The sequence below is a fragment of the Pseudomonas sp. 18175 genome, from assembly GCF_050432925.1.
Classification (GTDB): Bacteria; Pseudomonadota; Gammaproteobacteria; order Pseudomonadales; family Pseudomonadaceae; genus Aquipseudomonas.
Genome location: NZ_JBKFTO010000002.1, coordinates 288,182 through 402,124, shown reverse-complemented (window position 1 = coordinate 402,124; position 113,943 = coordinate 288,182). Strand labels below are relative to the sequence as shown.

The window sequence follows — 113,943 nt, the reverse complement described above, 5'->3', positions numbered from 1 at the left end:
CCGTCCACTGCTGGGCGCCCTGTAACGTCTTTAACTCATCCCGGCTGATAGGCACCGACACTGGCAAGCCCGGACGCGCACGCAACGAGTAAGGCGCAACGGTACTTGCGCCCCGTGCGTTGCGTAGGTAATCGACAAAGATCTTGCCCACGCGGTTCTTTGGCCCCGAGGTGGCAGTAAAGCGCTCGGGCAGTTGGCCGGTCATGAAGTGGGCAATCGCCTTGGCAAAGGCCTTGACCGTGTCCCAGCCATCTCTGCGCGCCAGTGGCACCACAAGGTGCACGCCCTTGCCGCCGCTGGTCTTGACGAACGCCCGCAGCCCCAGTTCATCCAGCACTGCAAGGGTCAGTTGCGCGGCTTCGACCATGGTTTTCCATGGCAGCGCCGGGTCGGGGTCCAGGTCGAGGACGAACTGATCCGGAGTTTCGAGCTTGTCCCAGGTAGCGCCCCAGGTATGCAGCTCAATGCTGCCCATTTGTACAGCGCCGACCAGCGCGGCAGCACTGTCGATTTCCATCAGGCGGGCATGGCCTGGGTCCAGGGCTGGGTTCAGTTGCTTGATAAAGGGAATCGCCAAGCGCTCTGCGTGTTTTTGGAAAAACTGCTCGCCTTCTATGCCCTCCGGGGCTCTGAGCAGCGCCAGCGGGCGACGCTGTAGAAACGGCAGGATCCAGGCGCTGATATCGCTGTAGAACTGCGCCAGTTGCTGCTTTTGCGTGCCACTGTGTGGGTCAATGATCCGCTCGCCGTGGGTGATATGAACATCGCCAGGCATGTCTTTGCCGGGCTTGAGGGATTTGGCTGGACGGGGTTGCTCGTGGGTGATTTGCGCGATGGGCTTGTCGGTGCGCAGAGCGATAAATGCCGCCTGGCGTACCAAACCTTCTTGTGTCCACTCGGCAAATCGCACCTCGGCCACCAGCGCCGGTTTCACCCAATGCACCCCGCGGGCCTGGGCGCTGGTGAGCGGCTTGGCCAGGGGCGAGGTTTTACGCTCCAGCGCAGTCAGTTGCCGATAAAGGCTATCGAGCGTTGCTTGGTCGAACCCCGTGCCGACGCGCCCGCTATACACCAGCCCGGTGTCATCATTGACCGCCAGCAACAGCGCGCCAAAACCGCTGCGCGAACCTTGCGGGCGGGTGTAGCCGACAATCACAAACTCTTGGTGCAAATGGCATTTGAGCTTGATCCAGTTGGCACTTCGGCTCGACACATAAGGGCTGCCCTGACGCTTGCCAATGACCCCCTCCAGGTTCAGGGCGCAGGCGCTTTCAAAAATGTCGCGAGGGTCGGCGGTCAAGGCTTGGGTAAAGCGCAGCAGCTTGCTCTTGCTGGCGGCCAGCGCGGTTTCGAGAGCGCTGCGCCGCACCTCTATCGGTTCTTCACGCAGGTCGCGACCGTCCAGGAACGGCGCATCGAACAGGTAATAGACCAGGTCCAGGCTACGGCCGATATCGAAAGCGTTCTGCAGCGCCTGAAAGTCCGGTAGGCCGTCACTGTTGAGGCTGACCACTTCGCCGTCCAGCCAACTGTCCTTGAGTTTGAGCGCCTGCAGCGCTTTGGCCTGGCGTGAGAGGCGGTCGGTCCAGTCGTGGCCATTGCGTGTGAACAGGCGCACCTCGCCATCGGCGATTCGCGCCAGCATGCGGTAGCCGTCCAGCTTGATTTCGTAGTGCCAGTCGCCCTGGGGTGGTCGATCCACCAATGTGGCCAGTTGCGGGCTCAAACGCGCGGGAAGGGCAGCGCTCACGGTGTTCCGCAGTGGCGGGGCGGCCATCGAAGCGTTGCTGAGCACGCTATCGGGCAGTGCCTGGACGATATCGTAATCGGCGCCAGGGCGTGCCTGCTCGTCCTGCTCTTTGATCAATAGCCACTGCTCCTTGTCGCCACTGCCCTTTAAGCGGGTACGGACCAGCGCCCAGTCGCCGGCGAGTTTTTCGCCGATCAGGCTGAACTTGAGTTTGCCAGCGGCGTAGGCCTTATGTGGGTCGCCCTGAGGTTGCCAGACGCCGCGATCCCATACGATCACATCGCCTGCACCGTATTGCCCGGCCGGGATGCTGCCTTCGAAACTGCCGTAGCTAAGCGGATGATCTTCTACGTGCACCGCCAGGCGCTTCTGGCTGGGGTCCAGGCTCGGGCCTTTGGGAACTGCCCAGCTTTTGAGGACGCCATCGAGTTCCAGGCGAAAGTCATAGTGCAGGTGGCGCGCAGCGTGTTTCTGGATCACGAAGGTCAATGCCGAGGCCTTGCGTTTGCCGTCGCTCGCGGTGCCCGACGGCTCGGCGGTGATATCGAAATCGCGCTTGCGGTTGTATTCACTCAGTGGCTTGGGCATGACTTAAGAGGCCTTGTTGGAACGCTTCGCGGCGGGCTTCTTGGCGGGCTTGCCGGCCAGGCTGCGCTTGAGCAGTTCCGTCAGGTCGATCACGTCGGCCGACTTGCGCTCTTCACTGCCTTTGCTCGTCTCCACATCCTCGATCTTGCCGGCCTTGGCCTTTTTGGCCACCAGCGCCATGATCTTGTCCTGGAAGCTGTCGCGGTAATCATCGGGTTGCCAGTCGGCGCTCATGTCATCCACCAGGCGCTTGGCCATGTCCAATTCGCCCTTGGCCAGGGAGGGCTTGGTCACGTCCGTGCCCAGCTCCAATTCATCCAGGCTGCGCACTTCGGCAGGCCAGCGCAGCATCACCAGTACCAGTGCCGACTCCAGCGGCATTAGCGCCGCCAAATGCTGTTTGGTGTGCAGCACCACATTGGCCAGGGCCACCTTGCGGGTTTTCTTGAGGGTCTCCCGGAGTAAGGCGTACACCTTGCCACCGCGTTTATCCGGGGCCAGAAAGTAGGGCGTGTCGATGTTCTGCAATGGGATCTGGTCGCTGGCGACGAAGGCGATAATCTCGATGGTCTGGGTCGACTTGGGGTGAGCGGAGCGAATTTCCTCTTCGCTGAGGAGCACGTAGCGCCCCTTCTTAAAGGCTACACCCTTGACGATATTGTCTTTGCTCACTTCCTTGCCGGTGGCCTTGTTGATGCGCTTGTAGCCCACCCGGTCCATGCTGCGTTTGTCCAGCCAGTCAAAATCCACGCCTTGGGCGGACGTGGCCGAGACCAGTGACACCGGGATATGCACCAAGCCAAAGCTGATCGCGCCTTTCCAGATTGCCCGTGGCATAGCTGTTTTCCTTGAGCGGACTGAGTATTAAGCTGACCGGCAGGCCGCCTTAAAAGTTTCGGCGGACAGATGCGCGGACAGATCGTGTTACACCTGATGAGAAACTATTTAGTTACGAAAGCCGAACCCAGGGCGTAGCGTGTTATCGAAAGCACGTACTACTCGCTCAAGAGAGGCTTTGTCATGAATAGTTGTGTGCGTCACGTTGCGGCGCTTGTGATGGGTTTGGCCCTGGTACCACTGGCTCAGGCCCAAAGCCTGCCGGGCCGCACGGATTCCAACAACAGCCCGATCCACCGGGCCAACCCCAACAGCATGCAGGGCACCCAGCCCACTGCGCCGGCGGTTCGCGGTATCCAGACCGGCCCGACCCCGCGTACGCCGACCGTGGAAAACGGCGGCATCGGCAATCGCTATCCCAAGCGCGATGCCGCCCCCAGTCGCCCAGCCACCGAAACCAAAGCCCCTAGTTATGATGCCAACGGCAATCGCCGGTAAGGACTCGTCTTATGTTGCTACGCAAAACCCTGCTGGCCGCCGTTTGTGCGGCTGTGATCGTGCCTTTGGCAAGCGTCTACGCGGCTGATGGCCAACAGTTTCCCAGTGAGCAAGGCAGCATCACTGCCACGCCGGTTGCCAAGGGCCTGGATCATCCGTGGGCTGTGGCGTTCCTTCCGGACCGGCAAGGTTTCCTGGTGACCGAACGCCCCGGGCACCTGCGCTTTGTCAGCCCGGACGGCAAGCTCTCCGCGCCGTTGACCGGCGTGCCCGAGGTGTGGGCCAAGGGGCAGGGCGGTTTGCTGGACGTGGTGCTGTCGCCCGACTTCAAGCAAGACCGCATGGTCTACCTCTCTTACGCCGAAGGTGGTGGCGAGGGAGGGACTGCCGGCACGGCAGTGGGTCGTGGGCGTTTATCGGCAGACTTGAAAAGCCTGACCGATTTCAAAGTGATCCTGCGCCAGGAGCCCAAGCTGTCTACCGGTAACCACTTCGGCTCGCGCCTGGCCTTTGATCGTGATGGTTACCTCTTCGTCACCCTCGGCGAGAACAACGACCGGCCCACCGCACAGGATCTGGACAAACTGCAAGGCAAGGTCGTACGTATTTTCCCCGATGGCCGTGTGCCGGATGACAACCCCTTCGTAGGTCAGGCGGGGGTTCGCCCCGAGATCTGGTCCTATGGCCAGCGCAATCCCCAAGGCCTAGCGCTGAACCCTTGGAGCGGCACGATCTGGGAGAACGAGCATGGGCCCAAAGGCGGTGATGAGATCAATATCATCGAGCGTGGCAAGAACTATGGCTGGCCAATGGCGACCCACGGTATAAACTATTCCGGAGCGGCCATTCCCGAGGCCCAGGGCAAGACGGTAGAAGGCACGGTTGCACCCCATCATGTCTGGGAAAAATCACCGGGTATCAGCGGTATGGCGTTCTACGATGCGGACCGTTTCAAGCTTTGGCAACACAACGTCTTTATCGGGGCGTTGGCCAGCCAGGAGTTGATACGCCTGCAGTTTGAGGGTGACAAGGTGATCCATGAGGAACGCTTGTTGGGCGGCTTGAAGGCCCGGATTCGCGATGTGCGGCAGGGGCCGGATGGCTATCTGTATGTGCTGACGGATGAGGACAATGGCGTGCTGTACCGCGTAGGGCTGAACCAGGACTAATAGTTGGCGCGGGACCTTGTGGGAGCGGGCCTACCCACTCCCACATTTTGCCCGTGTAAATGCTATAGCCCCAGGTCAGACAGGCCCGGATGCTCATCTGGACGCCGCCCCAACGGCCAATGAAACTTGCGCTCGCTTTCCTTGATCGGCAAATCATTGATACAAGCAAAGCGATTAGCCATCAGGCCGTTCTCATCGAACTCCCAGTTTTCGTTGCCATAGGAACGGAACCAGTTGCCCGAATCGTCGTGCCATTCATAGGCATAACGCACGGCAATGCGGTTATCGGTAAACGCCCACAGTTCTTTGATCAGCCGGTAGTCGAGTTCCTTGGCCCATTTACGCGTGAGGAAGCCCTTGGCCTCTTCACGGTTGTGGGCGAACTCGGCTCGGTTACGCCACTGCGTATCCAGGGTATAGGCCAGAGACACCCGTTGCGGGTCGCGGGAGTTCCAGCCGTCTTCGGCCAGACGCACTTTTTGGATCGCCGACTCACGGGTGAACGGCGGCAGCGGCGGGCGGGACTCTTGTGTCGATGACATATCACGGCTCCTGAAGGCGACGCAGTGCAAAGGCCCAACAGTCTATCCTTGGCGACGAGACCTGAGCACCCCCATGGTGTAAGCTCGTGGCCTCTTCGGATTCGACCCATTGCGAGCCTTATGCCGTCGTTCTTCAAACGCTCCTTGTTGCCCAAACTGCGCGGTTTCCCCCTCACTCCCGACGCGATCGACGTGCTGTCCGGCGCCGACGCGTATCGCCGTTGCCTGCTGGAGAAAATCCCCCAGGCCACTCGGCGTATCTACATCGTTGCGCTGTACTTGCAGCAGGACGAAGCAGGGCAGGAGATCTACGATGCCTTGCACGCCGCCAAGGCAGCACGGCCGGCGCTGGAGATCGTGGTGGTGGTCGACTGGCTGCGTGCCCAGCGTGGGTTGATCGGCGCCGGTAAACAGCCCGGCAATAGCGCCTGGTATCAAGCAATGACCCAGTCCCACGCCAGTGAAGTGCCGGTGTATGGCGTGCCGGTGCAAACCCGCGAGCTGTTTGGCGTGCTGCACCTCAAGGGCTTTGTGATCGACGATACGGTGTTGTACAGCGGTGCGAGCCTTAACAATGTGTATTTGCACAAGTTCGACAAGTACCGTTTCGACCGCTACCACCTGATCCATAACAAAGCGCTTGCCGACTCCATGCAGCATCTGGTGGAACACGGCTTGGTGGCGTCCAAGGCCGTGCACCGCCTGGACCTGCCCAACCCGCCCACCACCCGCAGCCTGCGCAACGACATAGGTGACCTGCGCAGCCGTCTCAAGCATGCGGCGTACGACACCACAGCAGGGCAGTTACCCAATGGTCACCTTTCGGTCAGCCCGCTGCTTGGCGTGGGCAAGAACAACCCGCTGAGCCGAGTGATCCTTGACCTGATCGCCAGTGCCCAACACCAACTGACCATCTGCACGCCGTACTTCAACCTGCCGCTGCCGGTCACGCGCGAAATCAACCGTGCGCTGGCGCGTGGCGTGAAGATCGACATCATCGTCGGCGACAAGACCGCGAACGATTTCTACATCCCGCCCAGCGAGCCGTTCAAGGTCATCGCGGCGCTGCCTTATTTGTATGAAATCAGCTTGCGTCGCTTCGCCAAGCGCCATCAGCCGATGATCAACAGTGGCCAGTTGAATCTGCACCTATGGCACGATGGTGACAATTCCTACCACCTCAAGGGCATGTGGGTGGATCAGCGTTATACCTTGCTGACGGGCAACAACCTCAACCCGAGGGCTTTCCGGCTGGACCTGGAAAATGCCCTGTTGATCGACGATCCCCAAGGTCAATGGCTTGAGCCGAGGCGTACGGAGTTGGCGCAGATCTACCAGCACACCACGCGCATTGACGGTTACTCGCAACTGCAAACCCTGGTGGATTACCCAGCGGCGGTGGGTAAGTTCCTGCGCCGGGTCAGCCGCGTACGGATCGAGCGGTTGTTGTACCGAATTCTCTAACCCTCTTGACTGTCGACAAATAGGCGGCGTTTATCAGACAACGCCTATAGCCCATCGGCTTGTCCTCTTTCTACATTGCCTCCCTGCCGCATACCGCATAGGGAGGCGCGGTCTTCTCCATATGGAATAAGCCTGTAAGAGGACTTCCACTATGTTGTCGATTTCTCCTCGCCCCCACGTGCCCATTTCTTCTGCTTTTTCGTCATCGCCGGCCTTGGCGTCGCCAACGGGCCTGTTGGCCCGTACCACGCGTTCCACCTCTGTCGAGCCGCCTCAAATTCCTGGCCCGGCATGGACCGTGCTGCATACGCCAAGTGATGCAACCCTTTCTGCGCAAGGCGATGCAGAGCTGGTTGGGCGACAGGCCGCGGCATTGAGCAGTGCTCAGGTGTATGTGTCCGTCCCCAGAGTCAGCGCCTTGGGTGATGTGATGGATATGTATCATCAATTGGTCGATCAGCCGCAAACTCGCCAATGGCTGGCCAGCAAGGGGCTGGAGACTGATTCCTTGACACTGCACAAGGACCGTGTGGAAGGTTATGTCACCCGTGACGGTGTACGCACTGCCGTCACGTTCAGCACCACGGATGGCAGTGGCTGGTGGGAAGCATCAATCAAGCTACGGGCCATGCGTAACCTGCTGGACCCCGATGACAAGGGTTTGCCTTACCCCACCGGAGGCGAGCAACGCATGCCCTTGCACGTGGTGTCCAACGCCTACGGCCTCAATTTGCCAGGCACCACACGCACAGCCAAGGATGGCTTGTCAGCGCAGTTCGTTGCAGCCCTGGGCGATGTGAAACGGGTGGTCAGCGACCTCGATGAGCGCGCGCACCTGGCTACCCTGTTGGAGCAACGCGTGCAGGGCCTGGCGGATGAACTTCCCACAAACTGGTCAACGCAGCAGACCCGGGTGTCCCAGGCATCAGCCCAGGGCATCGGCGTGCAGGCCTCCTATAATGTCCAGCAGTTGTTGGAGCACAAAGGGCTGGGCTCGCCGAGCACCATTGGCGCCACGCGCAATGTCATTCAGTGGTTGCGCACTTCATTGCCACCGGCACCTGCATCAGCTGACTACAGCGCGCTGGCGACGACCGACGGCGTTGCAGATTATCGCCCGCTGGCCTCACTCGCCGGGCAATCCCCCGACAGCCTGCGCCAGGATGCTGACGCTCACCTTGCCCGCCTGCTAAAGGGGCCTGATGCACCGGCATTTACTCGACTGTTGGCCGACATTGCGACGCAACCTCCCGGTACTGTCGCAGGCTTTGAGCTTTATCAGCCCGCCCATCTGGGACGTACCCTTAATGAAGTGCGCAGCGACCTGGAACAGCATCTTCGCGACCAAAAAGGCCTGGACCCCAGTGTTGCCGTATTGGTCGCGCACATCGGCCTGGCCCAAGTAGCGCCTGAGTTCCTGGTGCGTGACATACCCGATATCGTAACGATGGGCTCGCCCGCCTGGGTGGAGTTGCGCTTAGGCTGCGCGATAGCTGAGGCGGTAGGGCCGGGTACGTCCAGGGCGATGAATGAGGAGCAGCTCAACGCGCTGACCACTTTGGCCCCCATTTCAGTGGAACAAAGCACATTACTGCAAGTGCGTGGGCTAAGAGTGCTGCTGGATTGGGGAGTGCTCAATGGCGTCGTGGCTGCCAAGCCCCACGGCCAGCATACCGAGACGGACGCCAAGCTCGCATCGAAAGTGTTTACGCGACAACGGACAATGGCGACGCGAGCCTTCAAGACCACTAACACGCCATTGCCTACGCGCAGGTCGATGGCCATTCAAGAGCTACTCAAGGTATTTCCCCAGGTCAGCGCCAACCAACTGGAGGCGATGAAGGTGCAATTGGTCGACGCCGACCAGCGTCGTAACCTGGTGAGGTCAGAACCGCGTATACGCTCGCTGGTGGAGACCTATATGACGGGCGACCTGGTCCCCGACAAATGGGTATTGAGTAGTGAATTACCCAGCCGACCGAGCGGACAGTCGTCCTCCACGCCCTTCCAGTTCCAAAACACCGCGCAGGTCCCAAAAGAGACACGTGCAACACTGGACGAGAAAATCCGCCGTTTGCCTGCACTTGATCCCCTGTTTGAGAAACCTGTAAGTGCTCACCACCGCAAACTGCAAATGGCCTTTGTCACCAAACTCAAACTGATGTTTGCGGCCCTGCCACTGGCCGATCGTCAGCGTATCGAGTTGGGTGCGGTGGACCTGTTCACCTTGCGCAAGAAAACCGGCAAGCAACAGGTGTGGGAAAAGGACGACGACCGGGCGGCAATGACCGGACGTCAAGGCACCCTGATGCGGGTGTTGCATGCGCAGTCTGTGACGTATTACGAGGTCTTTACCAACGGAAAAATCGTCAAGCACACTGATCCAGAAGTCACCAGTGCCCTCGACAAAGTAGTTCGCGACAAAAGCTACCTGGGCCAGTTCAAATTGCTGGGAGAGAAATACATAAGGGGCGGCCATGACGTGCCGTTGGACTTTGAGGCTTATGCCAGTGGGGCGGCGCCCCGTCCGGGAGCTAAGTCCAGCGACGTGATAATCGACCGGGTGGGGCGTTACTTGGAGGCTGGCTCACTGCCTGAAAACCAGACACTGCAAACCTTCGTGCCTGACAGTTACCAGTCAGACCGTGTGGAGTTTCTGGCCTGTGAAATAGCTGAAAACAACTTCTACGAAAGCCTGAAGGACATGCTCAAGCGCGCCAGAGGGCAGTTGTCTATCGAGAAGAGCCGGGAGGCTGAAGCGCGGGACATGAATCTGCTGCTTTCACTGGTGCCTTTTATCGGGGCCTATCAGGATTTCGCCCAGGGCAATATCGGCAAGGGCTTGCAAAGCCTGGCGCTTGATATCGGCGGAGTGGTGGTTGGCGCACGCGTTCAGGCGCGGTCGCTGATGCGATCAGGTAAAACGTTCGCACTGGGCGGTGTGCGAACCGCTCTCAACCAGATGAGCGCGAAGGTTGCACCCGTGGGTGCGAGGCTGAGCCTGGCGGGGCCGCAGGTACGTATCAGTGATGCGGCCTTTGATTTGGCCAAGCAGAGCGCTGTGTTTTTCAACGCCGTATTCAATCCGGTAGATGGCTATCCACGCTTGATCGGCGCGGCTGCCCGGGGCGTGGGGAAGTTGCCAATGTTGCTGGCGACGAGTAACTCGGCACTAGGCAAGGCAATGCCGCATCTGATGACCGCCGAACAAAAAATGCGCGGTTATTTTCTGGTGGCTACTGGGGTGATAGACCCCAGCACACCGCCAGAAGGGCGACCGGCCTGAAAGCAGGCACCGTTTACCCATTGCAGATAAGCGGTGCCTGAATCATCAGTTCAAGCCCAACTTGCCACGCAAGGTCGACAGGTCTTCTGCCAGGGTGTTGACCGGGCCAACCAAGGCTTTACGGTCGTTTTCCTTGACCTTGTCGTAGGTCTCAAAGCCGCCATCCTTGGTCTTGTACTTGGCCAGGATCTTGTCCACGGTGGCGAAATTCTTGTCGACCTTGGCCAGGAAGGCTTTGTCTAGCTTCTCGATCTGGCCACGGAACAGGTCGACGATTTTCTTCGCGCCGTCGATGTTGCCTTGGAAGTCATACAGGTCGGTGTGGCTGTAGCGGTCTTCTTCACCGGAGATCTTGGTGGCGGCGACTTCTTCGAGCAGGGCTGCGGCGCCGCCGACGACTTTCTCCGGCGGGAAGGTCAGGCCGTCGACACGGGTCTTGAGGTCGTTGACGTCAGCGTTGAGCTTGGCGGTCAGCGCTTCCAGGCCTTTGGTGGTGTTCTGCGAGAACAGCGCGTATTCGATGCGGTGGAAACCGGTGAAGTCTTCGGCGGTCACGCCTTTTTCATGGTCGTCGACACGGGAGTCGATGGACGCGTCGAGGTCGCTGAACAGCTCGGCGATCGGCTCAATGGACTCATAGTGCACGCGGGTTGGCGCGTAGAGTTTTTTGGCGGTGGCCAGGTCGCCCTTGTTGATGGCGTCGGTGAAGGCTTGGGTTTGGGTGACCAGCTCACCGATTTCTTCGGTGACGTAGATCTTGTAGTCCGACACCGGGCCTACCAGGTCCAGCGGGGCGGTAGCGGCGAACGCTGCCAGCGGCGAAAGGGTCAACAACAACGACAACGCAATAGACGACTTTTTCATGGGAGATAGCGCTCTGGGTTTGTTTTAGGTGTTGGCAGTGGTTTGAGGGTGCGTTGCAGCGAGTAGCGTGCGCCCGATGAAATCCGCAGGCCCCGTGACGCCGGGCAAGGTGAAGAAGTACCCGCCGCCGACTGGCTTGAGGTATTCCTCCAGGGGCTCGCCGTTAAGCCGGGTTTGCACGCTGATAAAGCCTTTCTCCAGGTCAGCCTGGTAGCAGATGAACAACAGCCCCATGTCCAGCTGACCGTTTTTATTGACGCCGTTGGAGTAGTTGAACGGCCGGCGCAGGATCAAATTGGCCTGAGTCTGCGGGGTGCGTGGGTTGGCCAGGCGGATGTGGGCATCAAGCTTGGTCACCTTGCCTTCGGGGTCCTTGCCATAGTCGGGAACCTGGTTTTCTTGCTGGCCATCCATCGGCGCGCCGGTGGTTTTGACGCGGCCGATGATGCTTTCCTGCTCTTGCAGTGGCGTACGGTCCCAGCGCTCGACGAAATTACGGATGATGCGCACGGCTTGATAGCTGCCGTTGGCGGCCCAGGCCGGTTCGTCGCTGCCCGGTTGTACCCACACGATCTGGTTCATCGCGGTGTTGTCGTTGGAGTTCGGGTTGGCCGAACCATCACGGAAACCCAGGAAGTTACGCGCACTCTGTGCCGGCTCCCCAGCTTTACTCGGCGCCTGGGGCGGTACGCTGCCTTCCTGCTTCCAACGCACCAGCAACAGGTCTGGCAGGTTTTTTACGATGTCGCGCAGGGCGTGGATATTGGTGTCTGGGGTGTTGGAGCTGAACTGCAGGCTCAGGTCGCCGTGGCACTGTGCGGGCTCCAGTGCATCGTTGGGAAACCCCACCATGCGGCTCAGGCGCTTGGGCTTGGCTTTGGCCAGGCCGAAGCGCTCATCGAACAGCGACTCACCGACCGACACCGTGATGGTCAGGTTGTCAGGCGTGACCACCGGGCCGAGGATGCCGGAGTCGGTGGGCGGCAGCTTCGGATCAACTTGCGCCACCGTGCCGCCGGTCATCAGGAATGCAATACGCTCGTTCAAGGTGCGCAATAGGCGCTCCAGGTCTTCGCGGTCGCTGGCCAGTACATCGAAGGCCACCAGCATGCCGCAAGCCGGGCGCGGGGTGACGATGCCGGTTTGGTGCTTGCCGAAGAACTCGTGGTGGTCATGGGTCTTGTCACTGCGTGGCGCGGTGGTGACTTGTTCGGCGGTGGCCGCCATGGCCGGGCAGGTCAGGGCGCTGCCGGCAATGGCGGCGCCGGTGGCCGCCATGCCCAGCAGGACACGGCGACGCTGGAGGTTGGTGTGTGCTGAATCACTCATGTGTGCGGTCGTCTTCACTGCAGGCCGGAGAGGCCAAGGGCGGGGTCGATTCCATCGAGTGCGGCGGCCAGAGCCTTGGCCTTGTCGGCGATCTGCTTGCGCTGATCGGCCGTAACGCTGTCGTAGCTCGCGTAGCCTTTTTCGACTTTGAAACCTTGCAGCTCGGCATCGAAGGCGGCGAGGGCGCTGTCAACTTTCGGTAACAGGTCGGCGGCGGATTTGCTCAGCAGTGGGCGCATCAACTCGACAACCTTATGGGCGGCCTCCAGGTTGGCGGCAAAACCATTCAGGTCGATGTGGCTGTAGCGCTCCTCCTCACCGCTGATGGCGCGTACATCGGCCAGGCTGTTGAGGTTGCGCACCACAATGCTCACCAACTGCTCCGGCGGCAGAGACTGGGCCAGCAGTTGGGTTTTGAGCGTGGTGACGTCGGCCACCAGGCGCTGGGCAACTGGTGCCAGGCCGTCGAGGCTACGTTGCTGGAACAGGCTGTATTCGAGGCGATGGAAGCCGTTGAAGGCCGGGTCTTGCTCACGCTTTTCAAAGTAATCGGCGCGGGCATTGATGGCGTTGTCCAGTTCTGCCAGGCGCTGGGATGCTGGTGCGAGCCGTTGATAAGCCTCGCGGGCCGGCACGTAGAGCGCTTGGGCCTGGGCCAGGTCACCGGCATCGATGGCCTGTTGCAGGGCGGTCGCGGCCTTGATCAATACGCTGCCCTGGCCGCTCAGGTAAACACGGAACTCAGACAGCGGGCCGATAAACGCCACCATCGACGGCTTGGCTTTGGCCTGGGCGTCGGACTCGGCGGTGGGCGTGACGTGCAGGGTACCGCGCGGGTTGCTCAGCAGGCCGCAGGTAATCGCATAGTCGCCGGGCAACAGGTTGGCGTTGATCACTTGGCTCAGGCCGGGAGCGATGTTTTCCCGTTCTTCGACCACCAGCACGCCGTCGAGGATTTCCCACTCCACTGCGCGGTCGGAGCGGTTGATGATACGAAAGCTGGCGCGTCCGGCGGGTACGCTCAATTCATTTGGTTCGCAGGCGTGGCCATGGATGGTCACGGCGATTTCGTTATGGTTGGTTTGGCGCTTGCTGGCGGCCAACTGCGAGGCGTAATAGAACAGGCCACCGGCAGCGATCATCACGACCACCGAGCCCGCCACCGCCCAGCGCAACGCGCGAGGTGGCAGAGCCGGTTGAGGGGTTGGGTTGGACAAGTGACGGTCCTTACTGACTGGAAACGGAAGAAGGTGTGGCGACAGGCTTGGCCGGTGTTGCCGGCAGGAAGAACATCACCAGGGCCACCACCAGGTAAATCAGGTAGGCGCCCAGGGTGCTGACGGTCGGTGCTTCCTGGTAGCCGAACATACCGGCGAGTACTGAGCCCAGTGGGCTGTCCATCGGCAGCGCGGTGCTGAAATCGAACAGCACGGTTTGCAGGTGGTTCCATACACCGGCCTCGTGCAATGCCTGCACCGAGTTGGCCAAGATGCCGGCGGCCACTACCAGGATAAACAGGCCGGTCCAGCGGAAAAACGCACCGAGGTTCAGGCGCATGCTGCCGCTGTAGATCAGGAAACCGACGATGATCGCCAGGATCAGACCAAGCAGGGCACCTATCGGCGCCCCCGGACCTTCACTTTGCTGGAACACCGCCAACAGGAAAAACACGGTTTCCAGGCCTTCGCGAGCCACGGCGAAAAACACCATGAGGATCAGCGCAGTGACCTGGTGCTTGGAACCGGCCAAGGCGTGATCGAGGGATTGATGCAGGGAATGTTTGATGGAGCGCGCTACCTTGCGCATCCAGAACACCATGGAACTGAGGATGCCCACGGCGACCAGGCCGACGATGCCTTCAAAGAGTTCCTGCTGTTTCTGCGGGAATTCGGCGCTGACCAACTCCAGCCCACCGCCCACCAGCAGGGCCAGGGCGGCGGCGAGAAACACGCCAACCCAGACGGCGGGCATCCATTGGCCACGGCCGGTCTGTTGCAGGTAACTGGCGATAATGCCAACGATCAAGGCGGCTTCAATGCCTTCGCGCAGCATGATCAAGAAGGGAACAAGCATTCGGCACCGCACCATAACTAGATAGGAAGCTAAGTTGTAACATAATGATACTCATTACTAAACAAGCAATCTTGACCTTTTCTGAACTGTGGCTGAACGGTGGTCGCAAAGCCCATGTGACCTTATGATGTACGTCATTATTTACGGCGGTGAATGCGCGATCCCATGTCGGAAAAAGACACCATCTCCATCCAACTGGTACGCGAAGCCTTGCTGCAAAGCTGCGCGCCCGGAGCGGCCACGGTCGAGGTACTGGGTAAAGCCGGCATTGATCCGGCACTGCTGGAGCAGCCCCGCTCACGGGTGTCGGCCACGGCCTATGCACGGTTATGGCGTTTACTGGCGCGGCGCATGGATGATGAGTTCTTTGGTATGGACCCGCGCAAGCTCAAGTCCGGCAGCCTGGCGTTTCTTTGCCGCGCGTCCATGGCGCAACCCACGCTCGGTGCCGGTCTGGAAACCGGCCTGGGGTTTCTGTCGCTGATGCTGGAGCGGATGCCGGCGCAATTGGTGCGCCAACAAAGCCTGGCCGAAATCGTCTTGCTGGAGCCTGAGGATGAACCCAAGCGGGCATTTACCTGTTTCACCTATTGGATGATCGTGCACGGCGTTGCCTGTTGGCTGGCAGGGCGGCGCATTCCGATCCTCGCCGTTGAATTGCGTTGTGCACGGCCGCACTTTTGCGACGACTACCAGGTGATGTTTTCCGACAACCTGCGCTTCGACCGGCCGCGTACTCGCATGATCTTTTCCGCCGACTATCTCGACCTGCCGGTAAGACGCAGCGCCGAGGAACTCAAGCGTTTCCTCGCCCATGCGCCGGCCAACATCCTGGTCAAATACCGCGACCCCGACAGCCTGGCCAACCGTATCAAACACGACCTGCGCCAAATGCCTCCCGATACCTGGCCCGAAACCGAAGGCCTCGCCGCCAGCCTGTGCATTTCCGCCTCGACCCTGCGTCGCCGCTTGGCGGAAGAAGGGCAAACCTACCAGGGGCTTAAGGACAGCGTGCGCAAAGAACTGGCTGTGGTTTGGCTAGCGGAGCCGCAGATCAGTTTTGCGGAGATTGCGGCGCGTTTGGGGTTTGCGGATACCAGTTCGTTTTACAAGGCATTTCGTAAATGGGCGGGATCCAACCCTGGACACTACAGAAGCTTGATCCTGGGGGAGGCTGACTGATCTGCCTGCCGAAACGTCTGGCTCAGCCGTCAGCGTTATCTTATTCCTGCAGATTGATGCCCCCCACACTCTGAGCACTCACGAGCTACAAATGAGTGCCCGGCATGTTATCGACTGTCCCCCAGATCATCCCTTCATCCGGTTCAGGCCGGTTTGATCCTCCTCCCTTTGCTCCGTCAACGGCCACCGAGCACACGGTCCCGGTGCAACAAGTTAAACGCCCCGAGGTTTCAACGAGTACGCTCGCGTTCGCCGTGTTGGACGCCCGTGAAAAAGAGCGTTGGCTGGCGGCGATCGAGGCACGTGTCGAGGGCAAGGCTGACGATACAATCCTTGATTTGGACGACATCCGATTCGACCTGGCGCGGGGCGGTGATCAGGACATAAAACAGACGACCGCCTTGCAGTTCTTGCACCAGTTATGGCCGCACATAAACGCACAGATCGCCCCCAGTACGGTCGGGCAGGCGCGTAACCTGATCAATTGGCTGCGCAATCCACTGCCGGCGAGTCCGACAATGGGCGATTATTCGGGCGCTTGGCTGGGGGCTCAGACGCCCGTTCTTCCAGGACTGCACCCTCAAGAACGGCAACAGTTGATCACCGCATTTGACCGCGATGTGGGGGGCGGCATACTCAACAGCATGCCGTCGAGCACGCACAGTATGGATGAGCGGATCGCTCGCCATCTGAACAACCATGCGCCGCTCAATCGTTTTCGCCAGCAAATGCTGCTGGCGTCCATCGGTCGTAATGAGGCCGGGTTAACCAAAGCGCAACTCAATCAATTGTTGCTCACTGCCCAGATGCTGCGCATCGACCCCGAGCTGGGCCTGCGTAGAAACCATGTCGCGGGTTTTGATCTTTATGCCCCCGCCAACGCAGGGCGAACCCTGGCACAGGTTCGGCAAGCACTGGAGGACCATTTGGTGCATAACAAAGGCGTACGGCCAGAGGCTGTGAACGCCACAGCGCACATCATGCTGGCCAGTGTCGCCCCGGAGTTTTTGGTGCGTGACATGCCGGATACGCTGCACATCGGTTCGCCTGCCTGGCTGGCACTCAGGAAATCGGTGGCGTGGCTGGAAGAGTCCGCAGCGGGATCCAGTCGCACCTTGACGTACGACCAGGTGCTGGTGCGTTCTACGCTAGAACCCCTGACACCTGAGCAAGCCGTGCTATTTCATGCGGCCGAAACAGAGCCGTTGCTCGACTGGGCAACCCTACACGGCGTTATCGCTCTGCGCGAGGATGATCAATACACCGTTGATGACCTGAAACAAGCCGCGCAAAAGTACAGCCTCTACATCGATGCGACTCACCAGGCAAACACGGTACTGAGCTCCCCTGTGGTTGGCCGGAGAGCCTTGGCCGAGGCCGATTTGAAGCAGGTATTTCCCGGCCACGACGTCAACAAACCGATGCACTTCGTGGATAACGTGCTGTTTTTTGCGCCGACTCACGATGTCGGCTACCGGCAAAGCCTGGTGGACCTGCATATGCTGGGGGTACTCAAAGACGGCGCATTTGGCTCGCTGCTGCATGACTCTTCTTGGGTCAGCACGCCGTACACGAGTGAGTTCGCGCCTGAGTTTGCGGGGCTGAAAACCCAGTTCAAGAAACTCAAGTATTCCAGGCAGATGCTCGATCAAACGGCCAAGGACAACGCGAACCGCTTCCATAACGCTGTATCCACGGGCCTGAAGGATATTCTCAGCAAAATGCCCTACGCAGACAGGCATGCGCTGGAGACCCAAACGCTGACCTTTTATCAGGTACAGGCCGAATCGATTGACGGTAAAGGCGCGTCCGGAAGAAGTTCGCAGCAGCAATTGGATGCGGTGCAGGGTCGTTATGGCTTCCTGATCAGCGCCGGGGAAGGAAACAACGCCAAATGCTTTGAGTTCTTTCCCATGAGCGGCACCTATGTCGAGCGGCCTGAATTTCTTGCCGCGCTTGACAGCGGCGAGCCCGTGGTCCCCAACCTGTGGAACATTCGGATGAAATCCCATGTCGACGGGAGAGAGGCGGGCGCGTCCGAAATCCAGGTCAGGGCTTTGCGTCCCACATTGCCGGCAAGCCCGGGGTCTGGCACGAGACTGTCTCCCCTTGGCTTTTTTTCGCCCCGTGCCGAAGCGATTACCCACTACGTGGCCAAACAGAATTTGGTGTTGAAGCTCGATAACCTACAGGCCCTGGCCACTGGGAGCACGCCCCGGGAAGACTTTGAAAAACGCGCCAAGGCGGTAGTGAAGGCGGTGGTGGATACGCTTATTCCCTTTAAAGCGTGCTACGACGATATCGTGTCGGGTCGCGTCAAACAGGACCTTGGCGCGTTAGCGGGTTGCGCCACTGACGCGGTGACGGCCATTTCCGTTGTCGCGGGAGGGGTGGCCGAAGGGGTGGGGGCCATTGCCCGTGCCGAATCTGGAATCTCCCGGCTAGAGGCGGCCACTCGGGCCGTGGGCACTCTCACCAACGGCCTGTTCAACCCGGTTGCCGGGCTTGCCGAACCGCTGGCCAATGCGAGCAGGTGGGTCAAGGATAAGGCGTTACTGCGACTCAGCCGCCGCGAGGGCCCACTGCGTGATGCCTGGAGAGCGCAACTTGACGAGCAACGGGCCGGCCAGCCGATGCAAATGCGCAGCGGGTCCCTCAAGGAGGCTGGCAACGTGGGCAAGGATGCGGCCGGTACCAGCCAAGCCACGCGCGCTGAGGTCAAACAAATCGTGGAGCGAGCGCAGCCCCTAATGGTGTCGAAACTGGACGATGCTTTGCAGGTAATGGCAGACCCGGCCCTGACGGATGACGTTGATTTTGTGCTCAAGAACTTCCAGGGCATGTCGCCGACTCAGGCGCGCAAATTGATGAGTTCCCGACTGTCAGGTCTCAAGGCCAAGGCAGAGGTACTGACCGCGAAAAACGTGAAATTCATGCGCTCGAAAAATCACGATTGGGTTGCACAGGTCAACCCCGAGGATTTCAAACTTGATCCGTCTGGGAAGTTCATCGAGGTCAATATCGACGGATCCAAACGTTACTACCAGCATTTCGGCTCGAATGAAGGCGCCATGAGCAATGCGCTGATCCACGAACTGGACCATCTGCCGGGCAAGCTGACGCAGGGGTCACTCGACTTTGCATACCTCACGCGGCTGAGAAAAAACGAGGAAAATGCCGCCGGCCTGCTCAACTTGGCCAAAGGTCATACCTTACCCAGTGAGTTAGTGAGCGCCGGTGAGGATGCGTCGTCGCTGGTGGGCAAGACCGGCGTCAACATGTTTGGCTCGCGCGCGGGCAGCTTGAATGCAGAGTCCACCATGACCAGCGTGGCGTTACTGGCGCAATTGAAGAACGACCCCGCGTTGTTCAAACAGAACCGCACCATGATCGAAAATGCGTTGAATGCATTTGGGGGGGCGCCCATCATCGATCAAGTTCCAATCAAAATCGTCAGCAAACGCGCCATCAACACACCAGCGCCGGGGTTGATGTACATGGTCGATCGCAGTACGCATCAATTGCTCGGGGTATACAGGTTGATGCAACATCCCCCGGGCACCGTCAATGTGAAACAGCCACCCACTGAACAAACCGGGCGCAATCAAGCGCTCAAGCAATATATACAAGAGCACCTGGTTTTATGAATGTTCAGACATGCTGGGTTTTTTAATATGCCTTTGGGCCTGAATTAGTCCCGTATCGCAGCGGTGGTGCGGGATTAGGAAGTAACTTACAAAGTGCTTCTCTCGTACTACAGAACGGTCTTTCAAGATTTTAGGAAGCGACCGGCTTACCTCCAGTAATAATTCGTGCATAGTCATCGCCACGGGTCCTACTACGGAACTCGAACGACTCTTTCCATGATCGGCGCGTATCTGCAACGACGGGTACGCGCTGTCAAGTCGAGGGCGGCCTATGCATAAATGAAAAGTCGATGGTTTAAACGCAAAAAACTTAATTGTTTAACACGCGAGGTGAAAATCATGAAAGGTTTATTTGCAGTACCGTTTTTGGCTTTGGCGCTGACGTCGTTTCAGGCGAATGCGTTGTGTTTGTATATTACGGAGAGTTTTACCGGGATTGTGGAACCCGGTGGTACTAACACGGCTCATGGCCCATTTTCGATCACGCCTGCCGGAGGTTGTACAGGATCGAATATTACCGCAACTGTTACAGCATCTGGAGCAGGGAGCGCACCGCGGATATTCATTGAGCGTGCGGTGGGCGGTACATGGAAAAGAGAGACGTTCGGGACCGGACCTAACCTGTCCTATACCGGCGGTTTTGGCACTTACAGAGTAATGATTCAAAATCAGGATGCGTTGTCAAAATCTTATTCAGGAACCGTAAGGTACGGTCGCTAGCAGCGTAAAAATAGGCGTAAAGAAAGCTCCTTTACGCCTATTTTATTTTTGCTATAACTCAAACTTTTTCATCTATCGATAAGTCATATTTCGAAGAGTAGGCAAAGTAGGCTAGTGCATTGATCGCTTGATTTGCGATGACCATTCCTTGTTTCCATGGCAAAAAACCTGGCTCTTTCTTGGTTTTCTCGGTGTATGTGTCCAAAAACGCGGTGTGATCTTGAAGCCTTTCATCGAATAGCGCAATTGCGTTGAATTTAACGTGCGTATCAGTTTGACGCCCGTTTCTATCAAATGCCATGGATCCATAGAGAAATACGGAAAAGGCTTCTTCAGTAATTAAATCGTTTTCAAAAAGTTTTCTACCCACCTTTTTAAGGTCGTTGGTGCTGATAGAGGTCATGTCATAATTTTTCAAAAATTTCTTCAGGTCGGTAACCTGTTCTTTTTGCTGTATGTTTAACGCCTTCGCCGCTTTGGAGTCCTCGGTCACGGTAAAGTCAGTAATGACTTTTTTAGGGTTTTTGATTATGTAGGCAGGGCTTGCCTTACTCTGTGCGGCGGTAGAGTTAATGGACATCTTCCAATTCTCCAACAATCGAAAGCTACCCCCTCTATATCGACCTCGCGCAATCACACTTTAAAAAAAAGCCCCACGTCCGAATGGGCCGCAGGGCTAAAAATTGGCTGGATGCGACCAACCAAAGGAGCTCTTTACATCACTTGCTGCTGGCCACCACGGTGTCCGGTTGCCAGCCACCACCCAAGGCTTTGTAGATCGCGACGATGCCGCGATACAGGTCCACTTCGGCCTGGGCCTGGGAGTCTTCGGCGGCCAGGCGCTCACGTTGTGCGTCCAACAGCACGAGGAAGTCCACGGTGCCTTCGCGGTAGCGGATCGCGGCAAGGTCGGCGGCGGCGCGGCTGGATTCGCTTTGGCGGATCAGCGAGACCAGGCGTTGCTGACGTTTGCCGTAGTCGCTGAACGCGTTCTCGGACTCTTCCAGTGCCAGCAACACTTGCTGTTCGTAGGTCGCCAGGGCGCCATCGGCTTCGGCATTCGCACCGCGAAGACGGGCGCGCACGCTGCCCAGGTCGAACGCGGCCCAGGTGATGCTCGGGCCAAGGGACCAGGCATTCGCTGCGGCCGAACCGATTTGCGAACCGCGCCCGGCGGTAAAGCCGAGGAAGCCGCTGAGGCTAACCCGTGGGAAGAGGTCGGCCTTGGCCACGCCGATACGCGCGGTGGCGGCAGCCAGTTTGCGTTCGGCGCTGAGGATGTCCGGGCGACGTTGCAGCAGTTGCCCCGGGTCGCCAATCGGCAAGGCCTTGGCAATGGCCGGCAGGTCTTTGGGGCTCAGGTCTACCGTCAGCTTGTCGGGGCGCTGGCCGAGGAGGGTGGCGATGCGGTTACGCTCGCGCACTTGTTCAGCCTGCAATTGCGGCACGCTGGCCTCGACCGCTGCCAGACGCGCATCGGCGCGTTCCACATCCAACTGATCACCGACACCGGCATCGCGCAGACTCACGGTGATGGTGCGCGATTCCTGCTGGTTTTTCAGGTTGTCCAGGGCAATGCGTTCGCGCAGTTGGGCGCCACGCAGTTGGCCGTAGGCGTCCACCAGTTCGGCAATCATGGTGACTTGCAGTTGGTACAGGTCGGCTTCGGCGACTTGTTGGTCGGCGTCGCTGGCCTCCAGATTACGGCGGATACGCCCGAACAAGTCCACTTCCCAGGCCATGTCCAGGCCCAGGTCATAACGCTCGCTGTTGACGCGCTTGGTGGTCTGGCCGGGGATCTGGCCCTTGCCCACATCACTGCTCACGCGGGAAGTGACCACCGGCATGATGTCGTTGGCCGCATCGTCGCGGATCGCACGGGCGGCGCGTAGGCGGGCAAACGCCACGCGCAGGTCACGGTTACCGCTCAGCGACTGGGTCACCAGTTGGTCGAGGGTCGGGTCGTCGAACTGCTGCCACCAGATGCCTTCGTACTTGGCGTGGTCGTAGCTTTTGGTGTCGGCGGCGGCCGTGATGTTGGCCGCCTCCAGGTTTTGGGTCTTGTAGTCCGGGCCCACGGCGCAGGCGCTCAGCGCCAGTACCAGCAAGCTCGGCAGAAATACTTTCACGCTCATTGCTGTGTCTCCAGCTTCAAGGCCTTGGCCGCTTTGCGCGCCTCTTGGCGCTCCACATAGCGACGGATCAGTACGTAGAACACTGGCGTCAGCAACAGACCGAAGAAGGTCACACCGATCATCCCGGAGAACACCGCCACACCCATGGCATGACGCATCTCGGCACCGGCACCGCTGGACAACACCAGGGGCACCACACCCATGATGAACGCGAACGAGGTCATCAGGATCGGCCGCAGACGCAGGCGGCAAGCCTCCAGCACCGCCGCCAGTGGGTCGAGGCCCTCGGCTTGTTTATCCTTGGCAAACTCGACGATCAGAATCGCGTTCTTGCACGCCAGGCCCACCAGTACGATCAGGCCGATCTGGGTGAAGATGTTGTTGTCGCCGCCCGAGATAATCACCCCGGTAATGGCCGACAGCAGCGTCATCGGTACGATCAGGATCACCGCCAGTGGCAGGCTCCAGCTCTCGTATTGAGCCGCCAGCACCAGGAACGCCAGCAGTACACACAGCGGGAACACAAACAGCGCGGTGTTGCCCGAGAGGATTTGCTGATAGGTCAGGTCGGTCCACTCGTAGGTCATGCCGTTGGGCAGTTCTTCTTTGAGCAGTTTTTCAATCGCCGCCTCAGCTTGGCCCGAGCTGTAGCCCGGTGCAGCGTTGCCGTTGATCTCAGCGGTGATAAAGCCGTTGTAGTGCATCACGCGGTCCGGGCCCGAGGTGTCGCTGACCTTGATAAAGGTCGCCAGCGGGATCATCTCGCCTTTGTTGTTGCGTACTTTCAGCTGGCCGATCTGGTCTTCATCCTGGCGGAACTGTTGCTCAGCCTGCACGTTGACCTGGTAGGTGCGACCAAACCGGTTGAAGTCGTTGGCATACAACGAGCCCAGGTAGATCTGCAACGTGTCGAAGATATCGCTGATCGCCACGCCGTGGGTCTTGGCCTTTTCACGGTCGATGGCCGCATCGACTTGGGGCACATTGACTGTGTAGCTGGTGAACAGACCGAACAGCTCCGGTACGCCACGGCTTTTGGTGATGACGTTCTGCACTTCTTTGTACAGCTCGTCGTAACCCAGGTTGCCCCGGTCTTCAATCTGCAGGCGGAAGCCACCAATGGTGCCCAGGCCCTGTACTGGCGGCGGTGGGAAGATCGCCATGTAGGCTTCCTGGATGCTGCTGTACTTGCCATTCAACGCGCCGGCAATCGCACCCGCCGACATGCTCGGGTCTTTGCGCTCATCGAACGGCTTCAAGGTCACGAACACGATGCCGTTGTTCGGGCTGTTGGTAAAACCGTTAATCGACAAGCCTGGGAAGGCAATAGCGCTTTCCACGCCCGGCTGTTTCAGGGCGATGTCGGACATGCGTTTGATCACGTCTTCGGTACGGTCAAGGCTCGCGGCGTCCGGCAATTGGGCGAAGGCCACCAGGTATTGCTTGTCCTGGGCGGGCACAAAACCAGTCGGCGTGTGAGCAAAGCCCAGCCAGGTCAGCACCATCAAACCGGCATACAGGAACAGCGCGATGCCACTGCCACGGATGACCCGGCGCACCGTGCCCACATAGCCATGGCTGGCTTTTTCGAAGAAGCGGTTGAACGGACGGAACAACCAGCCACCGAGCATTTTGTCGAGGAACTTGGAGAAGCGATCCTTCGGCGCGTTGTGGCCTTTGAGCAACACCGCAGCCAACGCAGGCGACAAAGTCAGCGAGTTGAACGCCGAGATCACCGTCGAGATCGCAATGGTCAAGGCGAACTGCTTATAGAACTGCCCGGTCAAGCCGCTGATAAAGGCCGCCGGAACAAACACCGCACACAGCACTAGCGCGGTGGCGATGATTGGGCCGGTCACTTCGCTCATGGCTTTTTCAGTGGCGGGGAAGGGCTCCAGGCCCAGCTCGATATTACGCTCGACGTTCTCCACCACCACGATGGCGTCGTCCACCACGATACCAATGGCCAACACCAAGCCGAACAGCGACAGCGCGTTAAGCGAGAAGCCAAACAGGTGCATCACCGCAAACGTACCGATCAACGATACCGGCACCGCCACCAACGGAATGATCGAGGCGCGCCAGGTTTGCAGGAACAGGATCACCACCAGAACCACGAGGATCAGCGCTTCGAACAGGGTATGCACCACAGCTTCGATGGAGCCACGCACGAACACGGTCGGGTCATAGGCGATGCGGTAATCCATGCCCTCGGGGAAGCTCTTTTTCAGCTCCGCCATCTTGGCGCGCACTTCATTGGAAATGTCGATGGCGTTGGAGCCAGGGCGCTGGAAGATCGGAATCGCTACGGCCGGCTGGTTGTCGATCAACGAGCGCAGGGCGTACTGGCTGGAGCCCAGCTCAACCCGTGCGATGTCTTTGAGGCGTGTGATTTCACCGTTGTCACCGGCACGAATGACGATGTTTTCGAACTCTTCCTCAGAGACCAGGCGGCCCTGGGTGTTGACCGACAGCTGGAAGCTGGTGTCGTTGGGCGCAGGTTGCGCACCCAGTGCACCGGCCGCCACCTGGCGGTTCTGTTCACGAATGGCGGTCACCACGTCGGTAGCAGTCAGGTTGCGCGAAGCGGTCTTGTTCGGGTCCAGCCACACACGCAGGGAGTAGTCGCCCATACCGAACAACTGCACATCACCCACACCGCCCAAACGTGCCAACTCGTCCTTGATATTGAGGATCGCGTAGTTGGACAGGTACAGCATGTTGTAGCGCTGGTCCGGAGACGTGACGTGCACCACCATGGTCAGGTCGGGGGAGGCCTTGTCCACGGTGATACCGATACGCGTGACTTCCTCAGGCAGTTTTGGCTGAGTCCGCGTTACACGGTTTTGCACCTGCACCTGCGCGTTGTCCAGGTCGGTGCCCAGGGCGAAAGTGATGGTCAGCGTCAGCTTGCCGTCGGCAGTGGATTGCGAGGACATGTACAGCATGTTCTCGACGCCAGTAATAGCTTGCTCCAGAGGAGCGGCCACGGTTTCACCGATGACTTTGGGGTTGGCGCCCGGGAAGTTGGCGCGCACCACTACAGTCGGCGGCACTACTTCCGGGTATTCGCTGATCGGCAGTTGGAACAGCGAGATGGCGCCCGCGATCAGGATCAGCAGCGACAGCACCGCTGCGAAGATCGGCCGCGAAATGAAGAACTTGGAAAAATTCATCTTGAGTCGTATCCCTTAACCGCGTGGAGTCGCAACGGCTGCGAGCTTGGGCGCGGTTTTATCCGGCGCCACTTGCTCCAGGTTGCTGGCTTCAAGCGCTTGTCGTTGTTGGGCCAAGGCGGCGAGGGTTTCCTTGCTGGCCATCGGGATGGTCTCCGGCGCGACCGGCGAGCCTGGGCGCACACGTTGCAGGCCCTTGACGATAATGGTGTCGTCTTTATTCAGACCGTTGCGCACGATGCGCAAACCTTCGATCTTCGGCCCCAGTTCCACCGAGCGATAAACCGGCTTGTCGCCTTCCATCACCAGTACGAACTTCTTACCAAGGTCGGTCCCCACCGCTTCGTCATTGATCAATACGGCGGAGTAGGTGCCGCTGCCCACCAGTTTCAGGCGGGCATACAGGCCAGGGGTGTATTCGCCCTTGCTGTTATCGAACACGGCGCGACCACGGATGGTGCCGGTGGCCGGGTTGACCTGGTTGTCGACGAAGTTCATCTGGCCCAGGTGCGGGTTGCCGGTTTCGTTGGACAGGCCCAAGTACACCGGGGTAGTAGCACCGCGACGGCCTTGGCGGGCCAGTTCGGTGTACTTGAGGAACACGCGCTCATCGGCGTCGAAGTAGGCGTAGACCTTGTCGGTGGAGACCACGCTGGTCAGCGGGGTAACGTCGGCGGTCACCAGGTTGCCGGCGGTGATGTCGGCACGGCTGACGCGGCCGCTGATGGGCGAGGTCACGCGGGTAAAGCTCAGGTTCAACTTGGCCAGGTCCAACTGCGCCTGGATACCGGCAACAGCGGCACGGGCTTCCTGGGCGGCGGTGGTACGCGAGTCGGCCAGCTCGGCGGAGATCGCGTTGCTCTGGCGCAGGCGCTCGCCGCGCTGGGCTTCGTTATCGCTGCGGGTCGCGGCGGCGCGGGTTTGTTGCAGTTGGGCTTCAAGGCGACGCACTTCGGCCTGGAACGGACGCGGGTCAATCTGGAACAGCAGGTCGCCTTTCTTGACCAAAGCGCCTTCGGTGAAAGCGACTTGGTCAATCTGGCCAGAGACCCGTGGGCGAATTTGCACGGTTTCCGGTGCTTCCAGGCGACCGGTGAATTCATCCCACTCGTTGACCGGTTGTTCCAGCACCTTGGCCACACTGACGGCAGCAGCAGGCATGGCGGCCGCTTGTTCCGGGGTCTTGCCGCATGCGCTCATCACCACCACGGCCAGAATCGCCAGAGGGAAGCGCAAATGTTTGAGTGACTGTTCCATGAGGTGCATCCGCCAATGTATTTGAGATGGGCGGATCATGCGCGGCGAGGTGCTATGTCACGAATCGAATGAAGCAAAGGTAACTATCATTCGGAATGATATAAGCGCGAGATTAGCCCTCTAGCATGGGGGTTTCGTTAGGGTGCTATCAATGTCGTTGATGACAAAGGACTGTTACAGGGCGTGCAATACACTTTAAATGTGGGAGCGGGCTTGCCCTGATGCCAGTCAGTTAAGAAGTAGCAAGTGGCGAGGGAGCTTGCTCCCGTTGGACTGCGTAGCAGTCCCAGTCTTTCAAAACAAAGAGCTGGGGCCGCTTCGCGGCCCAACGGGAGCAAGCTCCCTCGCCACAGGTACAGCGCTTGCCTTAACTGACTGGCATTAGGGCTTGCCCGCTCCCGCATTTGGATGTGCGTGTATCAGGTAGATGATGGATTGCTCAGGCTACAACGCTCCAAACCCCACCTGCACCGTCAGCGCTCCCTGGTTATCCCCCAACCCAATCCCATACCTACCCTCCAGATCATCGTTGATACACAGCTGCAATTCCCCGGTCTGCCCCGACGGAATCTCGGCCAAGTCCCCCACCAAAAACGGTGTACCGCCACTGCCCACACGCCCGATCAGCGCGCCTTCATTGGCTCCCGGCAAGGTGTAGCCAGCCTTGGCGACCAGGCCTGAGCTGCCATTGCCGTCGACCATGCCGCCCACCGGACTGGCCAACCATTTGCCGCTCACATACCTCACCAACCGTGGGCTCGGCCCGCTGACCTGCACGCCGGTGCCTTGCCAGGGCTGGTTGGCTTGCACCTGCACAGTCACGGCCTTGAGGTCGTTGCACAGGGTGTCGCCAGCCTGGATCGACAGCGCCGCAATGGTCAGGCTCGGGTTGGAGGTGCCGGTGGTGGGGAATACGCCGTCGCCCACCAGGAACAGGTTGGCGTGGTCCCAACTGCGCTGGTATTTGTCCACTACCGAGGTTTTGGGATCGGCGCCCATGCGGTAGGTGCCCATCAGGTGCCCGGCGCCTTGGAAGGAATAGGATTCGCCCTGGTAAGTGAACACGCCGGGTGCGATATCGGCGGTCAGTTCGGTAGCGCCCAACAGCTCGGTGATCACATGGCTGGCGAGGATGCGTGCCTGTTTGAAGCCTTCCTTGGTGTAGTCTGACAGGTCGTAGTGGATCTCCGGGCGGGGGATGCCGAGGCGGTCCTTGTATTGGCTGGAGGGCACGATGTAGCAGTTGGCGTTATTGGGGTCTTCCTCCACTTGCTCCACCAGGAAACCCACGCGAAATTGCCGCGTAAGCAGGTTGTTCAACTGCTGCACCAACGCTGTGCCAAACAGCACCTGTGGCGCGCCGCCTGCATTGGGCTGAGGGTTGGGCAGCGGGTTGGTGCGGCTGACGTTGGTGCCGTCAATCAGGTCGGCGACGGTGGTGTAAGGGTCGCCAATCGGCCAGTTGAAGCCCTCGTTGCCGATCTCGATACGCCACGCCGCACGCTGGCTGCGAAACGCGCCGTCGCGCAGGCTTTCAATCCCCGAAGTGGACACCGGCCCACGGTACGGGAACACCGTCTTGCCTTCGGGCATCAAACCCCACGCCAGGTAGATCGGGTGGTCCGCCAGGCTGCGACCGACTTGGCCGCTGCTATTGGCCAAGCCGTTGGGCCAGGCGCTGCTGGTGGAGTTGAGCAACAACTTGGGTGTCTCGATGGCATGGGCGGCGATCACATAACGTTGCCCTGTGGCGACACCGGTGCCTGTCGCCGGTCCATCGCCCAGCTGGTACTGGATGAACTCGATGCCGCTGATGGTGTTGTCCGCCGCCACTGTGACCCTGCTCGCCACGGTCTTGTACAGCACCCGCACATTGCCGGTGTTGAGCGCGTTGTTCATGGTTACGGTGGCGTCGTACTTGGCCTGGATCGGGCAGATTGGCGTGCAGTTGGTGTTGCCCGCACAGACCCGTCGCCCGGCATACGGCTGGGAGTTGCGCCCGGCCGGAGTCGGGCTGACCACCAAGGGCAGGCCTTGGAACGACTGGCCCTGTACCGCGCTGACAAAGCTGCCATCCACCAGCGACAGCGGGATGCTGGTCATGGGGAATTCATAGTTGGCAGGGAAAGTGATACCCAGGTAAGCCTGGTCCGCCACATTGGCCGCCACGCCAATTTCAGCTTCGGCTCGGCAATAGGCGCTTTGCAGGTCGTTGTAGCCGATGGGCCAATCCACCCCCACGCCATACAGCGACTGCATGCGAAAGTCATTGGGCAGCATGCGCAGGCACGTGGCAACCCAATGCCAAGTGGTGCCGCCGCCTACGCGCTCGTAGGTGCTGGTGAAGGGCAGCGGGCCTTTTTGCACCAGGTAGCTGACGTCGGGGTTGTTCCAGCCATTGATCAGGTCGGCAATGGTGGCGCGGGGCGCGTTCTGCTCGGCGGGGTTGCGCGCCGGGCTCAAGGTGCTCACGGGCGGGTAGGGTGACTCGGGGGTTTTTAGCGTCGCGGTATAGAACCGCTCCAGGTACTGGTTACGGTTGGGTGGGATTTCCGGGCCGGACTCCAGCACCAGCACCTTCACGCCTGCCAAGCCCAGTTGATAGGCAATGATACTGCCCGCAAGGCCAGCACCGACAATCACCACATCCGCTTGTTCGGTACTCATGACGATGCTCCTGGCTGCGTGCTGGCGGGTACCCCGGTGAAGTCCTCAAGGCTCGGCGGCGGGCTGTTCCAGTAGCCAAAAAAGAACTCGCTGTAGCCCATGGGGTGGGCCTGGGCGATATTCCACGCCCAACTCTGGGTGTAGGCCTCGTCGCTGACCACGGTTTGCTCGCCCGACGGGAATGCGCCTTGCGTATACGGCTGGTACCACACCCCCAGCAGCCACAGTTTCATGATTGCGCGTGCGGCCTGGGCGGTTTGCGTCGGGGCTGGCTGGCCGTTCTGCATCAGCACCGCCGTGCCTATCTGCTGCGGTGTCGCCTGCTCGGCCACCAGCGATGCGTATTGGGTCAGCAGGGCGCTGAGTACGTCTTGTCCCAGACGCGGGCCGATGAAGTTGAGGAAGGTGGTGGGCAGGCCAATGGGGTCCACGGAGGGCGCCAAGAGGTCCTGATTGATACCGGTGAGCACCACGCTCAGGCCGGTGAAGTTGTCCAGGTCGGTACTCATGGCTGACTCCTTGTCACACCGGTGGATTGGGCACGTTCGAGCAGGTAGGTGAAGTCCGCAAAGCTGGTGCGCGGCGACTGGGTCACGTGGGTGGCGGCGTTGCCGTGACAGGCGATGCAACTGGATGAGGCCTGGGGCACGGTGCCCTGGATATAGGTCTCCAGCGTGGCATTGGCGAGGAACGACGGTGCCGGTTTGCCCAGCGGCACCGTGGCCGATATCTGGCACGGCGGCTGGCCGCTGAGGGTGGGCCACTGCGTGCTGATCAACTGGTAGTTGGCCCATACGCTGCTGGGATTCACCGTGCGCAACAGGCTCTGATAGGTGCTGTTCAGCGCTTTCGTGGCATCGGTCAGCGGGATCTCCCGCACGATTTGCGACGGCGTAGCCTTGACTGCCGGGTTCCAGGGGCGGGGCGGCGGCTGGTTGACCTCGGCATGGCTGCTGGCGTTATAGAACAGGTAAGGCCCTTTACGCTCGGCGGGCGGCGTGGTTTTTTCCGGCACATTGTCGACATGCTCGAAGGTCGACCACACCCACTGCGGCGCGCTGGTGGTCTTGTGCACGATATGCAAACCCACTAGGCCCACCGGCTCGGCCGTGCAGGATTCGGCCACCACCGGCCCCTTGCTCGGGTCGCTGTTGCCCGGCGTATACACCAGTGCATCCACGGTATGGAAACTGCCCGGCTGGTCGTTGCCGTCCAGCACCTTCCACGACGCCTTGACCATCAGCGAACCCACTTCGCTGGTCGCCGGGTTGCCGCAACTGAACGCCACCGCATTGGTGGGGCTGGCGGCAAAGAACGCCTGTTGGCCCTGGATGCTGTACAGGCCGTTGTTGACGATGCCATCGAACATCGACTGGTTGACCACGATTTCATTGCGCGTGTACACGCCGCTCTGGTCCACCAACGGGCCGCTTTCAAAGGGCTGGATAAACTCGTCCAGCACATCCGGAACCTTGCCCATCTGTTGCAGCAAACGCCCGGAGCCCTTGCCATCGCAGGCTTCTGGCACAGCCGCCGGCGCACGGAAAGGCAACGGCTTTTGCCCTTGTGGCAAGAACACCTGGTAACTCTCCTTGTAGCTTTCCCATACCGTGGCCGCGTCCTGCTGGCCGATCTGCACGCCGGTATTGGGGTTGCCATCGGCCAGGGCCGGCCAGTTCAGCGCGATAAATGTCTGCCACGACATTTCATCGAAGTTCTGTTGCAGGCTGGTGAGGGAAAACGGCGGAGTGGCCGTGACATCGAAGGGGATTTGCGTAGACAGCGTGGGGGCCGCGACGACCAGCGGGCTCAGCAATGCACCAAACAGCGCGCAGCCGAACCCAGGCCGGGGGCGATGGGTTTCCTTTCTCATCGGTATCTCCTTGGCATCAGGCACCAGGAGACAGTGGGTCCGTCATGGACTCTTCAATGCGCCTCCTGGCGCGGGCTTGAGAGTAGATAAGGTTGGAAATACGCGTGTATGGGCGACTAGATTTTTTCGTAATAAAAACAATCTCACAGGCCAGCTCCGACAGGTGATCGCATGGCAAGTGGGCGTACGCGGTGCAAATGTGGGAGCTGTCGAGCTTTAGCGAGGCTGCGAAGGCGGCGGCACTGGTTGGAACACCGCTTTCGCAGGCAAGCCAGCACCTGCCTCGCGAGCAGGCGCCGCCGCTGTAACTCAGGTCACGCTTAGGCAAATGTTGAGGTTTCGCTGCCCTTGCGCCGAAAGATCTTGCCAGGATTCATCAGGCCCAGTGGGTCCAGCGCGTGCTTAATGGCGCGCATGGTGTCAATGGCCACCTCACCGTGTTCTTCCAGCAAAAAATCGATCTTGTGCAGGCCCACGCCATGCTCGCCGGTGCAGGTGCCACCCGCCGCCAATGCGCGGTGCACGATGGCGTGGTTGAGGCGCTCGGCTTCGGCCAACTCCTCTGGGCTGTCCGGGTCGAGCAGCAGGCAGACGTGGAAGTTGCCGTCGCCCACATGGCCAAAAATCGGCGCGGGCAGGTAGGACTTGCGCAAGTCTTGCTCGGCGCCGACCACGCATTCAGCCAGGCGTGACAGCGGCACGCACACATCGGTGGACAGCGCGCGGCATCCCGGCTTCAGTTGCAAGAACGCATACAGCGCGTTATGGCGCGCGCTCCACAAACGGTTGCGTTCTTCCTGCTGGGTCGCCCACTCGAAGCCCTGGCCTTCATTGGCGCTGGCCAGTTCTTCAACAATGCCTACCTGTTCGGCGACGCTGGCAGCGCTGCCATGAAACTCCAGGAACAAGGTGGGCGCTTCGCGCAGCGTGAGTTTGGCGTAGCGGTTCAGGGCCTGGATTGCCAGGGTGTCCACCAGTTCGGCGCGGGCCACGGCCACGCCCATTTGGATCGTCTCGATCACGGTCTGTACGGCGCTGGCAACGGAGGGAAAACTGCACACCGCCGCGCTGATGGCTTCGGGTTGGGGATGCAGTTTCAGGGTGACTTCGCTGATCACCCCCAAGGTGCCTTCGCTGCCGATAAACAGCCGCGCGAGGTCATAGCCGGCCGAGGATTTTTTCGCCTTGGAGCCACTGCGCAGCACACGACCATCGGCCAGTACGGCATTGAGGCCCAGTACGTTTTCGCGCATGGTGCCATAGCGCACCGCGTTGGTGCCCGAGGCGCGGGTGGCGCACATGCCGCCAATGCTGGCGTCTGCACCGGGGTCGATGGGGAAAAACAAACCACTGGCGCGCAAGTATTCGTTCAGCGCCTTACGTGTGATGCCGGGCTGTACGGTGATGCTCAGGTCTTCTGGTTGGAACGACAGCACCTGGTCCATCAGTGACACATCCAGGCTGATGCCGCCATGCACCGCCAGCAGGTGGCCTTCCAAGGATGAGCCGCTGCCGTAGGGAATCACCGGCACGCGGTGCGCGTGGCACAGTTGCAGGATAGCGCTGACGTCTTCGACGCTGCGCGCATAGGCCACGGCGTCGGGCAACACCGGGTCGTAGAGCGATTCGTCGCGACCGTGGTGTTCGCGCACCGCCTGGGCGGTACTGAAGTGTTCGCCCAACCGTTCGGCGAGGGCGTTGAGCAGATTTTGGGGCAGGGTCAAGGCCATTTTGGACTCCGGCGGGGGGCAAATGCTGGCCCCATGCGCCCTGCACTCAGGGCTACAACGGAGTCAGTACGTTCATGACGGTATCGAGTGCGGAACGGGTGTCGTCCAGCTGCACCAATGAGGCGTGACGTGCGCTCAAGGCATCGCGGTTTTTGATCGCGGTAAGAATCGCCTTGTGGCGTGGCAGGCTCAGTGCCTGGGTATTGGGCCGCTGGTTGGTCACGTTGATGGATTCGCGCAGCGGCAGGGAGAGCATGTTGCACATATAGGCCAGCAAATCGTTGTGGGTGGCGCTGGCAATGGCGCGGTGGAAGTCCAGGTCGGGTTGCAGCAGTTCGCTGGGGCTTTTTGCCGCCTCCATGCGCTGGTAGGCATCCTCGATGTTGGCGATATCCGCATCCGTCGCGGTGGTGGCCGCCAGGGCGGCGATTTCCGGTTCGAGAATCCTGCGTACGCCGGCCAGGGTGCGGAAGAACTCGCTGTGGGGCGTTGACTGCATCAGCCAGTACAGCACGTCCGGGTCCAGCAAGTGCCACTCCACCCGTGGGCGCACCACGGTGCCCACGCGGGTCTTGGAGTACACCAGGCCCTTGGCGCTGAGTACGCGAGTGGCTTCGCGCAATACGGGGCGGCTGACCTTGTACTCCTCGCACAGCAAGGCTTCGGCCGGCAGCTTTGTTTCGGGTTTGAAGCGCCCGGAAACGATGTGCATGCCCAGCTCCTGGACGATCTGCGCATGCATGCTTTTGCCGGGTTGAAGGGTTTGGTAATTCATGACGACGACGTGGCTCTGACGAAATACGCTGCATCATAGCATCGCTCTCAGATCGGTTTGGCTTGATGGAAATGCGCGCCAGCGCCTGGCGCGCAGCATCGGGTCAGTGTGAGTGGCGCGGCACCTCGGAGCCACGGCAGCCCACCAGAAAGTCGAAATCGCAACCCTCGTCGGCTTGCAGCACGTGGTCGACATACAGGCGCGCATAACCGCTGGAGAAGATCTTGGCGCTGGTGTCCGGTTTGAGGTCACTGAGGCGCGCTTGCAGCTCTTCGTCGCTGATGTCCAGGTGCAGGCGGCCACCGGCACAGTCCAGCTCAATGAAGTCACCATTGCGCACCGCGGCCAATGGCCCGCCAGCGGCGGCTTCCGGTGCCACGTGCAGCACCACGGTGCCGTAGGCAGTGCCGCTCATGCGCGCGTCAGAGATACGCACCATGTCAGTTACGCCCTTGGCCAGCACCTTTGGCGGCAAGCCCATGTTGCCGACTTCGGCCATACCGGGGTAACCCTTGGGGCCGGCGTTCTTGAGCACCAGCACGCAGGTTTCGTCCACGTCCAGGTCTGGGTCGGCAATGCGCGCCTTGTAGTCGTCGAAGTTCTCGAACACCACCGCACGGCCACGGTGTTGCATCAGTTCCGGGGTGGCGGCGGAGGGCTTGACCACCGCGCCGCGTGGCGACAGGTTGCCGCGCAGGATGCACAGGCCACCGTCGGCCACCAGCGGGTTATCGATCTGGCGGATCACTTCGTCATTGTATTGGGGCGATGCCTGGCAATTGGTCCAGATGCTCTTGCCATTGGCGGTCAGTGCATCGGGGTTGGGCAGCAGGCCAGCTTCGCCCAGGCGGCGGATCACCGCCGGCAGGCCACCGGCGTAGTAGAACTCTTCCATCAAGAAGCGCCCGGACGGCTGCATATCGACAATGGTCGGGGTGCCGCGACCGACGCGGGTCCAGTCTTCCAGGTCGAGCTCGACACCGATGCGCCCGGCGATGGCTTTCAAGTGGATGACAGCGTTAGTGGAACCGCCGATGGCGGCGTTGACCTTGATGGCGTTCTCGAACGCGGCCTTGGTCAGGATCTTCGACAGGCGCAGGTCTTCGTGCACCATGTCGACAATGCGCATGCCCGACAAATGCGCCAGTACATAGCGACGCGAATCCACCGCCGGGATCGCGGCGTTATGGGGTAGGGAAGTGCCCAGGGCTTCGGCCATGCAGGCCATGGTGGAGGCGGTGCCCATGGTGTTGCAGGTACCGGCCGAGCGCGACATGCCGGCTTCGGCGGAGAGGAATTCATCCAGGCTGATCTGCCCGGCCTTATAGGCTTCGTGCATCTGCCACACCACGGTGCCGGAGCCGATGTCCTTGCCTTTGTGCTTGCCGTTGAGCATCGGCCCGCCGGTGACGACGATGGCCGGCACGTCGCAACTGGCGGCGCCCATCAGCAGGGCGGGGGTGGTTTTATCACAGCCGGTCAGCAGTACCACCGCATCCACCGGGTTGCCGCGAATGGCTTCTTCCACGTCCATGCTCGCCAGGTTGCGGGTGAGCATGGCGGTCGGGCGCAGGTTCGATTCGCCGCTGGAAAACACCGGGAACTCCACCGGGAAGCCACCGGCCTCCAGCACACCTTTCTTGACGTGTTCGGCGATCTTGCGGAAGTGGGCGTTGCAGGGGGTCAGCTCGGACCAGGTGTTACAGATGCCAATGATGGGCTTGCCCTGGAACTCATGGTCCGGGATGCCCTGGTTCTTCATCCAACTGCGGTACATGAAACCGTTCTTGTCGGAGGTGCCAAACCACTGGGCGGAGCGAAGTACAGTCTTTTTACCTGTCATGGCACGGTCACTCTTATTGTATGACTAATCAAAATTTACACGACGAATCTACCCTATAAAAAGCCACTTTGAAATGATTGCGTGCTTATTTGTATTACTATATCGTTTTCTTCACTTGCCCACGCCAGCGGCTGTCGTATCGCTGGCAGATCGGCCAGAGCCACGCATTCCATAACAAAAACAAAGATGGAGAAGACTATGAATCCGGACGCTCGGATTATTCGCACGCTCACGCTCAGGTTGATCCCCTTCCTGATCCTGCTGTACCTCGTCGCGTTCATCGACCGCTCGGCGGTGGGCTTCGCCAAACTGCATATGAACGCCGATATCGGCCTGAGCGACATGGCCTACGGCTTTGGCGCCGGGTTGTTCTTTATCGGCTATTTCATTTTCGAGGTGCCCAGCAACCTGCTGCTTGAGCGTTTCGGTGCACGGCGCTGGTTTGCGCGCATCCTGATCACCTGGGGCGCGATCACCGTTGGCATGGCGTTTGTGCAGGGTAGCTACAGCTTCTATGTGATGCGCTTTTTGCTCGGCGCGGCCGAGGCGGGCTTCTTCCCAGGCGTGCTGTACTACATCACCCGCTGGTTCCCGGTGCGTCATCGCGGCAAGGTGCTGGGCTTCTTCATTCTTTCCCAGCCGGTTGCGCTGATGGTCACGGGACCCTTGGCCGGCTGGCTGCTGGGCATGAATGGCATCTGGGGCCTGGCCGGTTGGCAGTGGCTGTTCATTACCATCGGCCTGCCGGCCATCCTGTTGGCCTGGCCGACGTTGAAGCTGTTGCCGGATACGCCACAGGATGCACGCTGGCTGGCCGAAGCCGACCGCCGCTGGTTGCTCAGCGAGCTGCATAAAGACCGTGACACCTACGGCCAGACCGAACACACCAACCCCTTGCGCGCCCTGGCTGACCGCCGCGTGCTACTGCTGGCATTGCTGTACTTGCCGAGCACCTTGAGCACCTACGGCCTAAGCCTGTGGTTGCCCACGCTGGTCAAGCAGTTCGGTGGCAGTGACCTGACCACCGGCTTTATCTCGGCGATCCCCTATGTGTTCGGTGTGATCGGCCTGCTGTTGGTGCCGCGCAGTTCCGACCGACTGAACGACCGCTACGGGCACCTCACGGTGTTGTACATCCTCGGGGCAGTGGGGCTGTTCCTCAGCGCCTGGCTGAGCCTGCCCACCCTGCAATTGGCCGCGCTGTGCCTGACCGCCTTCAGCCTGTTCTCGGTGACTGCGATCTTCTGGGTACTGCCGGGCCGTTTCCTATCGGGGGCCTCGGCAGCGGCGGGCATTGCGCTGATCAACTCGTTCGGCAACCTGGGCGGCTACATCGGCCCGTTCGGTATCGGCGCGTTGAAGGAGTACACCGGCACGTTGTCGTCCGGGTTGTATTTCCTCGCGGCAGTCATGCTCTCGGGCGTGGTGCTGACCTACATCGTCTACACAAAACTGGAAAAGAAAGCCGCGCCCGCGCCTAACCCCGCGCTGGGCCAGGCGTCCTGATTGCCCAGGCGGGCACGGACGCCCGCCGACCTGGAGTGTTTACATGACTGCAAAATTGAAAGTGGCCATCGTCGGTTCCGGCAACATCGGCACCGACCTGATGATCAAGGTGTTGCGCAACGCCAAGCATCTGGAAATGGCGGTGATGGTCGGCATCGACCCGGCCTCCGATGGGCTCGCCCGCGCGCAGCGCATGGGCGTGGCCACCACCCACGAAGGTGTCGAAGGGCTGGCGCGCATGCCGGTGTTCAAGGACATCGACTTTGTGTTCGATGCCACCTCGGCCAGCGCCCACGTCAGCAACGACGCGTTGCTGCGCGCGATCAAGCCCGGCATCCGCCTGATCGACCTGACCCCCGCAGCTATCGGCCCGTACTGCGTACCCGTGGTCAACCTGGAGCAGAACCTGGCGCAACTCAATGTGAACATGGTCACCTGCGGCGGCCAGGCCACCATTCCCATGGTGGCTGCGGTGTCGCGGGTGGCGAAGGTGCATTACGCCGAAATCGTCGCGTCCATTGCCAGCAAATCGGCGGGCCCGGGCACCCGCGCCAATATCGACGAATTCACCGAAACCACTTCCAAGGCCATCGAAGTGATCGGCGGCGCGGCCAAGGGCAAGGCGATCATTGTGATGAACCCGGCCGAGCCACCGCTGATGATGCGCGACACCGTGTTTGTATTGTCCGAAGCCGCCGACCAGGCGCTGGTGGAAGCCTCGATCGTGGAGATGGCCGCTGCCGTGCAGGCCTACGTGCCGGGCTATCGGCTCAAGCAGAAAGTCCAGTTCGATGTGATTCCCGAAGACGCGCCGCTGCACCTGCCAGGCCTGGGCACGTTCTCGGGGCTCAAGACTTCTGTGTTCCTTGAGGTCGAAGGCGCCGCCCACTACCTGCCAGCCTACGCCGGCAATCTCGACATCATGACGTCTGCAGCCTTGGCAACCGCCGAGCGTATGGCGCAGTCGCTGCTGAAGGCCTAAGGAAACCGACATGACTAAAAAGCTGTATATCTCCGACGTAACCCTGCGCGATGGCAGCCATGCGGTCCGCCACCAGTATTCGATCCAGAACGTACAGGACATCGCCCGCGCACTCGACAAGGCACGGGTCGATGCCATCGAAATCGCCCACGGTGACGGTCTGCAAGGTTCAAGTTTCAACTACGGCTTTGCCGCCCACACCGACTTGGAATGGATCGAAGCGGCCGCCGATGTGATCAGCCACGCCAAGATCACCACCTTGCTGCTGCCGGGTATCGGCACGGTGCACGACCTCAAGGCCGCCTACAACGCCGGGGCCCGCGTGGTGCGCATCGCCACTCACTGCACCGAGGCCGATGTGTCCAAGCAGCACATCGAATACGCCCGTGAGCTGGGCATGGACACCGTGGGCTTCTTGATGATGAGCCACATGATCCCGGCCGAGCAGTTGGCCGCCCAAGCCAAGCTGATGGAAAGCTACGGCGCCACCTGCGTGTACATGGCCGACTCCGGTGGCGCGATGAACATGCAAGATGTACGCGACCGGTTCCGGGCGTTCAAGGCCACGCTCAAGCCGGAAACCGAAACCGGTATGCACGCCCACCACAACCTGTCGCTGGGCGTGGCCAACTCCATCACTGCGGTGGAAGAGGGCTGTGACCGTATCGACGCCAGTCTCGCCGGCATGGGCGCCGGTGCCGGTAATGCGCCGCTGGAAGTCTTCATCGCCGCCGCCGACCGCCTCGGCTGGAACCACGGCACCGACCTGTACACCTTGCTCGACGCTGCCGATGACATCGTGCGCCCCCTGCAAGACCGCCCGGTACGGGTCGACCGTGAAACCCTGGCGCTGGGCTATGCCGGTGTGTATTCAAGCTTCCTGCGCCATGCCGAAATCGCCGCCGCCAAGTACGGCCTCAAGACCCTCGACATCCTGGTAGAACTGGGCAAACGCCGTATGGTGGGCGGCCAGGAAGACATGATCGTGGATGTGGCGCTGGACTTGCTCAACGCTCGGGCGTGAGCCCGTCAGCAAGTGTTGGTGGCGCAACAGCGGTTCAATAAACTGCCCGATTGGCGCCGCCAGTGGTGTTTGGGATCTAATTCAAGTCATTGAATTTAAAGGCTTATAGCGTTGGCATGAATTGTGTGTTGGGTGGGGTGACCCAACCGACCCCTTTTCATAAGAACCCACAGCCATGCACAACGCTTTGCAACGCACACTCATCGCCAGCCTGGTGGCGCTCAGTTCCTTGGGCGCACTGCTGCCGGCCGCCGTCCAAGCGGCCAATGATCAACAGTTCATCCCCCTGGCCACTTACCGCGTGGGTGCTTATGCCTCCAGCGGTATTCCGTGGTGGGCGGGGGAAATTGACTACTTTCGCTATATCAACGAGGTCGAGGGCGGCGTGAACGGGGTCAAGCTGGTCTGGCAGGAATGCGAGACCGAGTGGAAGACCGACCGCATCATCGAATGCTACGAGCGCTACAAGGACGGCCTGGACGGCGCGCCCACCGGGTTCTTCTTCACCCACAGCACGCCCGCGTCCTATGCGTTGATGGAGCGTGCCGCCAAGGACCATATCCCCCTGATCGACGGGGCCGGTGGGCGTACCGAATCCACCGATGGCCGCGTATTTCCCTATGCGTTCCCGCTGCTACTCAACTACTACGGCCAGGCCTCGGTGGGCATCAACTACATCGCCGAGCGTGAAGGCGGGCTGGACAAGCTCAAGGGCAAGAAGATCGTCACGGTCTACCACGACTCGGCTTATGGCCGGGAAACCCAGGCGGCCATGCAATTGTTGGCCGAGAAGTACGGATTCGAAAATATCCAGATCCCGGTCGCCGACCCCGGCAATGAGCAATCTACCCAATGGCGCCAGGTGCGCCAGATCAATCCGTCCTGGGTGTTCCTACGCACCTGGGGCGTGTCCACGCCGGTGGCGATCAAGACCGCCGTGCGCTTTGGCGTGCCGGTGGATCGCCTGATTGGCGATGTATGGGCCGGCTCCGAGGCCGATGTGATTCCCGCTGGCACGGCTGCCAAAGGCTACCAGGCACTGGCGCCATTCCCCGGCGGCGAAACCTTTGAGATCCACCGCAGGCTTAAGCAGTTCATCCTCGATCCGGGCAAGAGCAACCTCAAGGACCCCAGCTACTTCGGCAAGGTTTACTACAACATTGGCCTGATCAACGCCGCGATTGCCGTCGAAGCCCTGCGCACCGGCCAGGCCAAGTTTGGTAACCGGGCGTTGAATGGTGAGGAAACCCGCTGGGCTTTCGAACACTTGGACATCGACGCTGCGCGCCTAAAGGCATTGGGTTTGGAAGGGTTGCTGGCGCCATTGAAACTGTCCTGCGCCGACCATGAAGGCGGCGGCTCGGCACGGGTGCAGCAGTGGGATGGGCAGAAGTGGGTGCTGGTGACCGATTGGCTTCAGGCCGACCGCGCAACCCTGCGTCCGTTGATCGAAGCCAAGTCTGCTGCGTACGCCCAGGAGAAGGGCATTGCGGCTCGGGATTGCTCGGCGCAGTAACTGTAGGTCTCTGTGGTGAGCGGGCTTGCCCCGCGCTGGGTGGCGAAGCCGCCCTAAACTCAGACAACTCGTTCTTCCTGAAACTCCGTGGCGGTCTTACTGGGGCCGCTTCGCAGCCCAGCGCGGGGCAAGCCCGCTCACTACAATAGCTTCTCAGGCGGCGCTAGCGGTGGCTTGTTGCCCCGGAATCGCTGCAATCAGTTCCCGAGTGTAATCGCTGGCCGGGCGGTTGAAGATACGGTCCACCGTCCCTTGCTCCACCACCTTGCCATTGCGCAGCACCAATACCTCATGGGCAAAGTTGGCCACCACTGACAGGTCGTGGGACACCAGCACATACGCAATGCCCAACTCCCGTTGCAGCTCTTCCAGCAGGTCGAGGATGTGGGCCTGCACCGACACATCCAGCGCACTCACCGGCTCATCCAGCAGCAACAAATCCGGCTTCAACGCCAGGGCGCGGGCGATGGCCACCCGTTGGCATTGGCCGCCGGACAACTCCCGTGGCAGGCGATCGAGGAAACTCACTGGCAGATGCACGCGGCTGATCAGCTCCCGTGCCGCCTGTTCCAGGGCCGGGCCTTTGAGCAAGCCGAACGACACCAAGGGTTCGACAATGCTGTCGAACACCGTGAAGCGCGGGTCGAGGGCGGCAAATGGGTTTTGCTGCACCAGTTGCAGGCGCTGGCGCAGTGGGCGGAACTCACGCCAGCTCAGGTTTGTCACGTCTTGCTGTTCGAACCACACCTGGCCCTGGGTCGGTTTTTCCAAGCCGAGGGCGATGCGCAGGGCGGTGCTTTTGCCGGAGCCGGACTCGCCGACAATCGCCAGGGTCTGGCCGGCATACACCTCCAGGTTGAGGTTTTCCAGGGCCACGAAGGTGCTGTCCTCACCCTTGACCTTGGGCAGGGCGAAGGTCTTGCCGACGTTCTTCAGGCTCAGGATCGGCTCTTCCATGGGATCGATACGAATCAGCGGTTCACGCCGCTTGGCGAACGCCGGCGCCGCCGCAATCAGTGCCCGGGTGTAGTCATGCTGCGGCGCGGTGAGGATCTGGCCGGGTGGCCCCTGTTCCACCAATTCACCCTGTTGCATCACCAGGATGCGGTCGGCGCGGTCGGTGGCCACGCCCAGGTCATGGGTGATGATCAGCAGCGCGATGCCGCGCTCGCTGACCAGGCGTTGTAGGTGGTCGAGGATCTTGCGCTGTACGGTCACGTCGAGGGCGCTGGTGGGTTCGTCGGCGATGATCAGGCGCGGGTTGCCGGCCAGCGCGATGGCGATCAACACGCGCTGGCGCATACCGCCGGACAGCTCGTGGGGGTACTGGCGGGCGCGCAGCACTGGGTTGTTGATGCCCACCTGTTGCAGCAGTTCGACAATGTCGGCATCCACGCCGGGGTAACGTTTGCCCTGGCCCTTGCCCAGGACCAGCGCCTCGGCAATTTGCTGGCCGATACGCAGCGTGGGGTTGAGGCTGACCATCGGGTCCTGGGGCACCAGGCCGACGGTGCGCCCGCGCACGCCACGCTTCTGGCGTTCGCTGGCGTGGGTCAGGTCGTTGCCGTCCACCCACAACTGCCCGGTGCTGATGTGCGCATTGGCTGGCAACAGGCCAAGGATCGCGTTGGCCAGGGTGGACTTGCCCGAGCCCGACTCGCCGACAATCGCCACCGTCTCGCCCTGTGCAATAGCAAACGACAGCGAGCGCACCGCTTGGTTGACCTGCCCATGGGTGCGATAGCTGACACTGAGTTGACGAACATCCACTAAAGCGCTCATCGCGGGTTCTCCTCGAAGGTGCGGGCGATATGGTTAAGGCTGAACACCACCGCCACGAGGAACAGGCCCGGCAGCAGGGACACCCAAGGAGCGGTGATCAGGAAGTGACGGCCGTTGGCGATCAAGGTGCCCCATTCGGCGGCGGGCGGCACAGCGCCAAAACCCAGGAAACTCAGCCCAGCGGTGGCGAGGATGGCGGCGCCGAAATCCAACGTAGCCAACACCGCCACCGGGCCCCAGGCGTTGGGCAAAATGTGCAGCAGCAACGTGCGCCCCCAGCTGGCCCCGCCCAGGCGCGCGGCTTCCACATAGGGCAAGGTCTTGACCCGCAGCACCTCGGCGCGGGTGGTGCGGGCGAACCCCGGAATAATGCCGACGCCCACCGCGATGGCCACCGGCACCGTGCCAAAGCCGATGGCCGTGACAATCGCCAGGGCCAGCAATACGCCGGGCAGGGCTAGCAATACATCGACAAAACGCATGATCACCGAGTCGACACGCCCGCCGGCAAAGCCCGACACAATGCCCAGCCCCAAACCGCCCAACAGGGCGATGCCCACCGCCAGCGAGGCCGCCAGCATCGACAGGCTGGAGCCGTACACCACCCGGGTAAACAGGTCGCGGCCCAGCTCATCGGTGCCGAACCAGTGGGTGAGGTTGGGGGCGCGCAGTTTGTCGACGGGGGAGGTGGCGTAGGGGTCAAAACTGGTCAGCAGGTGTGGCGCTACGGCCGACACCAAGGCAAATAACACCAACAGCACCGCCAGGCTGAAACCGGGCCGGCGCAACAATGGCAACACCACCGCGGCGCTGCGTTGCAAGCGGCTGCGGCGGCGCCACAGCGGGTGGCTGGCCGGGAGGGCGTTGCCGCGCAGGTTTTGCTCGAGGACAGTCATGGTTCAGGACACCTTTGGCGTGTGGGAGATGCGTGGGTCGAACCACGGGTAAAGCAAGTCGACCAACAGGTTCACCAGGACAAACGCCGCCGCCGACACCGCGACAATCGCCAGCACCACTGGGATGTCCTGGCGCAACACGGCTTCCTGGGCCAGCCGGCCAATGCCGTTGCGGGCAAAGATGGTTTCCACCAGCACCGCACCGGACACCGTATTGCCCACCTGCAAGCCGATCAGGGTGAGGATCGGCAGCGCGGCGTTCTTGAACCCGTGGCGCGCCTGCACCTGGCCGCGGCTAAGGCCCTTGGCGTAGGCGGTGATGATGTAGGACTCCTGCCACACCCCCTGGAAACTGCGTTGCAGCACCTGGGCGTACACCGCCGCACTTGGGATGGCCAGGGTGACCGCTGGCAAAATCAGGCTTTCCACGCCCTTGCTGCCGGTGGCCGGAAACCAACCCAGGCCAAACGCGAAGACTTGGATCAGCAACAGCCCCATCCAGAACACCGGCACCGAAAAGCCCAGGGAGGGCAGACGCGCCAACGCTTTCTTCAACGGTTGCCAGCGGATATAGGCGGTCAGGTAGGCCAGGCCAATGCCACCGAGCAACGACAGCACAATCGCCAAGCCCGCCAGGGACAAGGTTTGCGGCAGCCGTTCCAGCAGCAATTCGGCCACCGGACGGTTCATCGAAAGCGACTGGCCGAAGTCGCCGCGCACCGCGCCCCAGAGCAAGCTGAAATATTGCTCGAACACGCCCTTGTCCAAGCCGTAATAGGCCCGAGCCTTGGCCAAGTCCTCCACCGACAGCGAGTCGGCTTCCATCCCCGAGGCGCTGAGCATCAAGGACAGCGTGTCCCCCGGCAGCAGGTACAGGATGAAGTAGGTGATGCTATAGGCGCCCCATAACACCAGCAGCGCCTGCCCGACACGGCCCATCAGGTAGCGGCTCATGGCGTGCCGATCTCGATATCACCCAGCAGCGCGAAGCCCTCGGCGGTCCAGCGGAAGTTCTTCACCTTGGGCGAGGTTGCGGCTTGCCACACGCGTTCGTAGATCGGGAACGCCGAGCTTTGATCAATCAGCAAGTCTTGCAGGTCGCCATAGGCGGCCGCGCGCTGGGCGGATTGGGTAGCGGTGATGCCCGCGTCAAACAACGCCTTGGCATGGTCCAGCACCGCAGGTTCAAAGGTGTTGGTGGCCACGGTGGAACTGTTGGCACTGCGCGGGTCGAGGATAGTTTGCAGGATGATCGGGTCGGCGCGGGTCATGTAGTTGATGGTCAGGTCGTAGTTGCCGGCGGAGTTGTTGGCCACCCATTCGGCGCGGGTCACCACGCTGAGTTTCAACTCGATACCGACCTTGCGCAGTTGGTCCTGGACCAGCACGTCACCCGCGGTTTCGGCCGGGCTGATGTTGTAGCTCAGGCTCAGGCGCTTGCCGTTTTTCTGCCGGTAGCCGTCTGCGCCCTTGGCCCAACCCGCTTCATCCAGCAGGCGCTCGGCGCCGGCCGGGTCGTAACCGAGCTTGGTAGCCTGGCTTTTGGCGTAGGGCGTGGTCACGTCAAACACCCCTTGCACCACCGGGAACTCGGCGTTGTACACGGTGCTGGCGTAGCTCTTGCGGTCGATGGCTTTCTGCAGGGCCAGGCGCACTTGCTGGTCGGCCAAGATGCGTTCGCCTCGGGTGTTGGGGAACAGGTTCAGCGCGGGCCCCGGTAGCGAGCGGCTCTGAATGGTGGCGCCCTTGGACTGGAACAGCTTGAGGTCCACTTCCGAAAACGGGTTGCGCGGCCACAGGATGTCGGCCTTGCCTTGCAGGAACAGGCCGTTGCGCACGCTTTCTTCGGGGATGTAGGTAACGTCCACCGCGTCCAGGTGCGCTTCACCCTGGTTTTTCATATTGGCCGAGGCCCAGGCATAGCCCTTGCGCTTGACTAGGTGTGCACCGACTTCCGGGGTATAGCTTTCGAGTACAAAAGGCCCGGTGCCGATGATCTTGCCCAGCGAACGTTCTTTGACGGTGAGGGCGTACGACGCTGGCGCCAAAATCGACAAATTGGTGGTGGAAGTGGCTTGCAGGAAGCCCGCGTTTGGCTTGCTGAGTACCAGTTTGACGGTGAAATCGTCGACCACTTCGGCGTGGTCATAGCCCGCCAGGTACGTGGCGCCAAAGGTCGCCGGCAATTCGGTGGCCAGGGCCTTGTCGCTGTCGAACGCAGTCTTCACCGCCTTGGCATCGAAGCGCTCGCCATTGCTGAACGTCACGTCCTGGCGCAGGTGGAAGGTGTAGGTCAGCGCGTCGTCGCTCACGTCCCAGCTTTTGGCCAGCCAGGGAATGATCTTGCCGGTCTCTGGGTCCTGGTCGGTCAGGGACTCGGCGACATTGCGCAACAACACGCGGTGTTCCAGCCAATACACCTGGAATGGATCGATGCTGACCAGGGTGGTGTTGTCGCCAAAAAACGCGATGTTCAGGGTTTTGTTCGCCTGGGTATCGCTACCCGGCGAGCACGCGGCGAGGCTCAAGGCCAGGACGCAGGGTGCCAGCAGACGGCTCATCAAGTTGGAGGTATTCAATGGGGTGCCCTCGTATGGCGATTCGGGTACGTTGAAGGTGGGGATCAGAAGTCGTAGGCCAGCTTGGTGTACCAGTAGCCGCCACCGGGGTAGAACGGCGGGTTGCCGTAGGCCGCTAGGCCCAGGTTGCTGTAGACCGCGTGTTTGTCGGGGCGCACGTCGAAGATGTTGGTGCCGCCGATGCTCACGGTCAGGCTGTCGACGAAGGTGTAGCTCACGTCGAGATCGGTGATCCATTTGGCGCCGAAGCTTCGGTCGCCGCTGGGGTTGACCGCCAGGGTCTTGACCGCGTCATAGCGGGCGGTTTGCAGGTTCACCGCCAGGTCCGAGATTTTCCAGTTGGCGCCCAGAATCCACTTGGTCTTCGGTGACGCGTCAGTGAGGTCACCGGCACGGTCACGGCCGACCAGGGTCACGCCGGTATTGGCCAGCGCGGCGGGGGTGTCGCGGCTGTCCTGGATCGTGGTTTTGTTCCAGTTGAAACCCAGGCTCCAGCGCACATCGCCCCAGGCGTCCAGTGGCGTGGTGTGGTCGGCCACGATATCCAGGCCCTTGGTGCGGGTGTCGAACGCATTGGTGTAGTAGTTGACCCAGGTGCCGCTGGGCACGCCTTGCGCGGTCAGGATCGCGTTGATCGCGCCGTTGCCACGGTCGTAGATATTGCTGGTCAGGGCGATCCGGTCATCAATGTCGATCAGGTAGGCGTCGGCGGTGATGCTGGTACGCGGCGCCGGTTGCCAGGTCAGGCCCAGCCCGAGGTTGCGCGACTTCTCCGGCTTGAGATCATCGCCACCGAGAGCCTTGGCCAGATTGCTGCCTGAAGGGGTCAGGCGCGTGACCGCCGGGACCACGTTGCCGTTGGCATCCACCGCCACGCGGTTGTCGGCCACGGTGTAGCCGATCTGGGTCAGGGACGGCGCACGGAAACCGGTGCCGACCGTGCCACGCACGGCCACGGTGTCGGTCAGTTCATACCGCGAGTTCACTTTCAGGCCAAAGGTATTGCCCGAGTCATCGTCGTAATGTTCGATGCGCCCGGCGAAATCGAGGAACCAGCGGTCGGTGAGGTCAAAGCCCAGGTCGAGGTAGCCGGCGTAGTTGTTGCGGATCAGGCTGACTTCATCCTCCGGGCGGATGGTGACTGCCGCCTGGGCGCCCGAAGCGGCCGGGTATGTGCCAGTGATATAGGCTTCGCGGTCACCGGCGAAGGTGCTGAAATGCTCCCAGCGATGCTCCAGGCCCGCCGACACCTGCACTGGGGAGGTCAGGTTGAACAGGCTGTCGTAGCGGCGGGTGAAGTCGAGGTTGTTCACCCACTGCTCAAAGCGAAAGGTCGCCAGGTTGTCGAACTTGGTCGGCGAGGCGGTGCCCAGGGACGGGTTGATGTTCAAGTCGCTGGAGTGGTGCACATTGTTGCGCCCGTAAGTAGTGCTCAGGTCCCAGTTCCACTCGGCGACCTGGCCTTTGCCGCCAAACAGCAATTGATAGTCGCGGTCCTTGATGTTGTTCAGTGGGAAGTAGCCATCGGGGAATACTTCGGGCACCGCTGCGGTGCCGGTGGGCAGGCGGAAGTAGTTGGCGGCTTCGGCATCGCGTTCTCCGTAAGTGGAGAACGAATACAGCGTCAGGTCTTCCAGGGGCAGTTCGGCGTTGTAGGCCAGGTTGAAGGCCTTGAGGTCGGGGTCGCCGTTTTTGATTGCAACACGGTCCCAGGCCGCTTCCTTGGCCGGGTCACTGAAGGCCCGTACGCTGCTGTCGGCCTTGTCGTTCCACGACGCATTGCCGCGTTTGCGCGCATCGGCGGAGAGGTGAAAGAAACCGCCTTGGCCAAGCTCGAAGCCTTGGTCGCCGGCCACCTTGATGGTCTCGCCTTGGCCTGAAAACAGCTGGCCGTAGCTGCTTTCCAGGTGGCCGCCGCTCTTGGTGTTCTTGAGGATGATATTGATCACACCCGCCACCGCATCCGAGCCGTACTGGGCGGCAGCGCTGTCTTTGAGCACCTCGATATGGTCCACGGCGCTGACCGGGATCAGGTCGATGTCCACCGCGTTCGCGCCGCTGTTGTCGATGGAGCCGCGCTGGCCGGTGGCGCCGTTGTGGCGGCGCTTGCCGTTAACCAGCACCAGGGTGTAGGCCGGGCCCAGGCTGCGGTTGCTCAAGGGGCGGGTCACCGAGTTGTAGCCGGCGATATTGGTGCCGAAGTTGAACGACGGCAGCAACTTGGCAATCGCCTCCGACAGCTCGGCGCGGCCGGTCTTGAGCAACTGGTCGCTGTTGATCACATCAATCGGCGCCGGGCTGTCGGCCACGGTGCGCTGCTGGCCACGCAGGCCGGTGGAGATCACGGTCACCGTGTCGAGCTTGGCGTCCTCCTTGGCGGTTTCGGCAAAGGAGGGCGCTGCGGCCAGCAACAGGGAGCTGGTCAGCAGCGACAGGTGAAATTTTTTCAGGGGCAGCGGGGAGGCGAGGTCAGGCATATCAGAGAGAGTCCATGTGAGCCGGTTGAGGGCTCCAAGTGGTCGGGGGTACGTCCTCCGCCAGGCATGGGGTCGGTCTGTGAAATGAAGATATATCTATAAAAAACTGCTTGGAAATTCTTTTTTGGAATAAGCTAATTATCAGAAATTGTTATCTTGATAATTAATATAATTATCTATTTTTATTATGTTGTGGTGTTACTTCTCGATGAAGTCGCGAACGCCCTTGATCGTCTGCGCAGGGGCTTCTTCCATCCGCCAATGGCCTGCGCCGGGAATCACCCGCTCGTGTTCGTGCTGAACACCCTGTTCTATCCCGCAACCTCCATAATCCTGCAGGAAAGTGCAGTAGACTGCGGCCCACACAAGCACCAGGAGCTCACATGGACGCGGTCATCCAGGCCATTCAAGCCTTCGAGGAAGGTTGGAAAGTGCGGCACATCTGTACGGCAATCCACCACGCACGGGGCTGCCGTTTTGAACTGCATGTAGGCAAGTTCCTGATCGATGAAGGCCAAGTGCGGGTATGGATCGCCAAGGATGACGAGGGCATTCAGGGCGCGATTATCGATGATAAATACTTCAACTGTTTACCGGGCAGCGCTGAAGAAGCACTGGCGACGCAAGCGTTGTTAGTAGCGGCGATCGCGGATATCGACGCCAATTTTCTGGACATGTACTGAGGGGCCCGCAAAGCCTCCGGTATTTCATCTGGCGATCATCACTGACGCGTGGATAGGTAAAGCCGCATCTGAAAAGGGAGTCGTGGTGCGCGACATAAGGGTACTACCTTTTATCGAACTGCCTTGTACCCCAAATCGTACCCCTAAACACGTTGGAATCAGCTGGAAACCGACGGACTGCCCCAAACGAAAAAACCCGCCAAGTGGCGGGTTTTAAAGGGTTTCATGGACTTTATTGGCTGTCCATGGAACAAGAGATGGTGCCCGAACCCGGAATCGAACCGGGACGCCCTTACGAGCGGGGGATTTTAAGTCCCATGCGTCTACCAGTTTCGCCATTCGGGCGGTAGCGCGGTGTTGCAGGGTTGGGAATATATAGGCCCAGGCGCGTCTACGCAAGGTCGAATAACAGCTTTGTTGCGTTGGCGCAGGTAGGAAAAAGCTCGATAGATCAGTGATCTACAGTGCCCTTTAGAGAATTCCCCAAACCTTTAGTAAGCCCCCACTGCCGCCGACGCACCACTGACAATCGCAATTCCTGAGCTGCTGCCCAAGCGCGTGGCGCCGGCTTCGATCATCGCCTGGGCGGTCGCCACGTCACGCACGCCGCCAGAGGCTTTTACGCCGATCACCGGGCCGACCACTTCGCGCATCAGGCGCACATCGGCCAATGTCGCGCCGCCATGGCCGAAACCGGTGGAGGTTTTGACGAAGGCCACGTTCAATTCCCGGCAAATCACGCAGGCCTGGGTCTTCTGTTCATCGTTGAGCAGGCCGGTTTCCAGGATCACTTTTAGCGGCACTTCGCCGCAGGCCTTGAGCACTTGGGCGATGTCATCGCGCACCAGGTCCAGCAGGCCGTCCTTCAACAAACCGATGTTGAGCACCATGTCGATTTCCCGCGCACCAGCCTGGATGGCCAAGTGGGCTTCATGGGCCTTGGCAGCACTGAGGCCCGCGCCCAGAGGGAAGCCCACCACGGCGCACACCAGCGACGGCGCACCCGCCAGGCACTCGGCCGCCAGCGGCACATTGGCACTATTGACGCACACGGACTTGAAGCCATATTGACGGGCCTCATCGCACAGCAGGCGAATGCTCGCCTGGGAAGCGTCGGCGACGAGTAGCGTGTGGTCGATGTAGGCGGCGAGGGAGGAGGCGTCTTTAGGCATGGCAGAAGTCCTGTGGGAGAGGGTGCTGGGAAAAGCCTGTTTGTGTTAAGTTGAATGCATTAAATGTGAAATTAATAACATTGTAAATGGATTTTGTGAGCCGTTTTGTCACTCGGCCGCATTCGATCAGGGTGAAAGCGCAGTGGATTCAAAGAAAACCGAACGATTCAAAGCCATGCACAGGGCCTTGCAAGGTGAGGCAGCGGTGCATCTGCGGGAGATGGCGGCGTTGCTTGGGGTGTCGGAAATGACCTTGCGCCGCGATTTGGCCGACAACGCCCAAGGCCTGCGCCTGCTGGGCGGCCACGTCACCCGCAGTGGCGCGCCGGAGCCTGACTACCAAGTGACGGAGCAAGACCTGCGCAACATCGCCGAGAAGCGCCAGATCGGCCAGCATGCCGCCAGCCTGGTGCGCCCAGGCGATACGATCTTCATCGATTGCGGCACCACCACGCCGTTTATCGTCGATGCTTTGCCCGACGACCTGGAGTTCACGGCGCTGTGCAACTCCGTCAATGTGCTGCTCAAACTCCAGCAAAAGCCCCTGTGTACGGTGATTTTGTGTGGCGGCATGCTGGATCGGCGCAACCTGGTGTTCGAAAGCCGTGCCGAAGCCGGGATCATTGATGGCATCCGCTTCGCCTGGGCGTTTATCTCTGCCGCCGGGGTCAGCGCGGCCCAGGGTGTGACCTGCTACAACCTCAATGAAGTGGATGTGAAGCGCCGGGTTATGGCTCGAGCGCAAAGCTGCGTGCTGGTGGCCGACCACAGTAAATTCGATCAGGTGCGCGCGGCGCATTTTGCCGATTTGGCTGATTTCCAACGGGTCATCAGCGACCCAGGCTTGTCCCCGGGCCAGCAGCAGGTTATCCGGGAGGGTGGGGCAATACTGGTTGTGTGATTTTTATATCGTATGTTTGGATTCTAACAAAATAGCCTTGACACTCTCGAGCACAAGGCATAGTTTTTCAAATGTGATCGCTGTTCACATTTGTGAGTACGACCTCCCTGAAGGTCGTACCCGAATCCAGACAACAATAAAAATAGGAATCACCATGCTCCAGATAGCCCGTAAACCTGTTCGTGTGCTGTCCCTTGCTCTGGCTGTCGCGGCCTCGGTACTGGCCCTCAATGCCCAGGCCAAGGATCTGAAGATCGGTTTCAGCCAGGTCACCCTCCAATCCCCGTTCTATGTGCAGCTGCGTGACGGCGCCAAGGCCGCTGCGGCCAAGGACGGTGACGAGTTGATCTTCCTCGATGCCAACGGCGACATCAGCAAGCAGAACAACGATATCCAGGACCTGCTGACCCGCAAGGTCGACGTGCTGATCATCAACGCCGTCAACCCGGATGCCGTGGGCGCCTCCCTGGAAGCAGCCAAGCGCGCCAAAGTCCCGGTCATTGCCGTGGACCGCGCTATCAACGCGCCGGTCGCCGCCACCATTGGGCGTAACAACGCCGAGATGGGCGAGCTGTCCGGCAAGGCGCTGGTGGCCGCGCTCAAACAAAAAGGCGTGGTCAACGGCAAGATCATCGAGATCCAGGGCGATGCCGGCGGCACTGTGATGAAAGAGCGCCGCAAAGGCTTCCACACCGCCCTGGCCGGCACCGACTTCAAAATCATCGACGGCCCTTACAGCGAATACATGCGTGCCAACGCCGTTACCGCGATGCAAGACCTGCTGCAAGCCCACCCCGACCTCAAGGCTGTGATCGCCCACAACGACGACATGGCCATGGGCGCCCTGCAAGTGCTCAACGAAAGCGGCAAGAAAAACGTACTGGTCGCCGGTGTGGATGGCTTGTCGGAAGCCATCAACGCCATCCAGAACGGCGACCAATACGTCGCCACCGCCCTCAACGACCCTCGCTACCTCGGCGAAGTTGCGATTGAAGCGGCCCGCGGTCTGATCAGCGGCAAGACCATCCCGGCGTTTGTCGATGCCGGTACCAAAGTCGTGACCAAGGCAGATGCGGCCGAGATCAAGCACGACGCCACCTTCGGCGAATACCGTCCCGGCGCACTCTGAGTCGCGCTGAACACCTACATTGCCTATCCAACAGGGGAATTCACTGTGAAAGCTGCCGTCATGTACAAACCGGGTGATATCCGGGTCGAAGACGTTCCAAAACCTGCCGTAAAAGCCGGCCATGCCCTGGTGCGCGTCGCTGCCTGCGGCGTGTGCGGCTCGGATATTCCACGCATGCTGAGCAAAGGCGCCCACGTGATGCCGCTGATCTGCGGGCATGAGTTCGCAGGCTTTATCGAAGAGATCGGCAGCGGCGTCGAGGGTTACACCATTGGTGAACTGGTTACCGTGCCACCGATGATTCCCGACGTGACCAGCGATCAGTACGCCCGTGGTTTCCCATCACGCTGCGAGCGCTACGACTACTTTGGCAGCCGCCGCGATGGCGCCTACGCCGAATACGTCAACGTGCCGCTGAGCAACCTGATCAAGGTGCCAGTGGGCATGGACCCGATTGCCGCGTCTCTGGTGGACCCGGCGGCGATTGCCCTGCATGCCATCTGGAAGTCGGACTTTAAGGCCGGGCAGAGCGGCGCAGTGGTCGGTTGCGGGCCGATTGGCCTGTTTGTGATCCAGTGGCTGCGCATCATGGGCGCCAAAGATATCGTCGCCATCGACATTGCCGAAGAGAAGCTCGCCATGGCCCGCGAAGCCGGTGCTACCCACACCTTGCTCAGTGGCGCCTCGGATGCCGACTTGCCACGTTGCCAACTGGTGATTGAAGCGGCGGGCCATCCCAGCTCCATCAACCAGGCGGTGCAATTGACCAAGGCCGGTGGGCATGTGGTGTTTATCGGGATTCCAGCTGGTGAAGTGCCGCTGAGCACTGCGACTTTTTCGCACTTTCTGCGCCAGGAAATCTCCCTGCACGGCGCCTGGAACTCGTTCTCCGCACCGTTCCCGGGGGATGAGTGGACCGCCTCCATCGACAAGCTGGCCTCGGGTGACTTGCAGTGGAAATTCATGATCACCCACGACCTGCCGCTGACCGAGTTGCCGTCGATGTTCCAGCGTTACGCCGACCGCAGTGAAGTGGCGGCCAAGGTGATTTTCCGCCCTTGATGTGCGTGTGATTGGCCCCGCCCTGCAACGCCCGCCGTTGCAGGGTTTAAAACAAAAAGCGTCGGCAGCATAAGACGCAGGAGGACGACCGATGACCTTGTTGTTGGGACTGGATTTCGGAACAGGTGGGGTGCGGGCCGGTTTGTATGACCTGCACAGCCACAAACTGGTGCAGGTGGCCGAGGCGCCTTACCCCACGCAATACCCGCAATTGGGTTGGGCCGAACAGGCGCCAGCCGACTGGTGGTCGGCACTGGGCAAGGCCTGTCGGCAATTGATGAGCCAGGCCGGGCACCCGCAAGTGGCGGCGGTGTGTGTGGCAACCACCGCCTCGACAGTGGTCGCAGCCCAAGCCGACGGCCAACCTTTGGCCCCGGCGTTGCTCTGGATGGATTGCCGCGCCGCCGTCGAGTCAGCACGCACCGCTCACATCACCCACCCGATGATGAACCAGGGTGGCGATGCGGTGGAATGGCTGGTGCCCAAGGCCATGTGGCTGGCCGAGCACCAGCCCGAGGTGTATCGCCAAGCCGCACGTATTTGTGAAGCCGTGGACTGGATTAACTTCCAGCTCACCGGACGCTGGGTCGCCTCCCAGCTCAATGCCAGCTGCAAATGGAACTACGACACCTTGCAGCAACGTTTCCCGGTGGAGCTTTACGCCGAACTGGGCATCCCGGAGCTGGCAGAAAAACTCCCCACCGAGGTGATCAAGGTTGGCGGACGCATCGGCCCACTGACGGGTGAAGCCGCCAATCATTTGGGGTTGAGTCGTGACACCCTGGTGGCCCAAGGCGGCATCGACGCCCATATGGCCATGCTCAGCGCCGGTACTACGGGCGCTGGTGAGCTGCTGTTTATCGGCGGCACATCGGTGGTGCAATTGATGCACACCCCCAAACGCATCGACGTGCCCGGCATCTGGGGGCCTTACCCCGACGCCTTGCTCGACGGCCAATGGCTGATGGAAGGCGGGCAAGTCTCGGCCGGTTCGATCCTCAATTGGCTGGCGCAAAAAATGTTCGGTCTGGACGACGCCGGCCATCAACAGCTGATCCGCCAGGCAGCCCAGTTACAACCGGGCTCTACGGGGCTTTTGGTACTGGATTACTGGATGGGCAACCGCACGCCGTACCGCTCGCCGGACATGCGCGGGGCGATCATGGGCCTGTCCCTCAACCACGACCGCCACGACCTGTATCGCGCCTCGGTGGAAGCCATCGCGCTGGGCTCGGCGAACATCTTCCACACCTGGCGCAGCGAAGGCATCGAGATCACCCGCGTGGTCGCCGCCGGGGGCTTCCAGAAAAACCCGCTGTGGTTGCAGGCTACCGTCGACGCCACCGGTGTACCCTTTGAAATGGTGCCCCACGACAACCTCACGCTGATCGGCACTGCCGCCGCTGCCGCCTGCGCCCTCGGCGAGTTCAGTGACTTGCAACAGGCCGCCAGCGCGTTCACCACCACCGGCCGCCTGATCGAACCCGACCCCTACGCCCACGAGCAATACATCGAACTGCTCGGCCGTTACCGCGCTGCCACCGACAGCGTGGCGCCCATCAGCTGCAAGCCGCCGGCGAACCGCGTGCTCGGCGTAAGGCCGGCAGCATGAGCGCCGAATCGCTGTCACCCAAACCCAGCGCCGACTCCCAGCGCGACGACTTGATGGTGCAGGTCGCCAAGCTGTACTTCGACCTGGAAAAGACCCAGAGCGAAATCTCCAAAGAGACCGGCCTGACCCGCTGGCAAGTCAGCCGCTTGCTGCGCGAAGCGCGCGATTGCGGGGTGGTGCGCATTGATATCGTCGCCCATTCGGCCCGTGTGCCAAGCCTGGAAGTGGCCTTGCAGCGCCGCTTCGGTTTGCGTGAAGCGTTGGTGCTGGACGTGGAGGATGACGACGCCCTCAACGTGGTGACCCAGGCCGCTGCGCGCTACCTGTGCAACCTGCAACCGATGCCAGCGCTGATCGGCGTGTCGTGGGGTCGCACCCTGACCAAGATGGCCCAGTGGCTGGTGCCGCGCTGGAACGAAGGGGTCAATGTGGTACTGCTCAATGGCGCGATCAACACGCGCTCCACCGGGGAGCCCAACCACAACGTCGCCGAGCGTTTTGCCCAGGCGGCGCGCGGCCAGGCTACTTTGCTGCCGGTGCCAGCGATCCTCGGCCATGCCGATACCCGCCAAGCGCTGGAGCAGGACCCGGTGATTGCCCAGGTCATGCGCTTGGGGGAACAGGCACCGGTGGCCTGTTTCAGCTTGGGGGAGCTGTCCGACCACTCGGTGTTGCTGGAGTCCGGCTATATCGACCGGCCCATGCTCGCCGAGCTCGAACGCCTCGGCGCCGTCGGCGACATCATGGGCCGTTTTATCGGCATGGACGGCGAACCGGTGCTGCCCGAACTGGATGCACGCACCCTGGGCCTGCGCCTGTCGGCCCTGCGTGACAAGGAATGGTCGATTGCCGTGTGCGTCGGCAGCCACAAGCACCGCATCGTGCACGCCAGCGTCAACGCCGGTTACGTCAACGTGCTGGCCACCGACGCCGCCACCGCCCGCTATTTGCTGGAGCAGGATCATGAATGAGTTGGCCCTGGAAATACGCCATGTCAGCAAACGCTTCCCACCGAATGTGATTGCGTTGACCGATGCATCTCTCGACGTACGCCCCGGTGAAGTGCACTGCCTGCTGGGCGCCAATGGCGCGGGCAAAAGTACGCTGTTGAAGATCGTCGCTGGTGCCCACCGCCCGGACGGCGGCGAGATGTCCATCGCAGGCACCCCGGTGGAGTTGAAGAACCCGCAACAGGCTCGCCAGGCCGGGATCGCGATGATCTACCAGGAACTGGATCTGATCCCGCAAATGACCGTCGAAGAAAACCTGATGCTCGGCTATGCGCCACGGCGCTTCGGCATGATCGACCGGCGCAAGCGCAGCGCGTTGGCCAAGGCCGCCTTGCAGCGGGTGGGGGCAAATTTTGCCAGCACCGACCGCGTGGGCAGCCTGTCGATTGCCAACCAGCAACTGGCGGCCATCGCCCGCGCGCTGACCTGCGAGGCCAAGGTGGTGGTGATGGATGAACCGTCTGCCGCGCTGAACGAAACCGAGCTTAAGCAGGTGTTCCAGGTGATTCGTGAGATCACTGCCGCTGGCGTGGCCGTGCTGTATGTGAGCCATCGTCTGAATGAGATCCGCGAAATCGGCGACCGCGTCACGGTGCTGCGCGCCGGGCGTACGTTGCAAACCCATGAATTGGCACAGATCGATGACCAAGCGCTGATTGCGGCGGTGGTCGGTGAACACCGCGACTTGCTCGAACGCAGCCCGCGTCAACCGCCGCGCGAAGACTTGGCCCTGAACATCCGCCGCCTGCAAGGCGCGCAAGGCTTGGACGTACGAGAACTACAAGTGCGCCAGGGTGAAATCGTCGGCCTTGCAGGCTTGAACGGCGCCGGCCGCAGCACCTTGCTCAAGGCGCTGTTTGGGGTAGGGCGCAACGACAGCGATGTGGAACTGTTCGGCGAGCCCTATCAGCCGCTGACTTCACGCCAGGCCATCCGCAAAGGCGTCGGCCTAGTGCCGGAAAACCGCAAGACCGAAGGCCTGTTGCTGGACGCGCCGATCTACCGCAATGCCTGCCTGGTGCACGCTCGCCATCTGCGCTGGTTTTCCCACCGCCAGGCCAAGGACCGCGCCGGCCCGGTGCTGCAACGCCTGCAAACCAAGCTCGACAACCTGGAACAACCGGTGCGCCAGTTGTCCGGTGGCAACCAGCAGAAAGTGGTCATGGCCAAGTGGGTGATCGACGGCGCACGCCTGCTGTTGCTGGACGAGCCCAGCCGCGGCCTGGATGTGGGCGCCAAGGCCGACCTGTATGCCTTGGCCCGCAGCCTCGCGCAGGAAGGCGCGGGCGTGTTGGTGGCCAGCAGTGAGCTGGATGAGTTGTACGTCAATTGTGACCGGATCTGGGTCATGCACGAGGGGCGCAACGCGGTGTGTTTTGACCCATTGAGTGCCAGTCGCGACCAGATCGACCAGGCCATCCTTATTGGTAAAAGAGTGTAGAACCATGACTATCGCCAGTAACCCAACACCCGTGTTCGACAAGCCCGTCGCCCTTGCCCCCAGCCGCCGCAGCGCGGTGCTGGAATGGGTGATGCGCTACAACTTCGTGTTCATATTCCTGTTCGCCGTGGCAGTGGCGACGTTCCTGTCGGATGACTTTCTGACCTTCGGCAACATCGCCAACCTGTTCCAGCAAGGCGCGATTGTGGGGATTGTCGCCATTGGCATGACCTTTGTGATCCTCACCGCCAATATCGACCTGTCGGTGGGCAGTTTGTGCGCGTTCGGCGGCATCCTGGTGGCGGTGCTGTTGCAGAATCAGGTCAGCGGTTGGCTTGCAGTACCGGCCACATTGCTGGTGGGGCTGGCGATTGGCACGTTGATGGGCAGCCTGACCGTCTTTGGCAAAGTCCCCAGTTTTATCATCACCCTGGCCGGGCTGGTGTCGTTGCGCGGGGCGACGTTTTTGGCGTCCGATGGCGCGCCGATCGGTGGCTTGCCAGCGAGCTTCACCGGCTTTGGTTCGTCGATGATCGACATCCTGCCGAGCGCGGGCATTGCGTTCCCGGTGCTGGGGCTGATTTTTATCCTGATCACCGTGATCGCCTGGCTGGTGCTGCGCTACACCGTGTTTGGCGAATACGTGCTGGCTACTGGCGGCAACCTCGAAGCAGCGCGCTTGTCCGGCGTGCCGGTACGGGCAGTCACCATTGGCGTGTTTGCCATCTGCGGTGCATTGGCGGCGTTTGCCGGGCTGCTGATGACCTCGCGCCTGCACGTTGGCCAACCCACGGCCGCCCAAGGCCTTGAGCTGGACGCCATCGCCGCCGTGGTGCTGGGCGGCACCAGCCTGTTCGGCGGGCGCGGCAGCGTGGTGGGTACGGCAGTGGCGGTGATGTTGCTGCAAGTGCTGCGCAATATCTTCAATTTGCTGGGGCTGGGTTCGTTTTATCAAATGGCGATTACCGGCGTGATCATCGTGTTGGCCATCCTGCTCAACCGCTTGATCGACCATTACGCCGGGCGCACTTGAGGATAACGACGGATGAATACACCGCAGATCAAGGCCGTGATTTTCGATATGGACGGCTTGTTGCTCGACACCGAGGGCGTCTATACCGAAGTCACCCAGATCATTTCCGACCGCTACCGTGGCCGGGCGTTTGACTGGCAGCTCAAGCAAAACACCATTGGCCTGGGCGCATATGACCTGGCGAGTTATATCGTGCGCGCGCTGGAGCTGCCGATTAGCCCAGAGGTGTTCCTGGAACTGCGTACACCGCTGATGAACGAGCGCTTTCCCCAGGCCGCCGCCATGGCGGGTGCCGAAGCGCTGGTGCGGCACCTGTCGGCCCAGGGCGTGCCCATTGCGGTGGGCACCAGCTCATCGCGGCATTACTTTGAGTTGAAGATCAGTCGGCATCGGGAATGGTTCGGGTTGTTTGACGCGATTGTCACGGCGGACGACCCACAGGTGGGCGCGGCCAAGCCGGCACCGGATATTTTCCTGGTGGCGGCCCAGCGTTTGGGGGTGGTGCCGAGCGATTGCCTGGTGTTCGAGGACTCGCCGTTTGGCATTACAGCGGCGAAGGCGGCGGGGATGTATGCGGTGGCTATCCCGGACCCTGCGATGCCGGAGGAGAAGTTCCGGCATGCTGACAAACGCTTGCAGAGCCTTGAAGCCTTCACGCCAGCGTCATGGGGCCTGCCTGCCTACTAATCCCACCACACCCCCCCTGTGGGAGCGGGCTTGCTCGCGAATGCGCAGTGTCAGCGAATGCAAAGGCGACTGACACACCGCCTTCGCGAGCAAGCCCGCTCCCACACAAGCTCAGTCTTTGAATAACTGATCAGGACTTCACACAAACCCCTGCCCACTGAACCCGCGCGGCAACCGCTGTAACCCCGGCAAGTCGGTCAGGCGCTGCGTCCACGCACTGCGCCAGTCCACTGCAGTATGCGTCTTGGCCTTGCGGTTGGCGCGGCGGGCCGCATTACGCTGCACCCGGCGTGCTTCTTTGTAGGCATCGGTATTGCGGCAAGTGCGGCATTTGACCCGGTTCAGCTCGGTGCTGGAAGGGAGGTTGGTGCCGTGATGGCCGCAGGCCAAGTGGCCGGCGACCTTGAAGTGAATGACCATGTGAGGATCTCCTTCTTAAGGGGGAGGGCGGGAGTAGTTTTCCCGACACCTCAAAATAGTGACCCCGCCCACACAGCCGCGTTCGCTTTTGTTTGTTACCCTGCGTGCACCCAGTCATAAAAAGGAAGTAATGATGAGCGTCGAAACCCTGCCGCAAGAGGGCAGTTGCCGCTGCAACCGTGTGCGTTTCAGCGTCAGCCAGGCCCCGGTGATTACCATGGCTTGTCACTGCACTGGCTGTCAGAAGATGACGTCCAGCGCGTTTTCCCTGAGTGCGCTGATCCCCGCCGCCAGCTTCACCGTGACCCAAGGCTGCCCGGTTGTCGGCGGCTTGCACGGGATGGACCGCCACTACTGTTGCCCGCACTGCATGAGCTGGCTGTTTACTCGCCCCCATGGCATTGACGAGTTCGTCAATGTACGCGCTACATTGCTGGATAACGCCCGTGGATACGTGCCGTTCATGGAGACCTGGACAAGCGAGAAGCTGCCCTGGGCTTCGACCCCAGCGGTGGAAAGCTTTGCGCAACTGCCCAAACCCCAAGACTTCCCACGGTTGTTGCAGGCCTACGCCGAGTTCAATCAATAAGCGCCAACAGGTCGGTGTCCCCCACATCCACGCCCGCCTGGGTCAGCAAGGTTGTCGCCTGGCCCCGGTGGTGGGTCTGGTGGTTGAAGAAATGCACCAGCAGGCTGAAGAAGTTCTTGTGCGCCGGCATTCCGCGCATGTTTTGGTAGTGCAGGCGGTGATCCAGGTCCGGCGCCTGCACCGTCTGCACCCAATCGATGATCAGTTGGTCCAGCCAGGCGCGATGGGCAGCAAGCTGGCGGATATCGGCAAATACCAGTTGCCTGAGGTCGGTGGGCGTGGCGATGGCTTCCAGCGGCGCCAGCGCTGAATAGCCCGCCGGGTGCAAGGCGAAGCGCTTGAGCCACACCGTATCGCCCAATGCCAGGTGGTTGAGCGTGCCCAAGATCGAACCGAAAAATGCCTGCCGGTCCATGGCCAACTGTTCATCGCTCAGGGTGGCGGCCGCGTGGTAGAGCTTGCGGTTCATCCATTGGTTGTAGTGCGCCAGTAGCGCGATGTGTTCGGTCCGGTTCACCTGGGTTTCTCTCGTCGGCGCAGTGGCGCCATCATAAGCCGTGCCCGCCCGGCGGTCATGGTGTTCCGGCGGGCGCGGGCTATGGTTGTTAGACGCCATTACTGGGCCTTCGGAGGGTGACACCATGAACACCAGCGATCTACTCGAACAACTCCTGCGCGCCGGGCAACCAGGCGGTGGCTCCTCGGGCGGTGGCCTGGGTGGCTTGCTCGGCGGTCTCTTGAAAGGCACCAGCACCGGCAATGCCTCGGCCGGTGGCGGCCTGGGTGATTTGCTGGGTGGCCTGGGCGGCATGCTGGGCGGTGGTGCGGCGCCACGTACGGCCTCAGGACGTTCCGGCGGCATGAACTACGCGGCGCTGGCATCCCTTGGCATGGCGGCCTTCCAGGCCTATCAAGCCTGGCAACGCCAGCAGGCCAGTGCACCCCAGCAAGCGTTCCAGACGGTCGACCAACTCGATGGCGCCGCTGCCGAAGCCCACAGCCACGCCGTGTTGCGCGCCCTGATCGCGGCGGCCAAGGCGGACGGGCGTATCGATGAGCAAGAGCAGCAGATGATCGCCAGTGAGCTGGGCAAGCACACCAACGACCCGCAGTTGCAGCAGTGGCTCGACGCTGAAGTCGCCAAGCCCCTGGATGCCACGGACTTTGCCGAATTCGCTGGCGACCCGGCGTTGGCGGCCGAGGTGTACCTGGCCAGTGTGATGCTGGTGGACGACCAGCAGGACGCCGAACGTAATTACCTCGACGACCTGGCGGGCCAATTGCAAATCAACCCGCAACTGCAAGTGCACCTGGAGCAGCAGGCTCACCCAGCGGTGTAAAACCTGATCAGTACCACTGCTTGAAGCGGCGGATGTAGATCGTTTTCATCAGTTGGGCCACGCAGCAGTAGCTGAGCAAGGTGCCCACCAGCCATGGGAAGTACGCCAGCGGCAGCGGCTCAAGGCCCACCAGGGTGCCCAGCGGCGAGAAGGGCACGTAGATACCCAACGCAATCACCACGCCGGTCATCATCAATACCGGCCAGGCCGCCGTGCTCTGGAAGAACGGGATCTTGCGGGTGCGCAACATGTGCACCACCAGGGTTTGCGAGAGCAGCCCCTCAATGAACCAGCCGGACTGGAACAGGGTCTGCATTTGCACGCTGTTGGCCGAAAACACGTACCACATCAGCGCAAACGTGGTGATGTCGAAGATCGACGAGGTAGGCCCGATCCAGACCATGAACCGGCCGATGTTTTTTGCATCCCACTTGCGCGGCTTGGCCAGGTATTCCTTGTCCATCTTGTCCCACGGCAAGGCCAGTTGGGAGATGTCGTACATCAGGTTTTGCAGCAGCAAATGGATCGACAGCATCGGCAGGAACGGGATGAACGCGCTGGCCACCAGCACCGAGAACACGTTGCCGAAGTTGGAGCTGGCGGTCATGTTCAGGTACTTCATGATATTGCCGAAGGTCTCGCGGCCTTTGAGCACGCCTTCTTCCAGCACCATCAGGCTTTTTTCCAGCAGGATGATATCGGCTGATTCCTTGGCGATATCCGTGCCGCTGTCTACCGAAATCCCCACGTCGGCATCGCGCAGCGCAGGCGCATCGTTGATGCCGTCGCCGAGGAAACCCACGGTATGGCCGTTGGCTTGCAGCGCCTTGAGCACGCGGGACTTCTGCAGCGGTGTGAGCTTGGCGAATACCGTACGTTCTTCCACGCGGCGCAGCAGGGTGGCGTCGTCCATACCTTCGATTTCTGCGCCGAGCAGCGGCTGCCCTGGGTCGAGGCCGACCTGGCGGCAGATCTTGCTGGTGACCACGGCGTTATCGCCGGTGAGTACCTTCACCGCCACGCCGATCTGTTGCAGCGCGGCAATCGCCGGCCCTGCGGTTTCCTTTGGCGGGTCGAGGAAAGTCAGGAAGCCCTGCATCACCAGGTTGCGCTCATCGGCGGTGGTGTACTGCCGGCGGGCCAACGCTTGGGGAATAGCGCGGGTCGCCACCACCAGCACGCGGAAGCCGTCTTCGTTGTAGTCGTTGGTCAGCGCCAGCAACTCGTTGCGGCGGCGTTCATCCAGCGGCACGGCATCGCCACTTTCCATCACATGGGTGCAAATGCTCAGCATCTCTTCCACGGCGCCTTTGCACACCAGCAGTTGGTCTCCCGCGGGGTCCTTGACCACGATGGACAGGCGACGGCGTACAAAGTCGAAGGGCAATTCATCGACCTTGCTGTAGGCAAACGGCACCTGGAACTTGGGGTTATGTTGCGAAAACTGCACCACGGCCTGGTCCATCAGGTTTTTCATGCCGCTTTGGTGATGGCTGTTGAGCCAGGCCAGGGTCAGTACCCCATCATCGCGCTGGCCGAAAGCGTTGACGTGGTGTTCGAGGATGATCTTGTCCTGGGTCAGGGTGCCGGTCTTGTCGGTACACAGCACATCCATCGAGCCGAAGTTCTGGATCGCGTTGAGGCGCTTGACCACCACTTTGCGCTTGGCCATGGCGGTGGCGCCCTTGGCCAGGTTGGCGCTGACGATCATCGGCAGCATTTCCGGGGTGAGCCCCACCGCCACCGCCAGGGCGAACAGGAACGCGTCGCCCCAATCGCCTTTGGAGAAGCCGTTGAGGAAGAACACAATCGGCACCATCACCAGCATGAAGCGGATCAGCAGCCAACTGACGCTGTTCACCCCGCGATCGAACGCGGTTTGCACCCGCGAGCCGACAATTGCCTTAGCCAGTGAACCGAAATACGTGCGCGGTCCAGTGGCGACCACGACGGCTTTGGCGCGGCCGCTGACCACGTTGGTGCCCATAAAGCAGATGTTCGGCAAATCCAGCAGGTTGTTTTGGTCGGCGGCCAAGTACGCCGCGGATTTTTGCGTCACGTCGCCGAGGGTGTCGTACTTCTCCACGGGCAGGGCTTCGCCGGTGAGCACCGCCTGGCTGATAAACAGGTCGCGGGATTCGATCAGGCGGATATCCGCTGGGATCATGTCGCCGGCCGAGAGCTGCACGATATCGCCGGCTACCAGGTCGCGCATCGGCACTTCCCGCAGGCTCGGCTCGCCGCCCACTTGCCCACGGCGCAGCACCGTCGCGGTGGTACGCACCATGGCCTTCAAGGCCTCGGCGGATTTTGCCGAACGGTGCTCCTGCCAGAACCGCAGCAGGCTGCTGAGCAATACCATGGTCATGATGATGATGACTTTGGTCGGATCAGCGTCTTCACCGGCCTGCATCGGTAGCCAGCAATCGGTGACGAAGCTGATGCCACCCAGGGTCATCAGCACGTAGATAAAGGGGTTGTTCAGGGCCTGTAGGAACTGGATAAGGGCGTGGGGCGGCTTGTCATGGGCGACCTCGTTGTAGCCTTCGCGTTGTAGGCGGGCGGCGGCGTCCAATTCGGTCAGGCCTTCCTGGGTGGCACGTAGGTTGGCCAAGGTAGCTGACAGGCCATTGTGGGCTTCGCGGGCGGCACGCATCGACAGTTTGGTGTCGGCGTCGCTGGCAGTTTTTTTAAGCAGTGGCGTGTTTTTCAGGGTGCTCATTGTGTGTACTCCTGTCGCCAATTTTTCGACAAAACATACCCGATGCTGACCCGGTGACAGGCGAGCGAAAGCATGCCGAGCCGCAAACTTCGCGATCGGTTTAAATAGGGGCTTACATAGAGTTTGTCTGGGCGTTAGTTAACTAACGCGCAGCGCAATACAACTGGAGTTGTTCTTGAAGAACACCAGGGTATTGATCAGTAGTTGCTGTTTTCAGCAGGTCAGGCAGCGCAAAGACCCAGGCTGAAAACCTTCGGTCTCTGTGGGTCTTGAGGGGAGGGGGTGACAAAGGCCGAACGCACCGGAAAAAATCCGGCAGGGGCACGGCACAGCTTGGCACGCAGGGCCAGGGCTTGCGTGCGCACATCAAGTAAAACTTGGGTTTGGAAGGTCATAACACACCTCTGGACCGGACGGGCGACCGGTGAGGCAGTTACGGTGGAGCATCAAGCTCTAGCGCAGCTTACCGGACCGGGGAGGCGAGTCCTGTCATATTCTGGGTTTTGCGCCCGATGCCCGCCAACGCGGTGCTCGGACAGCGACTAGATACTGTGTCCATTGGCTTCTTTTGTGAGTTTTAAAAAAGGCCCAAGTTGTGGGCACGGGCAATCTACTCAGCCAGTTACAAAATGTCAACGGATGGATAATTAAAATGCCCGACGTTCAGAGTGTGTTCAGATAAGAGGTACGCGATATATAACTTCATATACCCTGAGCGGCCAAAACTGCCAGGTAGATTAATACCAAACCGCACGCGCCATGACTCACCCGCTGCCAGGTGGGTGATGCATTTTTGCGCAACAGATTCACCAGCGCCGCAATCAGGAAGCAGGACAGTACCGAGGCCAGCATGAACCCGGCGAAGAACATCAGGGTTTGGCCCTGACTTGGCGTTGCGCCCACGATGCCCGACAGCGCGCTACCCAGCGCTCCCCAATAGACAATGTTCTTCGGGTTGGCCAGGGAAATCGCCGCACCCACCGCCAGCGCGTTTTTGCTGGAATTGACCGGGGCGCTATCGGCCTGAGGCAAGCGCCGGGCGTCCATCAGGCTTTGCACGCCGAGCCAGGCCAGGTAAACGGCGCAGGCGATGGTCAGCGGTACGCGCACGGCGTCATGCTGGATCAACAGGGCGATGCCGGTAAGGCCGATCACCGCCCAGACGGCATCCCCCACCAGCGAGCCGACCTGCACCAGCAAAGCCGGGGTAAAACCGTGCAGCAGGCCCCGGCGCAGGGTTTCTGCGAGCACGGCGCCAGGGGACAGGCAGAACACAAAACCGAACACCAACGCGTAGAAAAAGATCGTCAACATGCCCACTTTCCTTACAAGAGATGGCGGGCATTTTGCAGATGCAACGGCGTGTTGTCTTGAACCAGATTGCGCTGTTCAGCGTTTCAATACGCTTTGGTAACGACCGGGGGTGACGCCGTAGGCCGCGCGAAAGTGGCGGTTGAGATGACTTTGATCGGCAAAACCCAGGTCATGGGCCACGTCGCAGGCGGCCCTACCGTTGAGCAACAGGCCTCTGGCACGGCGGGTGCGCAGTTGCATGGCCCACTGCCGGGGACTCAGGCCGGTTTCTTTCTGGAAGGTGCGCAGTAAGTGGAATTTGGACAACCCCAGCTCATCCCCCAATTGATCCAGGGGCAGCGACAAATGCAGGGATTCGGCAAGCAATTCTTGAGCACGGTTGATCAGGTTTTTACCGGTGGCCGCGCTGCCCGGTAGGCGGACGCCGCTGGCCTGAACCACGTCACCCAGTAACACGACCAAGGCGTCCTCGCTCACTTCACGCGCCAGCGCGTCGCTGCCCAGCGCGCCCTTTACCGCAGCGGCGAGGCGTAGGGCAAGATCGGGCTCAAAGCACAGCGAACGATCAAACTCCAACTGCGCCAGCCCCAGGTCGGCAGCCAATTGCTCTGCACTGATGTACAGGCTCACAAACTGCCACGGCGCGCCGTCGGCCGCGCCACCGCCTTGAATCTGACCTGGATTGTACAAGGTGATTGAACCCGGCCCAGCCGCGAACTCCCGGCGATCGAGCCACACCTTTTCCTCGCCCACCAGGTTGACGCCGATCACGCATTCGTCATGGCTGTGGCGGGCAAAGTTAAGGCCGGTGCAGGTGGTGCTGCTCAGTTCGTAGTTGCCAAGCCAGGCGTGTTGCATGGGGTTCATCGGGTCGGCTCATGGCATGCAGAGGCGTGGAGCATAGCTAAATACTCAGGCGCAAGGCGAGGGCGGCAAGGGTCACCAGCAGCACCGGCACCGTCAGCACGATCCCGACCTTGAAGTAGTAACCCCAGGTGATGGTAATGCCCTTGCGCGCCAGGATATGCAGCCACAACAAGGTCGCCAGGCTGCCGATGGGGGTGATTTTGGGGCCCAGGTCGCTGCCGATCACGTTGGCGTAGATCATCGCATCCTTGATCACGCCCACGGCGTGGCTCGACTCGATGGACAGTGCTCCGATCAATACAGTGGGCAGGTTGTTCATCACCGATGACAGCAGCGCCGTCAGCACCCCAGTGCCCATCGCCGCACCCCAGATGCCGTAGGTGGCGAAGGTAGCGAGCCACGTCGCCAGGTAATTGGTGAGTCCGGCATTGCGCAAGCCGTAGACCACCAGGTACATGCCCAGGGAGAAAATCACGATCTGCCACGGCGCTTCCTTCAATACCTTGCGCGTGGAGATCTTGTGGCCCTTGGCGGCGATGACCAGCAAGAGCACCGCGCATGCTGCGGAAATCGCACTGATGGGAATACCCAGTGGTTCCAGTGCGAAGCAGCCGACCAGCAGGATGCCCAGTACCCACCAACCCGCGCGGAAAGTGGCGCGGTCGTGTATGGCGCTGGCGGGGTCATCCAGGTCGGCGGGGTTGTAGGTGTGGGGAATATCGCGGCGGAAAAACCACAGCAGCACCGTCAGGGTGGCCGCCACGCTGATGAAGTTGACCGGCACCATCACCGCTGCGTATTCGTTGAAGCCGATCTTGAAATAGTCCGCCGAGACAATATTCACCAGGTTCGACACCACCAGCGGCAGGCTCGCCGTGTCGGCAATAAACCCGGCGCCCATCACAAAGGCGAGGGTCGCCGCCGGGGAAAAGCGCAGTGCCAGCAGCATCGACATCACGATAGGCGTGAGGATCAACGCTGCCCCATCATTGGCAAACAGCGCCGACACCAGCGCCCCCAGCAGCACCATATAGGCAAACAACCGCCGGCCACGGCCTCGGCCCCAGCGCGTCACGTGCAAGGCCGCCCAGGCAAAGAAGCCAGCTTCGTCCAACAGCAGGCTGATGATGATCAGCGCGACAAAGGTGCCGGTGGCGTTCCAGATGATGTGCCACACCGCTGGAATGTCGGCCAGGCTGATCACGCCACAGGCCAGCGCCAGGATCGCCCCCAGCGATGCGCTCCACCCTACACCCAGCCCTTTGGGTTGCCAGATGACCAATACGATGGTGAGCAGAAAGATGCCAACGGCAATAAGCATGAATGTCCCCGGGAAGGCTAAAAAGAGCCTAAAGATTGACCTGCGCCAACGTCTATTAATTCAGCCACAAGTGACTGAAATTAAAATGAAACACGAGTGTCCTAAAGTGCCCGACCATTGGTGATAAAGGAAGTAACCGCGTGACCCGTGCCACTCGCAATCTGCGCAAGACCCTCGATTCCGTCGCGGAAAATAACGAAACCGCCGCGTTTGACCTGATGCGCGCCGTCGAAAAACTCGGCGACGAAGTGCTGCGCCAGCGCTTGCTCAATACCATCCACCGGTTGAACCAGGATGCCCACGAACTGCGTGAAGCGCGGGATTCGGTGGAGCAAGTGTCCGTCAGGCTGGCATGACTGCTTCATTCAAATGAGGAGGAGAGTTCCTAGGAACGGCAGAATCAACGACCACGACTCAGTATCAGAGCACCTGACACGTTTCTGATCACCTGAGGCCGTAACATGTTACCGACAAATGTTTTGGGTTCGTATTTTGATGCAACGGCACGTCGCATCGATGCCAACAGCCCTGAAGAGCAGCCACAAGTCCGTACACCTGATCCAGCCACCACTCGCGCAAAAGGCACCGAAAAACCCCTCACCCTGCGCCCGCCTACCGTCACGCCTGAGCTAAGCGACTATATCAAGACGATTACGTCAGGCTTTCTTAGCCCATCACAGACTGCGTCAAACATCGTAAGCACTGCAATCAAGAACACCTGGAAAATCGATATCGACCCCGACAAGGCACGCATCGCGACATTCAACTATGAAATCGGCCAACCCAAGCCTGCCCCAGGCAAATTACTCAATAGCATCACGCTGACGGACGCCGCGCTTAAGAATATGCGCGATAAAAACCCGGAAGATGAATCGGTGGGCGCCGAACGGCCGTGGTGGCTGAAGATGCTGGACGTTGCAAAAAAGGGCTCGCCCTTGGCCGCCGCTATTGAGCATACCCGCGACATTCTTCATTACGCCCATACTCACGAGTACATCATTCCGGGGTTTTCTCCCGATCCTCAACACGTTTATCAAACCCATGAAAAACTGCACCACAGCCCCCAAGCGTTCAGGGACTTGATGAGGCAGACGGAACTCAGCGAGCCCTACAAGGCGTATCTGGACAAATTTTGGCCGGCCAATGAAGAGAACTACACACAAAGCAGCAAGTTTGCATTTGCCGCTGCCGCACAGATCCAGCTCAAGGAAGGCAGCCTCAGCAATTATGAAACCACGCTGGTCATGCGCGCAGCGGGGTTTGGCGCCAACAGCCGCTTGAGTGATATGGCGCCGAGCGGGCTGAAGGCGGGCTATCGTAAAGACCCCAACATCGAGACCGGGTTGCTGTCGATCAATGGCAGTCCTTCTACCAGCCTGGTCTATGTCACTGACAAACAGTCGCGCCTTAACGCCAAAGGCAAAAAGGTCCACCACACCCTGCTGTATATACCTGGTAACTCCTCGCCGATTCATCGATTTGAAAGCGTCGCGCAGATGAAAAGCTGGTTGGCGGATCAGGCCGCAGATCCGAATAAACGTGCGCAATTGAGCACACACTTCGAGGAGAACGATCAAGATGACAAGGTATTCTCGAGTGGCGTGAAACAGGCGCTCGCAGGACTTGGCGGGTGGACCGAGGCCCATCGACCCAACAAGTTGGGATTTGAGTCACCCAATGAGTGGGACCCGCAGACCTATATCACCACCGTGCCTGTGGATGACGACCCTTTCCATACGATGACCCAGCGGCAAAAAGCGCGCTCCTACGCGGATGCTGCCCACGACATCGTGACCGATGGCGATGTGCTCAAGCGCCGGGCTGTCAACCTTGCCGAGGCTGCGACCGTCGCAGCGCTGATGCTCACGCCCCTGGCGATGGTCATCCCTGAAGTGGCCGTGGCGGTGGAAGCGGCCTATGTGGCCGCCGGTGCTGTCGAAGCCGGCGCAGGCATCGATGACGCGGTGCACGGTAAATCCACCGCAAAGGACCGCATCGTCTTCGGGTTGCTCAATGCCGCTCCAGCGCTTATGCATTTGCCTTCGCGGTTGCCGGGCCTTTCGGCAATGGCGCACACCACTGAAACCGCGGCATCTGCCAGTAGACCCCACGTTGAATTCGAGGAAGTATTTGACAGCGAACAGCCGCGACAAACTCGCCAGATTGTAGAGTTGGCCGCCGACGATGAGCAACCAAGCGCGACTAAACGCGTACACCTGGACAACGCAGAGGATACGGGGGCGGTGAAACGCAGCAAACCGGCCGACGACGCCAGGGACCTGAACAAGATCAATGACCTGGTTTTTACCTTCGTCGACACCTACAACGGTGTAGAACGACTCAATATTGTGGCTGAGGGTGGCCTACAGCACAGCGGAGCCGACGCCGTCGCAGATATGATGCTCGATGATGTGCGCTACGATGCGACCGAGTTGTTGGACTTGTTGTGGGATAACGATGTAGCCCCCGAGGAGTACGCCAATGTCCGCCTGTTGATGTGCAACGCGGGTAAGGGGGCGGAGCGCTCTTTTGCCGCGCAGTTCCAGGAGCTCGTCAATGTACCGGTCAAGGCTTACGCCAGCAGAGTGACGGCGCAATTTACGCTGGACGATATCCAGGCGGTCTTCGAACCCAAGGCCCGCACCCAAAAGGTGGTGAAATTTGATGGCGTGCTGCCTGCGGAACGTCGGCACCGGGTGATCAAGCAGAACCCTTACTCCTCAGACGTAAACGGTCCCGATTACAGCAACCACGCACGCTTTACTTATGACCCCGTGCATTTTCCGCCACGCTCGGAAAATCCGAAACCTGTGCTGGCCGGCAGCTCGATGCCGGAGCTATAAAGCGCGCAAGATCGTTCAAGACAAGCCGCGTGTTGGGCTGGCATGCTTGTCGACTGTCTGTCGATGAGCTGTCTACATGCCTACTGCCTTGCCTCATTACGCCTTCGCTCGCGGTGCAATCGCCGTCATTCCGTTATCCCTGGCCTGCGCCCCGTGGGGCCTGTTGGCAGGCTCCATGGCCATCGATGCGCAATTCACCCCGCTGCAGGCCCAGGGGTTGTCCGCCATTGTGTTTGCCGGCGCGGCACAATTGGTTGCCATCGGCATGGTCAAGAGCGGTGCGAGCCTGATCTCCATCGTGCTGACCACCTTGTTGCTCACATCCCAGCATTTGCTTTACGGCATGCACATGCGCCCAACCTTGTCGGCGCTCAATACACGCTGGCGCATGAGCCTGGGCTTTTTGCTCACTGACGAATTTTTTGCCCTGGTCAGCCACTACGACCGCCAGACGTTCAATCGTTGGTACGCCCTAGGCGTTGGGCTGACGTTTTATATCGCCTGGAACCTGTTCACCCTGGCCGGCATCGTGCTGGGCAAAAGCATTCCCGGCCTGGACCAGTTGGGCCTGGAGTTCTCCATTGCTGCTACGTTTATTGCGTTGATTACGCCAGTGGTACGCGATGTGCCCACGGTCATCTGTGTTGCCGTGTCATTGTTGTGTTCGGTGTGGCTGAGCTTCTTGCATTGGGAGTCGGCGGTGGTGGTGTCCGGCGTGCTAGGCATGAGTGCAGGCTATGCGTGCAAACGACTCGGAGTAGGGCAGCGATGATCTACATCATGATTGTGGTGATGGGCCTGGTGGTGTTTCTCAACCGTTACCTGTTTATCGAGCCGCGCCTGCCGGTGCGCCTCAACCGTGGGGCGCGAGAGTTTCTGGGCTTTGCGGTGCCGGGGATGCTCACGGCGATCTGCGGGCCGATCATTTTCCTGGCCGATCACCAACACCTCAACCTCAGCCCCACCAACCCGTATTTGCTGGCGGGCATCAGTGCGGTGGCCTTGATGTACTGGACGCGTAACGTGTTGCTCACGGTGTTGTTGAGCATGGCGGTGTTTTATTTGCTGCGTTGGTGGCGCTGAACGCGAGGCAAAAAAAAGCCCGCGGGAGGGCGGGCATCAAGGGAGACTTCTAAAAATGAGCCTGGCCACTATAGGCGGCGCAGTCTCCCTTCACAGTGAAACTAAATTCATCCTCCCAACAGCAAGGCAGCCCCAATCAGGGCTGCCTTGTTGCATCAGCTTTTCGCGTTGAGCTTGCGCAGTTCTTCGTAGGTGGCCGACTGGACGAACCAGAAGCCGGAAATGATGCACCACGTCAACGTACCGCCCACCAAAACCGCCAGGCCCGACAGGAAACTCGCGCTGAACATCGACACCAGGCCAATCAGCCATACGAAAGCCAGGGCGATGTAGAGAACGGAGTTGTTGACGCTGATGACGAAATCTTTCATGACGCTTCCTTGTAGAGAATATCCCGTGGCCTCCTCAGTGAGACCAACGGCGACATCATAATGCCATGCCATCAGCCCGCGCCACCCTGACAAGCACTCAAGTAATGCGCCATGGACAGTATCGGGTAGTGGTAGAGTCGCGTTTTTTTCCAACGGAGCAATGGCATGCACAAGGTGGTAGTAGGCGCATTGGTACTGGCAGCACTGGCCGGTTGCGCGGGCTCGAAGATGAAGGATGCACGCGCAGGCGCACCCTACAAAACCCTGGCCTCGGACAAGGCGACCCTGGTGGTTGCCGAATGCATCCAGTTCGGCTGGCAGGACGAAAGCGTGTTCGGCGTTGACGCCGGCGGCTTCAAGGAACCCACCGGCGCGGGCGGTTTTACCGTGTACACCACGGGCGGCGACTACTTTGTCGATGTGCAGAGCATCGGCGCCGGCTCGACCATCAAGTACTACGCCAGCCAAGACTCGATGCCTGCTAAACGCCGCTTGGCAGCCCTCGCGACCTGTCTGTAATCCGTTGCCTTAGTGTTTTTAGGAAATGCCCGGCACGACAGGCACGGGACATTCGCTTATGATTCACACCGCTCGCCCGACATGATGGCTCTTTACCAGTACACGGACGTCGAGGCCGGACAGTCGGGCGAGCATCCTTTTTCCCTTAGCGGGGCATAAAACCCAAATGCCAGCGCCGGGGGATCTTCAATGACACCACGCCCAACAACCCCGCCAATACGCCGCTGACCCACAGGGCCTTGAGGCCCATCTGCTGCTCCAACAGCGCGCCGATCACCGCCCCCACGAACATCCCCGCCCACGGCACCAGTTGCACCCGCCAACCGTTACGGCGTTCGCCCAGCATCCATCGTCCCAATCCCCGCCCGAAGCGTGAGAGTGCGCCCGTGACGTAAGTCAGGCCCACCGGTAAACCGTTGACCTCTTCCACGGCGGCGTTGAGCATGCCCATCGCAATGATCGCCGCGAGCAGGGCAGGCAATGTGTCGGTGACGGGCAACAAGGCCCCGCCGCACAGTAATGCCGCGATGCACAGCAACAAGGGCAGGGCGTGCCGTCGCCCCAACCGGCTGACCAGCACCCCCAGCGCATTGCCCATCACAAAGGTGGCAACCAGCAACAGCAGGCGCCCCGTGAGGCCCAGGTCCCCCGCACTGATCGCCACTGCCAAGCGTGTGGTGTTGCCGCTCATGAAGGACACAAAATCGCCGCTGGCCATAAAGCCAATGGCATCGGTCATGCCCGCCAATACCGAAAGGCTCGCCACCAGCGCCAAGCCCACGCGACCGCGCCAACGCTGTTGGTGCGCAAGTGCGGCATTGACGAACGGCTTGCGGGGTAAAGGCAGCATGGGGCCGGGCTCCTCGGTGAGATTATCCGGCCACTACCGTAGGACGCTTTGCTGGCCCGCGCAATGACCTCAGACAGGCTCCAGGCGCCACCGCCCGTTATCCCAGTTCAACAGGTGCGTGGGCCTGATCGCTTGCATGAACGCCGCATCATGGGACACCACCACCATTGCCCCGGCAAACCCTTGCAGCGCCTGTTCAAAGGCGGTCACCGACTCCAGGTCCAGGTGATTGGTGGGCTCATCCAGCAGTAACAGTTGCGCAGGCGTTTCGCGCCACAGGGCAATCGCCATCGCGGCCTTCAGACGCTCGCCGCCACTGAGGTGCCCGGCCGGTTGCGTCACCCGTAGCGCATCCAGCTGTAACAACGCCAGGCGCGTACGCAGCTCGGCTTCGGCCAGGGGGGTGTCGAACAGGTTGAGTTGTTCGAGGAGGGAGCGTTGATCGTCCAGCAGCGCCAGGTGTTGATCGATGTAGGCACAGGGCAGGTGCACGTTGCATTCGCCGCTGGCCGGCAACCATTGCCCGGCCAACATCTTGAGCAGCGTGGATTTGCCGCAGCCGTTCGGGCCGCGCACGGCAACGCGTACCGGGCCTGCCAAGTGGACGTTGAGGTAACTGTGGGGCAGCCAGGGCAGTTGCACCTCCACCAGGCTTAGCACCTGTCGACCGTTGGGCACCGTCGACGCGGGCAGCGCCAGTAAGGTCGGCGTCTCATCCACCACGCGTGCGTAGGCTTGGCGTACTTGGGCGTCGAGTTCGCCTTTGTGTTCGCTGTGAGCGCTGCGCGCGGTGCTGACGATTTCGCTGGATGTACTTTTCCAGCGGGCCTGAGTGAAGCGGTCCACGTTGGCGGTCTCGGCGTGTTTGCGCGAACGGGCGGCATGGCGTTGCAGGTCGTCATGCTCTTTTTGCAGGCGCCGCCGTTCACGGCTGCGCGCCAGGCGTGCATGTTCCAGTGCCGCAGTGGCGGCGTGCTGTTCGATGGCACGCTGGGCGCGATAGGCATTGTAATTGCCGCCGTATACCCGGGCGCCGAGGGGCGAGAGTTCGATGATGCGCCCCAAGGTGTTGAGCAATTGCCGGTCATGGCTGACCACTAGCAGGCCTGCGCGCCAATCGGCCAGTAACTGCAACAGCCAATCACGGCCGACGCTGTCCAAGTGGTTGGTGGGTTCATCCAGGACCAGTAATTGCGGGGCGGCCAGCATCGCGCCGATCACCGCCACCCGAGCCAGTTGTCCACCACTGAGTTGATCGGCTGGGGTGTCAGCGGCCAGGTGCTGCAAGCCCGCGGTATCCAATGCGCTGCGCAGGCGCTCGGCTAGGTCCCAGCGATCGTCGATCAGCTCAAGATCGTCCACGAGGGCCGTGCCGTTGGCCATCCGCTCAAGTGCCGCCAAAGTCGTTGCAGTCCCGGTGACGTGGCCGACTGTTGCTCCAGGCATCACCCCACTATTCTGCGCGACGTAAGCCACGCTAGCCGCACGATTCAATGAACCCGAGGAGGGAGACAGTCGCCCGGCGATCAACTGGGCCAGGATGCTTTTACCCTGCCCATTGCGCCCCACAATACCGGTGGGTGTGTGGTCGATGGACAAGGTGATGTCGTCCAGCAGGGTCTCGCCATTGGCGAACTGGAAACACAGGTGTTGCAGGGAAACTAATACGGGCAGCCGTTTGACGTCAGTCATCAGCACCTCCAAAAAAATGTCGAACAGGCCAACAAGCGCGCCGTGCGGCTCGTTGCAGTTACATTTTGGAAGGCTTAAATGCTCACGTCGGCGGTCATCCGGGGAATCAGAAGGGACCCAAAGCCTAGCGCGCCTTGGCGTTCTTAGGCAAGTCTGTGGCCAGTTGTTCCAAGAACATCGCCAGCGCCACTTCTTCGGCCTTGAGGCCTTTGCGCACCCGAGGTCTGGGCAGCCTGGACAGCTCGCCCAGGCTGAAATGCTCCAGCACCGCAGGGTGGATATAGCACTTGCGACACACCGCCGGGGTGTTGCCCAGTTGACGGGCTACATCCTTGACCATCGCCACCACATGCCGCTTGGCGTCGGATTCGGGCTGCCATTCCAGCTCGCGCAGTACCGCCAAGGCCAGGGCGGTGCCGGCCCAGGTGCGGTAGTCCTTGGCGGTGAAATCGGCGCCGGTGAGGCTGTGCAGGTAGGCGTTCACATCATGGGAGCTGACGGTGTGGCGCTCACCGTCTTCGTCCAGGTACTGGAACAGGTTTTGTCCCGGCAGCTCCAGGCAGCGCTTGACCACGGTGGCCAGGCGCCGGTCCTTGACGCTGACCTGGTGCTCGACGCCGCTCTTGCCACGAAACTGGAATTGGATCTGGCTGCCCTTGATGTCCACATGGCGGTTGCGCAGGGTGGTCAGCCCGTAGGATTTGTTGTCCCGTGCGTATTGGGTGTTGCCGACGCGGATCAGGGTGGCGTCCAGCAGCATCACCACCGTGGCCAGCACCTTTTCGCGGGTGAAACCTGGCTCGGCGATTTGCGCCTCCAGCTGTTTGCGCAGCTTGGGCAGCGCTTTGCCGAATTCCTGCAGGCGCGAGTATTTGTCACTGTCGCGCACTTCGCGCCAGCGTGGGTGATAGCGGTATTGCTTGCGCCCGCGGGCGTCACGGCCGGTGGCTTGCAGATGGCCGTGCGGGTCGGCGCAGATCCACACGTCGGTGTAGGCGGGCGGCACGGCCAGGGCGTTGAGGCGCTGAACCTCATCGGCGTCACTGATGCGCGCGCCCTTGGCATCGAAATACTGGACGTTGCCCCGCAGTGTCTTACGGCGAATACCGGGCTGGGTGTCGTCAACGTAATGCAAGTCTCGGGGCAGTTCGGCGTCGGGCATGGTAGGCGCTCCTTGGGGCATGTCTGATTGACCGCAGCGCTGTGCGGTCGTGCCAAAAGGTTTTTACGCCAGTACCGCCACTGCCTTTATCTGCGCCCACAGCGCCAGGCCTGGGCGCAGTTGCAACTGGTCGCGGGAGTAGCGGGTGATACGTGCCAGCAGCGGCGTGCCGCCGGCGTCCAGGCGCACCAGCACGTGGGCATTGTTGTCGGCGCCGATTTCCTGGATGACCGTCACGGGCAAGCGGTTGAGGATGCTGCTGGGTTCTTCGGCTTGCAGGCTGAGGCTCACATCCCTGGCCTGTACCTTGATGCGCAACGCCTTGCCCAGTGCCAGCGGGGCATGGGCAACGCGCATATGCAGGTCGCTGTCGGGCAGTTGCAGGGTCAGCAGTTGATAGTGTTCGTCGTAGGCGCTGACGGTGCCATTGATCACCACACCGGCGTCGTCGCCCGAGGCCATGGGCAAGTCCAGCCTCGCCAGGGTCTCACCAATGGGGCCGCTGGCCAGGGCCTTGCCATCGCTGAGCAGCACAATGTGATCGGCCAGGCGCGCCACTTCATCCTGGGCATGGCTGACGTACAGCACGGGGATATCCAGTTCATCATGCAGGCGTTCCAGGTACGGCAGGATCTCGCTTTTGCGTTTGCTGTCCAGGGCCGCGAGCGGTTCATCCATCAGCAACAACTTGGGGCTGGTGAGCAAGGCGCGGGCGATGCCGATGCGTTGGCGCTCACCGCCGGAGAGGTGCTGCGGATGGCGGTCGAGCAAGTGGCCGATCCCCAACAACTCCGTAGCCTGGGCCATGTCCACGCGGCGCTGGTTGCGCGGGATGCGCTTGAGGCCGAATTCCAGGTTGGCCTTTACCGACAAATGCGGGAACAGGCTCGCTTCCTGGAATACATAACCCAAAGCGCGCTTATGCGGCGGCACGAACAGCCCCGTGCGGCTGTCTTGCCAGACTTCATCGTTGATCTGGATAAAGCCATCTTCGGCCCGTTCGAGGCCCGCAATGCAGCGCAGGCAGGTGGTCTTGCCCGAGCCGGAGTGCCCATACAGCGCGGTCACGCCTCGGCCGGGCAAATGCAGGTCCACGTCCAGGCCAAACCCCGAATACTTAAGTTGCAGGCGCACATCAATCATCGCGTTCAGCTCCAGCCCATCTTGGTTTTACGGCTGGAATAGAGCGCCAGCAACACGAGGAACGCAAACACCACCATCGAGCCTGCCAGCCAATGGGCCTGGGCGTATTCCATGGCTTCCACATGGTCGTAGATCTGCACCGAGACCACGCGGGTCTTGTCCGGAATGTTGCCGCCGATCATCAGCACCACGCCAAACTCACCCACGGTGTGGGCAAAGCCCAGAATCGACGCGGTGATAAAGCCTGGGCGCGCCAGGGGCAGGATCACTGTAAAAAACGTGTCCCACGGGTTGGCGCGTAAGGTCGCGGCCACTTCCAGTGGGCGCGTGCCGATGGCGGAGAAGGCGTTTTGCAACGGCTGCACCACAAACGGCATGGAGTAGATCACCGAGCCAATCACCAGCCCGGCAAAACTGAAGGTGAGGGTGCCCAGGCCCAGCCATTGGGTGAACTGCCCGAAGTAGCCGTTGGGGCCCATGGTCAACAGCAAGTAGAAGCCGATCACCGTCGGTGGCAGCACCAACGGCAAGGCCACGATTGCACCAATGGGGCCGCGCCACCACGAACGGGTGCGCGACAGCCACAGCGCGATGGGAGTGCCGATGACCAGCAGGATCACGGTGGTCAGTGACGCCAGTTTGATGGTCAACCAGATGGCAGAAAAATCGGCACTCGATAGGGGCATTTAGAGCTCGTAACCGTAGGACTTGATAACGGCAGCGGCTTTTGGCCCTTTGAGGTATTCAACCAGTGCCTTGGCCGCAGCGCTGTCTTTGCCCTTGTTGAGGATCACCGCGTCCTGTTTGATCGGGTCATGCATCGACGAGGGAACAATCCATGCCGAACCGCTGGTGACTTTGCCGTCTTTGTAGATCTGCGACAAGGCCACGAAGCCCAATTCCGCATTGCCGGTGGACACGAACTGATAGGCCTGGGTGATGTTCTGGCCTTCGACGATCTTGTCCTTGACCTTGTCGCTCAGGCCTTCTTTGGCCAGCACTTGGGTGGCGGCCAAGCCGTAGGGGGCGGCTTTCGGGTTGGCGATGGACAGGTGCTTAAACTCATTCTTTTTCAAGACGTCGCCCTTGGCATCCACATAGCCTTCCTTGGCCGACCACAGCGCCAGGGTGCCCACGGCGTAAGTGAAGCGTGAGCCTTTGACGGTGTCGCCTTCGCTTTCGAGTTTTTGCGGGGTGGTGTCGTCGGCGGCCAGGAACACTTCGAACGGCGCGCCGTTCTTGATCTGGGTGTAGAACTGCCCGGTGGCGCCGTAGGCTGCAACCAGTTTATGGCCGGTGTCTTTTTCGAAATCGGCGGCAATGGCCTGGATCGGCGCGGTGAAGTTGGCGGCAACGGCCACTTGCACTTCATCGGCGTGGGCCGAACCAAAAGCGAGGGCGGCGACCAGTGCGGCCAGGCGTGTGACACGAATCTTCATGAAGCAGCTCCTTGGGGTGTACGGCTTGTTATAGGTAGAAGGCTGTACCGCTATCTACGGGAATATATAGCGGTTGGCCATTGCCGGTACAGCCCAAAGTTGCCCTCGGTGTCAGTTCTGCTTGAGCTTGCTCAGCGCCTGCTCGGCCAATTGGCGGGTCAGGTCGTAGGTCGAAATGTCTTTGCCCAGGCGTAGCGCCTGGCCCGACCACAGGTTGCTAAAGCCCGCTTCGTCCTTGGCCTTGAGCGGTATCAATGCGCCGCCAGAGGTGGGGAACGCTGGCGCTGCCGGGTTGATGGCGCCCAACTCACGCATGACCCGGTTGACGATGCCCCGTGCCGGGCGGCCGGTGAACAGGTTGGTCAGCGCCGTTTCGCTGGCTTGGGCGTGGCGCAGGGCATGGTGATGGGAAGGGGTTACGTTGGCCTCGGGGGTAAACAGGTACGCCGTGCCAATCTGGACCGCCGAGGCGCCCAGTGCAAAGGCCGCGACCATTCCGCGCGCATCCCCAATGCCGCCGGCCGCAATCACCGGCACGCTGACGGCGTCGACGATTTGTGGCACCAGGGCGAACAAGCCGATCTGCGTATTGAGGTCGGCGCTCAGAAACATCCCACGATGCCCGCCGGCTTCAATGCCCATGGCGATGATGGCGTCGCAACCATGCTGCTCCAGCCAGATGGCTTCTTCTACGGTGGTGGCGGATGAAAGCACTTTGGCGCCAGTGGCTTTTACCCGATCCAGCAGGGACTTTTCTGGCAGGCCGAAGTGAAAGCTGACGACCTCAGGGCGGAATTCTTCGACCAGTTGGCAGGCTGCATCGTTGAACGGTTCACGGTTGGATACGGGCGTAGGCGCGTCATAGTCGGCGCCCAATTCACGGTAATAGGGTTCCAGCAGTTCCTTCCAGCGGCGCTCGCGTGCCGGGTCGGGCGCGGGCGGTTGATGGCAGAAGAAGTTCACATTGATCGGGCGCGGGCTGGCCTGGCGAAGGGTGGACAACGCCTCGCGCAATTGCTCCAGGCTCAGCGCAGCCGCCGGCAGCGAGCCCAGCGCACCGGCATTGTTGGCCGCGATGACCATGGCGGTGGTGGTGCCAACGGCCATGGGGGCCTGGATGATGGGCAATTCGATACCCAGCAAATCGAAAATGCGCGTGTCTGGCCAAGTGCTCATGGGATGCGTCTCCAGCGTTAGTAAGGCATTTCGCTGTTTTAGCAGGGCCCCCGGCACCCGGCCAGTCTGTTTTATTCACTGGACTGACGGGACGTTTCGTGCCGCTGCATCAGTCGATGGCGTGGCCCAGCACCGCGTGGATGCGTTGGGCGATATGGGCGGCATGGGTTTCCAGGGCGAAGTGGCCGGTGTCCAGCAATTCCACCACGGCATTGGCGTTGTCGGTCTTATAGGCATGGGCGCCTGGTGGGATGAAGAACGGGTCGTTCTGCCCCCAGATCACCAGCGTTGGCACCTGCGTGGCCTTGAAGAACGCCTGGAACGCCGGGTACAGCGTCAAGTTGTTGCGGTAGTCGAGGAACAGGTCCAACTGAATCTCCTCGTTACCCGGCCGCTGCATCAGCAGCACATCGAGCATGTAGGATTCCGGCGCGACCAACTCGGGCTGGTTGACGCCCTGCAGGTATTGGTAACGCGTGCCTTCGAGGCCAAGCACGCCTTTACGAACCACATCGCGGTTGGCGGCGCTTGGGTCGGCCCAGTAGGCACGAATCGGCGCCCAGGAATCCCCAAGGCCTTCAAGATACGCGTTGCCGTTTTGCGAGACCAGCGCGCTGACCCGCTCCGGGTGCGCAACCGCGAGACGCAAGCCCACTGGCGCGCCGTAATCGAAGACGTACAGGGCGTAGCGGCTCAGCGCCAGCGCATCAACAAAATGCCCGACGGTGAGCGCCAGGTTGTCGAAGCTGTAGTGGTAATTGCGCTCGGCCGGCACTTCGGTGAAGCCAAAGCCTGGCAGGTCGGGGGCGATCACGCGGAAACGGGTAGCGAGCAGCGGGATGAGGTCGCGGTACATATGGGATGAACTGGGGAAGCCGTGCAGCAGCAGTATGACTGGGGCTGTCGGGTTACCTGCCTCACGGTAGAACATGCGCACGCCATCGGTATCGATGTGGCGATAGTGGACAACGGGGGCCTGGATAGTCATTTTGAGCGCACCTTATGTAACTTGTTAATTGGTTTATACGGGTTACAGGCTTAAAAATCTGCGCCCTAACGAGTAACCTGTCAAACGATTTATTCAGGTTATTATTTTGTGCCTGGTAACTACCTATTAAATTCAATAGCGGTTACGCTTTCGGCGTGCTCACGAGGAATCGCCATGACTGCCACCCCCTTGCTGGAACCTTACGTCCTTGCCGATGACCCGGTCCTGGACATGCTCAACACCTGCGCCAACGTTGACGGTGCGCCCTTTGAGTTCTGGCAGGACGATGGGGATGTCGAGCGCTGGCTCATACGCCTGGGCTGGGTGACGCAAGATGCGATACCGGCGTTCGAGGGCGGCGCCTTACTGGCGACGGCCAAGGCGTTGCGTGAAGTGATTCGCGTCGTCGTGGCGCAGCGCAAGGCAGGCGAGCAGGGGGACCCCACGGGGCTCAACGGTTTCTTACGCAAGGCTGTCAGCCATCCGCAGTTGGCCTGGCCCGCACCTGGCGAAGTGCGCCTGGTGCGTCAGCGCAAACTGCAAACACCGGAACAATTTCTGGCGCCGATTGCCGAAGCCGCTGCAGTGTTACTGGTGGAGGGCGATTTCAATTTGATCCGCACCTGCGAGCATCCCGAGTGCGTGCTGTGGTTCTACGATCGAACCAAGGCGCATAAACGCCGGTGGTGCAGCATGGCGCTGTGTGGCAACCGCCATAAGGTTGCTGAGTTTCGCAAGCGCCAGCAGCTTTAGGATTTGCTTTCGCGTTCCAGCAGCTGCCGCTTGCGCGCTATGCCCCAACGATAACCGGACAAATCGCCATTGCTGCGCACCACGCGGTGACAAGGGATGGCCACTGCCAGGCAATTGGCACCACAGGCCTGGGCCACGGCGCGGAAGGATTTCGGCGCGCCGATACGTTCGGCAATGTGCCCGTAACTGACGGTGCTGCCCAATGGAATATCCCGCAAGGCCTGCCAGACCCGCTCCTGAAAAGCCGTGCCGCGCAGATCCAGCGGCAGGTCCAGGCCAAGGGCGGGCGCCTCGATAAACCCCACGACCTGGGCCACCACATGCTCGAAGCGACGGTCGGCACCGACCAGGTTGGCCTTGGGGAACTGGTCCTGCAGGTCGCGCACCAGTTTATCCGGGTCATCTCCCAGCAGGATCGCGCAGACACCACGGGTGCTTTGCGCCACCAATATCGCCCCGAGTGAGCATTGCCCGACCGCAAACAGAATCTCACTGTTGGTGCCCCCGGCTTTGTAGTCCCTGGGTTTCATGCCGAGCACTTGGTTGGCCGATTCGTAGAAGCGGCTATTGGAGTTGAAACCGGCGTCATACAGCGCCTCGGTGACGGAGTGCGGATGCTTGAGCCCTTCGCGGATTTTGCGTGAGCGATGGGCACTCACGTAGCCCTTGGGAGTCAGGCCCGTGACGGCCTTGAATACGCGATGGAAGTGAAATGGGCTGAGCCCGGCTTGGGTCGCGAGCGTATCCAGGCTGGGCGCGACATCGGCCTGTTCGATATGCCGGCAGGCGTTGGCCACCAGCTGGGCGTGCTGGGCGGCTACTTGGGAGCGGTCTGCGGCGGCGCGTTTGCTCGCACGGTAACCGGCGGCTTCGGCTTGGGCTGGAGTGTCGAAAAATTCAATGTTTTCCCGGCGCGGCAAACGCGTTGCGCTGCTGGGGCGGCAATAGATGCCGGTGGTCTTTACGCCATACACAAACTGCCCATCGGCTTTGGGGTCGCGTGCTTGGATGGCAGCCCAGCGGGCATCGTGTTCGGTTGTCATGGTTGGCACTCTTGACGGATGTGGGTCAGGCTAGCGCTGTTGCACGCGCCGAACACTCCGAAGTTTGCGGTCAAATCAGCCTGCGGTGCGAAAGGTCAGGTTGATGCGTTGCGGCCCCATGACAGGGTGCACACCTTCCTTGATGGGCATCACGCCATGAAAGCGCAAGCGGTCGACTCCGCCCCAGACCACCACATCACCGTGGAACAGTGAAACTTTGCGGGGCTTGTCGCTACGCTCATGGCCGCCAAACAGGAATATCGCCGGCAAGCCCAGGGACACCGACACCACTGGTGCAGTGTAGCGGCGTTCATTTTTGTCTTGGTGCAGCGACATTTTGGCGCCCGGCACGTAGCGGTTGATCAGGCAGGCGTCGGGAGCGAAGTCGTCGAACCCTGCATCCGCTGCTGCCTGCACTGCCAATTGCCGCAGCGCGTGGGGCATGCTCGGCCAGGGTTTTGCGTTGCGCGGGTCAAGCGGGCTGTAGCGGTAGCCGCTGGTATCGGTGGTCCAGCCCAGCGCGCCGCAGCTGCTCAAGGCGGCCGACATGGTGAAGCCGCCGGGGGTGACCATCTGTCGAAACGGCGCTTGTGCCAGCACGTGCCGAAGCTCGGGCAGAAGGCGCGCAATCCAGGGCAAGGCGTAGCCACGCAGCACGTAGGACTCTTCGCCGATCTGTTCACGCGCCGCAGGTTGTTGCAGGGCGTCATCGGCGAACAAGTCCGCAGTGGGGCCGGACATGGGCTTAGAGCGCCTTGCTCACGTTGATGTCGGTGATTTCATCGCTGGCATCGTGGATCTTCGCCAGGGCTTGCTTGGCTTCTTCTACGCTGTTGCTCTGCAATTGGGCGAATTCGAAGCGGCGTTCGCCGTTGAGTTTGTACTTGATGACGTACTTGGTCGTGGTGGTCACGGCTATTTCCTATTAGGGCTTTGGCTCAGCTCAGTTTTGTGCTGGTGCGACGTACGATGCGGATCTTGTGGGACAAGGTCGGCTTTTTGGTGACGCTGATGGCGCGGCGCGTGACCACATCCAGGGTGATGTTCCAGAACCCGGTGCTGGGCGCGGTGATCTTGGCCGGGAACTTGTCGAATGCGCCACCGTGGTAAGTGTGGCGGCCGCCGTTCTTGAAGCTGCGAAAGTTCGCATCGCTCATCAGGCGGATATTGCAGGTTTGCGAGCATTCGATGACAACAATGTCTCCCTCGTTGAGGTGCTCGCGCTGGTGGATGAATTTCATGGGGTGTCTCCAGAAGGGCTTTTTCTGAAAAATCAGAACGATACGTAGGTTAAGATGGAGTTTATCAGCCCCAGCGCGTTTATTATCGCGTCGTCTTCGACGACATCGACAATTTAAAACAGTTATTTACCCAGTTATCAGGGATAAATCCTATGTAGGCGGGAGAAATTTACCATCCCCGCTGTCGTAGGGTCTTTATCGGAGGTTTTGTATGAAGTGGAGTGTGTTGGTTCTGGCCTTGGCGATAGGTGGGTGTGCTTCGGTTGCAGATATCAAGCAGACCCCGCCGACGTTGGCGGTCATTTCCGGGAAGAAACCGCAGGAATATGCCGCGTGTGTGGTGCAAAAACTCTCTGCTACCCGCCGCCCGCCGCAGATTGAACCCCATAAGGAAGGCGTACGGGTGATCGTGCCGCAAAAGTTTTCGGCTGACCCTTCAGCGATCTTCGAGATTGAGGAGCGCTCAAGCGGTAGCAGCATCAAGCTCTACGAGAGCATGGCCAACGTGCCTATCCGTCCGGGTGATGTGAAAAAGGCCGGGGAAGATTGCATTTCCGGCTGATGCCGCGACGGAAGACCAGATATGAAGCGTGAACACGTTATAGCCCGCCATGCCGAGGGGCAAATCTCGGCGACCCATGTGATCCAGAACCCCGCTGATCTTGACGAATGGATCGTCTTCTTCAAGAAGAGCGGCGGGCGCAGCTTTTTCCTGGTGGACGAACAGGACGAGGTCGAATCCTTTGCCAGCCTTGATGAGCTGACCGAAACCTTGCGCGGGCTGGGGATCAAGTTTGCCGAGATCCACTTGTAGCTGTTGGGCTACTTGCAGACCACCACGACACTGCGGCTTTTATAGTTGCCGACATCCTTGCCCAGGGTCTTGTCGGCTTCGTTGAGCGAGGGTGTGCCCTCGGTACCGACGATGCGATAGCCGGTGCCCGCGCAGGAGGCGTCAGCTTTCTCGTAGCAGCTGGCCCAGGAATTGGCTTCGCCGGAACAGTCGATGGTCAGGCCTTGCTCGCCGTTTTTCAGGTACACGTCAGATGTAGTAGTGCAACCGGCAAGCGCCAGTACCGCAGTCAGTGCCAGTAATTTATTCATGGATGGGTCGTCGTCGAGGGTGTTGGGGGAGGGGCGCTGACACTGTCGTGGGGCGTTCGCCGCAGAGTATAGCGAATGGCTATCTAGGTACAGACAAACACAAAAAAGCCCCGCAGAACGGGGCTTTTTTGCACGCAACGGGACCTTTACTTACCCTTCGGGCGCTTACTCGAAGCATGGCCAGCTTCGTCGACGAATACTTCGGCCACGGCGATCGCTTCACGCTCGGTCGCGAATGCGCCGGCGACGCTGTCACCGTGGAAGTTAATCAAGTGCCAGCCGTCCGCTCGCTGGGTGATCAGGTAGCCGTTCACACCTTTTGGTTCTGACATCTATTAACAATCTCGTGGTCTGGTTCAAAGGCGCTCATGATAGCGCCAAATGTCGCGGGCCAGCGCAAGTTATTCTAGGTCAGTGTCCGAGGGGCCAAAGCATGCTAAAAAGGCTGTCGCCCTTGGAAACAACAGGGCGCGGAGGTTCTTTGGCCTGCCGATGATGATGCTATTCGTAAGATAGGCGGAACTTACGCCGACATTTTTTCTCTATGATGACATCGCAACGCCAGCAGGACCCATTGTAAGGTGACTGCGGCCTGATTAGACTGCGCCGAATTTCGTACGCACAGCCCTTTGTAAGGACTTATATGATCAAGAAATGCTTGTTCCCAGCAGCCGGTTACGGCACTCGCTTCCTGCCAGCGACCAAAGCCATGCCCAAAGAGATGCTGCCGGTGGTGAACAAGCCACTGATTCAGTACGGCGTTGAAGAGGCACTGGATGCCGGCCTGAACGAAATCTCCATCGTGACCGGCCGTGGCAAGCGCGCCCTGGAAGACCACTTCGACATCAGCTACGAGCTGGAAAACCAGATCAAGGGCACCGACAAGGAAAAATATCTGGTTGGCATCCGCAAGCTGCTGGACGAGTGCTCGTTCTCCTACACCCGCCAGACCCAGATGAAGGGCTTGGGCCACGCGATCCTGACCGGCCGTCCGTTGATCGGTGACGAACCGTTTGCCGTGGTGCTGGCGGACGACCTGTGCGTCAACCTGGATGGCGATGGCGTCCTGACCCAGATGGTCAAGCTGTATCAGAAATACCGTTGCACCATCGTTGCCGTTCAAGAAGTTGATCCTCAAGAGACCAACAAGTACGGCGTGATTGCTGGCGACGACATTGGCGATGGCCTGATCCGCGTGCGCGACATGGTTGAGAAACCAGCACCGGAAGATGCGCCGTCCAACCTGGCGATCATCGGCCGTTACATCCTGACCCCGGATATCTTCAAGCTGATCGAAGAAACTGAGCCGGGCAAAGGTGGCGAGATCCAGATTACCGACGCCCTGTTGAAGCAAGCCAAAGACGGTTGCGTGATTGCCTACAAATTCAAGGGTCGCCGTTTCGACTGCGGTGGCGCTGAAGGCTACATTGAAGCGACCAACTTCTGCTACGAGCACTTCTACAAGACTGGCAAGGCTTACTGATTCATCCAAGCCCATGCTTTAAACAGAGAAAGCCACCTTAGGGTGGCTTTTTCGTTTTTCAGCCCCATGTAAGTCGGTATGCTGATTGCCTGCCGAGGAGAGTGAAATGGCCTACGATTTTGACCTATATGTAATTGGTGCCGGTTCCGGCGGTGTTCGCGCGGCGCGTTTTGCGGCGGGCTTTGGCGCCAAGGTGGCGGTGGCTGAAAGCCGCTACCTGGGCGGTACCTGTGTGAATGTGGGCTGCGTGCCAAAAAAACTGTTGGTCTATGGCGCGCACTTTGCTGAGGACTTCGAGCAGGCCAGCGGTTTTGGCTGGTCGCTGGGCGAGGCGAACTTTGATTGGGCGACCCTGATTGCCAACAAGGATCGCGAGATCAACCGCCTCAACGGCATCTATCGCAACTTGCTGGTCAACAGTGGCGTGACCCTGCATGAAGGGCATGCGCAGTTGGTTGGCCCGCATGAGGTGCAAATCAATGGCGAGCGCTTCACCGCCGAGCACATTTTGATTGCTACCGGCGGCTGGCCGCAGATCCCGGAGATACCGGGGCGCGAACACGCCATTGGCTCCAATGAGGCTTTCTTCCTCAAAGAGCTGCCCAGGCGCGTGCTGGTAGTGGGCGGTGGCTATATTGCGGTCGAGTTCGCCGGTATTTTCCACGGGTTGGGCGCGCAGACGTCTTTGCTGTATCGCGGCGACCTGTTCCTGCGCGGCTTTGATGGTGCGGTACGCAACCATCTGAAAGAAGAGCTGACCAAGCGCGGCCTGGACTTGCAGTTCAATGCCGATATCGAACGCATCGACAAGCAAGCCGATGGCAGCCTCAAGGCTACCCTGAAAGACGGTCGGGTGTTGGAGGCTGACTGCGTGTTCTACGCTACCGGACGCCGGCCGATGCTCGACAACCTGGGCCTGGAAAACACCGGCGTCAAACTCGACAAGCGTGGTTGTGTTGAAGTGAACGACCTGTACCAGACTGCCGAGCCGTCGATCCTGGCGATTGGCGACGTGATCGGTCGCGTACAACTGACGCCTGTGGCCCTGGCCGAAGGCATGGCCGTGGCGCGTCGCTTGTTCAAGCCGGAGCAGTATCGCCCGGTGGACTACGCGATGATCCCAACGGCGGTGTTCAGCCTGCCGAATATCGGCACGGTTGGCCTCACGGAAGAAGACGCAAAAGCCCAGGGCCACAAGGTGCAGATCTTCGAAAGCCGCTTCCGGCCGATGAAGCTGACCCTGACGGATTGCCAGGAAAAAACCCTGATGAAGTTGGTGGTGGATGCCGACACCGATAAGGTGCTGGGTTGCCATATGGTTGGCCCGGACGCTGGCGAGATCGTCCAGGGCCTGGCGATCGCGCTCAAGGCGGGCGCGACCAAGCAGCATTTTGATGAAACCATCGGCGTGCACCCGACCGCTGCGGAAGAGTTTGTCACCATGCGCACGCCTGTCGCGGGCTGATCAGTCTTGGGAGGCTGCCTCTGGCGCCGCTGCAACGGCGGCCGCCAGGCGCAATGCCTCTATGCTGGCCTGGGCCTTGATCAGGTCCAGCTCCAGGGTCTTGTTGGTGTGTTGGTGTTCGGTCAGCGCCTCCTGGCGTGATTGGCTTTCCAGTACGGCAACCCGTAGGCGCTCTTGCAGCAGAGTGCGTTCGCTGTCGATCTGGCTCACTTGTTCGCTTAGCTTGAGTTGCTGAGCCTGATCTTTGCGGGCTTGCTCTTGCATCGCGGCCAATTCCTTGGTCGTCACCCGATGCTCAATCAATAGACGCTCATTGTCGCGATGCAGTTGGGTGATTTCGTCTTGGCGTACCAGCGCGCCTTGCTGGGCTTGACGCAGTTCTGCCTGCACTTGCTGTAGCTGGCCTTCGTGGCGACGCTGTTCCTGTTCGCGCTGATCCTTGATCGCGTTGCGGTAGTGCTCCAGCGCATCGCGGGCGTGCAGGTGCTTTTCTTCCAGTGAGCGAATCTGCTCGTCCTTGTCGTTGATGCGTAACTCGTAATCGCTACAGGCCTGGCTGAGCCCGGCATTGCGGGTTTGTTCCGTCTGCAGGCTGGTGCTGGCGGTTTGCAGGGCGGCGCTTTCTTCTGCCAGTGCAGCGGCCTGGATATCGAATTGCTGCTTGAGCTGGCTGTGGGCTGCTTCAAGGGTTTCAACCTGGGCGAGCAGGGCGGCTTTGTGTTGTTCAAATTGCGCCAAGGCCAGGTCAATCGGTTCCTGGGCTTTTTCCTTCAGGCGCTGGGCCAGTCGCGCTACCAGTTCACCAAGCTCGTCGTCGATGGGGGCTTCGGTGATGGTCAGCCGGGTTTCGCTGTCGTCCAATTCCTTCAAATAGCGGTGAATGGTGGTCTTTGAGCCGGTATTGCCCATTTCGATGCGTACGGCATCGATGCTCGGGTTTTCGCCGCGGGCCAAGATGGCCAGGCGTGCCGTTTGAACTACTGCTTTATTGATGCCGCCGCGAGCCATGGAGTCTCCGTCGATTTAGTACTGTGGTACGTATTATGTAGATACATACCCTATCACAAATTAAAATCCGTTTAAATTCATGATTTAACTGATGGGATATTGGCGTATTATCCCGTGTCATTGCCGTTTTAACCGTCAATTCCACCGCCAGCAGTACGAAAAGGCCCCTATGAGCGATCTGGACCGTTATCTCAATGCCGCCACCCGCGATAACACGCGGCGCAGTTACCGCGCGGCCATTGAGCACTTCGAAGTGAGTTGGGGTGGATTCCTGCCCGCCACCAGCGACAGCGTGGCGCGCTACCTGGTGGCGCATGCCGGTGTATTGGCGGTCAACACCTTGAAGTTGAGGCTCTCTGCGTTGGCGCAGTGGCACACCAGCCAGGGTTTTCCCGACCCGACCAAGGCACCCGTGGTGCGCAAAGTGCTCAAGGGGATTCGTGCCGTGCACCCCGCGCAGGAAAAACAGGCCGAGCCCTTGCAGCTCAAACATTTGGAACAGGTGGTCGCATCCCTTGAAAAAGAGGCGATGGACGCGGCCCATGACCCCGCACGGTTGTTGCGAGCCAAGCGCGACACCGCCTTGATCCTGCTGGGCTTCTGGCGTGGATTTCGCAGCGACGAGCTGTGTCGTTTGAGTATTGAGCATGTGCAGGCTACGCCCGGCGCGGGCATCAGCCTTTATCTGCCGCGCAGCAAAAGCGACCGCGATAACCTCGGCAAGACCTATCACACCCCGGCGCTGCTACGCCTGTGCCCGGTGCGTGCGTACGCCGAGTGGCTAAGCGCTTCGGCCTTGGTGCGCGGCCCGGTGTTTCGCGGGATTGATCGTTGGGGCAACCTGGGGGAGGAGGGCTTGCACGCTAACAGTGTGATCCCGCTGTTGCGTCAGGCGCTGGAGCGCGCCGGTATTCCCGCCGAGCAATACACCAGCCACTCGCTGCGCCGAGGCTTTGCTACCTGGGCCCATCGCAGTGGCTGGGATTTGAAGTCGCTGATGAGTTACGTCGGCTGGAGCGACATGAAATCCGCCATGCGCTATGTTGAAACGACGCCCTTTCTCGGTATGACCTTGGCGACGCAACCGCTGCTTTGAGATTTCTTCTATTAATACAGTCACCTGATAGGGAAAACCAATCGTTAGCATCAGGTTTGCCAATGAGCCATCGGCGTAGAGAGTGGGTAGGATTCACCTCATCAACTTATTACACCTTTCTACAAACCCTGACGGAGATTCAACGATGCCTATCATCAACAGCCAAGTAAAACCGTTCAAAGCTACCGCCTACAAAAACGGCAACTTCGTAGATGTGTCTGATGCTGACCTGAAAGGCAAGTGGTCCGTAGTGTTCTTCTACCCAGCCGACTTCACCTTCGTTTGCCCTACCGAGCTGGAAGACCTGGCTGACAACTACGCCGAATTCCAGAAACTGGGCGTCGAAATCTACAGCGTTTCCACCGACACCCACTTTGCCCACGCTGCCTGGCACAACACTTCGCCAGCCATCGGCAAGATCCAGTACACCATGATCGGCGACCCAACCCTGACCATCTCCCGTAACTTCGACGTACTGATCGAAGAAGCTGGCCTGGCAGACCGCGGTACGTTCGTGATCAACCCAGAAGGTCAGATCAAGATCGTTGAACTGAACGACGGCGGTGTTGGCCGTGACGCTTCCGAGCTGCTGCGCAAGATCAAGGCTGCTCAATACGTTGCTGCCCACCCAGGCGAAGTGTGCCCAGCCAAGTGGAAAGAAGGCGAGGCCACTCTGGCTCCGTCCCTGGACCTGGTTGGCAAGATCTAAGTCTGTGAAGCATCTAGGGCGGGTATCCGCACCTTAAGTAAGCTGCAACCGCCCTCAAAAACGCCCGGGCGAGATTCGCTCGGGCGTTTTTTTATACCCAGAAACATCAGAATCAAAAGGAATCGCCCGTATGTTGGACGCCAATCTTAAAGCTCAGTTGAAGTCATACCTGGAACGGGTCACCCAGCCGATCGAGATCGTCGCCTCCCTCGACGACGGTGCGAAGTCCCAGGAAATGCTTGCCCTTTTGCAAGATGTGGTCAGCCTCACCACGCTGATCACCCTGAAAACCGATGGCGATGATGCGCGTAAGCCATCGTTCTCCATCAACCGCCCGGGTGCCGAGATCAGCCTGCGTTTTGCCGGCATCCCTATGGGCCATGAATTTACTTCGCTGGTGTTGGCCCTGCTGCAAGTGGGTGGCCACCCGTCGAAGGCCAGTGTCGAAGTGATTGAACAGATCCGTACCCTCAAAGGCGAGTTCAACTTCGAGACGTACTTCTCGCTGTCCTGCCAAAACTGCCCGGACGTGGTCCAGGCGCTGAACCTGATGGCCGTGCTCAACCCGAACATCCGCCACGTCGCCATCGACGGCGCGCTGTTTCAGGCTGAAGTGGACGAGCGCCAGATCATGGCGGTACCGAGCGTGTACCTCAATGGTGTGAACTTCGGCCAGGGCCGCATGGGCCTGGAAGAAATTCTCGCCAAAATCGACACCAGCGGTATCGAAAAAGCCGCCGAGAAAATCAGCGCCAAAGACGCCTTTGATGTGCTGGTGGTCGGTGGCGGCCCAGCCGGTTCGGCGGCGGCGATCTACGCAGCCCGTAAAGGTATTCGTACCGGTGTTGCCGCCGAGCGTTTTGGTGGGCAAGTGCTGGACACCATGTCCATCGAGAACTTCATCTCGGTACAGGAAACCGAAGGGCCGAAATTGGCGAGCGCCCTTGAAGCCCACGTACGTCAGTACGACGTGGACATCATGAACCTGCAACGTGCCAGCAGCCTGATCCCGGCAAAAAATCCCGGTGACTTGCACGAAATCCGTTTTGAAAGCGGTGCGACCCTCAAGTCCAAAACCGTGATCCTGGCCACCGGCGCCCGCTGGCGCGAAATGGGTGTGCCCGGTGAGCAGGAATACAAGGCCAAAGGCGTGTGCTTCTGCCCGCATTGCGATGGTCCGCTGTTCAAGGGCAAGCGCGTAGCAGTAATTGGCGGCGGCAACTCCGGTGTAGAAGCCGCCATCGACCTGGCCGGCATTGTCAGCCACGTCACCTTGCTGGAGTTCGACAGCAAATTGCGCGCCGACGCTGTGTTGCAGCGCAAGCTGTACAGCCTGCCGAACGTGAATGTGATCACCAGCGCGCTGACCAGCGAAGTCAAAGGCGATGGCCAGAAAGTCACCGGCCTTGTCTACAAGGATCGCGACAGCGGTGAGTTCAACACCGTCGACCTGGAAGGCATATTTGTACAGATCGGTTTGCTGCCGAACACCGACTGGCTCAAAGGTACCGTAGAGCTGTCGCCTCGTGGCGAGATCATCGTCGATGCCCGTGGCGAGACTTCACTGCCAGGCGTATTTGCCGCCGGTGACGTAACGACTGTGCCTTATAAGCAGATCGTGATCGCAGTGGGCGAGGGTGCCAAGGCTTCCCTGAGTGCGTTCGATCACCTGATCCGAACGTCCGCCCCCGCATAAATTCGGGACCGCAAATGAAAAACCCCATGAGCAATCATGGGGTTTTTTTCGTTTACAGCGGCGCTGGCTGAATGATCTCAACCCAGTACGCATCCGGGTCCTTGATGAACGCCAGGCTTTTCATGCGGCCATCGCTCAGGCGCTTCTGGAAGTCGCAACCCAGGGCTTCGAAACGCTCGCACGCGGCGACGATATCCGGCACCGAGATGCAGATATGGCCAAAGCCACGGGGGTCGGTATTGCCGTTGTGGTAGGCGAAGTCGGCATCGTTTTCGGTGCCGTGGTTGTGGGTGAGTTCCAGGATGCCCGGGATCGACTTCATCCACTGGGTGCGCTCGGCAGCGTCGGCTGGGATTTGGGATTTGTCCACCAGGGCCAGGAAGTACAGGCTGAACTCGGCGTCTGGGAAGTCGCGCTTTTCAACCAGGGAGAAACCCAGGACGCGTGTATAGAAGTCCAGGGATTTGGTGATGTCCTTGACCCGCAACATGGTGTGGTTGAACACGAAGTTCGCGGTCGCGGTGTCAGGTTGGGCGGTAACGCCCGGGAAAGTATTCAGTTCGTGCAGGCTCATGGGCCCTCCAGGAAAAATGGGGTCAGTACGGGCGGTCCCTTGGCGTGCGGCTGGCATCCGTGCAGCTGAGCCATGATACGCAAGGGCCGCCCGCTGCGCCAAATGAAAAAGGTCACGCAAGCCTTGCGACGCGCGGGGTCGGGCCTCAGACTTTGCGGCTTGAACCTGGGGTGTTTTTTTGCAAATGATCAAATTTCGTAAACCGCTGTTCACCGCTGTGTGTTTGCTGTTGGCCAGTTCTTGCGTATGGGCGGCCGCGCCGGAACTCCATTGGCCCAGTGGCTGGCAAGTCGAAGAAGTGGTGCCCGACAACGACGCGCCCGCAAAACCACAGCCCGTCTCCCGGCAGCGGGCAATCAAGAACGATGAAAATGGCAATACATTGATGGTGATGGAGTTGACCGGTACACCTATCGAACCGGGGCATACGGTGAATCTTCAGGGGGTTTTGCTGGAGATGCGCAAGTCCATTCAGAAAGATTTCGCCCAGAGCGGTTATCAAAGTGTGTGCAGCAAGATGCACGCTACAACATTGAGCCGTCTTGACGCGCTGGAAACTACTTGTGTGATTACCGAGAACGGACGGCACGTGCTGTCGCAAACATTGGTGGGCGCTGTTGATACCGATAAGGCGTATGTTTTTTCATACGCCGGTCAAGCGGATGCGTACGAAGCCAGCAAGGATGAAGTCAGTTCAGTGCGTGACAGCCTGAAACTTTAAATGGCTGACTCGCGTCGATTCTGAACAACGTGAAATGTTATTTAAGTTCGGTTTCGAACGCCGCACTAAAAAAGCCCCGCGAAAGCGGGGCTCTTTGTTAGTGCGCTCGAATCACTTGCGCAACCAGGAATCTACAGTGGCGGCGCCGTGCTGTTCTTTCCAGGCCTTGAGGCCGCGGTGATTGCCACCTTTGGTTTCAATCAGCTCGCCGGTGTGCGGGTTCTGGTAAACCTTGACCACGCGCGCGCGGCGCTGTTTGGGTGCTGCGCTAGCCGCTGCGCTGGACTTGCCCGGGTTAGGGTCAAGGATAGAGATGATGTCCCGCAGGCCTTTGCCATAGGTTTTCATCAAGGCTTGAAGCTTTTCTTCGAATTCGATTTCTTTCTTCAGGCCGGCATCGTTCTTCAGGGATTCCAGCTGGGCGAGCTGTTCTTGAAGGGCTTTTTCTGCTGCGCGAAATTCGGCGAGTCTGGACAAAATAGGTACTCCAATAGTGTAGTTGGCTGATATCAACTGCAGACAAAGCTATAAGCCAAGAGCTTTAAGGCGACTCGAGAAAGAAGCCGCCCTGCGAGTTCTGCACAGGCAGGAAAAATTGTAGTAGTTAATCCGCCATGAGTAAATCACGTCTTTTGTCTGACTAACATTATTTCAACGGATCTAGTGCATGACTAATCAATGAGCGGCCAGGGATTTAATGAATTCATCGCCGGGCAACGGCTTTGCAAACAGGTACCCCTGTAGGAAATCCACGCCTTGAGCGGCCAGGTATTCGCACTGCTCGGTGGTTTCCACGCCTTCTGCCACGATGCCCAGGTCGAGCTTGCCGGACAGTTCTATGATGCTGTCCAGAATATGCCGTGATAGTGCGTCGGCACCGATCATGGCGACGAAACTCTGGTCGATCTTCAAGTAGTCCACATTGAAGTTGCGCAAGTAACCCAGGCTGGAATGACCGGTGCCAAAGTCATCAATGGCAATCATCACCCCTAATTGATGCAGGGCATCGAACAAGCGGCGGGTGATATCGGTGGGCACGACCAACTCGCGCTCGGTCAGCTCCAGCACCAAAGTCACCTGGCCGGGCGCAAAAGCTGCAAGGAACTCGCGACAGTCCTCCACCAAGTCCAGGTTCTGGCAATGGCGCGCGGTGATATTCACGCCGATATGAAACCCCGCAGGCCAATGCATGGAATGGGGTGACAGTTGAGCGGCGACCTGGCGCAACAGCGCACGGGTCATCGGCACGATCAGTCCAGAATGCTCGGCCAGCGGGATAAACAGGTCGGGGCGTACCAGACCTTCCTTGGGATGCTGCCAGCGCATCAGCACCTCGCAGCCGGCCCATTCATGGGTATCGCCGCGTACTACCGGTTGGTAATACGCAATGAATTCGTTAGCCCCCAGCGCCCGTTGCAATTCATGGGTGGGTGCCGAAGAACGTTTTTGCAGCCAATGCGCCAACAGGCCTGCAAACACGCCAAAGAACAGCACTAGGCTGAACACGGCGGGATAACGGTCTTGCATATACCGCCACACTTCACCCGCTGGCATCCCCGCCTCGACGCTGTAGTGATAACGCTCGGAGGCCAGGTGTTGAGGGGCGACGGCAAAGGTGGGTAGCGCCGAGCTTTGCACCTTGCCATCGTCACTCAGCCAATTAGGCCCGACTTGCAGGACCAACAGCGCGTAACGGCTGATCAAGCGCAAGGCATTGGTCAGGTGGTAGCCGTCAATCGAGGCGAACGCCGCTTTATCGCCGTCCACCATTCGATACACCAGCAACGCGGTGTCCGGGGTGACCGGGTTGCCGTTCATCAGCCACAACTGGCCATCGACATAGTCATCCGGGTTCACCGCCGATTCGTAGTGGCTGCCAAACAACGAACTGCAATAGATGTTCTTCTGCCAAGACAAGGTGGTGGCACGCACAAATGGACGACGCGTGACCTGTTCACGCAAGGCCAATTGCGCGCTGTTATCACAGGGCTGCCCGGCCAATGGCAGCAAGGCCTGGGCGGCGAGGGCGGTGTTGTCGAGCATCAGGTCGAACTGGCGCACGGCTTCCTGGGCGGTTTGGGCGGTGCTGTTTTGCAGTGTGCGCTCGGCCTGCCAATGCAGGATCACCACGCCCAAGACAACCGGAAGCAGCCCGCTGAGAGCCGTGATCAAGTAGCGCGTGGCGCGTTTTCGTGGGCCGGTGAGGGTAAGGGGCATAAGGGCGCCGGACGTTGACGGGGATACAACGATGATAGTGGGCCGGGTGCAAATAAGCTCGCCGTACCTAACCGTTCGGTCAGTAGGCGCCGTCAGAATAGTTACCTAAGATCGAGCCGTGGCTTTTGCTTTGATGAGGTATCGATCATGAATAGCAAATGGTTGACGATGGTCTTGATGGCAACGAGTCCTGTTTTTGCGGCGGATGGCATCATCACCATCACAGGAGAAATCCAGGGCTCTACCTGCACGATCAGCGGCGGTACCAGCGCAACGCCAGGTACTTCTGCTGACTTTCCGGTGGTGTTGGACCGGGTGCAGACTTCCGCGCTCAAAGCGGAAAACGCAGTAGCGGCCTACAAACTCTTTTTCATCCACATAGGGGGCGGCGCGACCAATTGTCCTCCCCAGCCCGTCGCGGTGCTGTTCGAGCGCAGCAGCCCGGCGATCAGCGCCGCCACTGGCAACCTGATCAATCAGGCATCTGCCTCTCCCGCCGGCAATGTGGAAGTGCAGATTGTCGATGTGACGGCAAACAGGGTGCTCAACCTGAGCCTGGGCGCCCCCTCCACATCGGTGACAATCGATGCTGCGGGGACCGCGACACTGCCCTTTGCGGCGCAATACATAGCGGTGGGTGGCCCCGCGACGCCAGGCCTGGTGAGCACCAACGTGCAGTACTCGGTGACATTCCCCTGAGCATGCTTTTGGCGGGAGGACAGGATGGATACCCTAAACAGTCCAACCCACTGCAGGCTGACAGCCGCTGTTATCGCGTTGCTGTGCTGCGACCTGACCAGCGCCGGCATCATTGTTACGGGGACACGCCACATTTACCCGGAGCGCCAGCGCGAAATCACCATCCAGTTGACCAACGATGATCCGCTGATACCCCGGCTGGTCCAGGCCTGGCTCGAACGCGGCGACAGGCCCTCCGGCCCCGAGTCCAGCGATGTGCCGTTCAGCCTGTCGCCGCCGGTGTTTCGCATTGACGCTAGCAAGGGCCAGGCCATGCGCTTGGTGTATACCCGGGAACCCTTGCCTATTGATCGCGAGTCACTGTTTTGGCTGAACGTGCTGGAAGTTCCACCCAACATCCAACCGGATGCCGCCTTGGAAGAGGGCGAGCAAAACTATCTGCGCTTTGCCTTTCGCATCCGCACCAAGGTGTTCTTCCGTCCGGCCGGATTGCCCGGCAAACCGGAGGAGGCGCCTGGCCGTCTGCATTGGAGCCTACAGCGCGGGCCCCAGGGCGCACAGTTGCAGGTGTACAACCCTTCGAGCTATTACGTCACGTTCAATGAAGTCGCCCTGGCAATGGGGGCTCGCCTGGACGCGGCTGTATTGCCGGGCGAAACGGGCATGGTGGCGCCCGGTGGCAGCCTGGCCTTGAGCATTCATCACAGCAAGGCCGCGGTGATCCCGCCAGATGCGCAGGTGCAGTTCAAATTTATCAACGATTTCGGCGCGTTTTCGGCGCCGCAGCGTGCCCCGCTGCGGTTCTGAACATGAACAGGCCTGAATGGGTGGGTGGATTGGTCGGTGCAATGCTGGCCACTTCAGAAGGCCTGTGCGCGCCGCCCCCCAGTTTTGACTTGCACGCTTTCAGCAGCCAAGTGGCGGCCGATGTGGACATGTCACGCTTTAACCTGCGCAACCTGATGAGCCCCGGCGCGTACCGTGTCGACATCGTGCTGAATGGGCAGCGCCAGGGGCGTCGCACCCTTGAGTTTGTCGCCAGTGATGCGGCCAATGATGCGGTGCCTTGTGTTGATGCACCGGTACTTGAATTACTCGGCGTCGACCTGGATGACCCGCTGATCAATCATCCGCCGCAGGAGGTAACGTGCCCGACCCTGGAGCAATGGCTGCCCCTGGCCACCAGCCTTATGGATGCCAACACCCTGGAGTGGGCGGTGAGCATTCCCCAGGCCCATCTCAAGCGCAATGCCCGCGGCTTTGTCGACCCGCTGTATTGGGACGACGGTATCGACGTGGGCCTGCTCAACTACACCTTCAGCGCGTCAAGGCCCACCTCCGGCGAGGGTGCTGGCCGGCGCTATCTTGGACTGGTCGGCGGTGTCAACCTGGGCAGTTGGCGCCTACGCCACCAAGGGGCGCAAGCGTGGAATTCAAACACCGGGCTGCAACGCTATCAAAACACCGCGACTTACCTGCAACGCAGCCTGGCACCCTGGCAAGCGCAACTGACGTTGGGCGACAGCTTCAGCGGCGGGCAAATCCTGGAGGGCGTGCGGCTGCGCGGCATCAGCCTGGCAAGCGATGAGCGGATGCTTGCCCAATCTCGCCAAGGTTACGCGCCCCAAGTACGTGGCATCGCCGAGAGCAACGCAACCGTGACTGTCAGCCAGAACGGCTACACCCTGTATGAAACCACCGTAGCCCCGGGCCCGTTCGTGATCAACGACCTCTACACCACAGGCAACGGGGGAGCATTGACCGTGCAGGTCACCGAGGTGGACGGGCGGCGCAATACCTTTGTGGTGCCCTGGTCAGTGGCGCCGCAGTTGCAGCGCCCGGGCACGCGCAAATACCAACTTAACCTTGGCCAAGTGCGCCAGTACGGGCGATCGCGTGAAACACCTTTGGTATTCCAAGGCGCCTTGGCCCAAGGGGTGAGCAACCATTTGACGTTGTACGGCGGTGGTTCCGTGACCGAGGGTCATGCCCTGGGAAAACTCGGCGTGGCCATTGGCACCTCGATAGGCGCGTTTTCCTTCGACCTGAGCGATTCCAGCACGCGCCTGCCAGGGCAGGGCAGCGTCGGCGGACGCAGCTTTGGGTTGGGTTACAACTACGCGATGCCGAGCACAGGGACCCATTTCGTCCTTGGGCTGCATCGTTATTCCACCCGTGGCTACCTGGGACTGAACGACGCGCTGACCCTGCGTGAACGGGCCCGGGAACACGCCAATGTGCAGGATATTGCTCGGCAAAAAAGCCGAATCGACCTGACCATCAGCCAGAAACTGGGCCCCGGCTCCTTGAGCCTGTATGGCAGTTCCGTGGATTTCTGGCAGCGCCAGGTGGGCCGGCAAACCTCCTTCACACTCAGTTACGGTGCCCAATGGCGAAAGCTGACGTGGAACCTGTCTGCCCAGCGCTCAAGGATCGAAGACACTCGCCATTTCCTGTCGGACCGCGAGCACAGTGATGAGATATTTTTCGGCGGTGTCGGCCAGCGCGGTCGCCTGGACAACCGGCTGATGCTGACCCTGTCCCTGCCATTAGGGGGTGGTATTCATGCACCGTCCCTGACCAGCTCAATGTCCCGCGACCGCGGTGACAGCCGTGGCAGCCAGCAACAACTGGGAATCAGCGGTTTGCTGGGCGAGCATGCGCAAGGTCATTACGGACTGTCGGGCAGCCGCAGCCGTATGGACCAGGGCTCTTTCAATAGCGTCAATGCCTACGCCGGTTTGCGCACTAGCACGGGCCAGATGCGTGCGGGATACGCCCAGGCCCGCAACACCCGGCAACTGTCGTTCAGTGCTGACGGCGGCGTCATCGCTCATGGCGACGGCATCACCTGGTCGCAAAGCCTCGGCGAAGCCTCTGCACTGGTACAGGCCAACGGTGCCGATGGCGCCATGCTTGGCCGGGCCAGCGGCACGCGTATCGGTGCTGATGGTTATGGCGTGGTGCCGTCGCTCAGAGCCTTCCATGACAATGTCATCAGCCTTGACCCCAGCGGCATGGGGATGGACGTCGAACTCAAGGAGTCGGTGCAGCATGTGGTGCCAACCCTGGGCGCGGTGTCTTTATTGCGTTTCGAAACCGTGAGTGGCCGCGCCGTGGTGGTCAAGGCGTTGCGGGAAAACGGCTTGCCCTTGCCGTTTGCCGCCCAAGTGCTGGATGAGGACGGCCTTGAAGTCGGCGTGGTCGGCCAGGCCAGCAAAGCGTTTGTACGGGGCATCGCCGACATGGGTCGGCTTGCCGTGGTATGGGGTGAAGGGCCGTCTGGGCGCTGCTTTATCGACTACCTGCTGCCACTGCCAGAAGCCGGAACGCGGCAAGTCAGCGCCGACTTGCTCGAAGGGCAGTGCATCACCAAACCCGCTGCGCTTAAGGGGAGGGCGCCGTGACCCTGTATCGAGCGCTGTGTGTGGCCGGGCTGGCGGTTATGGGCTTTGTTGTGTCTGCTGAAACACAGGCCAATGCCACGTGTGACCCTGGCCCGCCCACGGTGCTGGCGATTGCCCCGATCGATGTGCCTGCCAGCCCGATCATGGGCCAGGTGCTGGGTGATCCGAACGGGTACGCCTTCGAGGTACCTGATGCGATGAGATGCACCTATCGCCCCGACCTTGTCATCGACTATTGGTCGTACATGACGTTTTCCCCAGCCCATCGCTACCTGGGTTACTGGCTGCCGGCCCAGGGCTTCAGAATGCCGGTTTATCAGACAGGCGTAACGGGAGTCGGCGTGGGAATGGTCGCCCAGGACCGCGACGGCGGCTCATATGAGCCCGTCAGTGGCATGGCGACCTTGCGCAGTGGGGTGAACCCCGGCATTCCAACCTGGGGCGTACGCGGCCAGGTGTTTTTCTTTGTCACGGGCAATATCCAGGGTGGGGTTATCCCGGGCGGGACGCTCGGTTCACTGCATGTCTACACGTCCGGCACCATGCACGATATCGCCATCGCCAACACGCTGGTCGGCCCCCCCAGTAAACCGACGTGCACGGTGTCCACGCCCGCATTGACGATGAACCTCGGGGAGGTTCCCGCACGTCAGTTCACGGGTGTCGGCAGCGTGGCGGGCTCGGCCACCGACACCATTACCCTGCAATGCGCAGGCGGAACGGGCGCCACTGTGGATGTGCGGGTGACCTTGACCGATCAATCCAACCCCGCCAATCGCAGCGACCGGCTGACGCTTACAGGCTCCTCGACGGCTGCGGGGGTCGCCCTGCAATTGCTTTACGGCGCGCAGGTGGTCAGTTATGGCGAAGACTCCAGCGCCGTTGGCAACGTCAATCAATGGCTGGCGGGCAGCACTGACAACGGTCTGTTCCAAATCACTCTCACAGCCCGCTACGTGCAAACGCTGGACTTTATCAAGCCCGGTACGGCAAACGGCGTGGCCACCTTTACCCTGAGCTATCCATGAGGTGGCTCAGCCTGGTGTGCCTGGTGGCCAGCAGCGCTGCAGCCGATATCGTCATCGACCGCACGCGCATTGTTTACCCCGCCATAGCGCGGGACGTCAGCATCACCCTGACAAACCCTGCCGACACCCCAAGGGTGGTCCAAGCCTGGATCGATAACGGGGACGCCCGGTTGCAGCCCGAATTCAGCGACGTGCCGTTCAGTGTTACGCCGCCGATTGTGCGCATGGAGCCTGGCCGGGGGCAGGCATTGCGTATTGTGTTTCACTCGATGCAGGGGCAGGCAGTGGCAGCGGACAGGGAGTCGGTTTATTGGCTTAATGTGCTGAGCATCCGCCCGACCCCCAGCGGTAATCACCTGAGCCTGGCATTTCGCACGCGGATAAAGCTGTTCCTGCGCCCCGAGGCATTGGGTCCAGAGGCCAAACCGCTTAAATGGCGCGTTGAGGGCCGTTGCCCGTTACGGTTGCTGGCCCAAAACGAAAGCGCCTTTCACATCTCATTGTCCCAGGTGGTGATGAGCGCGGGAGGCATTGAGTACAGCAGCTCTGAACCGCCGATGATACCGCCGAGGACTATGCTGACATTACCGATGGCGGGGCGCTGCGACATGCTTTCAGGTCCCGCAACTCTGCAGTTCAGCATAATCGATGATCACGGCATCACTCGCCACCATGAGCAGGCGTTATGAGTGCAGGTCAATGGGCTCATAAACCCCTTGCGCAGGCAAAGGGATTGAGGATTTGATAAGACTACGGACAAACACTGTTACGCTGTGTAGAATCGATTTACGCATACAAGAATATGGACTTGCGCTCACGCAAGCCTAGGCCGTCAGAGACTGATGACACCATGAAGCGACTCGGCTCCCCCCTCATCTTTGGTGACTTTCTCGCCCGCAGCGTGCGAGGCCTGTCCTGTGCGCCACCCTGCAACCTCATCCTTGCTCGCCACTAAACAGCGTTTATTACAAGAATGATGAGGTGCCACCATGGCAGATCTATACGAAAACCCAATGGGCCTGATGGGCTTTGAATTTATTGAATTCGCCTCGCCAACCCCGGGCATCCTGGAGCCGATCTTCGAGATCATGGGCTTCACTAAAGTCGCGACCCACCGTTCCAAGAACGTGCACCTGTACCGCCAGGGCGAGATCAACCTGATCCTGAATAACGAACCCCACAGCATTGCCTCCTATTTTGCGGCCGAGCACGGCCCGTCGGTGTGCGGCATGGCGTTTCGCGTCAAGGACTCGCAACAGGCCTACAACCGTGCGCTGGAGCTGGGTGCCCAGCCGATCCATATCGAAACCGGCCCAATGGAGCTGAACCTTCCGGCCATCAAGGGCATTGGTGGCGCGCCGTTGTACCTGATCGATCGTTTCGGTGAAGGCAGCTCGATCTATGACATCGACTTCGTGTTTATCGAAGGTGTCGACCGCAACCCGCAGGGTGCTGGCCTCAAGGTCATCGACCACCTGACCCACAACGTCTATCGCGGGCGCATGGTGTACTGGGCCAACTTCTACGAAAAACTGTTCAACTTCCGCGAAGCGCGCTACTTCGACATCAAAGGCGAGTACACCGGCCTGACCTCCAAGGCCATGAGCGCGCCGGACGGCATGATCCGCATCCCACTCAACGAAGAGTCCTCCAAGGGTGCAGGGCAAATCGAAGAGTTCCTGATGCAGTTCAACGGCGAGGGTATTCAGCACGTGGCGTTCCTCACCGACGACCTGGTCAAGACCTGGGACGCGCTGAAGAAGATCGGCATGCGCTTCATGACCGCGCCGCCCGACACCTATTACGAAATGCTCGAAGGCCGCCTGCCGAACCACGGCGAGCCGGTGGATCAGCTGCAAGCACGCGGTATCCTGCTGGACGGCTCGTCCATCGAAGGCGACAAGCGCCTGCTGTTGCAGATCTTCTCCGAAACCCTGATGGGCCCGGTGTTCTTCGAATTCATCCAGCGTAAAGGCGATGATGGGTTTGGCGAGGGTAACTTCAAGGCGTTGTTCGAATCCATCGAGCGTGACCAGGTACGTCGTGGTGTACTGACCACCGAGTAAGCGTAAAAAAGCCCGGCCCGAAGTAACCTCCGGGCCGGGCTTTTTATTGCCTGGCGATCAGGCCTTGCGCTGTCGCACCAAGTGCTTGAAGCCTTCGTACACCAGCACCATCACCGCCAGCCAGATCGGGATGTAGGTCAGCCATTCACCGCCCTTGATGGCTTCGCCCAACAACAGTGCCACGCCCAGCAACAGTACCGGTTCAACGTAACTGAGCAGGCCGAACAGGCTGAACGGCAGCAAGCGGCTGGCAATGATATAGCTCACCAGCGCCGAGGCACTGATCAGCCCCAGCAGCGGAATCAACGCGTACAGCTTCGGGTGCGCATCCATCACCGCAAAGCCTTGTTCGCCGCTTTGCACAAACCACCAGGCCACCGGCAGCATGAACGCCATGTCCAGCCAGAGTCCGCCCAGGTGGTCGGTTTTGAGGTATTTACGCACGATGAAGTAGATCGGGTAGCCGATGATCACCACCAACGTCGCCCAGGAAAAACCACCGGCCTGATACAACTCGTTAAGCACCCCAAGCCCGGCGAGTACCACGGCGATCTTCTGCAAGTAAGACAGTTGTTCGCCCCACACCAGGCGCCCGGTCAGCACCATGGTCAGCGGCAGCAGGAAATAACCCACCGACACATCCAGGCTGCGTCCATTGAGCGGCGCCCACATGAACAGCCACAACTGCACACCCAGCAGGGCAGACGACAGCACCACGCCGCCGATCAATGCGGGCTTGGCCGCCAATACCCGCAACAACTCCCACACCCGCCGCCATTCGCCGCTGACGATCATGAACACCGTCATGCACGGCATGGTCAGCAGCATGCGCCAGCCAAAAATTTCCAGGCCGCTCAGGGGCGTGAGCAATGACGTGAAGTAATACATCACGGCAAACAACGCCGAAGCCGATACCGATAACACAACACCTTTAGACACGCTGTCCTCGCGAAAACCGATTAGTACAAGAGAGGAGGGGATTATGGTGCTTTTGGCGTGGAAGGGTTGCGCTGTTTTGGGGCGATTTTCGGGAAAATTTCTCGCTGCGCCCTGATATGACCTCCAATTGTAGTGAGCGGGCTTGCCCCAATGCCAGTCAGTTAAGGGTTAGAAAGAGTAAAAGCTAACCTGTGGCGAGGGAGCTTGCTCCCGCTGGACTGCGCAGCAGTCCCATCTTTGGGGCCGCTACGCGGCCCAGCGGGAGCAAGCTCCCTCGCCACACTGACGGTGTTTGCCCTTAACTGACTGGCATTAGGGCTTACCCCACTCACCACAACAAGCCCGCTATCACCACAGTTGAGTCATTCACCGCTGAGGGGTGGCAAGCGGCGTTTCACCGGCGTTTTCTTGACGATAGCGGTGTTGGTTTCGGCATAGGCATTGAGGCGGTCGAGCAGGGTGTCCAGCTGTTCCATGGTGCGCACATGCAGGCGGGCGATAAAACAATCGTCGCCGGTGACCTTGTCGCACTCGGTGAATTCGGGGATTGCCTGGATCTGGCGCTCCACCTCCTGCAATTTGCCGGGCAAGGGGCGGATACGCACGATGGCCTGCAGCAGATAGCCAAAATGCTTGGGGTCGATGTCGACGGTGTAGTGGGTCAACACGCCGCGTTCTTCCAGGCGCCGCAGACGCTCGCCGACGCTGGGCGAAGACAGCCCGGTGATGCCCGCCAGGGCCTTGAGGGACAGGCGCGAGTCGTCCATCAAGGCGGCGATCAGTTGCTGGTCGATGGTGTCGATCATGGTATTGGCCTAAAAAGAAAAGGTGATCCGCAGGTTTTGCCTTTTTTAGTCGCTGGAGGCGACCCCCGGCAGATTGCCATAATCAAGCCTCATTTGAGGAGCATCAATCGTGGATACATCCATCCGTCGCGGTACGTGGGAAATGGTCGCCGCCATGCTGATCTCCGGCACCATTGGCTGGTTTGTGCTGGTGTCGGGCGTGTCGGTGCTCGAAGTGGTGTTCTGGCGCTGCGTGATCGGTGGGCTGACGCTGCTGCTGGTGTGCGCCATGCTCGGTTACCTGCGCCTGGACTTGCTCAGTTGGGCCAAGGTCGGGCTGGCGATGCTCAGCGGGGTGGCCATCGTCGGCAATTGGCTGCTGTTGTTCGAATCCTATTCCCATGCGTCCATCGCCATCAGTACGGCGGTGTACAACGTGCAACCGTTCATGTTGGTGATGCTGGCGGCGGTGTTTCTGGGTGAGAAGATCACCGTGCAGAAGCTGGCGTGGCTGAGCGTAGCGTTCCTCGGCATGCTGGCGATCGTTACCGCCCATGGCGAGCAGCAAAGTGGTGAGGATTATCTGGCAGGGATTACGCTGGCGTTGGGGGCTGCATTTTTGTATGCGATTGCCGCATTGATCATCAAGCGCTTGAAGGACGTGCCGCCGCACTTGATGGCGTTGATCCAGGTCGCCACCGGCGCGGTGTTGCTGGCGCCATTAGTGCCTTGGAACAGCTTGCCTGTTGCGACCAATGCCTGGGCCGCGCTGGTGACACTCGGGGTGGTGCACACCGGGTTGATGTATGTGTTGTTGTACGGCGCAATCCAGAAACTGCCAACGGCATTGACCGGCGCGCTGTCGTTTATCTACCCGATTGCAGCGATTTTCGTCGATTGGATCGCTTTTGGGCATCGCCTGGGCTGGCTGCAATGGTTGGGTGTGGTGACCATTCTACTGGCGGCTGCCGGGTTGCAGCGGGGCTGGTGGTGGCCCCGCTTCAACAAGGTTAGTGCGTACCCTGGAAAATAATGTTTTCCGGGTTGAAATGCTCCACCGCGCTGCCCGGTTGCGGCAGGCCAAGGATATGGCCCTTGATCTTGCCCACCACGTGCATCTCGCACGGCTTGCAGTCGAACTTCAAGGTCAGCACTTCGTCGCCATGGATCAACTGCATCGGCGCAACCTTGGTCTTCACGCCCGTCACACCCTTGGCCTGTTTAGGGCACAGGTTGAACGAGAAGCGCAGGCAGTGCTTGGTGATCATCACCGGCACTTCGCCGGTTTCTTCATGGGCTTCGAAGGCTGCGTCAATCAGCTTTACACCGTGACGGTGATAGAAGTCGCGGGCCTTTTGGTTGTACACGTTGGCCAGGAACGACAGGTGCGCTTCAGGGTACACCGGTGCAGGCGTGGTTTCGGCTTTACGCCCACCACGGGGATGAGCCGCCACACGGGCAGCGGTCAGCGCTTCGACCACTTCGCGGCGCAAAGCCTTGAGCTGCGAGTTGGGGATGAAGAATGCCTGCGGTGCGTCCAACTGGACGTTGGTGGCATGGTATTCGGTGGTGCCCAGTTGGCCGAGCAGGTCACGCAGGGTGTCCAGCGCTTGCTCTGGCTTGTTGGCCACACCGAACGGGCCGGGCAGGGTGACGCTGGCCGTGATGCCTTCTTCGCTGGTGGCGGTGACCGTCAGCTCGTCTTCACGCAAACGTGCGACCCAGGACAGGCCGATACGGCGCTCGGATGAGGTCTTGAGCAACGCCTGTTGCCAGTTGTGGTCCAGGTTGCGGTTCAGCGGGTGGTTCGGGCGCAACTGGTGCAAGCCGGCCGGCATTTCATTCGGCTCGACGCGGTAGCGGTAGCGCTTCTCGCCGTCTTCCTCGAATTCGCCTTTAGCTTCTGCGATGTTGGCGCGGAACCCCACCACCTCACGCTTGATCAGCACATTGAGGCCATCGCCGTTGGACAACGGCTCATGGGTGACCACTTGCAAGTCGCGCTTGCCGGCTTTTTCCACCACACCCACCGGCAGGCCGGTGAAGGTCGGGGTGTCGAAGGCGCCGATGTCGACCTTGCGGTCGGTGACGAAATAGTCGGTGCTGCCCCGGTGGAAGGTTTTTTCCGGGTCGGGCAGGAAGAAGTGTGCGGTACGGCCGCTGGACGCACGGGCCAGGTCCGGGCGGTCTTCCAGCACTTCATCGAGGCGCTGGCGGTAATAGGCGGTGATGTTCTTCACATAGCCCATGTCCTTGTAGCGGCCTTCGATCTTGAACGAACGCACGCCCGCTTCGACCAGTGCGCGAATGTTGGCGCTCTGGTTGTTGTCTTTCATCGACAGCAGGTGCTTTTCAAAGGCCACGACGCGGCCCTGGTCATCTTTCAAGGTGTACGGCAGGCGGCAGGCCTGGGAGCAATCGCCACGGTTGGCGCTGCGGCCGTTCTGCGCGTGGGAGATATTGCACTGCCCGGAAAACGCCACGCACAAGGCGCCGTGGATGAAGAACTCGATGGCGGCATCGGTTTCGTCAGCGATGGCGCGGATCTCTTGCAGGTTCAGCTCACGGGCCAAGACCAACTGGGAGAAACCGGCCTGGTCGAGGAACTTGGCGCGACCCAGGGTGCGGATGTCGGTCTGGGTGCTGGCGTGCAGTTCGATGGGTGGGATATCCAGCTCCATCACGCCCAGGTCTTGCACGATCAGCGCATCGACACCGGCGTCGTAGAGCTGATGGATCAGCTTGCGCGCAGGTTCCAGCTCGTTGTCATGCAAGATGGTGTTGATGGTGGTGAATACGCGGGCGTGGTAACGGCGGGCGAATTCCACCAGGGACGCGATATCGCTCACGTCGTTACAGGCGTTGTGGCGTGCGCCGAAGCTCGGGCCGCCGATGTAGATGGCGTCGGCGCCATGCAAGATAGCCTCGCGCGCAATGGCCACATCGCGGGCAGGGCTGAGCAATTCGAGGTGATGCTTGGGCAAGGACATAGTTTTTTTAGTCAGGCTTGTCACGGTTGAGGCGGGCATTGTAGCTGTGAAACGCAGGAGGGGCACCTACCGCAGGGCTGGCTGCTTGAGTAGCAACGTCTGAAGTGTCAATGAGGTCAAACTGTGGGAGGGGGCTTGCTCCCGATGAGGGTGTGTCAGTTATTACAGTTCTGACTGACACACCGCTATCGGGAGCAAGCCCCCTCCCACAGTTGAACCGAGTTCGGCTTAGGCTTTTGCGGCCATTGCGGTGACTTCGACACGCATGCCTTCAACAGCCAGGGAAGCCACACCCACCGCCGCCCGCACCGGCCACGGCTTGGCAAAGTAGCGCTTGTAGACTTCGTTGAACGCGGCGCGGTCGGCCATATCGGTGAGGTAGATGGTCAGGTGCATCACCCGGTCCATCGAGCTGCCGGCTTTTTCCAGGGCGACTTTGAGCGCTTGCAGGGTGCACTCGCTTTGCAGGGTGATGTCGCCCAGTTCCAGGCTGCCATCGGCGCGGGTCGGGATTTGGGTGGAGACGAGGATGCCGTTGAAGCCGATCACGTCGGACGAAATCGAGTCGGCATCCGGGTCGGGGGTGTAGGACAGGTCGTGGTTGGCCATGAGCGCCTCTTGGTGGCAGGTTCAGAAAGGCGCCCATGGTCCCCGAAAATCACGACAGGGGCAAACTACGCCCAGCGCCGGAACAACACGCTGGCATTCACGCCACCAAAACCGAAGCCATTGGACAGCGCGTATTCAATCGCCATCGGCCGGGCGGCGCCGCGCACCATGTCCAGGCCCTCGGCGAGGGCGTCGGGGTGGGCCAGGTTGAGGGTCACCGGGGCTATCTGGTCGCGCAGCGCCAGTACGGTGAAGATCGCTTCGATGCCGCCCGCAGCACCCAGCAAGTGGCCGGTGGCGGATTTGGTCGAGCTGATGGCGGGGCGGCCAGCAGCGCCGAAGACGGTCTTGATGGCCGCCAGTTCGCCTTTATCACCTACCGGGGTCGAGGTGGCGTGGGCGTTCAGATACTGCACGGCGGATGCCTCGATGCCGGCTTGGCGCAGCGCTTGGGTCATCGCCCGGCGCGCACCGTCACCGTCTTCAGGCCCGGCGGTCATGTGGTAGGCATCGGCGCTGGTGCCGTAGCCCACCAATTCGGCGATGGGCTGCGCACCTCGGGCCAAGGCGTGTTCCAGTTCTTCGATCACCAGGATGCCGGCGCCTTCGCCCATCACAAACCCGTCACGGGCCTGGTCAAATGGCCGCGAAGCCAGCTCCGGCGTGTCATTGAAGTCGCTGGACAACGCCCGCGCCGCCGCAAAGCCCGCCAGGCTGACGCGGTGGATTGCCGCTTCGGCACCACCGCACACCGCCACATCGACTTCACCGGCACGAATCATGCGCGCCGCATCGCCAATGGCTTGCACACCTGCGGCGCACGCGGTGACCGGCGCACCCAGCGGGCCTTTCAAGCCGTAGTTGATCGACACATGCCCAGCGGCCATGTTGCTGAGGAAGGAGGGAATGGTGAACGGCGACAGGCGCCGTGGGCCTTTGTTGTCGGTGATGCGTACCGCCTCGGCAATGGCCGGGAAGCCGCCGACACCAGAAGCAATGATGGTTGCCGTGCGCTCCTGTTGCTCCACGGTTTGCGGTGCCCAGCCCGCTTGTTTCAAGGCTTCGTCCGCCGCCGCCAGGGCGAACAGGATAAAGCGGTCCATCTTGCGTTGCTCCTTGGCTGCCAGCAGGCGATCAGGATCAAACCCGGCTTCGGGGTCCTGCAATACGCTCTGTACTTGGCCGCCGATGCTGATGGCCAGGTCGCCGATCAACTCCTGCGGCAGGCGCCGGATACCCGATTGCCCTTCCAACAGGCGTTTCCAGGTGGATTCCACACTCGATCCCAGCGGCGTCAGCGCGCCCATGCCGGTCACAACGATGCGTTTACTCATGATCACTCGACTCCGGTTGCGTTGAGGGTACAGACCCTATGGACGTCACTATCATCATGAAAGTAACATCGCGTCACACAACTTTGTAACCAGCCGCAGGAAACGCCATGCAACGCAAATCCCTCGTCAGCGACGAATGCCCCATCGCCCGTAGCCTGGAGCGGGTAGGGGAGTGGTGGAGCATCTTGATCATGCGTGATGCGCTGCACGGCTTGCGCCGTTTCGATGAGTTCTCCCGCAGCCTGGGCATCGCGCCCAACATGTTGACGCGCCGTCTCAATGGTTTGGTGGAGGCTGGCATGCTCGAGCGTCGCCCCTACAGCGAACGGCCGCCGCGCTACGAATATGTGCCGACGGCCAAGGGTGAGGATTTCAGCGTGGTGCTGATGTCACTGGTGGCGTGGGGCAATCGGCATTACGCCGAGGAGGGTTTGAGCGTGGAGGTGGTGGAGCGCGCCACGGGCCTGCCGGTGCAGCCGGCAATGGCCAATGCCGAGGGTCACTGTGTGCCGCTCAAGGACTGTGTGATCCAGGCCGGCCCAGCCGCCAGCGCGGGGATGCGCCAACGGTTGGGTTCGATTGTCGAGTGATTAGAGCAGGGTGAACGGGTAGTCGACGATCAAGCGCAGCTCGTTCAACTTGCCATCGCCCTGGTCGGCATTCGACGACACGATGGCATCACGCACCCGCAGCGACAGGTTTTTCGCCGGGCCGCTCTGGATCACGTACTTGGCTTCCAGGTCCGTCTCGTGATGGGCGCCATCCGAGCCGTAGTCGTTGGCATAGGCGCTGTGTTCCGGTGTGTGGGTGCCATCAATGTCCGAACCATTGATGTAACGGCCCATAAAACTCAAGCCGGGCACCCCATAGCTGGCCATGTTCAGGTCATAACGAATCCCCCACGATTGTTCGCCCGGGCCGTTGAAGTCACCCCACTGCACCGAGTTGGCCAGGAACACCGAGTCACCGCCTTCACCCGCGCCGTTGTTGCCGGTGCCGATGTAGTCGAACGGCGTGTCGCCATGCACTTTCTGGAACGACAGCGTCACGGTATGGGCTTGCAGGAACGAATACGCCGCCGCCAACGAGTAGGTGGTGTTGTTGATCGCCCCGGCCTTGGCGCTGCCGGTGTCGAGGGTGCGATACACGTTGCCGTCCAGGGCCAGGGACTGGTCATGGCCCAGCGCGATCACGTAGTTGAGGTTGGTGTAGTACTGGCGCCAGATATCTTCCAGTTCACCGGCATACAGCGTTGCGCTCAGGGACGGGGTGAAGGTGTATTTGCCGCCGACAAAACTGGCGCTGTTGGCCGGGATATTGGCGTAGGTCGCATAGATATCGTGGTCATGGTTGCTGGTCATGCCGCTGTTGGTACTGGTGAAGTGCCCGGCTTCCAGGTCCAGCCCGGCGATTTCGCTGCTGGTGAGGTCAAACCCGGTGGCGGTCTGCGGTAACAGGCGCGTACCGCCGGTGGCGAACACGGGTGCGGTGGGTTGCATGTCGCCAAATTTGAGCTCGGTCTTGGAGACCTTGATCTTCACCGCCGCACCCACGGACCCGTAGGCGTTTTCTGGGTCGCCATGGCGATCGGTGGGCAAATCGCCGGTGCCGGCATCCCCATGGGTGGCGTCCAGCTTCACCCCGCCGTAAGCGTAGGCATCAACGCCGAAACCGATGGTGCCCTGGGTAAAGCCCGAGGCGTAGTTGAGCATGGCGCCTTGGGTCCAGTCGCGGTTGTCGGCCTTGCCGCTTTGCCGGTCACGGTCGAAGTAATAGTTGCGCAACAGCCCGGTGACGCTGCTGCCTTCGACAAAACCCTTGGAGTCCGCCTGGTCCGTAACGGACTCGGCAAAGGCCAGTTGACTGATGCCGGCACACACCGCCAGTGCTAACAGGCTCGACTGTTTGATCATGTTATTTACTTCCCCAGGATGATTAACGCGCGCACAGAAACACTGCACTGGTTGATAAGTGAATACAGTTTTATTGGCAGGTAGTTGTCAGTGAGGCGTTACAGTTTTTATTGTGCCCGGCGTGGTTGCCGAAGCTGATTCTAAGCACAGTTCACGCGGGCCGCAGCCAGGCGCCGGATGAAACTCGATTAATAAAACTTCACGTTCTTTAATCGGGCAAAGGCGTAGTGTTGAGCCTGTCTTAGCCGCTCTGCTTCGACAAAATCCTTTGGTTGCCGCCGCAGACTCTGCGGCGGATTTTTTTGGGCACGTTATGACTTTATCTTTTCAGATAAGGTTTTGACGATATCCAAGAGCGGTTCGATTGATTGGGTGTCTAGTGCCGTGCAGCCCAATGAGCCCTTTGATGAATTCCGATCAATGTTCCAGTGCTGAAAGACTTCCTTGAGCTCACTCCATTCGGTACTGGTGCCAAATGTTCCCAAATAAAACTCACCGAAGCGGATGGCATGGATCCGGTCAGAACTCTTCAGTGACTCGTTATAGTAAGACGCCCCCAACGTAAATAGCGTTTTCGAGCACACACCCAGCAAGCCTACGACCACTGTGGCTTTCAAGGCCATTAAAACCAATATTTGCAGGCTGGGGTCCTGCATTTTTTGAACCTCGGAAATCCCATAGACAGCGAATGCAATACTCATTAGCAGGCATGCAAAACCGCCTGATATACAGCCGTAGCTAAGTTTCCGGTCGCGCGCCTCAAGCTTATGCAAAGAGTCAATTGCCTTTTGTACATAACTGTCGGTGCTGCTCTTGATTTCTTTTGCTTGCTCCTTCGCGGCCGCGTCGAGCGCGATATTTCGTCCAATGAATGTAGAAATCGCTTTCTCGATTTGCGGGACGATCACGTAGAGATTCGCATCCCGTTGGATGATCGCTTGTATGTCTTGAATGGTATGAGGCAGCACGCCGTCGTCGATAACGATCGGGATCAGCAACATTCTATTAGAGACTTCCGAATACGCTCGGGCTGCACCGACCTCCATCGGCAAATAGGAAGACTTGGGTGAGTTTTGAGAAATGACGACAATAAAAACTTCTGCGTTTTTAAGCGCCAGGCTCAGGGTTTTACGCCAGTCAACGCCCGGCGATAGTTCACTTTTGTCGTAAGTGACTGTATGGCCTGCGGACACCAGAAATGTGTTCAGGGACTCCACAAAGTCAGCGTCTTCGTGCTGATACGAAATATAAACTGATGCCATGGCAATCCGTCCTTGGTAGGCCTAGAGGTAAAGGGGGAGGGCTAGTCGCCCCCCATCACTCTTGTACGTCCATGAATTCTTTAGCCCACGCCACATAACTTTCCGGCAACGTGTAAGTGTGGGTCAGTTCAGTAGCACTGAGGTTCGAGGTGCTGTGGGTCAATTGGCGTTGGGCGCGCAGGCTGTCGTAGGTGGCCTTGATGGCTGCGAAGTAAGCGCCGTGACCTGCAACCACCACGCGCACGCCAAGGCTGGCCAGGCGCTGGGCGTCGTGCAGCTTGGGATTGCCGTAGGTCACCAGCATCAGCGGTACAGTCAGGTTTTCGGCGATCTTCTCCAGGTGGTCGAAGTCGCTCACGCCCACCATGCAGATGCCATCGGCACCGGCTTTTTGATAGGCCAGGGTACGTTCGATCACCGCTTCGGTGGGCAGCACGCCAGCGTTGGTGCGGGCGATGATCGACAATTCGGGGTCAACCCGGGCTTCCAGCGCGGCGCGGACCTTGCCGATGCCTTCGTCGATGGAAATCAGGTCGGTGGATTTACGCCCGAATTGCGCCGGCAGCAGGGTGTCTTCGATGGTCAATGCGGCCACACCGGCGCGCTCAAGCTCTTCGACGGTGCGCATCACGTTCAAGGCATTGCCATAGCCGTGGTCGGCATCGGCAATAAAGGGCAGTTGCGCCACACGCCCAATGCGGGTGGCCTGCTCGACGAACTCACTCAGCGTGATAAGCGCAAAATCGGGTGCTGCCAGTACCTGTAGCGAGGCCACGGAGCCCCCCAGGATGCCAACCTCAAAACCCAGGTCGGCGGCGATACGTGCAGACATCGGGTCAAAGACAGAAGCGGTTTCAACGCACGCAGGCGTTGCAAGCAGTTCACGGAAATTACGGCGCAGGGCTGTGTGAGACTTTTTCGGCATGATCTTTCCTGGTTGGGGCCATTGACTGCATACGATCAATGCCTATTGGTAGACGTGTGAGATTACCATGTAGGAAAACGTAGGATTATGACGTTTGAGAATGGCCTATGCGTAAAGCACATACGGGCGCACCTCAATAG

General features: G+C 60.3%; 100 protein-coding genes and 1 tRNA gene (1 of these 101 running past the window's edge). 44 read left to right on the top strand and 57 right to left on the bottom strand.

Annotated elements, in window-relative coordinates:
* Nucleotides 1–2,338: the 5' portion of a DNA ligase D gene (ligD, locus tag ACLD1Y_RS04750; RefSeq protein WP_429475924.1), read on the bottom strand. 119 nt of this gene lie to the left of the window's left edge; 2,338 of the gene's 2,457 nt are visible here — the first part of the coding sequence; it begins with the start codon at nt 2,336–2,338; its stop codon lies beyond the left edge, outside the window.
* Nucleotides 2,339–2,341: 3 nt separating this feature from the next.
* The gene (locus tag ACLD1Y_RS04745) at nt 2,342–3,175 is read right to left on the bottom strand and encodes a Ku protein (RefSeq protein ID WP_429475922.1); all 834 of its coding nucleotides are present in this window, start codon (nt 3,173–3,175) and stop codon (nt 2,342–2,344) included.
* 183 nt (nt 3,176–3,358) lie between these two features.
* Between ACLD1Y_RS04745 and ACLD1Y_RS04740 the strand changes: the two genes are divergently transcribed.
* Nucleotides 3,359–3,673, top strand: a complete 315-nt coding sequence (locus ACLD1Y_RS04740) for a hypothetical protein (RefSeq protein ID WP_429475920.1) — start codon at nt 3,359–3,361, stop codon at nt 3,671–3,673.
* Nucleotides 3,674–3,684: 11 nt separating this feature from the next.
* Nucleotides 3,685–4,842: a PQQ-dependent sugar dehydrogenase gene (locus ACLD1Y_RS04735; protein ID WP_429475919.1), complete on the top strand. Its 1,158-nt coding sequence runs from the start codon at nt 3,685–3,687 to the stop codon at nt 4,840–4,842.
* A gap of 62 nt (nt 4,843–4,904) precedes the next feature.
* Here the strand turns inward: ACLD1Y_RS04735 and ACLD1Y_RS04730 are convergent, their stop codons facing one another.
* Nucleotides 4,905–5,384, bottom strand: a complete 480-nt coding sequence (locus tag ACLD1Y_RS04730; RefSeq protein ID WP_429475917.1) for a DUF1348 family protein — start codon at nt 5,382–5,384, stop codon at nt 4,905–4,907.
* 120 nt (nt 5,385–5,504) lie between these two features.
* Between ACLD1Y_RS04730 and pssA the strand changes: the two genes are divergently transcribed.
* Together pssA and ACLD1Y_RS04720 are read left to right on the top strand one after the other, a co-directional pair.
* Complete coding sequence (gene pssA / locus ACLD1Y_RS04725) at nt 5,505–6,848, top strand: CDP-diacylglycerol--serine O-phosphatidyltransferase (protein ID WP_429475915.1); 1,344 nt, start codon at nt 5,505–5,507, stop codon at nt 6,846–6,848.
* Between the two features lie 151 nt (nt 6,849–6,999).
* On the top strand, nt 7,000–10,134 hold the full coding sequence (locus ACLD1Y_RS04720; RefSeq protein WP_429475913.1) for a hypothetical protein: 3,135 nt from the start codon (nt 7,000–7,002) through the stop codon (nt 10,132–10,134).
* A gap of 45 nt (nt 10,135–10,179) precedes the next feature.
* Here the strand turns inward: ACLD1Y_RS04720 and efeO (ACLD1Y_RS04715) are convergent, their stop codons facing one another.
* Genes efeO (ACLD1Y_RS04715) through efeU form a run of 4 tightly spaced genes read right to left on the bottom strand, consistent with a single transcriptional unit; the run spans nt 10,180 to nt 14,400 of the window.
* Nucleotides 10,180–10,998 carry an iron uptake system protein EfeO gene (efeO, locus tag ACLD1Y_RS04715; protein ID WP_429475911.1) on the bottom strand — a complete coding sequence of 273 codons (819 nt, stop codon included), beginning with the start codon at nt 10,996–10,998 and terminating at the stop codon, nt 10,180–10,182.
* Nucleotides 10,999–11,022: 24 nt separating this feature from the next.
* On the bottom strand, nt 11,023–12,345 hold the full coding sequence (gene efeB, locus ACLD1Y_RS04710; RefSeq protein ID WP_429475909.1) for an iron uptake transporter deferrochelatase/peroxidase subunit: 1,323 nt from the start codon (nt 12,343–12,345) through the stop codon (nt 11,023–11,025).
* Nucleotides 12,342–13,544, bottom strand: coding sequence for an iron uptake system protein EfeO (gene efeO, locus ACLD1Y_RS04705; protein WP_429475908.1), 1,203 nt, complete (start codon nt 13,542–13,544; stop codon nt 12,342–12,344). The genes efeB and efeO (ACLD1Y_RS04705) overlap by 4 nt, the downstream gene beginning before the upstream one ends.
* A gap of 10 nt (nt 13,545–13,554) precedes the next feature.
* A complete protein-coding gene (efeU, locus tag ACLD1Y_RS04700; RefSeq protein WP_429475906.1) occupies nt 13,555–14,400 on the bottom strand; it encodes an iron uptake transporter permease EfeU in 846 nt (281 codons plus the stop codon).
* A gap of 165 nt (nt 14,401–14,565) precedes the next feature.
* On the opposite strand from efeU, the gene ACLD1Y_RS04695 reads away from it, so the two are divergent.
* From ACLD1Y_RS04695 to ACLD1Y_RS04685, 3 genes are all read left to right on the top strand, one after another.
* A complete protein-coding gene (locus tag ACLD1Y_RS04695; RefSeq protein WP_429475904.1) occupies nt 14,566–15,582 on the top strand; it encodes an AraC family transcriptional regulator in 1,017 nt (338 codons plus the stop codon).
* 104 nt (nt 15,583–15,686) lie between these two features.
* Complete coding sequence (locus tag ACLD1Y_RS04690; RefSeq protein ID WP_429475902.1) at nt 15,687–19,229, top strand: hypothetical protein; 3,543 nt, start codon at nt 15,687–15,689, stop codon at nt 19,227–19,229.
* A 339-nt stretch (nt 19,230–19,568) separates the two neighbouring features.
* The gene (locus tag ACLD1Y_RS04685) at nt 19,569–19,949 is read left to right on the top strand and encodes a hypothetical protein (protein ID WP_429475900.1); all 381 of its coding nucleotides are present in this window, start codon (nt 19,569–19,571) and stop codon (nt 19,947–19,949) included.
* 58 nt (nt 19,950–20,007) lie between these two features.
* On the opposite strand, the gene ACLD1Y_RS04680 is transcribed toward ACLD1Y_RS04685, so the two are convergent.
* From ACLD1Y_RS04680 to ACLD1Y_RS04635, 10 genes are all read right to left on the bottom strand, one after another.
* Entirely contained in the window at nt 20,008–20,529 is a 522-nt protein-coding gene (locus ACLD1Y_RS04680) for a hypothetical protein (RefSeq protein WP_429475898.1), read from the bottom strand.
* A 139-nt stretch (nt 20,530–20,668) separates the two neighbouring features.
* Nucleotides 20,669–22,084 carry an efflux transporter outer membrane subunit gene (locus tag ACLD1Y_RS04675; protein ID WP_429475896.1) on the bottom strand — a complete coding sequence of 472 codons (1,416 nt, stop codon included), beginning with the start codon at nt 22,082–22,084 and terminating at the stop codon, nt 20,669–20,671.
* Nucleotides 22,081–25,260 (bottom strand): efflux RND transporter permease subunit, encoded by a 3,180-nt coding sequence (locus ACLD1Y_RS04670; RefSeq protein WP_429475894.1) that lies wholly within the window; start codon nt 25,258–25,260, stop codon nt 22,081–22,083. Before ACLD1Y_RS04670 ends, ACLD1Y_RS04675 begins: the two co-directional genes overlap by 4 nt.
* 15 nt (nt 25,261–25,275) lie before the next feature.
* Nucleotides 25,276–26,517 carry a multidrug efflux RND transporter periplasmic adaptor subunit MexE gene (mexE, locus tag ACLD1Y_RS04665; protein WP_429475893.1) on the bottom strand — a complete coding sequence of 414 codons (1,242 nt, stop codon included), beginning with the start codon at nt 26,515–26,517 and terminating at the stop codon, nt 25,276–25,278.
* 444 nt (nt 26,518–26,961) lie between these two features.
* Entirely contained in the window at nt 26,962–29,184 is a 2,223-nt protein-coding gene (locus tag ACLD1Y_RS04660) for a GMC family oxidoreductase (RefSeq protein ID WP_429475891.1), read from the bottom strand.
* Entirely contained in the window at nt 29,181–29,693 is a 513-nt protein-coding gene (locus ACLD1Y_RS04655) for a sorbitol dehydrogenase (protein ID WP_429475889.1), read from the bottom strand. Before ACLD1Y_RS04655 ends, ACLD1Y_RS04660 begins: the two co-directional genes overlap by 4 nt.
* Nucleotides 29,690–31,057: a cytochrome C gene (locus ACLD1Y_RS04650; RefSeq protein ID WP_429475887.1), complete on the bottom strand. Its 1,368-nt coding sequence runs from the start codon at nt 31,055–31,057 to the stop codon at nt 29,690–29,692. Before ACLD1Y_RS04650 ends, ACLD1Y_RS04655 begins: the two co-directional genes overlap by 4 nt.
* Nucleotides 31,058–31,377: 320 nt before the next feature.
* Nucleotides 31,378–32,787: an FAD-binding oxidoreductase gene (locus ACLD1Y_RS04645; protein ID WP_429475885.1), complete on the bottom strand. Its 1,410-nt coding sequence runs from the start codon at nt 32,785–32,787 to the stop codon at nt 31,378–31,380.
* Between the two features lie 52 nt (nt 32,788–32,839).
* On the bottom strand, nt 32,840–33,562 hold the full coding sequence (locus ACLD1Y_RS04640) for a FadR/GntR family transcriptional regulator (protein ID WP_429475883.1): 723 nt from the start codon (nt 33,560–33,562) through the stop codon (nt 32,840–32,842).
* A 103-nt stretch (nt 33,563–33,665) separates the two neighbouring features.
* Nucleotides 33,666–35,405: an IlvD/Edd family dehydratase gene (locus tag ACLD1Y_RS04635; protein WP_429475881.1), complete on the bottom strand. Its 1,740-nt coding sequence runs from the start codon at nt 35,403–35,405 to the stop codon at nt 33,666–33,668.
* A 198-nt stretch (nt 35,406–35,603) separates the two neighbouring features.
* Here ACLD1Y_RS04635 and ACLD1Y_RS04630 point away from each other — a divergent pair, with 198 nt between their 5' ends.
* The 4 genes from ACLD1Y_RS04630 (at nt 35,604) to ACLD1Y_RS04615 (ending at nt 40,433) form a co-directional block, all read left to right on the top strand.
* Entirely contained in the window at nt 35,604–36,911 is a 1,308-nt protein-coding gene (locus ACLD1Y_RS04630) for an MFS transporter (protein ID WP_429475879.1), read from the top strand.
* A 43-nt stretch (nt 36,912–36,954) separates the two neighbouring features.
* Nucleotides 36,955–37,893 (top strand): acetaldehyde dehydrogenase (acetylating), encoded by a 939-nt coding sequence (locus ACLD1Y_RS04625; RefSeq protein WP_429475877.1) that lies wholly within the window; start codon nt 36,955–36,957, stop codon nt 37,891–37,893.
* 10 nt (nt 37,894–37,903) lie between these two features.
* On the top strand, nt 37,904–38,917 hold the full coding sequence (dmpG, locus tag ACLD1Y_RS04620) for a 4-hydroxy-2-oxovalerate aldolase (protein ID WP_429475875.1): 1,014 nt from the start codon (nt 37,904–37,906) through the stop codon (nt 38,915–38,917).
* 175 nt (nt 38,918–39,092) lie between these two features.
* Nucleotides 39,093–40,433: an ABC transporter substrate-binding protein gene (locus ACLD1Y_RS04615; RefSeq protein ID WP_429475873.1), complete on the top strand. Its 1,341-nt coding sequence runs from the start codon at nt 39,093–39,095 to the stop codon at nt 40,431–40,433.
* Nucleotides 40,434–40,586: 153 nt separating this feature from the next.
* On the opposite strand, the gene ACLD1Y_RS04610 is transcribed toward ACLD1Y_RS04615, so the two are convergent.
* The 5 genes from ACLD1Y_RS04610 to ACLD1Y_RS04590 all read right to left on the bottom strand — a co-directional run bounded on the left by ACLD1Y_RS04610 (nt 40,587) and on the right by ACLD1Y_RS04590 (nt 48,167).
* A complete protein-coding gene (locus tag ACLD1Y_RS04610) occupies nt 40,587–42,215 on the bottom strand; it encodes a dipeptide ABC transporter ATP-binding protein (protein ID WP_429475872.1) in 1,629 nt (542 codons plus the stop codon).
* Nucleotides 42,212–43,111 carry an ABC transporter permease gene (locus ACLD1Y_RS04605; RefSeq protein WP_429475870.1) on the bottom strand — a complete coding sequence of 300 codons (900 nt, stop codon included), beginning with the start codon at nt 43,109–43,111 and terminating at the stop codon, nt 42,212–42,214. The genes ACLD1Y_RS04610 and ACLD1Y_RS04605 overlap by 4 nt, the downstream gene beginning before the upstream one ends.
* Nucleotides 43,112–43,114: 3 nt before the next feature.
* Nucleotides 43,115–44,065 carry an ABC transporter permease gene (locus ACLD1Y_RS04600; protein ID WP_429475868.1) on the bottom strand — a complete coding sequence of 317 codons (951 nt, stop codon included), beginning with the start codon at nt 44,063–44,065 and terminating at the stop codon, nt 43,115–43,117.
* Nucleotides 44,062–45,672, bottom strand: a complete 1,611-nt coding sequence (locus ACLD1Y_RS04595; protein WP_429476000.1) for an ABC transporter substrate-binding protein — start codon at nt 45,670–45,672, stop codon at nt 44,062–44,064. Before ACLD1Y_RS04595 ends, ACLD1Y_RS04600 begins: the two co-directional genes overlap by 4 nt.
* Before the next feature lie 62 nt (nt 45,673–45,734).
* The gene (locus ACLD1Y_RS04590; protein ID WP_429475867.1) at nt 45,735–48,167 is read right to left on the bottom strand and encodes a TonB-dependent receptor plug domain-containing protein; all 2,433 of its coding nucleotides are present in this window, start codon (nt 48,165–48,167) and stop codon (nt 45,735–45,737) included.
* A 383-nt stretch (nt 48,168–48,550) separates the two neighbouring features.
* Here ACLD1Y_RS04590 and ACLD1Y_RS04585 point away from each other — a divergent pair, with 383 nt between their 5' ends.
* Nucleotides 48,551–48,850 carry a hypothetical protein gene (locus ACLD1Y_RS04585; protein ID WP_429475866.1) on the top strand — a complete coding sequence of 100 codons (300 nt, stop codon included), beginning with the start codon at nt 48,551–48,553 and terminating at the stop codon, nt 48,848–48,850.
* A 258-nt stretch (nt 48,851–49,108) separates the two neighbouring features.
* On the opposite strand, the gene ACLD1Y_RS04580 is transcribed toward ACLD1Y_RS04585, so the two are convergent.
* Together ACLD1Y_RS04580 and deoC are read right to left on the bottom strand one after the other, a co-directional pair.
* Nucleotides 49,109–49,195: transfer RNA gene (locus ACLD1Y_RS04580), tRNA-Leu, on the bottom strand.
* A gap of 146 nt (nt 49,196–49,341) precedes the next feature.
* Nucleotides 49,342–50,022: a deoxyribose-phosphate aldolase gene (deoC, locus tag ACLD1Y_RS04575; protein ID WP_429475865.1), complete on the bottom strand. Its 681-nt coding sequence runs from the start codon at nt 50,020–50,022 to the stop codon at nt 49,342–49,344.
* A gap of 142 nt (nt 50,023–50,164) precedes the next feature.
* Between deoC and deoR the strand changes: the two genes are divergently transcribed.
* The 8 genes from deoR to ACLD1Y_RS04535 all read left to right on the top strand — a co-directional run bounded on the left by deoR (nt 50,165) and on the right by ACLD1Y_RS04535 (nt 58,897).
* Nucleotides 50,165–50,923, top strand: coding sequence for a DNA-binding transcriptional repressor DeoR (gene deoR, locus ACLD1Y_RS04570; protein ID WP_429475863.1), 759 nt, complete (start codon nt 50,165–50,167; stop codon nt 50,921–50,923).
* A gap of 154 nt (nt 50,924–51,077) precedes the next feature.
* The gene (locus ACLD1Y_RS04565) at nt 51,078–52,052 is read left to right on the top strand and encodes a substrate-binding domain-containing protein (protein ID WP_429475861.1); all 975 of its coding nucleotides are present in this window, start codon (nt 51,078–51,080) and stop codon (nt 52,050–52,052) included.
* A 45-nt stretch (nt 52,053–52,097) separates the two neighbouring features.
* Entirely contained in the window at nt 52,098–53,114 is a 1,017-nt protein-coding gene (locus ACLD1Y_RS04560) for a galactitol-1-phosphate 5-dehydrogenase (protein WP_429475859.1), read from the top strand.
* A gap of 91 nt (nt 53,115–53,205) precedes the next feature.
* A complete protein-coding gene (locus ACLD1Y_RS04555) occupies nt 53,206–54,726 on the top strand; it encodes an FGGY-family carbohydrate kinase (RefSeq protein WP_429475857.1) in 1,521 nt (506 codons plus the stop codon).
* The gene (locus ACLD1Y_RS04550; RefSeq protein ID WP_429475855.1) at nt 54,723–55,697 is read left to right on the top strand and encodes a sugar-binding transcriptional regulator; all 975 of its coding nucleotides are present in this window, start codon (nt 54,723–54,725) and stop codon (nt 55,695–55,697) included. Before ACLD1Y_RS04555 ends, ACLD1Y_RS04550 begins: the two co-directional genes overlap by 4 nt.
* Entirely contained in the window at nt 55,690–57,177 is a 1,488-nt protein-coding gene (locus ACLD1Y_RS04545) for a sugar ABC transporter ATP-binding protein (protein WP_429475853.1), read from the top strand. The genes ACLD1Y_RS04550 and ACLD1Y_RS04545 overlap by 8 nt, the downstream gene beginning before the upstream one ends.
* A gap of 4 nt (nt 57,178–57,181) precedes the next feature.
* Complete coding sequence (locus ACLD1Y_RS04540) at nt 57,182–58,210, top strand: ABC transporter permease (protein WP_429475851.1); 1,029 nt, start codon at nt 57,182–57,184, stop codon at nt 58,208–58,210.
* 12 nt (nt 58,211–58,222) lie between these two features.
* Entirely contained in the window at nt 58,223–58,897 is a 675-nt protein-coding gene (locus tag ACLD1Y_RS04535) for an HAD-IA family hydrolase (protein ID WP_429475849.1), read from the top strand.
* A 138-nt stretch (nt 58,898–59,035) separates the two neighbouring features.
* Here the strand turns inward: ACLD1Y_RS04535 and ACLD1Y_RS04530 are convergent, their stop codons facing one another.
* Nucleotides 59,036–59,317 carry a hypothetical protein gene (locus tag ACLD1Y_RS04530; protein WP_429475847.1) on the bottom strand — a complete coding sequence of 94 codons (282 nt, stop codon included), beginning with the start codon at nt 59,315–59,317 and terminating at the stop codon, nt 59,036–59,038.
* Between the two features lie 133 nt (nt 59,318–59,450).
* On the opposite strand from ACLD1Y_RS04530, the gene ACLD1Y_RS04525 reads away from it, so the two are divergent.
* On the top strand, nt 59,451–59,906 hold the full coding sequence (locus ACLD1Y_RS04525; protein WP_429475845.1) for a GFA family protein: 456 nt from the start codon (nt 59,451–59,453) through the stop codon (nt 59,904–59,906).
* On the opposite strand, the gene ACLD1Y_RS04520 is transcribed toward ACLD1Y_RS04525, so the two are convergent.
* Nucleotides 59,896–60,423 (bottom strand): DinB family protein, encoded by a 528-nt coding sequence (locus ACLD1Y_RS04520; protein ID WP_429475998.1) that lies wholly within the window; start codon nt 60,421–60,423, stop codon nt 59,896–59,898. The genes ACLD1Y_RS04525 and ACLD1Y_RS04520 overlap by 11 nt on opposite strands.
* A 124-nt stretch (nt 60,424–60,547) precedes the next feature.
* Here ACLD1Y_RS04520 and ACLD1Y_RS04515 point away from each other — a divergent pair, with 124 nt between their 5' ends.
* Complete coding sequence (locus ACLD1Y_RS04515; RefSeq protein ID WP_429475844.1) at nt 60,548–61,246, top strand: tellurite resistance TerB family protein; 699 nt, start codon at nt 60,548–60,550, stop codon at nt 61,244–61,246.
* Nucleotides 61,247–61,253: 7 nt separating this feature from the next.
* Here ACLD1Y_RS04515 and mgtA read toward each other — a convergent pair whose 3' ends face one another.
* The 4 genes from mgtA to ACLD1Y_RS04495 all read right to left on the bottom strand — a co-directional run bounded on the left by mgtA (nt 61,254) and on the right by ACLD1Y_RS04495 (nt 67,470).
* Entirely contained in the window at nt 61,254–63,968 is a 2,715-nt protein-coding gene (gene mgtA, locus ACLD1Y_RS04510) for a magnesium-translocating P-type ATPase (RefSeq protein ID WP_429475842.1), read from the bottom strand.
* Nucleotides 63,969–64,670: 702 nt separating this feature from the next.
* The gene (locus tag ACLD1Y_RS04505) at nt 64,671–65,282 is read right to left on the bottom strand and encodes a LysE family transporter (protein WP_429475840.1); all 612 of its coding nucleotides are present in this window, start codon (nt 65,280–65,282) and stop codon (nt 64,671–64,673) included.
* 75 nt (nt 65,283–65,357) lie between these two features.
* Nucleotides 65,358–66,149, bottom strand: coding sequence for a helix-turn-helix domain-containing protein (locus ACLD1Y_RS04500; protein WP_429475838.1), 792 nt, complete (start codon nt 66,147–66,149; stop codon nt 65,358–65,360).
* A 37-nt stretch (nt 66,150–66,186) separates the two neighbouring features.
* The gene (locus ACLD1Y_RS04495; RefSeq protein ID WP_429475836.1) at nt 66,187–67,470 is read right to left on the bottom strand and encodes an arsenic transporter; all 1,284 of its coding nucleotides are present in this window, start codon (nt 67,468–67,470) and stop codon (nt 66,187–66,189) included.
* 140 nt (nt 67,471–67,610) lie between these two features.
* Here ACLD1Y_RS04495 and ACLD1Y_RS04490 point away from each other — a divergent pair, with 140 nt between their 5' ends.
* From ACLD1Y_RS04490 to ACLD1Y_RS04475, 4 genes are all read left to right on the top strand, one after another.
* Nucleotides 67,611–67,826: a hypothetical protein gene (locus ACLD1Y_RS04490; protein ID WP_025856028.1), complete on the top strand. Its 216-nt coding sequence runs from the start codon at nt 67,611–67,613 to the stop codon at nt 67,824–67,826.
* A gap of 105 nt (nt 67,827–67,931) precedes the next feature.
* A complete protein-coding gene (locus tag ACLD1Y_RS04485) occupies nt 67,932–70,313 on the top strand; it encodes a dermonecrotic toxin domain-containing protein (protein WP_429475833.1) in 2,382 nt (793 codons plus the stop codon).
* A gap of 76 nt (nt 70,314–70,389) precedes the next feature.
* Nucleotides 70,390–71,085, top strand: a complete 696-nt coding sequence (locus ACLD1Y_RS04480) for an AzlC family ABC transporter permease (RefSeq protein ID WP_429475831.1) — start codon at nt 70,390–70,392, stop codon at nt 71,083–71,085.
* On the top strand, nt 71,082–71,396 hold the full coding sequence (locus ACLD1Y_RS04475) for an AzlD domain-containing protein (RefSeq protein WP_429475829.1): 315 nt from the start codon (nt 71,082–71,084) through the stop codon (nt 71,394–71,396). The genes ACLD1Y_RS04480 and ACLD1Y_RS04475 overlap by 4 nt, the downstream gene beginning before the upstream one ends.
* Before the next feature lie 155 nt (nt 71,397–71,551).
* Here ACLD1Y_RS04475 and ACLD1Y_RS04470 read toward each other — a convergent pair whose 3' ends face one another.
* Nucleotides 71,552–71,767, bottom strand: a complete 216-nt coding sequence (locus ACLD1Y_RS04470; protein WP_105697316.1) for a hypothetical protein — start codon at nt 71,765–71,767, stop codon at nt 71,552–71,554.
* 165 nt (nt 71,768–71,932) lie between these two features.
* Between ACLD1Y_RS04470 and ACLD1Y_RS04465 the strand changes: the two genes are divergently transcribed.
* A complete protein-coding gene (locus ACLD1Y_RS04465) occupies nt 71,933–72,286 on the top strand; it encodes a hypothetical protein (protein ID WP_429475827.1) in 354 nt (117 codons plus the stop codon).
* 145 nt (nt 72,287–72,431) lie between these two features.
* On the opposite strand, the gene ACLD1Y_RS04460 is transcribed toward ACLD1Y_RS04465, so the two are convergent.
* The 8 genes from ACLD1Y_RS04460 to ACLD1Y_RS04425 form a co-directional block, all read right to left on the bottom strand.
* Nucleotides 72,432–73,136: a YoaK family protein gene (locus ACLD1Y_RS04460; RefSeq protein WP_429475826.1), complete on the bottom strand. Its 705-nt coding sequence runs from the start codon at nt 73,134–73,136 to the stop codon at nt 72,432–72,434.
* Between the two features lie 69 nt (nt 73,137–73,205).
* Nucleotides 73,206–74,828, bottom strand: a complete 1,623-nt coding sequence (locus ACLD1Y_RS04455) for an ABC-F family ATP-binding cassette domain-containing protein (RefSeq protein ID WP_429475824.1) — start codon at nt 74,826–74,828, stop codon at nt 73,206–73,208.
* A gap of 124 nt (nt 74,829–74,952) precedes the next feature.
* On the bottom strand, nt 74,953–75,990 hold the full coding sequence (locus ACLD1Y_RS04450; protein ID WP_429475822.1) for a DNA topoisomerase IB: 1,038 nt from the start codon (nt 75,988–75,990) through the stop codon (nt 74,953–74,955).
* 63 nt (nt 75,991–76,053) lie between these two features.
* Nucleotides 76,054–77,133, bottom strand: a complete 1,080-nt coding sequence (gene modC / locus ACLD1Y_RS04445; protein ID WP_429475820.1) for a molybdenum ABC transporter ATP-binding protein — start codon at nt 77,131–77,133, stop codon at nt 76,054–76,056.
* 5 nt (nt 77,134–77,138) lie between these two features.
* Nucleotides 77,139–77,819, bottom strand: coding sequence for a molybdate ABC transporter permease subunit (gene modB, locus ACLD1Y_RS04440; RefSeq protein ID WP_033902954.1), 681 nt, complete (start codon nt 77,817–77,819; stop codon nt 77,139–77,141).
* On the bottom strand, nt 77,820–78,572 hold the full coding sequence (gene modA / locus ACLD1Y_RS04435) for a molybdate ABC transporter substrate-binding protein (protein WP_429475818.1): 753 nt from the start codon (nt 78,570–78,572) through the stop codon (nt 77,820–77,822).
* Between the two features lie 111 nt (nt 78,573–78,683).
* A complete protein-coding gene (locus ACLD1Y_RS04430; RefSeq protein ID WP_429475816.1) occupies nt 78,684–79,748 on the bottom strand; it encodes an NAD(P)H-dependent flavin oxidoreductase in 1,065 nt (354 codons plus the stop codon).
* A gap of 109 nt (nt 79,749–79,857) precedes the next feature.
* Nucleotides 79,858–80,736: an alpha/beta fold hydrolase gene (locus tag ACLD1Y_RS04425; protein ID WP_429475815.1), complete on the bottom strand. Its 879-nt coding sequence runs from the start codon at nt 80,734–80,736 to the stop codon at nt 79,858–79,860.
* 174 nt (nt 80,737–80,910) lie between these two features.
* On the opposite strand from ACLD1Y_RS04425, the gene ACLD1Y_RS04420 reads away from it, so the two are divergent.
* Entirely contained in the window at nt 80,911–81,489 is a 579-nt protein-coding gene (locus ACLD1Y_RS04420; protein WP_429475813.1) for a CGNR zinc finger domain-containing protein, read from the top strand.
* Here ACLD1Y_RS04420 and ada read toward each other — a convergent pair.
* The 4 genes from ada to ACLD1Y_RS04400 all read right to left on the bottom strand — a co-directional run bounded on the left by ada (nt 81,486) and on the right by ACLD1Y_RS04400 (nt 83,773).
* Nucleotides 81,486–82,532, bottom strand: coding sequence for a bifunctional DNA-binding transcriptional regulator/O6-methylguanine-DNA methyltransferase Ada (gene ada / locus ACLD1Y_RS04415; protein WP_429475811.1), 1,047 nt, complete (start codon nt 82,530–82,532; stop codon nt 81,486–81,488). The genes ACLD1Y_RS04420 and ada overlap by 4 nt on opposite strands.
* A gap of 75 nt (nt 82,533–82,607) precedes the next feature.
* Nucleotides 82,608–83,273, bottom strand: coding sequence for a DNA oxidative demethylase AlkB (gene alkB, locus ACLD1Y_RS04410; protein WP_429475809.1), 666 nt, complete (start codon nt 83,271–83,273; stop codon nt 82,608–82,610).
* Nucleotides 83,274–83,277: 4 nt separating this feature from the next.
* Nucleotides 83,278–83,445, bottom strand: a complete 168-nt coding sequence (locus ACLD1Y_RS04405; protein WP_167496692.1) for a hypothetical protein — start codon at nt 83,443–83,445, stop codon at nt 83,278–83,280.
* Between the two features lie 25 nt (nt 83,446–83,470).
* Nucleotides 83,471–83,773 carry a DUF1883 domain-containing protein gene (locus ACLD1Y_RS04400; protein WP_122488596.1) on the bottom strand — a complete coding sequence of 101 codons (303 nt, stop codon included), beginning with the start codon at nt 83,771–83,773 and terminating at the stop codon, nt 83,471–83,473.
* 211 nt (nt 83,774–83,984) lie between these two features.
* Between ACLD1Y_RS04400 and ACLD1Y_RS04395 the strand changes: the two genes are divergently transcribed.
* Complete coding sequence (locus tag ACLD1Y_RS04395; RefSeq protein WP_429475807.1) at nt 83,985–84,335, top strand: hypothetical protein; 351 nt, start codon at nt 83,985–83,987, stop codon at nt 84,333–84,335.
* Nucleotides 84,336–84,356: 21 nt separating this feature from the next.
* Nucleotides 84,357–84,587, top strand: coding sequence for a hypothetical protein (locus ACLD1Y_RS04390; protein WP_429475805.1), 231 nt, complete (start codon nt 84,357–84,359; stop codon nt 84,585–84,587).
* A gap of 8 nt (nt 84,588–84,595) precedes the next feature.
* On the opposite strand, the gene ACLD1Y_RS04385 is transcribed toward ACLD1Y_RS04390, so the two are convergent.
* Both ACLD1Y_RS04385 and ACLD1Y_RS04380 read right to left on the bottom strand, forming a co-directional pair.
* Nucleotides 84,596–84,877, bottom strand: coding sequence for a hypothetical protein (locus tag ACLD1Y_RS04385; protein ID WP_429475803.1), 282 nt, complete (start codon nt 84,875–84,877; stop codon nt 84,596–84,598).
* Nucleotides 84,878–85,023: 146 nt separating this feature from the next.
* Complete coding sequence (locus tag ACLD1Y_RS04380; protein WP_071484118.1) at nt 85,024–85,209, bottom strand: hypothetical protein; 186 nt, start codon at nt 85,207–85,209, stop codon at nt 85,024–85,026.
* Nucleotides 85,210–85,520: 311 nt separating this feature from the next.
* Here ACLD1Y_RS04380 and galU point away from each other — a divergent pair, with 311 nt between their 5' ends.
* Nucleotides 85,521–86,360 (top strand): UTP--glucose-1-phosphate uridylyltransferase GalU, encoded by an 840-nt coding sequence (gene galU, locus ACLD1Y_RS04375; RefSeq protein WP_429475800.1) that lies wholly within the window; start codon nt 85,521–85,523, stop codon nt 86,358–86,360.
* A gap of 106 nt (nt 86,361–86,466) precedes the next feature.
* Entirely contained in the window at nt 86,467–87,825 is a 1,359-nt protein-coding gene (gene gorA, locus ACLD1Y_RS04370) for a glutathione-disulfide reductase (RefSeq protein ID WP_429475798.1), read from the top strand.
* Here gorA and ACLD1Y_RS04365 read toward each other — a convergent pair whose 3' ends face one another.
* The gene (locus tag ACLD1Y_RS04365) at nt 87,826–88,833 is read right to left on the bottom strand and encodes a DNA-binding protein (protein ID WP_429475796.1); all 1,008 of its coding nucleotides are present in this window, start codon (nt 88,831–88,833) and stop codon (nt 87,826–87,828) included.
* A gap of 169 nt (nt 88,834–89,002) precedes the next feature.
* Between ACLD1Y_RS04365 and ACLD1Y_RS04360 the strand changes: the two genes are divergently transcribed.
* The 3 genes from ACLD1Y_RS04360 (at nt 89,003) to ahpF (ending at nt 92,334) form a co-directional block, all read left to right on the top strand.
* On the top strand, nt 89,003–89,929 hold the full coding sequence (locus ACLD1Y_RS04360; RefSeq protein WP_429475794.1) for a site-specific integrase: 927 nt from the start codon (nt 89,003–89,005) through the stop codon (nt 89,927–89,929).
* 145 nt (nt 89,930–90,074) lie between these two features.
* A complete protein-coding gene (gene ahpC / locus ACLD1Y_RS04355) occupies nt 90,075–90,638 on the top strand; it encodes an alkyl hydroperoxide reductase subunit C (RefSeq protein WP_010210361.1) in 564 nt (187 codons plus the stop codon).
* 130 nt (nt 90,639–90,768) lie between these two features.
* Complete coding sequence (gene ahpF / locus ACLD1Y_RS04350; protein WP_429475790.1) at nt 90,769–92,334, top strand: alkyl hydroperoxide reductase subunit F; 1,566 nt, start codon at nt 90,769–90,771, stop codon at nt 92,332–92,334.
* A gap of 52 nt (nt 92,335–92,386) precedes the next feature.
* Here ahpF and gloA read toward each other — a convergent pair whose 3' ends face one another.
* On the bottom strand, nt 92,387–92,908 hold the full coding sequence (gene gloA / locus ACLD1Y_RS04345) for a lactoylglutathione lyase (protein ID WP_429475788.1): 522 nt from the start codon (nt 92,906–92,908) through the stop codon (nt 92,387–92,389).
* A 184-nt stretch (nt 92,909–93,092) separates the two neighbouring features.
* On the opposite strand from gloA, the gene ACLD1Y_RS04340 reads away from it, so the two are divergent.
* Nucleotides 93,093–93,629 carry a DUF4946 domain-containing protein gene (locus ACLD1Y_RS04340; protein ID WP_429475787.1) on the top strand — a complete coding sequence of 179 codons (537 nt, stop codon included), beginning with the start codon at nt 93,093–93,095 and terminating at the stop codon, nt 93,627–93,629.
* A gap of 111 nt (nt 93,630–93,740) precedes the next feature.
* Here the strand turns inward: ACLD1Y_RS04340 and ACLD1Y_RS04335 are convergent, their stop codons facing one another.
* Both ACLD1Y_RS04335 and ACLD1Y_RS04330 read right to left on the bottom strand, forming a co-directional pair.
* Nucleotides 93,741–94,106, bottom strand: a complete 366-nt coding sequence (locus tag ACLD1Y_RS04335; RefSeq protein WP_429475785.1) for a histone-like nucleoid-structuring protein, MvaT/MvaU family — start codon at nt 94,104–94,106, stop codon at nt 93,741–93,743.
* Between the two features lie 198 nt (nt 94,107–94,304).
* A complete protein-coding gene (locus ACLD1Y_RS04330) occupies nt 94,305–95,846 on the bottom strand; it encodes an EAL domain-containing protein (RefSeq protein ID WP_429475783.1) in 1,542 nt (513 codons plus the stop codon).
* Nucleotides 95,847–95,993: 147 nt separating this feature from the next.
* Here ACLD1Y_RS04330 and ACLD1Y_RS04325 point away from each other — a divergent pair, with 147 nt between their 5' ends.
* The 6 genes from ACLD1Y_RS04325 to hppD all read left to right on the top strand — a co-directional run bounded on the left by ACLD1Y_RS04325 (nt 95,994) and on the right by hppD (nt 103,046).
* A complete protein-coding gene (locus ACLD1Y_RS04325; RefSeq protein WP_429475781.1) occupies nt 95,994–96,545 on the top strand; it encodes a fimbrial protein in 552 nt (183 codons plus the stop codon).
* 24 nt (nt 96,546–96,569) lie between these two features.
* On the top strand, nt 96,570–97,352 hold the full coding sequence (locus ACLD1Y_RS04320; protein WP_429475779.1) for a fimbrial biogenesis chaperone: 783 nt from the start codon (nt 96,570–96,572) through the stop codon (nt 97,350–97,352).
* Nucleotides 97,353–97,354: 2 nt separating this feature from the next.
* Entirely contained in the window at nt 97,355–99,952 is a 2,598-nt protein-coding gene (locus ACLD1Y_RS04315) for a fimbria/pilus outer membrane usher protein (RefSeq protein ID WP_429475777.1), read from the top strand.
* A complete protein-coding gene (locus tag ACLD1Y_RS04310) occupies nt 99,949–100,980 on the top strand; it encodes a fimbrial protein (protein WP_429475775.1) in 1,032 nt (343 codons plus the stop codon). The genes ACLD1Y_RS04315 and ACLD1Y_RS04310 overlap by 4 nt, the downstream gene beginning before the upstream one ends.
* Nucleotides 100,977–101,669 (top strand): fimbrial biogenesis chaperone, encoded by a 693-nt coding sequence (locus ACLD1Y_RS04305; RefSeq protein WP_429475773.1) that lies wholly within the window; start codon nt 100,977–100,979, stop codon nt 101,667–101,669. Before ACLD1Y_RS04310 ends, ACLD1Y_RS04305 begins: the two co-directional genes overlap by 4 nt.
* 300 nt (nt 101,670–101,969) lie before the next feature.
* The gene (gene hppD, locus ACLD1Y_RS04300) at nt 101,970–103,046 is read left to right on the top strand and encodes a 4-hydroxyphenylpyruvate dioxygenase (RefSeq protein ID WP_429475772.1); all 1,077 of its coding nucleotides are present in this window, start codon (nt 101,970–101,972) and stop codon (nt 103,044–103,046) included.
* Nucleotides 103,047–103,103: 57 nt separating this feature from the next.
* On the opposite strand, the gene rarD is transcribed toward hppD, so the two are convergent.
* Both rarD and ACLD1Y_RS04290 read right to left on the bottom strand, forming a co-directional pair.
* Nucleotides 103,104–103,985 (bottom strand): EamA family transporter RarD, encoded by an 882-nt coding sequence (gene rarD / locus ACLD1Y_RS04295; RefSeq protein ID WP_429475770.1) that lies wholly within the window; start codon nt 103,983–103,985, stop codon nt 103,104–103,106.
* A 362-nt stretch (nt 103,986–104,347) separates the two neighbouring features.
* A complete protein-coding gene (locus ACLD1Y_RS04290) occupies nt 104,348–104,791 on the bottom strand; it encodes an Lrp/AsnC family transcriptional regulator (RefSeq protein ID WP_429475768.1) in 444 nt (147 codons plus the stop codon).
* Between the two features lie 109 nt (nt 104,792–104,900).
* Here ACLD1Y_RS04290 and ACLD1Y_RS04285 point away from each other — a divergent pair, with 109 nt between their 5' ends.
* Nucleotides 104,901–105,803: a DMT family transporter gene (locus ACLD1Y_RS04285; protein WP_429475766.1), complete on the top strand. Its 903-nt coding sequence runs from the start codon at nt 104,901–104,903 to the stop codon at nt 105,801–105,803.
* Here the strand turns inward: ACLD1Y_RS04285 and ACLD1Y_RS04280 are convergent.
* From ACLD1Y_RS04280 to fabF, 3 genes are all read right to left on the bottom strand, one after another.
* Complete coding sequence (locus ACLD1Y_RS04280) at nt 105,781–107,760, bottom strand: peptidase U32 family protein (protein ID WP_429475764.1); 1,980 nt, start codon at nt 107,758–107,760, stop codon at nt 105,781–105,783. The two genes, ACLD1Y_RS04285 and ACLD1Y_RS04280, sit on opposite strands and share 23 nt — an antisense overlap.
* A gap of 228 nt (nt 107,761–107,988) precedes the next feature.
* Nucleotides 107,989–108,369 carry a RidA family protein gene (locus ACLD1Y_RS04275; RefSeq protein ID WP_429475762.1) on the bottom strand — a complete coding sequence of 127 codons (381 nt, stop codon included), beginning with the start codon at nt 108,367–108,369 and terminating at the stop codon, nt 107,989–107,991.
* Between the two features lie 65 nt (nt 108,370–108,434).
* The gene (gene fabF, locus ACLD1Y_RS04270) at nt 108,435–109,703 is read right to left on the bottom strand and encodes a beta-ketoacyl-ACP synthase II (RefSeq protein ID WP_429475760.1); all 1,269 of its coding nucleotides are present in this window, start codon (nt 109,701–109,703) and stop codon (nt 108,435–108,437) included.
* A 107-nt stretch (nt 109,704–109,810) separates the two neighbouring features.
* Here fabF and ACLD1Y_RS04265 point away from each other — a divergent pair, with 107 nt between their 5' ends.
* Entirely contained in the window at nt 109,811–110,293 is a 483-nt protein-coding gene (locus tag ACLD1Y_RS04265; protein WP_429475758.1) for a winged helix-turn-helix transcriptional regulator, read from the top strand.
* Here the strand turns inward: ACLD1Y_RS04265 and ACLD1Y_RS04260 are convergent, their stop codons facing one another.
* The 3 genes from ACLD1Y_RS04260 to ACLD1Y_RS04250 all read right to left on the bottom strand — a co-directional run bounded on the left by ACLD1Y_RS04260 (nt 110,294) and on the right by ACLD1Y_RS04250 (nt 113,803).
* Nucleotides 110,294–111,616: an OprD family porin gene (locus tag ACLD1Y_RS04260; RefSeq protein WP_429475756.1), complete on the bottom strand. Its 1,323-nt coding sequence runs from the start codon at nt 111,614–111,616 to the stop codon at nt 110,294–110,296.
* A gap of 311 nt (nt 111,617–111,927) precedes the next feature.
* Nucleotides 111,928–112,878: a toll/interleukin-1 receptor domain-containing protein gene (locus tag ACLD1Y_RS04255; protein ID WP_429475754.1), complete on the bottom strand. Its 951-nt coding sequence runs from the start codon at nt 112,876–112,878 to the stop codon at nt 111,928–111,930.
* 55 nt (nt 112,879–112,933) lie between these two features.
* Nucleotides 112,934–113,803 carry an isocitrate lyase/PEP mutase family protein gene (locus tag ACLD1Y_RS04250; RefSeq protein ID WP_429475752.1) on the bottom strand — a complete coding sequence of 290 codons (870 nt, stop codon included), beginning with the start codon at nt 113,801–113,803 and terminating at the stop codon, nt 112,934–112,936.
* Nucleotides 113,804–113,943: the final 140 nt, after the last annotated feature.

Bases quoted from the DNA above. Each gene is read 5' to 3' on its own strand.
- ACLD1Y_RS04385 (WP_429475803.1), bottom strand. From the start codon at position 84,877: ATGAATAAATTACTGGCACTGACTGCGGTACTGGCGCTTGCCGGTTGC.
- ACLD1Y_RS04420 (WP_429475813.1), top strand. From the start codon at position 80,911: ATGACTGCCACCCCCTTGCTGGAACCTTACGTCCTTGCCGATGACCCG.
- dmpG (WP_429475875.1), top strand. From the start codon at position 37,904: ATGACTAAAAAGCTGTATATCTCCGACGTAACCCTGCGCGATGGCAGC.
- ACLD1Y_RS04475 (WP_429475829.1), top strand. From the start codon at position 71,082: ATGATCTACATCATGATTGTGGTGATGGGCCTGGTGGTGTTTCTCAAC.
- ACLD1Y_RS04470 (WP_105697316.1), bottom strand. From the start codon at position 71,767: ATGAAAGATTTCGTCATCAGCGTCAACAACTCCGTTCTCTACATCGCC.
- alkB (WP_429475809.1), bottom strand. From the start codon at position 83,273: ATGTCCGGCCCCACTGCGGACTTGTTCGCCGATGACGCCCTGCAACAA.
- ACLD1Y_RS04325 (WP_429475781.1), top strand. From the start codon at position 95,994: ATGAATAGCAAATGGTTGACGATGGTCTTGATGGCAACGAGTCCTGTT.
- ACLD1Y_RS04655 (WP_429475889.1), bottom strand. From the start codon at position 29,693: ATGAGTACCGACCTGGACAACTTCACCGGCCTGAGCGTGGTGCTCACC.
- ACLD1Y_RS04680 (WP_429475898.1), bottom strand. From the start codon at position 20,529: ATGTCCATTAACTCTACCGCCGCACAGAGTAAGGCAAGCCCTGCCTAC.
- efeO (WP_429475911.1), bottom strand. From the start codon at position 10,998: ATGAAAAAGTCGTCTATTGCGTTGTCGTTGTTGTTGACCCTTTCGCCG.
- ACLD1Y_RS04525 (WP_429475845.1), top strand. From the start codon at position 59,451: ATGAGCGTCGAAACCCTGCCGCAAGAGGGCAGTTGCCGCTGCAACCGT.
- ACLD1Y_RS04280 (WP_429475764.1), bottom strand. From the start codon at position 107,760: ATGTCCTTGCCCAAGCATCACCTCGAATTGCTCAGCCCTGCCCGCGAT.
- ACLD1Y_RS04740 (WP_429475920.1), top strand. From the start codon at position 3,359: ATGAATAGTTGTGTGCGTCACGTTGCGGCGCTTGTGATGGGTTTGGCC.
- ACLD1Y_RS04540 (WP_429475851.1), top strand. From the start codon at position 57,182: ATGACTATCGCCAGTAACCCAACACCCGTGTTCGACAAGCCCGTCGCC.
- galU (WP_429475800.1), top strand. From the start codon at position 85,521: ATGATCAAGAAATGCTTGTTCCCAGCAGCCGGTTACGGCACTCGCTTC.
- ahpF (WP_429475790.1), top strand. From the start codon at position 90,769: ATGTTGGACGCCAATCTTAAAGCTCAGTTGAAGTCATACCTGGAACGG.
- ACLD1Y_RS04495 (WP_429475836.1), bottom strand. From the start codon at position 67,470: ATGCTTATTGCCGTTGGCATCTTTCTGCTCACCATCGTATTGGTCATC.
- ACLD1Y_RS04625 (WP_429475877.1), top strand. From the start codon at position 36,955: ATGACTGCAAAATTGAAAGTGGCCATCGTCGGTTCCGGCAACATCGGC.
- modB (WP_033902954.1), bottom strand. From the start codon at position 77,819: ATGCCCCTATCGAGTGCCGATTTTTCTGCCATCTGGTTGACCATCAAA.
- ACLD1Y_RS04260 (WP_429475756.1), bottom strand. From the start codon at position 111,616: ATGATCAAACAGTCGAGCCTGTTAGCACTGGCGGTGTGTGCCGGCATC.
- ACLD1Y_RS04695 (WP_429475904.1), top strand. From the start codon at position 14,566: ATGTCGGAAAAAGACACCATCTCCATCCAACTGGTACGCGAAGCCTTG.
- ACLD1Y_RS04390 (WP_429475805.1), top strand. From the start codon at position 84,357: ATGAAGCGTGAACACGTTATAGCCCGCCATGCCGAGGGGCAAATCTCG.
- hppD (WP_429475772.1), top strand. From the start codon at position 101,970: ATGGCAGATCTATACGAAAACCCAATGGGCCTGATGGGCTTTGAATTT.
- ACLD1Y_RS04595 (WP_429476000.1), bottom strand. From the start codon at position 45,672: ATGAGCCGTCTGCTGGCACCCTGCGTCCTGGCCTTGAGCCTCGCCGCG.
- ACLD1Y_RS04455 (WP_429475824.1), bottom strand. From the start codon at position 74,828: ATGACTGACGTCAAACGGCTGCCCGTATTAGTTTCCCTGCAACACCTG.
- ACLD1Y_RS04550 (WP_429475855.1), top strand. From the start codon at position 54,723: ATGAGCGCCGAATCGCTGTCACCCAAACCCAGCGCCGACTCCCAGCGC.
- ACLD1Y_RS04340 (WP_429475787.1), top strand. From the start codon at position 93,093: ATGATCAAATTTCGTAAACCGCTGTTCACCGCTGTGTGTTTGCTGTTG.
- ACLD1Y_RS04480 (WP_429475831.1), top strand. From the start codon at position 70,390: ATGCCTACTGCCTTGCCTCATTACGCCTTCGCTCGCGGTGCAATCGCC.
- ACLD1Y_RS04360 (WP_429475794.1), top strand. From the start codon at position 89,003: ATGAGCGATCTGGACCGTTATCTCAATGCCGCCACCCGCGATAACACG.
- modC (WP_429475820.1), bottom strand. From the start codon at position 77,133: ATGATTGATGTGCGCCTGCAACTTAAGTATTCGGGGTTTGGCCTGGAC.
- ACLD1Y_RS04465 (WP_429475827.1), top strand. From the start codon at position 71,933: ATGCACAAGGTGGTAGTAGGCGCATTGGTACTGGCAGCACTGGCCGGT.
- ACLD1Y_RS04720 (WP_429475913.1), top strand. From the start codon at position 7,000: ATGTTGTCGATTTCTCCTCGCCCCCACGTGCCCATTTCTTCTGCTTTT.
- ACLD1Y_RS04530 (WP_429475847.1), bottom strand. From the start codon at position 59,317: ATGGTCATTCACTTCAAGGTCGCCGGCCACTTGGCCTGCGGCCATCAC.
- ACLD1Y_RS04600 (WP_429475868.1), bottom strand. From the start codon at position 44,065: ATGAGCCGCTACCTGATGGGCCGTGTCGGGCAGGCGCTGCTGGTGTTA.
- ACLD1Y_RS04290 (WP_429475768.1), bottom strand. From the start codon at position 104,791: ATGATCGACACCATCGACCAGCAACTGATCGCCGCCTTGATGGACGAC.
- ACLD1Y_RS04365 (WP_429475796.1), bottom strand. From the start codon at position 88,833: ATGGCTCGCGGCGGCATCAATAAAGCAGTAGTTCAAACGGCACGCCTG.
- ACLD1Y_RS04745 (WP_429475922.1), bottom strand. From the start codon at position 3,175: ATGCCACGGGCAATCTGGAAAGGCGCGATCAGCTTTGGCTTGGTGCAT.
- ACLD1Y_RS04255 (WP_429475754.1), bottom strand. From the start codon at position 112,878: ATGGCATCAGTTTATATTTCGTATCAGCACGAAGACGCTGACTTTGTG.
- ACLD1Y_RS04275 (WP_429475762.1), bottom strand. From the start codon at position 108,369: ATGGCCAACCACGACCTGTCCTACACCCCCGACCCGGATGCCGACTCG.
- ACLD1Y_RS04450 (WP_429475822.1), bottom strand. From the start codon at position 75,990: ATGCCCGACGCCGAACTGCCCCGAGACTTGCATTACGTTGACGACACC.
- pssA (WP_429475915.1), top strand. From the start codon at position 5,505: ATGCCGTCGTTCTTCAAACGCTCCTTGTTGCCCAAACTGCGCGGTTTC.
- ACLD1Y_RS04650 (WP_429475887.1), bottom strand. From the start codon at position 31,057: ATGAGAAAGGAAACCCATCGCCCCCGGCCTGGGTTCGGCTGCGCGCTG.
- ACLD1Y_RS04605 (WP_429475870.1), bottom strand. From the start codon at position 43,111: ATGACTGTCCTCGAGCAAAACCTGCGCGGCAACGCCCTCCCGGCCAGC.
- ACLD1Y_RS04635 (WP_429475881.1), bottom strand. From the start codon at position 35,405: ATGACAGGTAAAAAGACTGTACTTCGCTCCGCCCAGTGGTTTGGCACC.
- ACLD1Y_RS04545 (WP_429475853.1), top strand. From the start codon at position 55,690: ATGAATGAGTTGGCCCTGGAAATACGCCATGTCAGCAAACGCTTCCCA.
- ahpC (WP_010210361.1), top strand. From the start codon at position 90,075: ATGCCTATCATCAACAGCCAAGTAAAACCGTTCAAAGCTACCGCCTAC.
- mexE (WP_429475893.1), bottom strand. From the start codon at position 26,517: ATGGAACAGTCACTCAAACATTTGCGCTTCCCTCTGGCGATTCTGGCC.
- ACLD1Y_RS04535 (WP_429475849.1), top strand. From the start codon at position 58,223: ATGAATACACCGCAGATCAAGGCCGTGATTTTCGATATGGACGGCTTG.
- ACLD1Y_RS04630 (WP_429475879.1), top strand. From the start codon at position 35,604: ATGAATCCGGACGCTCGGATTATTCGCACGCTCACGCTCAGGTTGATC.
- ACLD1Y_RS04615 (WP_429475873.1), top strand. From the start codon at position 39,093: ATGCACAACGCTTTGCAACGCACACTCATCGCCAGCCTGGTGGCGCTC.
- ACLD1Y_RS04425 (WP_429475815.1), bottom strand. From the start codon at position 80,736: ATGACTATCCAGGCCCCCGTTGTCCACTATCGCCACATCGATACCGAT.
- ACLD1Y_RS04735 (WP_429475919.1), top strand. From the start codon at position 3,685: ATGTTGCTACGCAAAACCCTGCTGGCCGCCGTTTGTGCGGCTGTGATC.
- ACLD1Y_RS04485 (WP_429475833.1), top strand. From the start codon at position 67,932: ATGTTACCGACAAATGTTTTGGGTTCGTATTTTGATGCAACGGCACGT.
- ACLD1Y_RS04690 (WP_429475902.1), top strand. From the start codon at position 15,687: ATGTTATCGACTGTCCCCCAGATCATCCCTTCATCCGGTTCAGGCCGG.
- ACLD1Y_RS04250 (WP_429475752.1), bottom strand. From the start codon at position 113,803: ATGCCGAAAAAGTCTCACACAGCCCTGCGCCGTAATTTCCGTGAACTG.
- ACLD1Y_RS04670 (WP_429475894.1), bottom strand. From the start codon at position 25,260: ATGAATTTTTCCAAGTTCTTCATTTCGCGGCCGATCTTCGCAGCGGTG.
- ACLD1Y_RS04380 (WP_071484118.1), bottom strand. From the start codon at position 85,209: ATGTCAGAACCAAAAGGTGTGAACGGCTACCTGATCACCCAGCGAGCG.
- ACLD1Y_RS04555 (WP_429475857.1), top strand. From the start codon at position 53,206: ATGACCTTGTTGTTGGGACTGGATTTCGGAACAGGTGGGGTGCGGGCC.
- ACLD1Y_RS04315 (WP_429475777.1), top strand. From the start codon at position 97,355: ATGAACAGGCCTGAATGGGTGGGTGGATTGGTCGGTGCAATGCTGGCC.
- ACLD1Y_RS04320 (WP_429475779.1), top strand. From the start codon at position 96,570: ATGGATACCCTAAACAGTCCAACCCACTGCAGGCTGACAGCCGCTGTT.
- ACLD1Y_RS04685 (WP_429475900.1), top strand. From the start codon at position 19,569: ATGAAAGGTTTATTTGCAGTACCGTTTTTGGCTTTGGCGCTGACGTCG.
- ACLD1Y_RS04330 (WP_429475783.1), bottom strand. From the start codon at position 95,846: ATGCCCCTTACCCTCACCGGCCCACGAAAACGCGCCACGCGCTACTTG.
- efeU (WP_429475906.1), bottom strand. From the start codon at position 14,400: ATGCTTGTTCCCTTCTTGATCATGCTGCGCGAAGGCATTGAAGCCGCC.
- ACLD1Y_RS04585 (WP_429475866.1), top strand. From the start codon at position 48,551: ATGGACGCGGTCATCCAGGCCATTCAAGCCTTCGAGGAAGGTTGGAAA.
- modA (WP_429475818.1), bottom strand. From the start codon at position 78,572: ATGAAGATTCGTGTCACACGCCTGGCCGCACTGGTCGCCGCCCTCGCT.
- ACLD1Y_RS04500 (WP_429475838.1), bottom strand. From the start codon at position 66,149: ATGAACCCCATGCAACACGCCTGGCTTGGCAACTACGAACTGAGCAGC.
- gorA (WP_429475798.1), top strand. From the start codon at position 86,467: ATGGCCTACGATTTTGACCTATATGTAATTGGTGCCGGTTCCGGCGGT.
- ACLD1Y_RS04430 (WP_429475816.1), bottom strand. From the start codon at position 79,748: ATGAGCACTTGGCCAGACACGCGCATTTTCGATTTGCTGGGTATCGAA.
- ACLD1Y_RS04265 (WP_429475758.1), top strand. From the start codon at position 109,811: ATGCAACGCAAATCCCTCGTCAGCGACGAATGCCCCATCGCCCGTAGC.
- ACLD1Y_RS04640 (WP_429475883.1), bottom strand. From the start codon at position 33,562: ATGAATTACCAAACCCTTCAACCCGGCAAAAGCATGCATGCGCAGATC.
- ada (WP_429475811.1), bottom strand. From the start codon at position 82,532: ATGACAACCGAACACGATGCCCGCTGGGCTGCCATCCAAGCACGCGAC.
- mgtA (WP_429475842.1), bottom strand. From the start codon at position 63,968: ATGAGCACCCTGAAAAACACGCCACTGCTTAAAAAAACTGCCAGCGAC.
- ACLD1Y_RS04645 (WP_429475885.1), bottom strand. From the start codon at position 32,787: ATGGCCTTGACCCTGCCCCAAAATCTGCTCAACGCCCTCGCCGAACGG.
- ACLD1Y_RS04590 (WP_429475867.1), bottom strand. From the start codon at position 48,167: ATGCCTGACCTCGCCTCCCCGCTGCCCCTGAAAAAATTTCACCTGTCG.
- ACLD1Y_RS04395 (WP_429475807.1), top strand. From the start codon at position 83,985: ATGAAGTGGAGTGTGTTGGTTCTGGCCTTGGCGATAGGTGGGTGTGCT.
- ACLD1Y_RS04730 (WP_429475917.1), bottom strand. From the start codon at position 5,384: ATGTCATCGACACAAGAGTCCCGCCCGCCGCTGCCGCCGTTCACCCGT.
- ACLD1Y_RS04400 (WP_122488596.1), bottom strand. From the start codon at position 83,773: ATGAAATTCATCCACCAGCGCGAGCACCTCAACGAGGGAGACATTGTT.
- gloA (WP_429475788.1), bottom strand. From the start codon at position 92,908: ATGAGCCTGCACGAACTGAATACTTTCCCGGGCGTTACCGCCCAACCT.
- ACLD1Y_RS04305 (WP_429475773.1), top strand. From the start codon at position 100,977: ATGAGGTGGCTCAGCCTGGTGTGCCTGGTGGCCAGCAGCGCTGCAGCC.
- ACLD1Y_RS04660 (WP_429475891.1), bottom strand. From the start codon at position 29,184: ATGAGTACCGAACAAGCGGATGTGGTGATTGTCGGTGCTGGCCTTGCG.
- ACLD1Y_RS04515 (WP_429475844.1), top strand. From the start codon at position 60,548: ATGAACACCAGCGATCTACTCGAACAACTCCTGCGCGCCGGGCAACCA.
- ACLD1Y_RS04565 (WP_429475861.1), top strand. From the start codon at position 51,078: ATGCTCCAGATAGCCCGTAAACCTGTTCGTGTGCTGTCCCTTGCTCTG.
- deoC (WP_429475865.1), bottom strand. From the start codon at position 50,022: ATGCCTAAAGACGCCTCCTCCCTCGCCGCCTACATCGACCACACGCTA.
- ACLD1Y_RS04675 (WP_429475896.1), bottom strand. From the start codon at position 22,084: ATGAGCGTGAAAGTATTTCTGCCGAGCTTGCTGGTACTGGCGCTGAGC.
- fabF (WP_429475760.1), bottom strand. From the start codon at position 109,703: ATGAGTAAACGCATCGTTGTGACCGGCATGGGCGCGCTGACGCCGCTG.
- ACLD1Y_RS04460 (WP_429475826.1), bottom strand. From the start codon at position 73,136: ATGCTGCCTTTACCCCGCAAGCCGTTCGTCAATGCCGCACTTGCGCAC.
- ACLD1Y_RS04505 (WP_429475840.1), bottom strand. From the start codon at position 65,282: ATGTTGACGATCTTTTTCTACGCGTTGGTGTTCGGTTTTGTGTTCTGC.
- ACLD1Y_RS04610 (WP_429475872.1), bottom strand. From the start codon at position 42,215: ATGAGCGCTTTAGTGGATGTTCGTCAACTCAGTGTCAGCTATCGCACC.